Here is a 111,949-nt window from a genome sequence, read left to right on the forward strand (position 1 = left end):
ATCCTCGGTCGCGCGCACCGGCACCGAGCTCGGCGAAAACTACAGACAGAACTCGTTGACGGCGAAATGATCCGGCGCGGCGGCACGCGGTGAAACGTGTCGGCGGCGCAACGGGAGCAGAAGAAATGTTTGGCGCGCTGCGTATTCCATTCGTGGATCGGCAAGAGATCCTCGCCGCCTACACCGTGAGCGCGTGCTCGTGCACCTTGGTCGTCCGCGTTCTTCTGCCAGCACAGTGAGCAGTCGCAAGTCGTCATCTCGGCGATTTCTGACGCGAGGCTGAACGTCGCCGAACCGCAATGGATTCTCGATAGGTCAGCATGCAGGTCTCTCAGGAGAACGCGGATCAAGCTCGTCAACGCAGGCCGGCCGCACAACAGATGGATTGCATGCCGAACAATGTTTGGTGATCCCCGAGGGCTCCACAGGGTTGTGATCATTCAGCCATGATCGGCCGCTAGCAGGAGTGAGCGGAGTTCATACGGAGTTCATTTCAAGTTCCCTAGCGTTCGATCGCCAAGGGTTCGCTCCACGACAAACCTGCCCCTTCACGAGGAGACTTCCATGCCAGCATTGCTTCGTCCCGCCCTCACCGCGTTCGGCGTCGCGTGCCTTCTGTCCGCGGCATCGCTCGCCTCGTCCGGCTCTGCATTCGCGCAAGCCAAACAGCAGGCCGCGCCGGCTCAACAGACAGCACCGGCCCCGCAGGCTGCGCCCGCTCAGGCTCCGGCGCTCAAGCAGATCGCGTTGACCGATAAGCAGCTCGATGGCGTGCTCGCTGCGCAAAAGGACATGGACGCGATCACGGAGAAACTCCCTGAAAACACCGCGCCCGACCAGAAGGTGATCGCGCAGCTCGACGGCGTCGCCAAGAAGCACGGCTTTGCCGGCTATGACGACTACAACAACGTCGTCGACAACATCAGCCTGGTGATCGGCGGCTTCGATCCCGCGACCAAGAAGTATGTCGGCCCCGAAGCCGTGATCAAGGCGCAGATCGCGCAGCTCCAGGCCGACAAGAAGATGCCGGCCAAGGACAAGAAGGAAGCGCTCGACGAGCTCAACGAGGCGCTGAAGACGCCGGCACCTGCGGTTGAGAACAAGGCCAACATCGATCTCGTCGCCAAGTACTACGACAAGCTGGTCGCAGCGCTCGGCGATGACGAGAATTGAGCAAGGTCTGCGGCGCGATTGCTCGCGCCACGCAATCACTGCCGTAGGGTGGGCAAAGCGGAAGCGTGCCCACCATCCCTGTCCACATGCGTGAGATCGTGGGCACGGCGCTGTCGCGCCTCTGCCCACCCTACGATGGCTTCATCGACGCAACAGAAAAGCCCCGGAGACATCTCCGGGGCTTTTGTCGTTTCGCGCCTCGCAGCGCAGTGCGATTACGTCCGCGTCCGCATCCGCATCATGAAGCTGTCGAAGCTGAGCTCGGCGACCTGCATCCAGGCCAGCGAGTCGGCCCGGTAGGCGGTCAGGCTCGCATACATCTTGCCGAAATGCGGATTGCTCTTGGCGAGATCGGCGTAGATCTCGCCCGCCGCGCCATAGCAGGCCTCGAGCACCTCCTGGGGGAATGGCTTGAGGATCGCGCCGGCGGCGAGCAGCCGCTTGAGCGCGGGCGGATTGACCGAGTCGTACTTGCCGGTCACCCAGGTGAAGGTATCGAGCGAGGCCGCCGAAATCGCCGCCTGATAATGTTTCGGCAGCGCATTCCACTTCTCGAGATTCATGATGTTGTGGCCCTGGCCGGTGCCTTCCCACCAACCCGGATAGTAGTAGTACTTCGCGACCTTCACGAAGCCGAGCTTCTCGTCGTCATACGGGCCCACCCACTCGGCCGCGTCGATCGTGCCCTTCTCCAGCGCCGGATAGATGTCGCCGGCCGCGATCTGCTGCGGCACGCCGCCGAGCTTCGAGATGATGGTGCCGGCGAACCCGCCGACGCGGAATTTCAGGCCCTTGAGATCGTCGACGGTCTTGATCTCCTTGCGGAACCAGCCGCCCATCTGGGCACCGGTCGAGCCTGTCGGAACGCCGATCGCATTATGCTCCTTCAGCAGATCGTTGAGCATCTCCTGACCGCCATTCCACAACAGCCAGGAGATGTGCTGGCGGGTGTTGAGACCGAACGGCAGCGACGTGCCGAAGGTGAATGCCGGGTTCTTGCCCCAATAGTAATAGAGCGCAGTGTTGCCGATCTCGACGGTGCCGTTCGAGACGGCGTCGAGCACTTGCAGGCCGGGCACGATCTCGCCGGCGGCAAAGGGCTGGATCTGGAAGCGGTTGTCGGTGATCTCGGCGACACGTTTGCAGAAATATTCGCAGCCGCCATAGAGCGTATCGAGTGATTTTGGCCAGCTCGCCGCCAGCCGCCATTTCACCTCGGGCATCGATTGTGCAACGGCCGGCGCGGCAACTGCACTCGCGGCCAGGCCCAGCCCGCCTGCCGTCAGAAACTTACGACGTTCCATGCGTCTCCCCTCTTCCTGTGATGTCGTGTCCTCGACGAGGGATCGCGATCTTGCGTCGCTTTATCTTCGCCGCTGGCCGACGTTTCTTGGCGTCCGAGATTTGGATGTCCCGGATCGCGGTCAGGATGACCAAAGGGGGAGCGCAAATCAAGCGCACTTTGGTTGCGCTATCGTCGCTGCCGTTCAATGCTGCGCTGCGAACGCGGCTTCCATGGCCTTTCGAACCTTCACCGTCTCATTGCCCGCGTCGAACTCGACGTCACTCCAGTGCACCACCGCGCCGTGTGCGACGTCGTGTTTCAGCTTCAGGCGATGCGCAAGTCCGATCGGCAAGGCGCCGGCCTTCAGGCTTGCTGCCGCCGGTACCAGCTTGCCCCACACCGTGTAGCCGCCTTCGCCGTCCAGCATCTCGCCCGCGCGCAAATTGCGCTTGGCGACCGCTGCGACGTCGCCCCGGAAGCCGCTGGCCTGGCCGGTTGGCTCGCCGCGCAGCGCGGCCGACAGCACCGAGATATTCAGCTCGAGCCCGATCAGATGATAGGGCTTGTACATTGCAGCATAGCGTCCGCTGGCGTCGGTCTTGAGGCCGTATTGCCTGAAGCAGTCGGCGGCGTAGTCGTTCGGCGCCTCCAGCACGACATAGACGCCCCAGCGCAGGTCGCGAAACACCGGCCGTCCGTCGCGCTCGAGCGAGGACACGACCTCCACCAGGCCCGCCCGATCCAGCACGCCGCCGCGCGAGCGCGGCCGCATGATGTGCGGGAGGTCGTCGACGCCGCAGGGCGGAAACAGCAGGCCGTCCGCGGGTACGTCGAGGGCGCAGGCATTGGCGATCGCAGCCATCTCGATCGCCGATTTGGTGCCGTCGAGGAAGGAGTTGAACATCTGCGGATTCATGCCGGCCGATTGTGCCTCGCCCGCGGTGAGGCCGTAATGCTGCCAGACGCCGTCAGGCGTCACGTCGTGATAGGCCGGCAGGTATTTTGTCCCCTTGCCGGCGGCGACCACGCGGAAACCTGTGGCGCGGGCCCAGTCGACCATCTCCGCGGTCAATGCGGGCTGGTCGCCATAGGCGAGCGAATAGACCACGCCCGCCTTGCGCGCTTCCTCGGCGAGCAGCGGACCTGCCAGCACGTCGGCCTCGACGTTGACCATCACGATATGCTTGCCCGCCGCGATCGCGGCGCGCGCATGCCTGATCCCGACGGCGGGATTTCCGGTCGCCTCCACCACCACGTCCATCGCGCCGCCGGCAATGGCGCGCGCGCCGTCATCGGTGAAGACCGTTGCGGCGATCCGCTCAGAGCTCCAGCCGACCGTGCGGCAGGCCTCGCGTGCGCGGTCGCGGTCGATGTCGACGATGATGGGCACTTCCAGCCCCGGCGTGTGGGGCACCTGCGCGAGAAACATCGAGCCGAACTTGCCCGCGCCGATCAGCGCGACACGAACGGGCTTGCCGGCGGAAGCGCGAGCCTGGAGGAGGCGGAAGAGGTTCATGGGAAATGTCCAGGATTGCAGTTGTGATCGGGGGACCACGCGAACTATCAACGTCGTCATTCCGGGGCGCGACGAAGTCGCGAGCCCGGAATCCATACTCCCGATGGTGGTTATGGATTCCGGGCTCGACGCTACGCGTCGCCCCGGAATGACAGTGAGAGACTACTCCGCCGCTTGCCTTGGTGCACGGGCAAGCCGCAGCAGCGCGTCGTCGTCCACCGTCTTGATCGGGGCGAAGTCGCGATGCGCGATGTAGTCCGGCCGCGTGGGATTGCGGATGTAGTTCGAGACGGCGTTCAGCGTCAGGTACACGATCTTGCGTGGGAAGGGCGTGATGTTGCCGGCCGAGCCGTGCACGAGATTGCCGTGGAACATCAGCATGCCCCCCGGCTTGCCGGTCGGCGCCACGATGCCGCCCTCCTTCACCAGCCGCGTCACCGTCGCCTCGTCCAGCGTCCACAGCGGATAGGAGGTGGTGGCGAGATCATGCGAGGCCTGGAGATCGCCGGCATTCTGGCTGCGCGGCACCAGCATCAGGGGGCCGTTGATCGGCATCACCTCGTCGAGGAAGATCGCAATGTTCATGGCGCGCGGCTCCGGCATGCCGTCGTCGCGCTTCCAGGTGCCGTAATCCTGGTGCCATTGCCAGACATCGCCGGTGAAGGCCGATTTCGCGTTGATCTTGAACTGGTGCATGTAGACGGGCTCGCCGAACAGCTGCTCGACCGGATCGATCATGCGCGGATGCGCGCCGAGGAGGCCGAACGCCTCATTGTAGAGATGCGCGGCAAAAGCCGTGCGCGGCGCGCCGCTCTTCTCGCGCCAGACTTCGGGACGGTTTGCGTCGTAGATGCCGACCGCCTCGCGCGCCAGCAGATCGACCTCTTCCTGGCTGAACAGCTCGGGCAGGAACAGCCAGCCCTCGCGGTGGAAGAACTCCAATTGCTCCTGAGACAGTTTCATGGGCCGTTTCCTCCTGTTTTGTTTGTTTTTGTCATTCCGGGGCGCGACGAAGTCGCGAGCCCGGAATCCATTTCTCCGCAGTTTCTGAGGCCCGATGGATTCCGGGGCGCGCTGTCGCGCGCCCGGAATGACGGCGTTTGTCGCTACGCCGCCGCCTCTTCGCTCGCCCTCAATCTCTCCTCAGTCATCCGTCCCGCCGTCTGCGCATGCGCCAGCGCGGCGGCTTCGGCCGCCTTCACGTCGCCCGCGAGAATGTGTCCGGCGATATCGGCATGTTCGGCCCAGGCGCTGCCGCGGTAGTCGAGCTCCGACAGCACCGTCGCCATCGAGCGGCGCATGTGCGGCCATTGCGGCGCAATGGTCTCCTCGATCACGGGGTTGCCGGCGAGCTGATAGATCGCGCGGTGAAAATCCACGTCGAGCACGATCAGTTCAGTGAGTGTCGTGTTGCGGTCGATGCCGCGCCCCGCGGCGAACGCAGCCTCCAGCCGTGCGCGTCCTGCCGCGTCGCTGGCGGCGCGCTTCGCCGCAAGCCGCGCGGCCAGCGCGTCGATCGCGCCGCGCACCTCGTAGAGTTGGCGGATGCGCGCGGGATCGAGCTGGGTGACCTCAAAGCCGCGCCGTCCGCTCTCGGCGACCAGACCCTGGCGGTGCAGCAGGTGCAGCGCATGCGAGACAGGCTGGCGCGACACGCCGAGCCTGTCGGCGAGCTCGTTCTGCCGGATGCGCTGGCCGGGCTGAAGCGTGCGGTCGGAGATCGCCTCCAGGATCCGGGCATAGACCTGGTCGATCAGGTTCGGGAGCGGGTCGAGAGGGATCACGCCGGCGGCTCCTACGAGGGAATACGGAATTCCGTATTCGACGGTATCGCGGGAGGGGAAGGGCGTCAAGACGGGCTCCGCGCCCACGCCATGGCGCCCCGTGCTGCTCCACTAAGTCATTGATATTACTGTGCCCGTCTACTGTGCATAGGGTTGTTTTCGCAAAAAGGCGCCCGCCTCAGCCCTCCAGCACCTCCACCTCCAGCGCGGCGATCCCTTCCGCATCGGCCAGCGCCTCGATCCCGGCGATACGTTCGCCGTTGAACGTCACACGCAGCGCGATGCGCAGCTGTCCGCCGAGAATGACGGCAACGCCGATCTCGCCGTCGACCAGCGCCGTCCGCGCGGCCTGGGCGCGGCCCTTGTAGAGCTGCGCGACCGCGTCCGCCCCGCGGATCTCAGGCAGCGAGCCGAGCCGCACCGCGGCCATATCGGCGCGGAATACGACGTCGGGATCGAGCACGGCGAGCAGCCCCTCGAAATTGCCCTCGCGCGATGCCTTGAGGAAAGCATCGACGATTCCGCGCTGGCGCGACAGGTCGGTCTCGGGCACCGGTGCCCCCTGCACGCGCCGCCGCGCCCGGCTTGCAAGCTGTCGCGACGCGTCGACCGAGCGGCCGACGATCGGCGCGATCTCCTCGAAGGGCACTGCGAACATGTCGTGCAGCACGAAGGCGAGCCGCTCCGCCGGCTGCAAAGTCTCGAGCACGACGAGCAGCGCCGCGCCGACGGAATCGGCCATCTCCGCTTCGCGCTCCCGCGTTTCGTCGACCGGCTCCGGCACATGCGGGCCCATCGGCTCTTCCTTGCGCGACTTCCGCGCGCGCAGCATGTCGAGGCAGATGCGCGCGACCACGGTCGTCAGCCAGCCGCGCAAATTCGCGACATCGGACATGTCGTAGCGGCTGACCCGCAGCCAGGCCTCCTGCACGGCATCGTCGACCTCTGCGCCGGAGCCCAGCATCCGGTAGGCGACCGCGCGCAGATGGTCCCTGCTGGCCTCGAACTGGTGGCTGAGAAAATTGTCTTCGAAGTTTTTTTCGGTCATCGGTCACATTCCCTCGTCGCGATCCGTCATGCCCATGACGAAGCCAATCCGGTGTGACCGGAACCTTCGCAATTCGAGCGATGGAGACGAAAAAGATGCACGCCCGCATGAATCACCCTGTCATGGTCCTCCCCGAGGCCATGAATGTCCTGCAGTCCCTCGGTAATCTGACCAAGCAGGGTCTGCCGGAAAAGCTCCTGGAACTGGTGCACCTGCGCGCCAGCCAGATCAACGGTTGCAGCGTCTGTGTCGACATGCATCCCAAGATCGCCCGCAAGCTGGGCGAGACCGACGAGCGCCTGTTCGCCGTGTCCGCTTGGCGCGACGCGCCCTATTTCTCGGACGCCGAGCGCGCCGCGCTGGCGTTGACCGAGGCCGTCACGCGCCTCGCCGATCGCGAGGACCCGGTACCGGATGCGATCTGGAATGAGGCCGCCAAGCATTTCGACGAGCGCGAGCTCGCAACGCTGGTCCTCTCGATTGCGACCATCAATGTCTGGAACCGGCTGAATGCGGCGATCAAGATGCCGGTGGGTGTTTGGAAGGTGTGAGGTCTTCACCTCTCCCCGCTTGCGGGGAGAGGGAGCACCTACTCCGCCAGGAATCTGCTCACCACCTCGCCGAACTCAAGCGGGGCCTGCTCGAACATCCAGTGGCCGGCGTTCGGAATCACCGCCGTCCGGGCACCTGCGATATGCTCGGCAAGCACGCGCCACATCACCGAGAGGCTTCCCGTTGTCGCCCCCCCACCGATCAGCAGCGTCGGCGTCCGGATCGCCTGCGCATCGCTGAGCGTGTAGGGCCTGCGCTGCTCGTTGATCTGGCCGAGGAACGTCAGCGCGTTGTCGCGCAGCTGCTGCTTGGCCGCTGCCGGCACTCGCCGCCACGAGCCGTCACCCTCGATGCCCTCGTAGAAATTCTGCAGCGCGGCCTCGATATCGCCGGCGCGGATCATCTCGACCGATCGCGCGGTGCGCGCGGCCAGCGGCGGATGCGCGGGCGTGCCTTCCGGCACCGGCAGCGATGCGTCGAGATCGCCGCCCGGCTCGGCCAGCACCAGCTTTCGCACCAGATCAGGCCGCGCCTGCGCCACGCGAAACGCGATGTGTCCGCCGCGCGAATGACCCATCAGGTCGACGGGGCCGGGCCTCACTTGCTCGATGAAGGCGATCATATCGGCGACATGCTGCGCCATCTTGTAATCGTCGCCGACGGCGTCCCAATGCTCGGGGAAGAAATGCCGCAGGCTGACCGAGATCACCCGATGCGTCTTCGACAGCGGGCCGAGCACCGAATACCAGGTGCGGAAGTCGCCGAGCGTGCCGTGCACGCAGACCAGTGGATGGCCCTCTCCGACTTCGAGATAGGCCATGTCGTAACCGTTGACGCGAAATGTGTGCATGATCAGCTCGCCAGGAAGTCGAGAACCACTTCGGAGTATTTTTGCGGCGCCTGCTCGAACATCGGATGCGTCGCGTTCGGGATGATCGCCGTCTTGGAATAGGGCACATGCGCGGCGAGCGCATGCAGCACCTTCGGCAGCAGGCCCTTGGTCCGCGCCCCCAGGATGAACAGCGTTGGCATCTTGATCTGCTCCGCATCCGCCTTCGAGAACGGCGGGCGGTTGTCACGGACCTGCCCGATCAGCGTATAGGCATTATCGCGCAAATTCTGCTTCACCATCGCCGGCAGCCGCGGCCAGGTGCCGGCGCCTTCCAGCGTGTCCACGAACACGGCGAGGCCGCCGTCGACATCGCCGGCGGCGATCTTCTCGGCCGAGGCCACGAAGCGCGCCAGGAGCGGCGAGGGCCCGCCGGCATAATCGGGGTCGAGGCTCGCATCGAGTTCGCCGCCGGGCTCGGCCAGGATCAGCCGCCGCAACAGATCTGGCCGCCGCTGCGCCACGCGGAAACAGATGTGCCCGCCGCGGGAATGGCCCATCAGGTCGACTGGGCCGAGATCGAGCTTCTCGATGAAGGCGATGACGTCGTCGACATGCTGGGCGATCGAGTAGGTGTCGCCGATGCCGTCCCATCGCGCCGGGAAGAAGTGCCGCAGGCTGACAGCGATCACCCGGTGCCGTTGGGTCAGTGGGCCGAGCACGCAGCCCCAGGCCCGGAAGTCGTTGAGCGAGCCGTGCACGCAGACCAGCGGCGGCCGGCCGCTGTCCTCGCCCACATCGAGATAGGGCATGTCGTATCCGTTGACGTGGAGGCCCTGCATTCTTAGCTCGCGAAGGGGTTGGAACTCCTGTGCAAGATTCCCGGAAACCGGGTGGATCGCAACTATTTCCAAGCCTAGATTTGGCCCGAGATCACATTGGGGGCATGCGAGGCAACGCAAGCCAGGAACCAAGCCATGACCGACCAGCATTTCGCCCTGTTCGACACCAGGATCGGCCTCTGCGCCATCGCCTGGGGCCCGCGCGGCATCAACGGCACGCAATTGCCGATGGGCGGCGAGCAGAAGATCCGCACCCGCATCAGCCAGCGCCACGGTGATGCCGTTGAGGCCGAGCCGACCCCTGAGGTGCAAGAGGCGATCGACCGCATGACAAAACTGCTCGCGGGCGAGCCGGATGACCTCACCGATATCGAGCTCGATCTCGACGGCGTGCCCGAGTTCAACCGCGGCGTCTACGAGATCGCCCGCGCCATCCCGCCCGGCAAGACCCTCACCTATGGCGACATCGCCAAGCAGCTCGGCGGCGTCCAGCTGTCGCGCGACGTCGGCCAGGCGCTCGGCCACAATCCGTGCCCGATCGTGGTGCCCTGCCATCGCGTGCTGGCTGCCGGCAACAAGCCCGGCGGCTTCTCGGCGAATGGCGGCGTGGTGACGAAGCTGAAGATGCTCGAGATCGAAGGCGCGCTGGTGAACCACACGCCGAGTTTGTTTGATTGAGACTACGGCAGCGTAGGGTGGGTTAGCCGAAGGCGTAACCCACCACCTTTGTCTCCGCAGAAGCAGAAGAGGTGGGTTACGCTTCGCTAACCCACCCTACGAACCGCGTGCTAAATCTTCGTCGCGGTCTTCGGCCAATATTTGTCGCGCAAATGCCGCTTCACCAGCTTGCCCGTCGGCGTGCGCGGCAGCTCCGCTTCGAAATCGATCGAACGCGGGCACTTGATGGCGGAGAGGCGGCCCTTGCAATAGGCGATCAAATCGGCCTCGAGCGCCTTGCCGGCGCGGCTCATGTCGTGCGGCTGCACCACCGCCTTCACCTCTTCACCCATCTCCTCGTTCGGCACGCCGAACACCGCAACGTCGGCGACGTCGGGGTGGGTGATCAGCACGTCCTCGGTCTCCTGCGGGTAGATGTTCACGCCGCCCGAGATGATCATGTAGGACTTGCGGTCGGTGAGATAGAGGAAGCCCTCCTTGTCGAGATAGCCGACATCGCCGAGCGTCGACCATCCTTTCGCGTTGTAGGCCTTCTTCGTCTTCTCGGGGTCGTTGTGATAGGTGAACGCGGGCGCGTCGGCGAAATAGACCGTGCCGATCTCGCCGAGCGGTTGCTCCTCATCGTTCTCGTCCAGAATCTTGATCTTGCCGACCACGGCGCGGCCGACGCTGCCGCGATGCTCCAGCCATTGTTGCGAATTGCAGACGGTGACGCCGTTGCCTTCCGAGCCCGCGTAATACTCGATCAGGATCGGCCCCCACCATTCGATCATCTTCGCCTTGACGTCGATCGGGCAGGGAGCGGCGGCGTGGATCGCGCCCTTGAGCGTGGAGACGTTGTATCGGTTGCGAACCTCGTCCGGCAGCTTCAGCATGCGCACGAACATGGTCGGCACCAGCTGTGATTGGGTGACCTTGTATTTCTCGACGAGCTTGAGGAATTCCTCGGCGTCGAAATGCTCCATGATGATGGAGGTGCCGCCGAGCACGACCGCCATCATGTTGAAGCGCAAGGGAGCCGCGTGATAGAGCGGCGCAGGCGAGAGATAGGTGCTCTCTGCGTTCATGCCGCACATGTCGGCGCAGAGCACGCGCAGGAAGGCGTTCGGCACGTCGATCCTGTTGCCTTCGAACGCCTTCTTGATGCCTTTGGGCCGGCCGGTGGTGCCGGACGAATACAGCATGTCGTAGCCGGCGACCTCATCCGTAACAGGCGTGGTCGGCTGCGCCGCGGCCTCCTTGTCGTAGGAGCGAAAGCCGGGCTGTGGCTCGTCCATCATGTAGAAGACCGGCTCGCCGGGGGTGCCCTTGATCAGGCCTTTGATCTGGTCGGCGCATTTCGGCGTGGTGATCACGACCTTGGCGCCGCAATCAGCGATGATGTAGTCGATCTCGTCCTGCTTCAGATAGCGGCTGATCGCGGTGTAATAGAGCCCGCTCCGCTGCGCGGCCCAGCACAGCTCCATGAAGGCGAGGCGGTTCTCCATCAGCAGCGCGATGTGGTCGCCGGCCGTGAGGCCGAGCGAGCGGAACAGATGCGCGCCCTGGTTCGAAAGCTCGTCGAGCTCGCGATAGGTGATCGCCTTGCCGGTGCCGGCCATCTGGTAGGCGATCTTGTTCGGCGTGGTGCGGGCGTGGATGGAGGGGTGAGTCATGAGCGCAGGTCCCAAAGGCACACGAGATGTCGTCCCGGCGAAAGCCGGGACCCATAACCACAGGGCGTCGTTTGGCAGAGGATCGTCGTTCGGTACTGCGACCAACCACTATCGATAGATTTCGCGGTATGGGTCCCGGCTTTCGCCGGGACGACACCGTTAGTGTGGCGGCAGTAGCTTACAATCGCTCCACGATCGTCACGTTCGCCATGCCGCCGCCTTCGCACATGGTCTGCAGGCCGTAGCGCTTGCCGCGCTGGTGCAGGGCGTGGACCAGCGTTGTCATCAGCTTGGTGCCGGAGCCGCCGAGCGGATGGCCGAGCGCGATGGCGCCGCCGTTGACGTTGAGCCTGTCAGGATCGGCGCCGGTCGTCTTGAGCCAGCCCGTGGGCACCGAGGCGAAGGCCTCGTTGACCTCGAACAGGTCGATGTCGCCGATCTTCATGCCGGCCTTTTCCAGCGCCTTCTTGGTGGCGTGCAGGGGCGCATCGAGCATGATCACGGGATCGCCGCCGGTCATGGTCATGTGATGGATGCGCGCCAGGGGTGTGACGCCGAGCTGCTTCAGGCCACGCTCGTTCACCACCATGACGCCGGAGGCGCCGTCGCAGATCTGGCTGGCGCTGGCCGCGGTCAGCTTGCCGTTCTCGGCGATCAGCTTGACGCCCTTGATGCCTTCGAGCGTGGCATCGAAGCGGATGCCTTCGTCGATGTGGTGGGTGTCCTTGGAGCCGTCGGCGCGGATGATCTCGATCGGCACAATCTCCTTCTTGAAGTGGCCGGCTTGCGTTGCCGCGATCGCGCGCTGATGGCTGTTATAGGAGTATTCGTCCAGATCATCCTTCGACAGGCCGTACTTCTCCGCCATCATCTCCGCGCCGGTGAACTGGCTGAACACGATGTTCGGATAGCGCTGCTCGATGCCCGGGCTCTTGTAATTGCCAAAGCCATTCTTGGCGGGAAGCTGCGAGGACAGGCCCATCGGCACGCGCGTCATCGATTCCACGCCGGCGGCGATCACGACGTCCATGGTGCCGGACATCACCGCTTGCGCGGCGAAGTGCAGCGCCTGCTGCGAGGAGCCGCACTGACGGTCGATCGAGGTGCCGGGCACGCTCTCCGGCAGCTTCGAGGCCATGATCGCGTTGCGCGCGACATTGTTGGACTGTTCGCCGACCTGCATGACGCAGCCCATGATCACGTCCTCGACCAGCGCAGGATCGACCTTGGTGCGGTCGACCAACTCGTTCAGCACTTTTGCCGCGAGATCGGCCGGATGCCAGCCAGCGAGACGGCCCCCCTTGCGCCCGCCCGCGGTACGCGCAGCGGCGACGATGTAAGCCTCGGCCATGTCGGTTTCTCCCTGAATTCTTGATTGGGTCGGTTGTCGGGGCGGATTTAAGGGACGCAAGATGATTTAGTCAATCGATCAATTAATTCTTGTGATGAGGCGCTGCTTGGGCTTATCTGCGTGCCTCTCGAGGTGCATTCAGGGATCTCCGTGGCTACCAGCGTACCGAACAGGCTCCCCAGCGGAAAAAATTCCACGGCAGAGAAATTGCTCGTGGCCGCGAGCGAGCTGATGATCGAACGCTCCTCGATCGAGATCTCGCTCAGCGACATCGCCCAGAAGTCGGGCGCCAACGCCGCGCTGGTCAAATATCACTTCGGCAACAAGGACGGCCTGCTGCTGGCACTGCTCGCGCGGGATGCCGCGACCGAGATGTCCAATCTCGAATATCTGCTGGCGCAGCCGATTACGGCGACGGCGAAGCTCAAGCTGCATATCGGCGGCATCATCCGCGCCTATCACCGGTTCCCCTATATGAACCGGCTGATCCACTATCTCCTGCACGAGAGCGTCGCCGGCTCCGCGGACGAAGTTTCAAAGTTCTTCGTGGCGCCGCTGCTCGACTTTCACCGCCGCCTGCTCGCCGAGGGCGTCAGCCAGGGCGAATTTCGCGCCACCGATCCGGTGCTGTTCTACACCAGCCTGATCGGCGCCTGCGATCATCTGTTCTTTGGCCGGCACGCGATGTCCCGCGCGACCGGCGTCGGCCCGGTCACCGACGACGTCTGCCGGCAATATATCAAGCACATGGAAACGCTGATCTGCGGCGGCATCCTCACGCAAGCCGGGGAAGCTGCCGCGGCCGGATGATCCGGCCGCAACTCTCAAGTCTAGAGAAGAAACGTCCAAGGAAAGGTAGCCTGTCATGGAATTGAAAGACGTAGCCGTTCTCATCACCGGCGGTGGTTCGGGCCTTGGCGAGGCGACCGCCCGCGCCATGGCGGCCAAGGGCGCCAGGATCGGCGTGATCGACCAGAACAAGGAGAATGCCGAGAAGGTCGCGGCCGAGGTGAAGGGCGTGGCGCTCCATGCCGACGTCACCAGCGAAGAGCAGATCAAGGCCGCGATCGCCAAGGCGGAAGCCGCGCATGGCGTTGCGCGGGTGCTGATGAACTGCGCCGGCATCGGCGGCTCGCAGCGCATCGTCGGCCGCGACGGCGTCTATCCCCTGGAGAAGTTCGCGCGCATCATCAACGTCAATCTGATCGGCACCTTCAACTGCCTGCGGCTGTTCGCCGAGCGCCTCGTCACGATCGAGCCAGTCGGTGAAGAGCGCGGCGTCATCATCAATACGGCCTCGGTTGCCGCTTACGAAGGACAGATCGGCCAGATCGCCTATTCGGCCTCGAAGGGCGGCGTCGTCGGTTTGACTTTGCCGGCCGCGCGCGATCTCGCCAGCCAGAAGATCCGAGTCAACACCATCGCGCCCGGCCTGTTCTTCACGCCGCTGCTGATGGGGCTGAACGAGGAGGCCCGCAAGAGCCTGGGCGCGCAGGTGCCGCATCCCTCGCGCCTTGGCGACGCCAAGGAATACGGCTCGCTCGCGGTGCATATCGTCGAGAACCCGATGCTGAACGGCGAGACCATCCGTCTCGACGGTGCCATCCGCATGGCGCCGAGGTAGCTGCAAACTCCGCTGTCGTCCCGGCGAAAGCCGGGACCCATACTCCGCGGCGTCTGTGGCGGGCGCGCTGGCAGACGCGGTGCGCAAACAACAAACGCCTGTGGTTATGGGTCCCGGCTCGCGCTTCGCTTGGCCGGGACGACAGTGAGGAGGAGCGCCCCATGTCCCAACCGCTGCTGATTGAGCATGATGACGGCGTCGACCGGGTGACGCTCAATCGTCCTGACAGCCTCAACGCGCTCGATCCCGCGCTGATCGATGCGCTCAACGTTTATTTCCAGGGCCTCCAGCGTAACCGCGACACGCGTGTCGTGGTGCTGAAGGGTGCCGGCAAGAATTTCTGCGCGGGCCTCGATCTCAAGGCGGCCATGGCCCGCCGGGCCGGGCAACAGGAGCCGCCTGACGTCACCGAGTCGCTCGACTCGCAGCGCCGCATCGCCGACATCGTGATGCTGATGCGGCGGTGTCCGCAGCCAATCATCTCTCTCGTGCAGGGCGCGGCGGCTGGCGGCGGTTTTGCGCTGGCGCTTGCCTCCGACATCCGCATCGCGACGAAATCGGCGCGGATGAACTGCGCCTTCATCAAGCTCGGCCTCGGCGGCTGCGACATCGGCACCAGCTATTTCCTGCCGCGGCTGGTCGGCGTGTCCGTGGCGTCGGAGCTGATCCTCACCGGCCGGTTCATCGGCGCCGAGCGCGCGCTGGCGGTCGGGCTGGTCTCGGAGGTCGTCGAGGAAGACAAGCTCGATGCGGCGGCCGAACCCTATGTCGAGGCGATGATGACGGCGTCGCCCGTGGGCCTGCGTCTCTCCAAGGAATGCCTCAACATGAGCGTCGATGCGGGATCGCTGGAAGCAGTTATCGCTATGGAAGATCGCAACCAGGTCCTGTGCAGCCGTTCCGAGGAATTCTCGGAAGGCATCAGGGCCTTCCTTGAGAAGCGAAAGCCTGTCTATATCAAGCGCTGAACGAGAACGATCCGCAAAGGACGATAATTCCGGGAGACGCAAAATGAGTGGAAGCGCGGCGGCTGTGATGACGAAGCCCGCCTTTCGCAAGATCGAATGGCTCGCGCGCGACATCGACGTCGAGCGCCGCAGCGACGGCACAGTGGTGCTGAAGTCGCGCATTCCGCTGCAAGCTTACGAGAAGCACATTCCGGCATCGCTGGCGAAATGGGCGAAGGAAGCGCCCGAGCGCATCTGGCTGGCGCAGCGCGGCGGTCCGAACCGCGAATGGCGCAAGGTGTCCTATGGCGAAGCCAAGCGCACCGTGGATGCGCTGACGCAAGGTCTGCTCAACCTGGGACTCGATGGTCGCCCCGTTGCGATCCTCTCCGGCAATTCGATCGAGCATGCGCTGATGACGCAGGCCGCGATGCAGGCGCGTTCGCCAGCGGCGCCGGTGTCGCCGGCCTATTCCTTGATGAGCCACGATCACGTCAAGCTGAAGTATCTGTTCGATCTGATCAAGCCGGCCGTGGTGATGGTGCAGGACGGCCCGACCTTCGAGAAGGCACTGAAGGCGATCGAACTCACCGGCGTCACCGTGGTTCACGTCGCGCGGCCATGTGAGGGCATCAAGAGCGTCAGCTTTGCTGAGCTCGCGGCAACTCCGGTGACCAAGGACGTCGAGGAGTCGATCGCCAAGATCACGCCCGACACCGTCGGCAAACTGCTGTTCACGTCAGGCTCGACCGGCATGCCCAAGGCCGTCATCAACACGCAGAAGATGATGTGCGCCAATGCGGCGATGATGATGCAGGTGCGGCCGCGCTCGCCTGATGGTCCTGTTGCGACCATGCTGGACTGGATGCCCTGGAATCACACCATGGGCGGCAACGCGGCGTTCCACCCGATCCTGGTCGATGGCGGCACGCTCTATATCGACGATGGCCGGCCGATGCCGGGCCAGTTCGAGGAGACGCTGCGAAACCTGCGCGAGATCTCGCCGACCTACTACGCCAATGTACCGGCCGGTTACGCGGCGCTCGCGGCCGCCATGGAAAAGGATGATGCGCTCTGCCGCTCGTTCTTCAAGAACCTGTCGATCATGGCCTATGGCGGCGCGCGGCTGCCTGATGATCTCTACGATCGCATGCAGGCTCTCGCCGTGAAGACCACCGGCGAACGCATCGTGTTCTACACCGGCTGGGGCTCGACCGAGACCGCGCCGACCTCGACCGGCACCTATTGGGACACCGAGCGCGTCGGCCTGATCGGCCTGCCATTCCCCGGCGTCGAGTTGAAGATGGTGCCGTGCGGCTCGAAATACGAATTGCGGCTGCGCGGCGTCAACGTTACGCCGGGCTATTTCGGCCAGTCTGAGCTGACAAAGAAGATGTTCGACGAGGAAGGCTTTTACTGCATCGGCGATGCCGGCATCTTCGTCGACGATGCCGATCCGGTGAAGGGCATCATCTTTGCAGGCCGCGTGGTCGAAGACTTCAAGCTCACCACCGGCACCTTCGTGCATGTCGGCTCGCTGCGGACCGATGCGATCGCGGCGGCCACGCCTGTCGTGCACGACGCGCTGGTCGCGGGGCAGGACCGCCCGTTCATCGGCCTGCTCGCCTGGCCCAACTTGCACGCCTGCCGGCAACTCGTCGGCAATCCCGAGCTGAGCTTCGAGGACGCAGTGAAGCACCCCGAGATCGTCGCCTGCTTCAAGCGCGGGCTAGAGGCGCACAACAGGGAGTGCGAAGGTGCCAGCAGCCGCATCATCGCGCGCGCCATGCTGATGGTCGAGCCGCCCTCGATCGACGGCAACGAACTCACCGACAAGGGCTACATCAACCAGCGCGCCGGCCTCGAACGCCGCGCGACACTGGTCGAGCGGCTCTATGCCGACAAGCCGGATGAAGATGTGATCGTGCTGCGATGAGAACCCACCCCTCTCACCTCCTCATTCCGGGGCGCGCGCAGCGCGAGCCCGGAATCCATCAGGCCTCATACGCCTAGCGAAATGGATTCTCAGATGCGCAATTGCGCATCATAGCTCGCCGCTAGGCGGCGCCCCGGAATGACAGCATCAATACAAGCGACAGACAATAAGAGGTAGCCCGCCATGAACTTCGATTTCTCCGACGACCAGAAGCAGCTCCGCGATCAGGCGCGCAAATTCCTCACCGAAAAATGCTCGCCGAAGGCGGTGCGTGTGGTGCTCGACGGCAAGGCGCCTTACGACAAGGAACTCTGGAAGGGCCTCGCCGAGATGGGTTTCCTCGGCGTCGCGATCCCCGAGGAGTTCGGTGGCGCGGGCGCCGGCCATCTCGAGCTCTGCGTGATCGCCGAGGAGATGGGCCGCGCGAACGCGCCGGTGCCGTTCTCGTCGACCGTGTATCTCGCCGCCGAAGCGCTGCTGATCGCAGGCAGCGAGGCGCAAAAGAAGAAATGGCTGCCGGCGATTGCCTCGGGCGAGGGGATCGGCACGCTGGCGCTGTTCGAGGGCAAGGGCAATCCGTCGCCGAAGAACGTCAAGCTGACGGCTGCGAACGGCGTGCTCAACGGCGTCAAGAAGCCGGTCCCCGATGGTGCGATTGCCGACTTCGCGGTCGTTGCCGCGCGGACCGGGTCGAGCGGCCGCGACAGCGACATCTCGCTCTTCCTGGTGGACCTGAAAGCCGGCGGTGTCGAGGTGAAGAGCCTCACCAACCTCGATCCGACCCGCGGGCAGGCCGAGATCTCGTTCAAAGACTGCAAGGCCGAGCCGCTCGGCGCTACCGGCGAAGGATGGAGCATTTTGACCCAGGTGCTCGACCGCGCCGCGGTGCTCTGTGCGTTCGAGCAGGTCGGCGGCTCCGACCGTGCGCTGGAAATGGGCCGCGACTACGCACTCGATCGCATCGCCTTCGGCCGCCAGATCGGCTCGTTCCAGGCGGTCAAGCACATGCTTGCCGACATGTATGTCTCGGCCACGCTGGCGCGCTCCAACAGCTATTACGGTGCCTGGGCACTTTCGACCAACGCGGCTGAATTGCCGGAAGCCGCCGCTGCCGCGCGCATCAGCGCGACGCAGGCGTTCCAGCACTGCGCCAAGAACAACATCCAGGTCCACGGCGGCATGGGCTTCACCTGGGAGTTCGACTGCCACATGTACTACCGCCGCGCCAACGCCATGGCGCTCGGGCTCGGCAGCCTCAGCTATTGGGAAGACCAGTTGATCGACCGCATGCGCAAGAAGAACGCGGCGTAATCCGCCGCCCGTATCCCGGACGCGATGCGGCATGTAATGCCGCTTCGCAGAGCCGGGACCCAGAGGCCGCAATGGACCCCGGCTCTGCAGCGCATCACTTCGTGCTCCGCAGCGTCCGGGGAACGAACCGAGAGATGAGACCATGAATTTCGACGACACCCCGCAGGAAGCCGAGTTCCGCGCCACCGCGCGCGCCTGGATCGGTGCGAATGCGCCCAAGCAATACGAGGACGAGCTGCGCAAATCCTCGCTTGGCCGCACGCAGTTGAAAAACGCCAACATTCTCGAGGTCGCAAAAGCCTGGCAGAAAAAGAAGGCCGACGCCGGCTGGGCCTGTCTGCACTGGCCGAAAGAGTATGGCGGCCGCGGCTCATCGCCGATCGAGCGCGTGATCTGGCAGCAGGAGGAAGGGCCGTTCGGACTGCTGTCCCGCATGTTCATCATCGGCCACGGCATGTGCGGGCCGACCATGATGGCGTTCGCGCGCGAGGAGCATAAGCGCGCCTATCTGCCGCCGCTGGCCTCCGGTGAAAAGATCTGGTGCCAGCTGTTCTCCGAACCGGCCGGCGGTTCTGACGTCGCCGGCCTGCGCACGCGCGCGGAAAAGGACGGCGACGACTGGATCATCAACGGCCAGAAGATCTGGACCTCGGGCGCGCATTATTCCGACTACGGCATCTTGCTCACGCGCACCGATCCGACCGTGCCCAAGCACAAGGGCCTCACCATGTTCTTCCTGGACATGAAGAGCCCGGGTGTCGAAGTGCGGCCGATCAAGCAGGCGAGCGGCGCTTCCGACTTCAACGAGGTCTATTTCACCAACGTCAGGATTCCTGATCATCAGCGCCTCGGCGAGGTCGGCGACGGCTGGAACGTCTCGCTGACCACGCTGATGAATGAGCGCAGCGCGATCGGCGCGGCCGTCGCGACCGGATTTCCGGAGCTGTTCGAGTACTGCTCGAGCCTGATGCTCGACGACGGCCCCGCGATCGAAGATCGCGCGGTACGCTCGAAGCTGGCGAACTGGGCGGTGAAGGCGAGCGGGCTGAAATACACCAGCATGCGCGCGATCTCGGCGCTGTCGAAAGGCGAACGGCCGGGGCCGGAAAATTCCATCGGCAAGCTGGTGGCGGGCTCGATGATCCAGGACGTTGCGACCTACGCGTTGGACCTGCAGGGTGCGGGCGGCGTCGTCAGCGGCGAGGATGGCGAGCTCGCCGGCCGTTTCCAGGCGATGCTGCTGCGCGCGCCCGGCACCCGCGTCGAAGGCGGCACCGACGAGATCATGCGCAACATCATCGCCGAGCGGGTGCTGGGCCTGCCCGGCGATATCAGGGTCGACAAGGACGTGCCGTTCAACAAGATCCCGACGAAGGGAAGATGAATGCGTGTCCCGGACGCGGCGCAACGCGCCGGCGAGCCGGGATCCAGAAACTACGATGGGCCCCGGCTCTGCAGCGCACCGCTCCGCGCTGCGCCGCGTCCGGGGCACGAGAGAGGAGAGCTCGAAGATGAATTTCGACGACACCCCGCAGGAAGCCGCGTTCCGCGCCTCCGCGCGCCAATGGATCGACGCCAATGCGCCGAAGGAGTTGCATGCCGAGCTGTCAAAATCCTCGCTCGGCCGCATTCGCCTTGCCAAGCAAGACATCGTCGATGTCGGCAAGGCCTGGCAGAAGAGGAAGTTCGAAGGCAATTGGGCCTGCCTGCACTGGCCGAAGGAATATGGCGGCCGTGGCGCGACGCCGATCGAGAAGGTGATCTGGCAGCAGGAAGAGGGTGTCTACGGCAAGCTGACGCAGCCGTTCCAGATCGGCGAGGGCATGTGCGGCCCGACCGTGATGGCCTTCGGCAGCGAGGACGCCAAGCGCCGCTATCTGCCGAAGCTGGCTTCGGGCGAGGAGATCTGGTGCCAGCTGTTCTCGGAGCCGTCCGCAGGTTCGGACGTTGCGGGCCTGCGCACCCGCGCGGAGAAGAAGGGCGATAACTGGATCGTCAACGGCCAGAAGATCTGGACCTCTGGCGCGCATTACTCCGACTACGGCCTTCTGATCGCGCGCACCGATCCGAACGTGCCCAAGCACAAGGGCCTCACCATGTTCTTCCTGGACATGAAGAGCCCCGGCGTCGAGGTGCGTCCGATCAGGCAGGCCAATGGCATGCAGGAGTTCAACGAGGTCTATTTCACCGACGTCGTGATCCCAGACAGCCAGCGGTTAGGGGCTGTCGGCGAGGGCTGGAGCGTCTCGCTGACCACGCTGATGAACGAGCGCATGTCGATCGGCTCGCGCCTTGCGACCGGCGTCCCGGAAATGTTCGAGTTCTGCTCCAATCTGATGCTGGAAGATGGCCTCGCGATCGACGATCCTGCGGTGCGTTCCAGGCTCGCGAGCTGGGCGGCCAAGTCGAGCGGGCTGAAATACACGAGCTACCGTACGATCTCGGCGCTGTCGAAGGGCGAGCGGCCAGGCCCGGAGAATTCGATCGGCAAGCTGGTGTCGGGCATGATGCTGCAGGACATCGCGACCTACGCTATGGACCTGCAAGGCGCGGCCGGTGTTCTCACGGGCAGCGACGAGGAAACCGTGCAGGGCCAGTTCCAGCAGATGCTGCTGTCCTCGCCCTCGATGCGCATCGCCGGCGGCACCGACGAGATCCTGCGCAACATCATCGCCGAGCGCGTGCTGGGACTGCCCGGCGACATCCGCGTCGACAAGGACGTGCCGTACAACAAGATCCCGACCAAGGGGCGGTGATATCACCTCTCGCTGCATCTCGTAGGGTGGGCAAAGCGAAGCGTGCCCACCATATGCAGATGCTCCGGAGCAAGTCTGTCGGTGGGCACGGCGCGATGCGCCTTTGCCCACCCTACGAGAAGAGCGCGAGCTGAACCATGGACGCTACCGTCAAACAAACCGATCGCATCGGCGTACTCGAAGAGCTGCTCAACGAGCGCTACTCCGTCCGGGCCTTCCTTCCCAAAGAGGTTGACCGCGCGACCATCGAGCATGTGCTGACCACCGCGCAGCGCACTGCGTCCTGGTGCAACAGCCAGCCCTGGCAGGTGATCATCGCCAGCGGCGAGGCCAAGGAGCGCTTCCGCAAGGCGATCTACGCGGAAGCCTCGGGCGGTCTCGGCGACGACTACGATTTCACGCCGCCGCGCGAGTATGTCGGTGTTTATCTGGAACGCCGACGCGAAAGCGGCTTTCAGCTCTACAACACGCTCGGCATCATCAGGGGCGACAGAAGCGCCTACGCCAGGCAGGCGCTGGAGAACTACAATTTCTTCGGCGCGCCGCATGTCGCCATCATTCACACCAACGAGCCGCTCGGCATTTACGGTGCGATCGATTGCGGCGCCTATGTCAGCAATTTCATGCTGGCCGCGCAGGCGCTCGGGCTGGGCACGATTCCGCAGGCGGCGCTCGCGCGGCATTCCGGATTGATCCGCCGCCACTTCAATCTGCCCGACGATCGCCGCGTCGTCTGCGGCATTTCGTTCGGCTATGCCGACGACGCCCACAAGGTCAACAGCTACCGCACCTCGCGCGCCAGCGTGGCCGAGACCGTGACCTTCGCGGACGAGTGATCAAGCGGCGTAGCTCTGCGCTATCGCTGCCGGACGCACGCGAAGACGGCCGTGAGAACGGCCGTCTTCATCTCATCTGAGCTCGGGTTGACGCCGGCCGTCAGCCGCCGCTGCCGCCGATCACGGCCCGCACGGTCTCGTCCGGGCCAAAGTCCTCGGCGCCATCGACATAAAGCAGCGCGGCGAGCTTCGACCGCGCGCGGTTGACGCGGCTCTTGATCGTGCCGACCGCGCAGCCGCAGATCGAGGCCGCGTCTTCGTAGGAGAAGCCGGAGGCGCCGACCAGGATCAGCGCTTCACGCTGGTCCTGTGGAAGCTTGTCGAGCGCCGTGCGAAACTCCTCGAACTCGAGATGCGCGTTCTGCGACGGCTGTGTCTTCAGCGTCTTGGCGTAGTTGCCTTCGGCGTCCTCGACCTCGCGCCGCCGCTTGCGATAGTCGGAGCGGAAAAGGTTGCGCAGGATCGTGAACAGCCATGCCGGCAGATTGGAGCCGGGCTGGAACGAGTCGATGTTGGCGAGCGCGCGGAGCAGCGTCTCCTGGACCAAATCATCGGCGCGGTCCGCATTGCCGCTGAGCGAAATGGCGAACGCGCGCAGACTGGGCACGGCCGCCAGGATGTCATTACGCAGGGAGTCCGTGAGAGGCATTAATCCCTCCCATTGTTGTCGTTGGATCCGCCCTCATTTCCCACGTGGGGTGTCGCTCCCGGCGCATCAAGCTTCTTGATCAGCTCTGCGAACCGATCTGGAACCCCTTGTCGCACGACATCATCATACATGGCGCGCAACTGGTGCCCGATCCGGGATTGAATCTCCGGAGTGAGGCCTCCCTTGCCGGGGGTCGTGCTTCTGCTGGCTTGAGACTTGAGATCTTTCATGACCTGTTCCACGTTTCCCCGAGTTAAGTGACTGTAAAATCGAGAGGTTTTCTCAACCGGGAGCCGTTCCCTGGATAGGCTCAATTCGAGGTTCGAGAAAAAGTTCCCGCTCAGACGGAACTTTTCTTGGCCTGAGGCGTAATCAGCCCAGCAGGGGAACCCGGGCCCCCCTCGGATTGCCTGGACCTTAAGGTTGGCCCGAAGATGAATGGAGTGGGGATGTCCCGTTCACAGCTTGTTGCTGAACACTTGCCGTTGTTGCGCCGGTACGCACGCGCCCTGACGGGCAGCCAGGCCTCCGGTGACGCCTATGTCGCAGCCATGTTGGAAGCCATGCTGGGGGATCCCTCGGTGCTGGACGAGAGCCATGGGCCGCGCGCGGGCCTGTTCCGGCTGTTCACCCAGATCTGGAATTCGGTCTCCGTCAACGATGATTCCGAGGTGACGACCTTGCCGATGCCGCCGGAGCGGCGGCTGTCGAACATCACGCCGTTGCCGCGCCAGGCCTTCCTGCTGCTCTCGCTGGAGGGATTTTCGGAAGAGGAAGTCGGCTACATCCTCGGCACCGACGTCGCCGAGACGCGGCGGCTTGCGGATGCCGCCGGACGCGAGATGGCCGCCGAGATCGCCACCGACGTGCTGATCATCGAGGACGAGACCTTCATCGCCATGGACCTCGAGAGCCTGGTGAAGAATCTCGGCCACAATGTCGTCGGCGTCGCGCGCACGCATGCCGATGCGGTGGCGCTGGCCAAGAACAAGCGGCCCGGCCTGATCCTCGCCGACATCCAGCTCGCCGACGGCTCGTCGGGCCTCGACGCTGTCAACGAGCTGCTGCGCACGTTCGAGGTGCCCGTGGTGTTCATCACCGCGTATCCCGAGCGCTTCCTCACCGGCGAGCGCCCGGAGCCGGCCTTCCTGATCTCAAAACCGTTCCAGCCCGCGATGGTCTCGGCGGTGGCGAGCCAGGCTCTGTTCTTCCAGCGCAACTCGCGCAACCGCACACCGAAGGCGCCGGCGGCTTAATAGAGCTGGCCATTTGGCCAAACGATCCGATCCGGCGTGCTGCAAGGCACGCCGGATTTTTCGTTTCGCCTGCCGTGCTTGACGTGCGTCGGCTTCGCCGCTCATACCTCCTGCATTGATCCCAGCCGGAGATGTGCCCATGGACCAGCAACTCCTCGATCGCCTCGCCATCCGCGACCTCGTCGAGAACTGGGCGGTGTGGCGCGATGCCGGCGACTGGGAGCGCTTTGCCACGGTCTGGCACGAAGAGGGCTGGATGTCCGCCACCTGGTTTCAGGGGCCGGCGCGGGATTTCATGCGCGTCAGCCAGGAGGGATTTGCCAGGGGCGTTCGCATCCTGCATTTCCTCGGCGGCACCAGCATCGACCTCGCAGGCGAACGGGCCATCGCGCAGACCAAGATGACGATTTCGCAGCGTGCCCCGGTGCACGACGTCGTTTGCGACGTCGTCTGCACCGGGCGCTTCTACGATTTCCTGGAAAAGCGGCAGGGAAAATGGGGCATCGTCCGCCGCCAGCCGATTTATGAAAAGGATCGGATCGACCCGGTCGATCCCGCCGCGACGCTCCGTCTCGATCAGACAGCGCTCGCCGGGCTGCCCGAAGGCTATCGCCACCTCGCCTACATGCAGGAGCTGATCGGCTACAAGGTCAAGCGCGACATGCCGGGGCTGATCGGACCCGAGGTCGAGAAGCTCTATGGCGAAGGGCGGGAGTGGCTGGCGGGGAAGTGAACCCCAGAAAAAAGTAAGGCGCGACTGGCATCACCACAGTCGCGCCCTACGTCGCCGGCTTATGGGGCAGGGGGGAATAGCCGGCTGTTGAGACGACTCCTGTCTGCGAAAGTCGTTCCACCCCTCGCGGAATATTTTGTGCACGTTGTCGCATTTGTCGCACACGGTTAAGTGATCGTAACCGCTGAGAACCCCTGATCCTTCCCCGGCGTTGTTCCCGTGATCGCCATGGGGCGAGGGACCGACAGCCATGTCACAGATTCATAAGGTATTTTTGAGTGCCGTCGCCGTGGCTGCGACGCTCGGTGCCGTGCAGCTGGCCTCGGGCCATGATCTGGCGGACCGCTGGCAGGCGGTCGCCGACAAGGCCGACAAGCCCGGCCACAACGTCAATCGTACCGGCAAGGCCGACCGGCTCGCCGAGATCAAGCAGGCAGCAGTTCCAACCCGCACCGTCTCGATGCGGCTGAACGACCTCGCCGACACCTCGGTGCTGCTGCGGGTCCCCGCCGTGATCGAAACCGGCAATGCCAAGCCGCCGGCGCTGCTCCAGAACCAGAAGAAGGTGCGCAACCGGCCGACGATCGCCTGCGAGCCGATGGTCAGCTCCCTGACCGAGGTCGCAAAGCTGCTCCAGCCCGGCCGCTGCGTGACCTGATCCGCCTAGGCACTGGACAGATCGTCCTCCCGCCCGGAGGGCGATTCTTCACGTCCACTTGATCCCCTCTACGCTCGCGTTATATCCCGGGTTTCTTCCCCTTCGTATTGACCGGGTAAACGCATGACGACGTCAGACACGGCTGTGCATACGCAGCCCTTCCAGGCCGAGGTTTCCGAGCTTCTGCACCTGATGGTGCACTCCGTCTATTCCGAGACCGATATCTTTCTGCGCGAGCTCGTCTCCAATGCCTCGGACGCCTGCGACAAGCTGCGCTATGAGGCGATCGCAAGTCCTTCGCTGCTCGGCGAGGGCGACGCGCTCAAGATCCGCATCATCCCGAACAAGGCGGCCGGGACGCTCACGATCGCCGACAACGGCATCGGCATGGAGCGGCAGGAGCTGATCGACCATCTCGGCACCATCGCCCGCTCCGGCACCAAGGCGTTCGTGTCGAAGCTGAAGGAGGCCAAGGACGGCCTCGGCCTGATTGGCCAGTTCGGCGTCGGCTTCTATTCCGCCTTCATGGTCGCCGACAAGATCGTCGTGGTCAGCCGCCGCGCCGGCGAAAGCGACGTCTGGACCTGGATGTCCTCCGGCGGCTCCGGTTTCGAGATCGCCCGTGCCGGCGACGAGGAGGCCGCCCGCGTGACGCGCGGCACCGAGATCGTCCTGCACCTGAAGGACGACGCCAAGAAATATCTCGAGAGCTTTGAGATCGAGCGCATCGTCGGTGCCTATTCCGACAACATCCTGTTCCCGATCGAGCTGGTGCCGGAAGAGGGCGAGCCGCGCCAGATCAATTCGGCCAGCGCGTTGTGGCAACGCTCGAAATCCGAGCTGACCGCCGACGACTACAAGAAGGCCTATCAGCAGATCGCCTCGGCTTTCGACGATCCCGCGATGACGCTGCATTACCGCGCCGAGGGCCGCTACTCCTACGCCGTACTGCTGTTCGCGCCCTCGACCAAGCCGTTCGATTTGTTCGAGCCGAACCGCAAGGGCCGGGTGAAGCTTTACGTCCGCCGTGTCTTCATCACCGACGATGCTGATCTGTTGCCGGGCTATCTGCGCTTCATCCGAGGTGTCGTCGACAGCGAGGATCTCCCGCTCAACATCTCCCGCGAGATGCTGCAGAACAATCCACAGCTGGCGCAGATCCGGAAAGCGGTGGCGACCCGGGTCGTGTCGGAGCTCGAAAGCCTCGCCGAGAAGGATCCGGAGAACTTTGCCAGGATCTGGGACGCCTTCGGTGCGGTGCTCAAGGAAGGCATTTACGAGGATTTCGAGCGGCGCGAAAAGCTGCTGGCACTGTCGCGCTTCACCACGACGTCGGGCGAGAAGCGGTCGCTGAAGCAGGTCATCGCCGATTTCAAGCCGAACCAGACCGAGATCTATTATCTCGTCGGCGACAGCATCGAGCGACTGAAATCCAATCCGCGGCTGGAGGCTGCGACCGCGCGCGGCATCGAGGTGCTGCTGCTGTCCGATCCCGTCGATGCGTTCTGGACCTCGATGCCGTCGGAGTTCGACGGCAAGCCGCTGAAGTCACTGAGCCAGGGCGATCTCAATCTCGACCTGATTCCGCGCGTCGATGACAAGGACGAGGCAAAGAAGGACGAGCCCGAGGCGGATGAAGCGGCCACCATCGCCGTGATCAAGGCCGCGCTCGGCGAGCGTGTCAGCGACGTCAAGGCCTCGACGCGCCTCACCAGCTCGGCCTCCTGCCTCGTCGCCGACAGCCAGGGCCCGAGCCGCGAGCTCGAGCGCATCCTGTCGCAGCAAAACCGCGGCATGAAGACCAAGCCGATCCTGGAGATCAATCTGCGCCATCCGATGGTGGGCGCGATCGCCAAGGCGCAAGCCGGCTCGAAGGCGGTCGACGATCTCAGCCTGCTCCTGCTCGAGCAGGCGCAGATCCTGGACGGTGAACTGCCGGAGGATCCCGCCGCGTTTGCGGCGAGGCTGAACCGGCTGGTGCTGCAGGGGCTCGACGCCTAGCGCCGCAGCCCGCGGCGCTCACCTTGCCGTCATCTGTCCCTAGGAACAGTCGTCTCCGGCCTGGTGTTATGCCATACGAGGCCGTCGGCATCAGATCCGACGACGCCGTCGATTCGAGGACTAAGTCCATGCGCCTGTCGATTTTGACCCTCACCGCGATTGCCACGCTGTTCGTCGCGGCGGATGCCAGCGCCCAGACCTATGATCCGCGCTACCCGGTGTGCATGCACGTTTACACGCCCGGCGGCGGCTTCGGCGGTGGCGGCGGCGATTATTTCGACTGCTCTTTCACCTCGCTGCCGCAGTGCCGCGCGACCGCGTCGGGCCGCTCGGCCAGCTGCGACGTCAATCCCTACTACGCCTTCGACCAGCCGCCGCCGCGCCGGCGTCACAAGAAACAGCAATAGCGATCTGCGATGCAACGCACCGGAACACTGTTTATGCGCTTCTCGTTCGGAATGGTCGTGATGGTGGGCGCGGTGCTCGCAGCCGCGCCGTCGCATGCGCAGACTTTTGATCCGCGCTATCCCGTCTGCATGCACGTTTATTCAGGTGCGAACGGGGGAGGCGGGGAGTGGTACGACTGCTCCTTCACCTCGTTGCCCCAGTGCCGCGCCACTGCTTATGGCCGATCCGCGATCTGCGATCTCAATCCGTATTATCCGGTTCACGCGCCGCCGCCGCACTTGCGCTACAGGCGTAGCGGCTAGCGTCGGCAGCGCGCATCTCCTTCCTGCCCCCACAGCTCGACCACCTTGGGCCAGTGCGATCGGTCTCGGCCGTCACCATGCCGCCGAACTCACCGGCGTTGCCGTGCGGCGGTAAAGGATCACTAGAGTTAACCGCGCCCTAACAGAGTTTTACCTTGTCTCTTAACACCTGGGCAGGGCGCGGGGGCTAGATTGCCTGATGTCAGCAGGCGGCCCGAAAGAATCAACGGCATGACCACCGGTGTCATCGAACGACAAAAAGTCGCGCGCGCGCCTTCGGCTTCAAAGATATGGCTGAAGGCCATCGAGCTCACGGCGCGGATCGAGACGCTGCCGGGACGTCTGTTCGCGGACGTCATCGACGATTGGGCGCAACGCCAGCCCGACCGCGTCGCGCTGGTCACGGACGACGCAAGTCTCGACTATGAAGGCCTGTCGAAGCGCATCAACCGCTACGCGCGCTGGGCGCGCTCGGCCGGCGTGGTCAAGGGTGATGCGGTCGCCTTGATCATGCCGAACGGCATCGATTATGTCGCGGCCTGGCTCGGCATCAGCCGGATCGGCGGTGTGGCGGCGCTGCTCAATACCAAGCTGGTGGGGCAGTCGCTCGCGCATTGCCTCGATGTGGCAAAGCCCTCGCATATCATCGTTGCGCATGAGCTGACGGAGATGCTGGAGAGCGCAACGCCGCATCTGAAGACGCAGGCCAAGGTCTGGACGCATGGCGATGCCCGCAGCGAGCGCGCCATCGACGTCGCCCTTGCGGCGCTGGACGATGCTCCTTTGTCGCCGGAGGAGCACGGCGAGGTCACCATCGATGATCGCGCGCTATTGATCTACACCTCAGGCACCACTGGCCTGCCGAAGGCTGCCAGCATCAGCCACCGCCGCATTCTCAATTGGGGCCTTTGGTTCGCCGGCCTCACCGGCGCGAGCCCGCAAGACCGGCTCTACGATTGCCTGCCGCTGTTTCACTCGGTCGGCGGCATCGTCGCGCCCTGCAGCATGCTCGCTGCCGGCGGCTCGGTGGTGATCGCGGAGAAATTCTCGGCCTCGCATTTCTGGTCCGACATCGTGCGCCATGACTGCACGTTGTTTCAATATATCGGCGAGCTCTGCCGTTATCTGCTCAAGGCGGCGCCGTCGGAATATGAGAACCGGCATCGTCTCCGCCTCGTCTGCGGCAACGGCCTGCGCGGTGACATCTGGGAAGACTTTCAGGCGCGCTTCGCCATTCCGCGCATCCTCGAATTCTATGCGGCGACGGAAGGCAATTTCTCGCTGTTCAACGTCGAGGGGCAGCCGGGCGCGATCGGTCGCATCCCGCCGCTGCTGGCGCATCGCTTCCCTGCCAATCTCGTCAAGCTCGATCCCGACAGCGGCGCGCCGCTGCGCAACGAAGAGGGGTTTTGCCTCGCCTGCGCCCGCGGCGAGGCCGGCGAAGCCATCGGCCGCATCGGCACCGCCAATGAAGGCGGCGGCCGGTTCGAGGGCTACACCGACCCCGGCGAGACCGAGAAGAAGGTTCTTCGCGATGTCTTTGCCAGGGGCGATGCCTGGTTCCGCACCGGCGATCTGATGCGGATCGATGACAAGGGCTTCTTCCATTTCGTCGATCGGATCGGGGACACGTTCCGCTGGAAGGGTGAGAACGTCGCGACCTCGGAGGTGAACGACGCGATGCGCGATTTCACCGGCGTGGTCGATGCCACCACCTACGGCGTCAGCGTCCCCGGCGCCGACGGCCGCGCCGGCATGAGCGTGATCGTCGTCAACGAGGGCTTTGACATCGCGGCATTGCCCGCACATCTCGCGCAGCGGCTGCCGGCCTACGCACGGCCCGTCTTCATTCGCGTCTCCAGCGAGATCGATGCGACCGAGACGTTCAAGCAGAAGAAGGGCGAGCTCGCACGGGAGGGCTTCGATCCCGCCGCGATCTCCGATCCGCTGTTCATGGCAGACCCGAAGTCCGGGGCCTATGTGGCGCTCGATACGGAGGCCTATGCGCGAATCGTGGACGGCTCGATCAGGCTGTAAATCGCGCCAAAATCCGCAGATAGGTCCAATTTTATCTGAATTGTCCAAGAAGCCATTTACTTCTGTCGGGTAAACAAGCGGCCATGGGGAGGCGGCCAGCAAGAGCCGCCGCAACGCCAACGATAACAAAGCGAGCCAGCCATGTCGGTAAGGTCTAAGGTCATTGACGCGATCCAGCAGATCGCCAAAGAGCAGCACGTCACGCTTCCCGCGCTCTCGGACGATCTGTCGCTGCACGAGACGGGTTTCGACTCGCTCGCCTTCGCCATCCTGGTCGCGCGCCTCGAGGACGAGACCGGCGTCGACCCCTTCACCATCTCCGAGGACGCAGTGTTTCCCGCCACGATCGGCGATTTCGTGCGGGCCTACGAAAATGTCCCCGCGTGAGATCTTTGCGCTTCGCGACCATCTCGGCGCGGAGCTGACCGGCCGTACGCTGTCGGACGCGCACACCTGCGTGTCGCTGACCGATATCCTGTCGCAGACGGTCCTGGGCGGCCGCCTGCGCGAATTGTCCGGCCGCTCCGTGCTGCTCAAATTGTCCGACCAGCTGCGGTCGGGCCTTGCCATGATCGAGCTCGACGGCATCGCGCGTCGCATGCTGCTGTGCCCGCCCGATCTCAATCCGGCGTATCTCGAGGCGCTGATCTCCGATGCCGGGATCGATGCCGTCGTGACCGACGAATCCGACCGCCGGGCCGGGACTGGCATCCCGCTCATCGTCACTGCGCAATTGCCGCCTGAAGCCACCGCGCCGGTCAAGACCGAACGCGGAACGGAATGGCTGATGCTCACCTCGGGTACCTCGGGCGTGCCGAAGATCGTCGGCCACACGCTGGAGGCGCTGACCGGCGCGATCGTTGCCGAAGGCCCCGCGCGGGGCGCGGCGCCGGTCTGGGCGACCTTCTATGACATTCGCCGCTATGGCGGCCTGCAAATCTTCCTGCGCGCCGCGCTTTCCGGCGGCTCGATGGTGCTGTCCGATCCCCATGAGGCGCTCGGCGATCACGTCGCGCGGCTGAAGGCGCGCGGCGTCTCGCACATCTCCGGCACGCCCTCGCACTGGCGCAAGCTCCTGATGAGCGGTTCGGCCGCGCAGTTCGCTCCGGCTTACGTCCGCCTCTCCGGTGAAATCGCCGACCAGGCGGTGCTCGACGGGCTGAAGGCGGCATTCCCCAACTCCTCCGTCGGTCATGCCTATGCCTCGACCGAAGCCGGCGTCGGCTTCGCCGTCAACGACGGCCTGGAAGGCTTTCCGGCCGACTATCTCGGCAATCGCAATGGCGTCGAGATGAAGGTGGTGGACGGCTCGCTCCGTATCCGTTCGACGCGCACCGCGCATGCCTATGTCGGCCGCAATGCCGCCGCGCTCACCGATGACGACGGATTTGTCGACAGCGGGGACATCGTCGAGCTGCGTGGCGAGCGTTATTATTTCGTCGGCCGCCGCGGCGGCATCATCAATATCGGCGGGCTGAAGGTTCACCCCGAGGAGATCGAGGCGGTCATCAACCGCCATCCCGACGTGCGGATGTCGCGGGCCAAATCGCGCAAGAGCCCGATCACCGGCGGCATCGTGGTCTCCGACGTGATCCTCACCGAGGGCACCGATCCCGCGCGCGCGAAAGAGATCCGCGACCAGATCCTGGAGCGGTGCCGCGCGCAGCTCGCGTCCCACAAGGTGCCGGCGGTGATCCGCTTCGTCGAGGCGCTCGACGTCACCCCGGCCGGAAAACTGGCGCGCACCGATGCATAATGTCCTCGTCACCGGCGGCAGCCGCGGCATCGGCCTCGCGATCGGCAAGCGCCTCGCCGGCGCCGGCTACAACGTGGTCGCGGCCGCCCGACGCGAGAGCGAGGAGCTCAAGGTAGCGATTGCGGAGTCCGAAGGGCGCCTCCATTTCCGCGCCTGCGACCTTGCCGTGATCGACGCCATTCCGGCTTTTGCAAAACTCGTGCGCGACGAGTTCGGCCCGACCTACGGCCTCGTCAACAATGCCGGCCTCGGCACCGAAGGCCTGCTCGCCACCATGCATAATTCCGAGATCGAGGCATTGGTGCAGCTCAACGTGCTGTCGCCGATCATCCTCACCAAATATGTGGCACGGCAGATGATGGCCGACGGCGCCGGCCGCATCGTCAACATCTCCTCGATCATCGCGACCACCGGCTACAACGGCCTGTCCGTCTATGGCGCAACCAAGGCGGCCGCCACCGGCTTCACCCGCTCGCTCGCGCGCGAGGTCGGCAAGCTTGGCATCACCGTGAACGCGATCGCGCCGGGTTTCATCGACACCGAGCTCACGCACAATCTGTCCGACGAGGCGCGCAAGCGCATCGCCGGCCGCAGCGCGCTACGCCGCCTGCCGGAGACGGACGACGTCGCGCGCATGGTGGAATATCTCTTGGGGGAGGGGGGCCGCAACGTCACCGGGACCGTGTTTACCGTGGACGCGGGGAATACAGCCTAAGCGGAACTCCGCCGACACGATTGCGTTGATCCGGCACAATGACATCCAGCCGGATTTGGTCGTAAGATGCCCCGCAATCGATTGGGTTACGTCAATCGATCTGCCCTAATCGACAGGGAGCAGTCCATGACCATGCCCAACATGACCGCTTCAAATCAGGGCCGGGCCGAGCAATCCCGCGCGAAGCCGGACGATGCCCGTTGCCCGCCGATGACGCACCAGAATTCCGGCGGTCATGGCCACGAAATGTACCCGCAGCAATTCGTGCGCCTGGTCGGCTGCCACGATGCGTCTCCCGATAGTTTGCGCAAGCGTCAGGACGAGAAGCTGCATTAGCAGCTCAGGTCCGGTCTTTCGGCAGGTCAATTCGTTCGTGTGAAAATTCCGGCGGCCCTTCGGTGAGGCGGCGGATGCGGCGGTCGCGTTCGTCCACGGGCAATGCCGGATCGAGCAGCGTCTCGATCTCGTGGACCGCGATCTCTTCGATCCTGGCGGCGTCCGATGCGATCGGGTGCACCGGGGAGAGGACCGGGGGCGCGACCTTCAGGCCCAGCTCGATCAGCTTGCAGATTGCATCCGAGCGGGTCAGTTGATGGGCTTCAGCCCAGGCATCGACGGCTGCCGTCAGTCTTTCGGGCATCTTCACCGCGCTGATCGGGTCGATGCCCGTGCGCCGGCGGACCGGAGAGGTGGAATCCTTGCTGCCGAAGTCGGACACCTCGATCATCCCATGCAACCCTTGGAGCTGAAGACGATAGCCGTTCTTCCCGACCGGCCGCTTGATGCCGATCAAAGACACGCTGCGGCATTGCAACGCGGCCTCGTGTTGTTGCTGCCGTATCTTGTTGTCGCCTTATCTTGTTGTCCTGGCCCGTTTCGGCCAATGATTGAAAGGGGCCGCCGGCCGGCGAACCCGGATCGATCCTGCCACGTATTTGTTTCGCATTCCAACCATCCGGCATTCCCGATGATCTCAGGCGAATCCTTCTATGGCGGCATTCCCGTCTTCCGCGGCTTCACCAGCCTGATGGACCCTGTGCTCTATGCGCCGCTGCCGGACGATTGGAGCATCGGCGTTGCCGATATCGTCGATTCCACCAAGGCGATCGCGGCGCAGCGCTACAAGGCGGTGAACATGGCCGGCGCCGCCGTGATCGCGGCGGTGACGAACGCATTGGGAGGACGCGAATTCCCCTTCGTGTTCGGCGGCGACGGCGCCAGCTTTGCGGTTGCGCCAGGCGATCTCGAATCTGCCCGAGAGGCGCTGGCGGCAACCGCGACCTGGGTGCGGGAAGATCTCGATCTGACGATGCGGGTCGCGCTGGTGCCGGTCAGCGCCATCCGCGCGCAGGGCCTCGACGTGCGCGTCGCGCGGTTCGGTCCGTCGGCCAACCTGTCCTACGCGATGTTCTCGGGCGGCGGGCTCGCCTTCGCCGATGCCGCAATGAAGCGCGGGGAGTTTGCCGTCCCGGCCGCGCCGGCGGGCACGCAGCCCGATCTCTCGGGCCTGTCCTGCCGCTTCGAGGTGATACCGGCCTCACGTGGGCTGATCCTCTCGGTTCTGGTGATGCCGGCGCGCGGCGCCGATCCGCACGCCTTCCGCAAGGTGATCGAGGACATCATCCACCTCGTCGAGCGCAGCCCGGACGGCGCCCGTCCGGTGCCGCCGCAGGGGCCGCCGCTGAAATGGCCGCCACAGGGGCTGGAATACGAAGCCCGTACCAGGCGCGGTGGTCCGCTGCTCGCGCGCCGCGCCACCGTGCTGGCCTATACGCTGTTCGTCTATCTGATCATGCGTTTCGACCTCAACGTCGGCGGCTTCGTGCCAAACGTCTACAGGCGTCAGGTGGTCGAGAACTCGGACTTCAGGAAATTTGACGACGGCCTGCGCATGATCCTCGATTGCACGCCGCAGCTCGAACGCGCGCTGAGCGACCGACTGGCGATTGCGGCCCGTGACGGCATCGTACGCTACGGCCTCTACCAGCAGGATGCCGCCATGATGACCTGCTTCACGCCGTCGGCGCTACGCAGCGATCATGTGCACTTCATTGATGGCGCGCGAGGCGGCTACGCCTCGGCGGCGACGGCGCTGAAGGCGATGATGGCGTAGGACGATCTCGTGCCCCGGACGCAGCGCAGCACGCAGTGATGCGCTGCTGAGCCGGGGCCCATGTCTCGATCGTACCGTGCTGCTTTCTGGGTCCCGGCTCTGCGAAGCAGCGTTGCACGCTGCATCGCGTCCGGGACACGAGAGCGGGGTTACCGTCCCGCCCGCGTCCAGGTCTCTCCGCCGCAGAGCGCGCCGACGCAGCCTTCGACCCGCAGCGAATCCGCTCCCGTCACGGAGATGCTGCTGGCATAAGTGCTGCCGTCGTCGGCGCTGTAGATCTGGCCGGACCATTTGTTCGGACCGGACGGCTGCATGCCGCTGAACAATGGCAAGCCGATCATCGGGCGCCTGGCGAGCTCGCGATTGGGGTTCTTGCTGTCGGTGGCGGGTTGGCCGGTCGCGGTGTCGTAGGGCTCGCGCAGCCAGGCGACGACGCCGCAGATGCCGCCGCTGCACTTGCTGATCTTGACGCGCGCATCGCCCGCCTGGGTGAGCCATGTCCCATCGGCGCTCTGCGCATGTGCGGCCGTCGCGCCGAGCAGCGCAGCGAGGAGGACGATGAGAGCAGCGAATCTGGAAGTCATGGAAGAGGCCCCGAAAATGGAGCGCCTCCATAGCAGCCCGGCGGGATAGTGCAACGCAGGCTGGAATCACATTCCTGCGTTCATTGCCTTCGTTCGATGTCCTGCGATCATTTGTCCCAGCGCGCGAAGGCGACCGCGGCCGCAGTCGACAGGCCGAACACCGCCATGGCACCGCCGACCAGCGCGAACAAGGTCCACGCCGGCGCCTGCGTCATCATGAGGCCGACGCCGCCGATCGCGACGATCAAGAGCCGCGCGGTGGAAGCGAGCACAGGGCCGCCGACGCGCGCCGCGCCTTGCGAGGAGAAGTAGAGCGACACGCCGATGCCGAAGAACACGAAGGTCGGGCCGGCCCAGTGGAAATAGCTGTGCGCGGCGGCGGTGACGCCGGAATCGCGCGTGAAGAGTGCGACCCACAGCGATGGAGCGAGCGCGACAGCGAGGCCGATCAGGCCGACCGTCAATCCGGAAGCTGCAGCGGCGGTCCAGGCCACACGCCGGGCGCGCTTCACCTGTCCGGCGCCCATCGCCATGCCGACCATCGGCACCGAGGCGATGCCGAAGGCAAACGTGATCGGGATCAACAAGAATTCCAGCCGCGAGCCGATGCCGTAGCCGGCCAGCATCTCGGTGCCGAACGTGGCCAGGATCTTCGTGAAGATCAAAATGGTGAGCACGGTCTGGAGCGGCGACAGGCAGGCCACCGCACCAACCTTGAGGATGTCCAGGAACATCGCGCGCTCGAAATGAAACGCGCGAATATTCAGCGGCAGCCGGCTGCGGCCGGACGCGAGATACCAGAGGAAGAAGATCGCGGCGCAGGTGAACGCGATCAATTGGCCGCTGGCGACGCCCGGCATGCCGAAGGGCTTCACGCCGAACAGGCCGAGCCCCAGCGTGCCGCCGAGCGCGATCTGCAACACGCTGGCCCCGATCAGCGTCATCGACGGCAGGCGCATGTCGCCGGTGCCGCGGATCACCGAGGCTAGCGTGTTGACGAGCCAGATCGCGACCGCCCCGGAGAACAGCACCTGCGAATAGCCGCTGGCTTCCTCGAGCACGCGATCGCGCCCGCCGAGCAGCGTGAAGAAGGAACGGCCGAAGACGAGCATCATCACCGTGAAGAACAGCCCGCCGCAGAGGCCGATGATGGCGGCATGCAGCGCCAGCGTCGCGGCGCGGTCACGATCCCCGGCGCCGAGCGCGCGGCTGATCGCGGACGAAACGCCGCCGCCCATCGCGCCCGCGCTCATCATCTGCGTCAGCATCGCGAACGGAAACACCAGCGCGATCGCGGCGAGCGGAATGGTGCCGAGCCGGCCGATATAGGAGGTCTCGGCGATCGCAACCAAAGTGCTGCCGACCATCGCGATCATGTTGGGGATCGCGAGCCGCAGCAGCGTCGGCAGGATCGGGGCCGTCAGCAGGCTGGCGATGGGAGAGGCGACCGGCGCAAGCGGCGGGACGGCGTCTAAGGGGGCGTCGATCGTCATGTTCACCGGGCGGAATTTAGATGATGATCGACATATTATAGGATGGCCGAGCCCCTGCGGCAGCCCTCACGCCACGCAGGGGTCACCACGGCAGGCCGCATAGGTCGATGGTGCCCAGCGTCGGCGCGCGGACGATGTTGAAGACGTAGGGCGCCATCTCGGTGAAGCGGATCCGCCCCTCCGGCTGTTCGCAATAGACCTCGCCCTTGAAGGGCAGCCAGCTCCGGGTCTCGTAGAACGAAAAATTGTGTGGCTCGCAAAACAGCAGCGCGAACCGGACCGCTTCGTTGGCCCTGATGGTGTGCACGGCCGCGTCGATCGCCACGGTCGCGTAGCCGCGACCGCGCCGGTCCTCGCGGGTGCAGACCCCGCCGATTCCGCCGATATGGACCTTCTGTCCGTTCCAGATGACGGTGCGGAAGTATATCCCGACATGGCAGACGAGGCCATCCTCGGGCGTCTCGATCAGCACGCGCAGGTCCGCATTGGCCCATTTGATGTGAGCCCAGGGCTTGTGCGCGACCAAGTGCGGTCCCCAGACCGCCTGATGCAGCGGCTCCGCGATCGGCCAGGAGGCGTCGCCGTTCAAAATGTCGATCTCGATGCTCATGGCTTTGTCTCTCGCAACACGCTGCGCGGTCCATTCGTTCTGTCATAACCGGTTCAAAGGCAATGATATTTTGCGGCGGGCGGCCGCCCCGGATGGATGTCCCTCGGTGCGGCGAAGTTGTGCAATCCGGCCAAGCCGTGGCATCGCGCCTTTTCGCAAATTGGCGGTATTTAACGGCGGTGGAACCTTCTATAAGAGTCCCCGTTAAGCCAGTTCCCCATCAGTCGCGGACAACATCCCATGACCTTTACGCTGCCCCCACTCCCTTACGCCTATGACGCCCTCGGCCAGTTCATGTCGAAGGAGACGCTGGAATTCCACCACGACAAGCATCATCAGGCCTACGTCACCAACGGCAACAACGCGCTCAAGGGGACCGAATGGGAAGGCAAGTCCCTTGAAGAGATCGTCAAGGGCTCGTTCGGCAAGAACCCCGCGGTGTTCAACAATGCCGGCCAGCACTACAACCACATCCACTTCTGGAGCTGGATGAAGCCCAATGGCGGCGGCACCAAGCTGCCGGGCAAGATCGAGAAGAAGATCAACGAAGACCTCGGCGGCTTCGAGAAGTTCAAGACCGACTTCCAGGCGGCCGGCGTCGGCCAGTTCGGCTCCGGCTGGTGCTGGCTCCAGGTCAAGAACGGCAAGCTCGAGATCTCCAAGACCCCGAACGGCGAGAATCCGCTGGTGCATGGCGCCACCCCGATCCTCGGCTGCGACGTCTGGGAGCACTCCTACTACATCGACTACCGCAATCGCCGCCCCGATTATCTCAAGGCGTTCGTCGAGAACCTCGTCAACTGGGAATACGTCGAGTCCCTGTTCGAGAAGGCCTGAGTTTACTCCGTCATCCCGGGGCGATGCGCAGCATCGAACCCGGGATCTCGAGATTCCGGGTTCGGCTTCGCCGCTCCGGAATGACAACAAGGGGCGGTCGCTCGCGCGGCCGCCTTTTTTGCTGTGCGGAATTGCCCTGCGTGGCGCGCGCACGGGTCTGTCATCCTACTGTTTGCATCGTGTGGAGGCCGCCCTTAATCAGGACGGGCATCACCCTCGAGCCAACCGAGCCCGTTGTCAGAACCTTCCCCGAAAGACCCGGCGCCTGCCGAGGACGTCGAGTCCGAGCCGCGGCCGGGGCGAGTGCGCAAGCCGATCGGCTGGTCGACGATCATCATCGCCGCGCTGGTCGCGGTGAGCGCGGCGCTGGTCTGGCGGCGTGATGGCACCGACGGCGTTCTCGATATTCTCACCCACGATCTCTCGCTGTTCTCAGGCATCCTGCCGCGCGTGCTCGCCGGCTGCCTGCTCGGGGCCTTCATCTCGGAGATCCTGCCGCATGAAAAGGTCTCGCGCTCGCTCGGGCCGAAATCCGGCCTGACGGGCCTTCTGATCGGCACAGCCTTCGGCGCGATCCTGCCCGGCGGTCCCTTCACCGCCTATCCCGTGGCGAGTGCGCTGCTCGCGGTCGGCGCCGATTTCGGCGCAACCATCGCCATGGTCGTGAGCTGGACCCTGATCGGCTATGGCCGGGCAGTGGCCTGGGAAATCCCGATCATGGGCACCGACTTCACGCTGTGGCGGATTCTGATCTCGCTGCCGCTGCCGGTGCTCGCAGGGGCCCTCGGCCGCTTCGTCTATGTCCGGCTCTATCCGAAGCGCGAAAGCGACGAGGACCCGGCATGAGCGCCGCGCTTTTCATCGACATCCTGTTGTGGGGCTCGGTGTTCGGCGTCGGCCTGATCGCGTTTCGCCGCGGCCCTCCGGTGTTCAAGGCCTCGCTGCGCGAAGGCTCGATGGACTTCATCAACATCGTGCCGCGGATCGCGCTCGGGGTGATCGGCTCCGGCTACATCGCCGCCATCATCCCGCAGGAGGTGATCACCGGCTGGCTCGGCCCGGACAGCGGCTGGCTCGGAGTTGCGACCGCCGTGGTCGCCGGCGCCGCCACCCCCGGCGGCCCCGTGATCGGCTTCTCCATCGGCACGGTGGCGCTGAAGTCGGGCGGCGGGGTGCCGCAGGTGGTGGCCTATGTCGTCGCCTGGGCCCTGTTTGCCTTCCAGCGTGTGATCTTGTGGGAAATTCCCTTCATGCCCGCCCGCTTCGTCTGGTTCCGCTGTGCCGTGTCGGTGCCATTTCCATTCGTGGCAGCGGCCATTGCGATGGTGATCGGCAAGCCCTGACACCCGGGTCGTGGACAGGGGTAATGTTATAATATAACGTCTCTGCATGGTTCCCGCCGCGTCCCACGCCCATCATCACGATCATGCTCACGGTCATTCCCATGACCATTCGCCTGCTCATGGCCATTCGCACGGGCACGACCACACCCACGCCCATGTCCACGACGCGGCCTCGCCGCATCCGGCCCAGGCCGCGCCCTGGTCGATCCTGCGCATGACCATGGCCGCGCGCCTCGGGGCCGCGCTCGCCGTCTGTGCCGTGCTCTGGGGCGTGGTCTTCCTGGCGATGAGGTGATGATGGCGGCGCTGCACTTTCACAACGTGACGCTCGGCTATGACCGGCATCCCGCGGTGCACCATCTCAACGGCGAGGTCGCGCGGGGCGCGCTGGTCGCCGTGATCGGCCCGAATGGCGCGGGCAAGTCGACCCTGCTGCGTGGCATCGTCGGCATCCTCCGGCCGCTCGACGGCAGCATCCATCTCGGCGGGCTCGACTCTCGCGATATCGCCTATCTGCCGCAGAGCGCGGAGATCGACCGCAGCTTCCCGATCTCGGTGTTCGACTTTGTCGGCACCGGGCTGTGGCGCAACGCCGGCCTGTTCGGTGGCATCGGCAAGGCCGCGCGCGGAAAGATCTTGCGCGCGATCGCCTCCGTCGGCCTCAACGGTTTCGAGAACCGTCCGATCGGCACGCTCTCGGGCGGCCAGATGCAGCGAGTGCTGTTTGCGCGCGTGCTGCTGCAGGACGCTTCGCTCATCGTGCTCGACGAGCCCTTCAACGCCATCGACAGCAAGACCACCGCCGATCTGCTCGCGCTGGTCAAGCACTGGCACGGCGAGGGCCGCACCGTGCTCGCCGCGCTGCACGACATGGAGATGGTGCGCAACCATTTCAGCGAGACGCTGGTGCTGGCGCGCGGCCCCGTGGCGTGGGGACCGACGGCGGAGGTGCTGACGCCGGAAAACCTGCTGGTGGCGATGCGGATGTGTGAGGCCTTTGACGACACCGCCGCGGCCTGCGCGGCCGATGACATCAACTCGCGGGCGGCGTGATCACCGATGCTCTATGACGCGCTGATCGGTCCCTTCACCGAATTCGAGTTCATGCGGCGGGCGCTGGCCGCCGTGATCGCATTGTCGCTGGCCGGCGCGCCGATCGGCGTCTTCCTGATGCTGCGGCGGATGAGCCTCGTCGGCGATGCCATGGCGCATGCGATTCTTCCCGGCGCTGCGGTCGGCTTCCTCCTCTCCGGCCTCAATTTGTTCGCGATGACGGCGGGCGGACTCATCGCCGGCTTCGCCGTCGCCATCCTCGCCGGCGTCGTCGCGCGCTCGACCGGGCTGAAAGAGGACGCCTCGCTCGCGACCTTCTACCTGGCCTCGCTGGCGCTCGGCGTCACCATCGTCTCGATCAAGGGCACCAATATCGACCTGCTCCATGTCTTATTCGGCAACATCCTCGCGATGGACGACCAGACCCTGCTGGTGGTCGCCTTCAACGCCACGGTGACGCTGCTCGTGCTCGCGGTGATCTACCGGCCGCTGGTGATCGAGAGCGTCGATCCCTTGTTCTTGCGGACAGTCAGTCGCGCCGGCGGTCCCGCGCATCTCGCCTTCCTTGCGCTGGTCGTGATCAACCTCGTCAACGGCTTTCAGGCGCTCGGCACGTTGCTGGCGGTCGGCCTGATGATCCTGCCGGCTGGTATCGCGCGGTTCTGGTCACGCGATCTCACCGTCATGATCTGCATCGCCGTGGTCGCCGCTGCGGCTTCCGGCTATGCCGGCCTCGTGCTGTCGTTCCAGACCCGCGTGCCGTCGGGCCCTGCGGTCATTCTCGTGGCGACGGTGCTCTATATCGTCTCCGTGCTGTTCGGCCGCGTCGGCGGCATCGTCCGGCAACTGTTTCCCGGCCGGCATCTGGAAGCGTGACGGCGATGCGACTCATCCTGCTTTGTCTGCTGTTGCTGACTGCCTCGCCGCTGCACGCCGCGGAACGGCTCAACGTCGTTGCGAGCTTCTCGATCCTCGGCGATTTCGTCCGTAACGTCGGGGGAGATCGGGTCAACGTGACGACGCTGGTCGGCCCCGATAGCGACGTCCACGTCTATACGCCCGCGCCAAGCGATGCCAAGCGGGTCGCGGAGGCAAAGCTCGTCATCGTCAATGGGCTTGGGCTGGAGGGCTGGCTGCCGCGGCTCGTGCAGTCTGCAGGTAGCAAGGCAGTGGTCGTCACCGCGAGCGCCGGCATCACGCCGCTGAAGCTCGGCTCGGCCGCAGACCCCCATGCCTGGCAGTCCGTCCCCAACGCCAAAGCCTACGCAACCGACATCGCCAATGCGCTGGCCGCGGCCGCCCCGGATGATGCGGACTTCTTCCGGGCCCAGGCAAAAGCCTATCTTGAAAAGCTCGAAACGCTCGACCGCGAGGTCCGCGAGGCCGTGGCGAAAATCCCGCCGGAGCGGCGCAAGGTGATCTCCACCCATGACGCCTTCGGCTATTTTTCCGCCGAATACGGTATCCAGTTCATCGCCCCCCTGGGGGTCTCCACCGAAACCGAGCCGAGCGCCCGGGACATCGCGGCCATCATCGGCCAGATCAAGGCCCAAAAAATACCGGCCGTGTTCCTGGAAAATATCAGCGATGACCGGTTGATCCGGCGGATCGCGGCGGAGACCGGCTCAAAAGTCGGCGGGACCCTGATTTCGGACGGTTTGACCGGCGAAAAGGGGCCTGCACCCACTTACATTGATATGGTCAGGCACAATATAAAGGCCCTGACCAGTGCGCTTGACCACTAGGGCAGGGGCCACCCCGCCTCGCGTCGCGCGAAAAAGCCCTATGTCCGGAGTTGTTATGTCTGAAGCGACCTCCCAGAAAATCCCCGTGACCGTCCTGACCGGCTATCTCGGTGCCGGCAAGACCACGCTCTTGAACCGCATCCTGTCCGAGAACCACGGCAAGAAATACGCCGTCATCGTCAACGAATTCGGCGAGATCGGCATCGACAACGACCTCATCATCGGCGCCGATGAGGAAGTGTTCGAGATGAACAATGGCTGCATCTGCTGCACCGTGCGCGGCGACCTCGTGCGCATCATGGACGGCCTGATGAAGCGCAAGGGCAAGTTCGACGCCATCATCGTCGAGACCACCGGCCTTGCCGATCCGGCGCCGGTCGCGCAGACTTTCTTCGTCGACGAGGACGTGCAGAAGAACGCCCGCCTCGATGCCGTCGTCACGGTGGCCGACGCCAAGTGGCTGTCCGACCGGCTCAAGGACGCGCCCGAGGCCAAGAACCAGATCGCCTTTGCCGACGTCATCGTGCTGAACAAGACCGATCTCGTCAGCAAGGGCGAGCTTGCCGAGGTCGAAGCCCGCATCCGCGGCATCAATCCCTATGCGAAACTCCACCGCACCGAGCGCTGCTCGGTGGCCCTGGCCGACGTGCTCGACCGCGGCGCCTTCGATCTCGACCGCATCCTCGATATCGAGCCGGATTTCCTGGAGGCCGACGATCATGACCACGACCATGATCACCACCATCACGGCCACGATCATCACCACCATGATCACGGCCACGGCCTGAAGCACTATCACGACGAGGACATGCAGTCGCTGTCGCTCAAGACCGACAAGCCGCTCGATCCGAACGTGTTCATGCCCTGGCTCCAGAATTTGGTGCAGGTCGAGGGCGGCAAGATCCTGCGCTCCAAGGGCATCCTCGCCTTCCACGACGACGACGACCGCTACGTCTTCCAGGGCGTCCACATGATGCTGGAGGGCGACCATCAGCGGAAGTGGAAGGAGGGCGAGCCGCGCGAGAGCCGCCTCGTCTTCATCGGCCGCGAATTACCGGAAGAGGCCATCCGCAAGGGTTTTGAGAGCTGCATCGTCTCGTGATGAAAGAGTTTACGCCGGCCCCCGATACCGCCTCGATCGTCTCCGTCACCGATCGCGTCAAGCCTGTTACGCTCGGCATGGGCGTGACCTCGGTGCATTTCCTTGGCCCCCGCGCCGCCTTCGTCGGCGGCGAAGAGAACGTCGCGTTCGTGGACGCCCAAGGCGAAATCACGACGGTCGCCGTGCATGGCGGCGGCATTCTCTCGACGGCCTCCGACGGCAAGCGCCTCGTCATGGGCGGCGACGACGGCAAGGTCGTCTCGCTCGACGCCAAGGGCGAGGTGACGCTGCTCGCCACCGATCCCAAGCGACGCTGGATCGATGCGGTGGCGCTGCATGCGGACGGCTCCTACGCCTGGTCGGCCGGCAAGACGGCGTTCGTCAAGAGCGGCAAGACTGAGGAGAAGTCGCTCGAGGTGCCCTCGACCGTCGGCGGGCTTGCGTTCGCGCCGAAGGGCCTGCGGCTCGCGATTGCCCATTACAACGGCGCGACGCTGTGGTTTCCGAACATGGCGGGATCAGCCGAATTCCTGCCCTGGGCCGGCTCGCATCTCGGCGTCACCTTCAGCCCGGACAACAAGTTCCTGGTCACCACGATGCACGAGGCGGCGCTGCATGGCTGGCGGCTTGCCGACAACAGGCATATGCGCATGACCGGCTATCCCGGCCGCGTCCGCTCGATGTCCTGGAGCGCGGGCGGCAAGGCGCTGGCGACCTCGGGTGCCGACACCATCATCCTGTGGCCGTTCGCCAGCAAGGACGGCCCGATGGGCAAGGAGCCCGCGATGCTGGCGCCGCTGCAGGCGCGGGTCTCCGTGGTCGCCTGTCACCCCAAGAACGACATCCTCGCCGCCGGCTACAGCGACGGCACCGTGCTGATGGTGCGGCTGGAGGACGGCGCCGAGATCCTGGTTCGCCGCAACGGCACCCCGCCGGTGGCTGCGATCGCCTGGAACGCCAAGGGCACGCTGCTCGCCTTCGCCGATGAAAATGGGGACGGCGGTCTGCTGGAGCTTTAATCCGTCATGGTTCCGGCCGTAGGGTGGGCAAAGGCGCCCTTGCGCCGTGCCCACGATCTCTCCGCGAAACAATAGTGGTGGGCACGTCGCGCGAAGAGCGCGCCTTTGCCCACCCTACCGCATCCTCAATGGCGGCGCGAATAGATGCGATTTCTAACGACCTTCCAGATTGCTGATTTTGCCGACACGCTGGTCAGCCTGTTCACGGCCTTCGTACTGGGCACGCTGATCGGCGCCGAGCGGCAATATCGCCAGCGCACCGCGGGCCTGCGCACCAACGTGCTGGTCGCGGTCGGCGCCGCCGCGTTCGTCGATCTCGCCATGCATCTGACCGGCGCCGACGGCGCGGTGCGCGTGATCTCCTACGTCGTCTCCGGCATCGGCTTCTTGGGCGCCGGCGTCATCATGAAGCAGGGCATGGACGTCCGCGGGCTGAATACCGCGGCGACGCTGTGGGCCTCGGCCGCGGTCGGCTCCTGCGCCGGCGCCGACATGATCGCGCAGGCGGCCGCGCTGACTGTGTTCGTCATCGCCGGCAACACCATGCTGCGCCCGCTGGTCAATGCCATCAACCGCATCCCGCTGAACGAGAAGGCCTCCGAGGCGACCTACTATTTCAAGCTCGCGGTTGCGGCCGACGCCCTGCCCGAGATGCGCGACCGGCTCGTCGACAAGCTCGAAGCCGCGAAATATCCGGTGGCGGGTATCGAGGTCGTCGAGATCGGCGAGGACATGCTCGAGATTGTGGCGAAGCTGGTCGCGAGCGCGGTCGATCCGAACGAGTTGAACACCGTTGCGACCGATCTCCAGCACCTGCCGGGCGTGCGCCACGCGACCTGGGAAGTCAGCACGACGGAGTAAGCGCGGCGTTTTGGCGCGCAGGCGCGCAGTTCCACCTTGCCGGGAACGGAACCCTGGTCGGGCAATTTCGTTGATCCCGCGGACAAAGGCGGTGATCGACATGACGGTCAATGACAAGCGCAGACTGAAACTCGACTTGGTGATCGCCTGTTCGCTGTTCGCAGCAGGTGTCGTGATATCAGGCATATCGATCGCGCAGATCCGCGCCGAGAGCCGGATGCAGCTGGCGCAGGCGACACCGCCGCTTCAGGGCACGCCTTCCGACGAGCAGAGCAAGGTGCCCGCGGAAGCCAAGCCCGGCGGCGACCGGCCGACTACGCCGGCCCCCGAGCCTGCACGCCCCGAGCCGCAGACACAAGGCGCGGCGACCAAGCCGGCCCTGCCGCCGGCACCGGCGGAGAAGATCGCGCCGCCGATCGAGAAGAAGTAGGTCTCTTCGTCATTCCGGGGCGCGCATAGCGCGAACCCGGAATCCATTGATCCCTGCCGCCCGATGGATTCCGGGCACGACGCTACGCGCCGCCCCGGAATGACGGGCGGAGAGAGGCGCCGTTTCACCGCACCAGAATATTCCGGAACTGCCAGGGATCGCTGGTGTCGATGTCTTCCGGGAACAGTCCCGGGCGATCCGTCAGCGGCGTCCAGTCGGTGTAGAAACCCTTGACCGGGCCGAGATAGGGGAGCTGGATTTCCAGCAGGCGATCGAAATCCATCTCGTCGGCTTCGACGATGCCTTCGTTCGGGTTTTCCAGCGCCCACACCATGCCGCCGAGCACTGCGGAGGTCACCTGCAGGCCAGTGGCGTTCTGGTAGGGCGCGAGCTTGCGGGTCTCCTCGATCGAGAGCTGCGAGCCGTACCAATAGGCATTGTTGTCGTGGCCGAACAGCAGCACGCCGAGCTCGTCGATGCCGTCCACGATCTCGTTCTCGTCGAGGATGTGGTGCTTCTCCTGCATCTTCGCGGCGCGGCCGAACATTTCATGCAGCGACAGCACGGCATCGTCGGCCGGATGATAGGCATAGTGGCAGGTCGGCCGATAGACCGCCGTGCCCGAGGCGTCACGCACCGTGAAGTAATCGGCGATCGAGATCGACTCGTTGTGGGTGACGAGGAAGCCATATTGCGCGCCGCGGGTCGGGCACCAGGTGCGAACGCGCGTGTTGGCGCCGGGCTGCATCAGATAGATCGCTGCGCCGCAGCCGGCTTCGTGGGTCCGCGCGTTCTCGGGCATCCATTTTTCATGGGTGCCCCAGCCGAGCTCGGACGGCTGCACGCCCTCCGACAGGAAACCTTCCACCGACCAGGTGTTGACGAAGACGTCGGCCTCTTTCGGCTTCTTGGAGCGCTGGGTGTCGCGCTCGGCGATGTGGATGCCCTTGATGCCGGCCTGCCGCATCAAATCTGCCCATTCGGCCTTGGTCTTGGGCTTGGGGGCATTGAGCTTGAGATCGGCGGCGACGTTGAGCAGCGCCTGCTTGACGAAAAAGGAGACCATGCCGGGATTGGCGCCGCAGCAGGAGACAGCCGTCGTCGATCCCGCCGGGCGCGCGCGCTTGGCGGCCAGCGTGGCTTCGCGCAGGGCGTAGTTGGAGCGCGCTTCCGGGCCCTTCGAGGAATCGAAATAGAAGCCGAGCCAGGGCTCGTTGACGGTGTCGATGTAGAGCGCGCCGAGCTCGTTGCAGAGCTCCATGATGTCGGTGGAGCCGGTATCGACCGAGAGATTGACGCAAAAGCCCTGGCCGCCGCCTTCGGTGAGCAGCGGGGTCAGCAATTCGCGATAATTGTCTTTTGTCACGGCCTTCTGGATGAAGCGCACATTCTGCTTCTCGCAATGCGCCCTGCGGCCCTCCTCCTTGGGATCGATCACGGTGACGCGCGACTTGTCGTAATCGAGATGCCGCTCGATCAGCGGCAGCGTGCCTTTGCCGATGGAGCCGAAGCCGACCATGACGATGGGACCGGTGATCTTCGCGTAGATCTGCGAGGCGGGGCTCATGGGATGGTTTCTCCGGAACGTGCTGGCAAACAAATGGTGAGGGGTGGATCAGGCGCTGCGGCGCTTGTCAGATGCTGCGGCGCTTGGCGGTGACTTCGATCTCGACCTTCATCTCGGGCTTGGCGAGGGCGCTGACGACCAGCAACGTCGCCGCCGGCCTGATGTCACCGAGAACCTCGCCGCAGACGGCGAAGTGGGCATCGATGGTGCTGGCGTCGGTGACGTAATAGGTCGCACGGACGATATCGGCCATCGCGAATCCGCCCTCTTTCAGGGCAGCTTCGATGGTCTTGAAGCAGTTGCGTGACTGGCTCGTGACATCGGCCGGCATCGTCATCGTGGTGTAGTCATAGCCCGTGGTTCCCGCGACGAAGGCGAACTCACCGTCGATCACGGCGCGGCTGTAGCCGACGGTCTTCTCGAGCGGAGAGCCGGTGGAGATGAGGCGACGGGACATGTTTCGGACCTCGACTGAAAGGCGTGTTTCGCGGGGTTAAAGGGCGTTTCTCGGGCCTGCGCAACCCCGAAAGAACAGGCGTCAGGACGGCGCAGCCGAGCGTTGCCGCTTTACGCGGCTTCGGTCGTCACCATCATGGCAATCCCTCAGGCCGCGTGCGCATGGAGGGCGCGAAGGACCCTCCGTTTGGACAGGGGCGCGCCGGTCGGAACGATCATCCCCTCGGCGCCATCGAGCGCACCCGCCTGGAATTCGATCGCGAGCAGCCGGTCGCGTTCGAACGGGCCGGGCAGCGCCAGCGCGCCTGTCTTCTCGCCCGAGAAGCCGAAGCGGGCGTAATAGGGGGCGTCGCCGAGCAGGATGATGGCTTGATGCCCGCGCGCCCGGGCGGCGGCCAGCGCTTGATGCATCAGCGCGGCGCCGATCCCGAGCTCGCGGCAGGCAGGGTCTACCGCCAGCGGTCCAAGGACCAAAGCGGGCCTGCCTCCGGCGCTGACGTGCCACAGCCGCACGGTTCCCACGAGCTGTCCCTCGCGCACCGCCGACAGGGCAAGGCCTGCGGCAGGCGCGCGTCCGTCGCGCAGGCGCTGGCAGGTGCGGCCGTGGCGGTTTTCGCCAAAGCAGGCATCGAGCAGCGATTCACGCACCGCGACGTCGGCAGCACGCTCCGCGCGGATCACGAACGGAGCGGCTTTCGAGGTGAGGGCGATCTGTGGCTTCCGAAAAGCGGTCATGGCGCGTCAGTCCCCGCTTGAACCGGCGTGCGCGCAGCACGCCTGTCCAAGACGTCGTCAGATCGAAATGTCAGGGAGGAGCCGGCAAGCCGGCTCCCGGGTTCGTCAGGCCTCAGAGAAAGAGGCGGATCAGATGTGGTACGTCCTCAGCGGCGGGATGCCGTTGAACGCCACCGACGAGTAGGTCGACGTATAGGCCCCGGTGCCTTCGATCAGCACCTTGTCGCCGATCTCCAGCGTGACGGGAAGCGGATACGGGTTCTTCTCGTACAGCACGTCGGCGCTGTCGCAGGTGGGACCCGCGAGCACGCACGGCGTCATGTCCGCGCCGTCATGGGCAGTACGGATGGCGTAGCGGATCGACTCGTCCATCGTCTCGGCGAGACCGCCGAACTTGCCGATGTCCAGGTACACCCAGCGCACCTCGTCCTCGTCGCTCTTCTTCGAGATGAGCACGACCTCGGATTCGATGATGCCGGCGTTGCCCACCATGCCGCGGCCCGGCTCGATGATGGTCTCCGGAATCTGGTTGCCGAAGTGCTTGCGCAGCGCGCGGAAGATCGAGCGGCCGTAGGTCACGACCGGCGGCACGTCCTTCAGATACTTGGTCGGAAAGCCGCCGCCCATGTTGACCATGGACAGGTTGATGCCGCGCTCGGCGCAGTCGCGGAACACCTGCGAGGCCATCGCCAGCGCACGGTCCCACGCCTTCACCTTGCGCTGCTGCGAGCCGACATGGAACGAGATGCCGCACGGCTCCAGGCCCAGGCGCTTGGCAACGTCGAGCACCTCGACGGCCATTTCCGGGTCGCAGCCGAACTTGCGCGACAGCGGCCATTCGGCGCCGGCGCAGTCATAAAGGATGCGGCAGAACACCTTCGCGCCGGGAGCGGCACGGGCGACCTTCTCGACTTCGGCGGCGCAATCCACGGCGAAAAGCCGGATGCCGAGCGCGAAGGCGCGCGCGATGTCGCGCTCCTTCTTGATCGTGTTGCCGAAGGAGATGCGGTCCGGGGTTGCACCCGCGGCCAGCGCCATCTCGATCTCGGCGACCGTGGCGGTGTCGAAGCAGGAGCCCATGGACGCCAGCAGCGCGAGCACTTCCGGCGCCGGGTTCGCCTTGACGGCGTAGAACACGCGGCTGTCGGGCAGCGCCTTGGCAAACGTCTGGTAATTGTCGCGCACGACCTCGAGGTCGACGACGAGGCACGGCTCGGTGTCGAGGCCATCCTTGCGGCGGTTGCGCAGGAATTCCTGAATACGTTCGGTCATAGCACTCTCCCAAACGGCCCAGCGACGGGGATCCGTTCAAAAAATGTCGTCGGATAAGCGCCCCGGCCAGATCACGCGATGGAGGCGTGACGAGCCAAAGACTCAAATCAGACTGTGCTGCCGTGGATTGGTTGGGAATTTCCCGCCCGCACACCTGGCAATGAAGGACAAGCCTTTTCAGTAGCCCGCGCCGGCGTTGGACTGCCGGTAGAGACCAAAAAAGCCCGATCCGTCGTTGCTTTAAGTCGCGTCCCCCGTTGAGAGCGGGGTGCGCCGGTTCGCCTCCGGCTGCCAGTCACGGTTGCAAAGAGCGAAGTCACCTTCGACAAGGCATCTCTTTGAGAGAGATGCTGGACGCTCCGGGTTTGCTTCCTCGTCCGACCTTCAGGCCTTGCGACCTTCAGTCTTCTGACTTCCGCACTTCCGAAGAGCCCCTCGGCTTCTTCACCCCTTGGCGGCTGTCCGGCCTCTTGTCCGGATACCTACCGACTGACACACGACCACAGGCACGTGCGAAATTGGGCAAGAGCGCACATAAGCGTTTTGACTCTGCTTCGCAAGAATTTTTTTAGGCTGAGAACAGAATTGCCTAACATCTGCTTGCGCGGTGTTGCGCGAGCGCCGCGGAAGATGAACGGGCGTTAAGTCTTGAAGCCTCGTGCGCGCGTCTCTCGCGCACGCGAAGCGTCAGCGGCGCTTCGTGAAGGGCTCGACACGCTGGGCCGCGCGGATGAACGCGGTCATCACGAGCACACCGAGCGCGAACAGCACGGCCTGCAGGATGTGCGTGCCCTGGTCGCCGAGCCCGAACAGGATCGCGAGTGCCCAGCCACCGGCGAAGGCCGCGCCGAACACCTCCGCGCCGATCAGGATGGCGGCGCTGATGACGGTGATGACGCTTGGCCAAGCGATCTGACGGGAAGACGAGGAAGGCGCGTTCATGAGCTCAGGGATCCGTGGTCTGTCGAGGGCCGCAATCTCCCCGAAAAGGCGGCCGGGAGCAAGGGCAAATGGCCCAAAAAAGCCCCATCGCGTGCTATAGCTGGCCGCAACAATTGAGCCACGAAATCGGGACTTGTGATGTCAGAACCCCGCCAAATTACGGACTCCGAGACCAACCCGCTGCTGAAGGCCTGGGTGACGCCGTTTGCGACCCCGCCCTTCGACGAGATCAAGCCGGAGCATTTCCTGCCGGCCTTCGAACAGGCCTTCGCCGACCACTCGGCCGAGATCGCGGCGATCACCAACGATCCGGCCGCGCCCGACTTCGCCAACACCATCACCGCGCTGGAGCGCTCGGGCAAGCTGCTGAGCAAGGTGGCGGCCGTATTCTACGACCTCGTTTCGGCGCATTCCAACCCGGCCATCCTGGAGATCGACAAGGAGGTCTCTCTGCGGATGGCTCGGCACTGGAATCCGATCATGATGAACGCCGTGCTGTTCGGCCGCATCGCCCAGCTCCACGAGAACCGCGCCAATCTGGATCTGGCTCCGGAGCAGCTTCGCCTCTTGGAGCGGACCTACACCCGCTTCCACCGCGCCGGCGCCGGCCTCTCCGAGGAGGCCAAGACGCGGATGGCCGAGATCAATGAGAGGCTCGCCCAACTCGGCACCAGCTTCAGCCATCATCTGCTCGGCGACGAGCAGGACTGGGTCATGGAGCTCGGGGAGGCCGACCGCCAGGGCCTGCCGGAGAGCTTCGTCGCCAGCGCCAAGGCTGCGGCAGAAGAGCGCGGCATGGAAGGCAAGGCCATCGTCACGCTGTCGCGATCCTCGGTCGAACAGTTCCTGAAAAGCTCCGCCCGGCGTGATCTGCGCGAGAAGGTCTACAAGGCTTTCACCGCACGGGGCGACAACGGCAATGCCAACGACAACAACGGAACCATCGTCGAGGTCCTCAAGCTGCGCGAAGAGAGCGCCAAGCTGCTGGGCTATCCGACCTTCGCCGCTTACCGGCTGGAGGACTCCATGGCCAAGACGCCGGACGCGGTGCGGAGCCTTCTGGAGCGGGTCTGGAAGCCGGCGCGGGCACGGGCGCTTGCCGACCGCGACGACATGCAGGCGCTGATCACGGAAGAGGGCGGCAATTTCAAGCTCGCTCCCTGGGATTGGCGCTTCTACGCCGAGAAGCTGCGCCTTCAGCGCGCCAATTTCGACGACGCCGCGATCAAGCCGTATCTTTCGCTCGACCACATGGTCGCCGCCGCCTTCGACTGCGCCACGCGCCTGTTCGGCATCACCTTCGAGGAGCGCAAGGACGTTCCGGTCTGGCACCCCGACGTCCGGGTCTGGGAGGTCAAGGGCCCCGACGGCAAGCACAAGGCGCTGTTCTATGGCGACTACTTCGCCCGGCCGTCGAAGCGCTCCGGCGCCTGGATGACCTCGCTGCGCGACCAGCAGAAGCTCGACGGCGATGTTGCGCCGCTGGTTCTCAATATCTGCAATTTTGCCAAGGGCGCCGGCGGCGAGCCTTCGCTGCTGTCGCCCGACGATGCCCGCACCCTGTTCCACGAGTTCGGCCACGGCCTGCACGGCATGCTCTCCAACGTGACCTATCCGTCGCTGTCGGGCACTTCCGTGTTCACCGATTTCGTAGAGCTGCCGTCGCAGCTCTACGAGCACTGGCAGGAGCGGCCAGAGGTGCTGCAGAAGTTCGCCCGTCACTACCAGACCGGCGAGCCGCTGCCCGACGAGCTGCTGCAACGGTTCCTTGCCGCGCGAAAATTCAACCAGGGCTTTGCCACGGTCGAGTTCGTCTCCTCGGCGCTGGTCGACCTCGAATTCCACACCCAGCCGGCCGAAGCGGCCAGCGACGTGCGCGCCTTCGAGAGACGCGAGCTGGAGAAGATCGGCATGCCCGAGGAGATCGCGCTGCGCCACCGTCCGACCCAGTTCGGTCACATCTTCACCGGCGATCATTATGCCGCCGGCTATTACAGCTATATGTGGTCGGAGGTGATGGACGCCGACGCCTTCGGCGCGTTCGAGGAGGCCGGCGATATCTTCGATCCCGCCGTCGCCAAGCGCCTGCACGACGACATCTACGCCTCGGGCGGATCGGTGGATCCGGAAGCCGCCTACGAGGCCTTCCGCGGCCGTCCTCCGGAACCCGACGCGCTGCTGCGCCGGCGCGGCCTGCTCGACGCCGCGAAGGCCGCCTGATGGGCATGCGCGCCTTGTTCGGATTGCTGCTCGCCGCCGGCCTGTCGCTCTCGGCGGGCACGGCGCGTGCGCATCCGCATGTCTGGATCACTGCGACCAGCGAATTGCTCTACGCCGCCGACGGCTCGATCACCGGCGTTCGCCACGCCTGGACCTTCGACGACATGTTCTCGGCCTATGCGGTGCAGGGGCTCGAGAGCAAGACCAAGGGCGCCTATACGCGCGAGGAGCTCGGGCCGCTGGCGCAGACCAACGTCGAGTCGCTGAAGGAATACGCTTACTTCACCTTTGCGCGAGCCGACGGCAAGAAGGAGCGATTCCAGGAGCCGGTCGACTATTTCCTCGACTACAAGGATACGGTGCTGACCCTGCACTTCACGCTGCCGCTGAAGAACCCGGTCAAGTCCAAGCAGCTGGTGCTCGAAGTGTTCGACCGCTCCTTCTTCATCGACTTCCAGATGGCCAAGGAAAGCCCGGTGAAACTGGTCGGCGCGCCCGCCGGCTGCCAGATGAAGCTGGAGCGCCCGAGCGACGGCACCGCGAGCGCGCAGAAGCTCAACGAGCAGACCTTCATGAACGGCGAGAACTCGAATTTCGGCATGATGTTCGCCAACAAGATCACGGTGGATTGTCCTTGATCGGTCGTCTTCAGTCGCCGATTGCCCGCGGGCTTCTTGTCTGCGCCGCCGTTGTCCTCGTCGTGGGTGTGGCCGATGCCGCGCTTCACGATGTCTTCGCGCAAAACCCCTTTGGCGCGCCGCGGCCGGCGCAGGCGGCCCAGCCCGAGACCGGCGGCCTCATCGGCTGGCTATTGGCCAAACAGTCGGAATTCTATCGGCAGATGTCGGCGACCATCCGCGCCGCCAAGTCCGACGGCTCGGCGGTGTGGACACTGCTCTTCATCTCGTTTGCCTACGGCATCTTCCACGCCGCCGGCCCCGGCCATGGCAAGGCAGTGATCGCCTCCTATCTCGTCGCCAACCACGAGACCGCGCGGCGCGGCATCGCGCTGTCGTTCGCCTCGGCGCTGATGCAGTCGCTGGTCGCGATCCTCATCGTCGGCATCTCGGCCTGGGTGCTGAACGCGACCGCCAAGACCATGTGCAAGGCGGAAGGGGCGATCGAGATCGCGAGTTACGCCCTGATCGCGTTGTTCGGGCTGCGTCTCGTCTGGGTCAAGGGCCGCATTTTCATCCGGGCGCTGCAGGCGGCCCAGCCGCTGCCGGCGATCGCCGGCGTGCCGCACGATCATGATCACGGTCATCACCATCATCATGATGCCCACGATCATCACGATCACGGACATGATCACCATCACCACGATCATGGTCATGCGCACGCCCATGCCCACCACGGGCATGACCACGTTCATGACGAACATTGCGGCCATTCCCACGGCCCCACGCCGAGCGAGCTCGCCGGCCCCGGTGGCTGGCGGCGCGGCTTTGCGGCGATCCTGACCGTCGGCATCCGCCCCTGCTCGGGCGCGATCCTGGTGCTGGTGTTCGCGCTCGCCCAGGGCCTGTTCTGGGCCGGCATCGCAGCGACCTTCCTGATGGGATTGGGCACCGCGATCACGGTTGCGGCCATCGCGGTCGTCGCCGTCTCCGCCAAGGACATCGCCGCCCGCCTCAGTGCCGGGCGCGACGGCGGCGGCGCGCTGTTCATGCGCGGCATCGAATTCGCCGCCGCCGGCGTCGTGCTGCTGTTTGGCGCTGGCCTCTTGTTCGGCTACATCGCGGCCGAGCGGACGACGTGTTTCTAGGCCGAGTTTCTCGTGCCCCGGACGCAGCGCAGCGTCCCTTTGACGGTGCGCTGCAGAGCCGGGACCCATCTCTCCGCGCATTAGGACGTAGCTTTCTGGATCCCGGATCTGCGGAGCAGCGCAAGAGCGCTGCACCGCGTCCGGGACACGGCGCCTCACACCGGCAGAAACCGCTTCAGCGCCGGCATGAAGAAGATCCCGAGATTGATCGCAAAGCCGATGCTCCAGAGAATCGAGCGCAGCGTCGGGCGGTTGCCGAGATAGGTCAGCACATAAGCGAGGCGGACGATGAGGAAGAGGGCCGCGAGCTCGTCGATCAGCCGCTGCGGCGAATCCCTGAATTCGGCGAGGAGCACCGCGAAGGCGAAAAGCGGGAAGGTCTCGATGCCGTTCTGGTGCGCGCCGAGCGCGCGCTGCGAGAGCGCGTCCTCGTAGAAGGCGGGGTCGCGCGGCCGGGAATTGTCGAAGCGGCGAAACCTGATCCATTTGATCGAGCCGATCGTCAACAGAGAGAGCAGCAGCGCTCCAAAGACGCACCATTCCGCGAGTGTCATCTTTGCCTCCCCCGCCTGGGTGCGACCCTAGCGAAACCGGCCTCATCTTGACAAGTTCGGACCAACGCGCGACCCACAGGGCCATGACCAGTGTCGTCCCCATCGAGGCCGCGAGACCGGCCGCCCAATCCGCCCTGCCGCGCGCTGGCGTGCTCCTGATCAATCTCGGAACGCCCGACACGGCCGATGCGCCGGGCGTGCGGGTGTATCTGAAGGAGTTCCTCTCGGACGCCCGCGTCATCGAGGATCAGGGCCTGGTCTGGAAGTTCGTGTTGAACGGGATCATTCTGCGCAGCCGCCCCCGTACCAAGGCGCTCGACTACCAAAAGATCTGGAACACCGAGCAGAACGAGTCGCCGCTGAAGACCATCACGCGGTCGCAGAGCGACAAGCTGGCCGCTGCCCTGTCGGACCGGACCCACGTCGTGGTGGACTGGGCGATGCGCTACGGCAATCCCTCGATCAAGTCGGGCATCGACGCACTGATCGCGAAAGGCTGCGAGCGCATCCTGGCGGTCCCGCTCTATCCGCAATATTCCGCCTCGACCTCGGCGACCGTCTGCGACGAAGTGTTCCGCGTGCTCGCCCGTTTGCGCAACCAGCCGACGCTGCGGGTAACGCCGCCTTATTACGAGGACGCGGCCTATATCGAGGCGCTTGCCGTCTCGATCGAGACGCACCTGGCAACGCTGTCCTTCAAGCCGGAGCTGATCGTGGCGTCGTTCCATGGCATGCCGAAATCCTATGTCGACAAGGGCGATCCCTATCAGCAGCACTGCATCGCCACCACCGAGGCGCTGCGTCGCCGGCTCGGCATGGACGAGACGAAGCTGCTGCTGACCTTCCAGTCGCGCTTCGGCAATGCCGAGTGGCTCCAGCCCTACACCGACAAGACCATGGAGCGGCTCGCGAAGGAAGGCGTGCGCCGCCTCGCGGTGGTGACGCCGGGCTTTTCCGCGGACTGCCTGGAGACGCTGGAGGAGATCGCGCAGGAGAACGCCGAGATTTTCAAGCACAATGGCGGCGAGCAGTTTTCCGCGATCCCCTGCCTCAACGACAGTGACCCGGGCATGGACGTGATCCGCACCCTGGTGCTGCGCGAGCTTCAGGGCTGGATCTGATGGGCGTCCCATGAACCGCCGTGAGTGTCTGGCGTTTCTTGGGATGATCGCGGCGCTGCCGGTCCCGGTCCTGGCGCAACAGCCGAACGCGGCACGTCGGCTTGGCGTGCTCTCGGTCACGGCTGCCGATGATGCGATCGGCCAGACCCGCAGCATGGTCCTGGTCAAGGCGCTCGCCGGACATGGCCTGAAAGAGCGCGACAACCTCAAGATCGACTGGCGCAGCGGTGGCGGCGACCGCGCCCGCATCGCGCAGCTTGCCGACGAGCTGATCGCGCTCAGGCCCGACGTCCTGCTCGCGGTCGGCACGCCCTCGGTCGAGGAGCTGCGCCAGCGCACCACGACGATCCCGATCGTGTTCGCCGTCGTCACCGATCCCGTCAGCCAGGGCTTTGTCGAAAACCTCGCGCATCCCGGCGGCAACGTCACCGGCTTCACCGATTACGACGGCCCGCTGGCCGGCAAATGGCTGGAGATGCTGACGCAGGTCACGCCAAAGGTGTCCCGCGTTGTCGTCGTCTACAATCCCGCCACCGCGCCGTTCGCGCCGCTGATGCTGCGGACGATCGAGGACGCGGCACGGACCCTTCAGGTGGCGGTCGAGCCCGCGCCGGTGCATGACGCGGCCTCGATCGCGGCGCTGGGCTTGCGGAAAGACGGTGGGTTGCTGGTGTTGCCGGACTTCTTCACCATGGCCAACCGCGGCGGTCTTCTGGCGGCGATCGCGCAGGCGCGCGTGCCCGCGGTGTTCTGGAGCCGCACCTTCGTCGAGGAGGGCGGGCTGATGTCCTACAGCACCGACAGCGCCGAGCAGCTCCGCCGCGCCGCGGACTATATCGACCGCATTCTGAAGGGCGCGCGGCCAGCCGACCTGCCAGTGCAGAACCCCACCAAATTCGAGCTCGCGGTCAACCTCAAGGCCGCCAGGGAGTGTGGCGTCACACTTCACCCGGGCCTCATTGCCCTAGCGAATGACGTGATCGAATGAAGTCGTCCAATGCGCGCCTTCGGATTCGTTAATTTTTGCCGCTGGGTTTCCGCTGCACGCTTTCAAGGGCCCGCTACAAATACATATCTTGATCCTTCCCCGTTTGGATGTCTTGTGCAGAATTGGATCGATACCGACGTGAATTGCGACCGCTGAACCGGTAGGGTTGCGCTCCCGACCAATGACAGCGCGGGAAAGGGCTTTTCTGCCTTGGAGGAAATATGAGCGGTTTCGACATTTTCGCGATTGTTCTGGTTTTGCTCGTCATCGTCACGCTGGTCGCCGGCGTCAAGACGGTGCCGCAGGGCTATGACTGGACCATCGAGCGGTTCGGCAAATACACCCAGACGCTGAGCCCCGGGCTCAATCTGATCGTGCCCTATTTCGATCGCGTCGGGCGCAAGATCAACATGATGGAGCAGGTGATCGACATCCCCGAGCAGGAGGTCATCACCAAGGACAACGCCACCGTGACGGTCGACGGCGTTGCCTTCTACCAGGTATTCGACGCCGCCAAGGCGAGCTACGAGGTCTCCAACCTGACCCAGGCGATCACGGTCCTGACCATGACCAACATCCGCTCGGTGATGGGTGCGATGGATCTCGACCAGGTGCTGTCGCATCGCGACGAGATCAACGAGCGCCTGCTCCGCGTCGTCGATGCCGCGGTCTCGCCGTGGGGCCTGAAGGTCAACCGCATCGAGATCAAGGACATCGTGCCGCCCGCCGACCTGGTCGAGGCCATGGGCCGGCAGATGAAGGCCGAGCGCGTCAAGCGCGCCGACATTCTCGCCGCCGAAGGCCAGCGCCAGTCGGAAATCCTGCGCGCCGAGGGCGCCAAGCAGGGGCAGATCCTCCAGGCCGAAGGCCGCAAGGAAGCTGCGTTCCGCGATGCCGAAGCGCGCGAGCGGTCCGCCGAGGCCGAGGCCAAGGCGACGCAGATGGTCAGCGATGCGATTTCCAAGGGGGACGTCGCCGCGTTGAACTACTTCATCGCCGACAAATATATCAAGGCGTTCGGCCAGTTCGCGGACGCGCCGAACCAGAAGATCATCATGCTGCCGATGGAAGCAACCTCCATGCTGGGCTCGCTCGCCGGCATCGGCGAGATCGCGAAAGCAACGTTCGGCGAAAGCGCGGCGTCCGCCGCTGCCGCCGCCCGCCGTGGTGGGTCGGTGCCGACGACCGGCAGCACGCCGCCGGCGGTGCCGCCGCGGCAGGGATAGTCCCCGGCGCATGTCCCTTCAGGCGGGGGCATGCACCATGATGGAAGGTCGTGTCATGACCGACATGTTCGTATCGCTCGGCACCTGGAACTGGCTGATCTTCGGCTTCATCCTGATGGCGCTGGAGGTGCTGGCGCCGGGCATATTCCTGTTCTGGCTCGGCTTAGCTGCGCTGCTCGTCGGCCTGATCTCGTTCACCGTCGTCCTATCGTGGCAGATCCAGCTCGTGATGTTCGCGGTGTTCGCCGCCGCCGCCGTGCCGATATGGCGCCGCCTTGCGCGGCCGAAGCCGGATGCAAGCGCCAGTCCGTTCCTCAACAAGCGTACCGAGGCACTGCTCGGCCGCGAGTTCACTCTGGAGAAGCCGATCGTCGATGGCAACGGCACCGTGCGCATCGGTGACACGGTGTGGCGCGTCGCAGGTCCGGATACGCCGGCGGGGACGCGGGTGAAGGTGGTGCAGGTGGACGGTGCGAACCTGACAGTGGCCGCGGCGTGAGGATTCTTCGCCTCTCCCCGCTTGCGGGGAGAGGCGGGATTGCATCGCAGATTCAATCCGGGTGAGCGGACTCTCCGCGAGTCCGTCTCTCACCGTTTGCGCGGAGGCTCCCCCTCACCCCGACCCTCTCCCCGCAAGCGGGGAGAAGGGGAAGAGTCCTTCCACCTCTCCGCAAACCGGTGCAGCGGCATGAACGTCTCGCACAATTCCCGCCCGAGCGGCGTCAGCCCATAACCTCCGCCTTCGCCAAGCTCCACGAACCCCGCCTCGCGCAACTCCGTCAGGCGCGCTTGCAGCACTGTCGGCGAAGCCTCGTCGCAGGCGGTGCGCAGGGCGCGGGAGGTGAGGGGCTCGCCGCGCAACTCCCACAATATTCGCAGGCTCCAGCGCCGTCCGAGCAGGTCCAGCAGCGCCATGACCGGCCGGCCGGTGCGCGAGCCGCGGACGCTTCGTGATGCCGCCTGTTTTGCCATCGCCACCCTCTTGCGACATGCTACAGATAGTGTAGCATGTTGCTATGATAATTGTAGCAAACGAGGCAGCCGATGTCCCATTCCACGCCGCGCATTGCCCCGCTCACCCCGCCTTATCCCCCGGAGATCCAGGCGCAGTTTGATCGTATCATGCGCGGCGCGGCGCCGCTGATCCTGTTCCGGGTGATGGCGGGCCACCGCCGCGCCTGGGACAAGTTTCGCGCCGGCGGTCTGCTCGATCCCGGCCCGCTCTCGCTGCGCCAGCGCGAGATCGTCATCGACCGCACCTGTGCGCTGAACAGATGCGAGTATGAATGGGGCGTGCATGTCGCGGTTTTCGCCGGGCCGGCGAAGCTCGCCGAAGACGAGGTGCGTGCCACAGTGCAGGGCGATGCGACGTCACCGTGCTGGTCGCCGGCCGAACAGGCGCTGGTCGCAGCGGTCGACGCGCTGCATCACCGCGCGACGTTCAGCGATCAAGAGTTTGCCGCGCTGTCGGCGCATTACGACGAGGCGCAGATTCTGGAAATCATGCTGCTGTGCGGCTTCTACCGCACGGTATCGTATCTGGCGAACGGGCTGCGGCTGCCGCTGGAGGAGAACGCGGCGCGGTTTCCGGTGTAGCTGTCATTCCGGGGCACGCGAAGCGTGAACCCGGAATCCATTGGGCAGCGAGCTCGGAGATGAATGGATTCCGGGCTCGCGCCGAATGGCGCGCCCCGGAATGACGGTGCGGAGAGAAAGCGCGTGCCCTAGGCCACGCCCGCCCGCAGCAGATCGTGCAGGTGCACGATGCCCACCACCTTGCCGGCCTCGGTCACCACCAGCGTGGTGATCTTGCGCGTGTTCAGCACCTCGATCATCTCGGTCGCGAGCATCGAGGGCGGCACCGTTTTCGGCTGCTTCGTCATGATCTCGTCGACCGACGCCGTCAGCAGGTCGGGGCGCATGTGGCGGCGCAGATCGCCGTCGGTGATGATGCCCGCGACCTCGTTTGCTTCGTTGACGATGCAGACGCAGCCGAGGCCCTTGGCCGACATCTCGACCACGGCCTCCGACATCTTGGTGCCCAGGGGCTTGACCGGGATCTCGGCGCCCGTGCGCATGTAGTCGCGGACGAATTTCAGCATCGCGCCCAGCTTGCCGCCGGGGTGGAAATGCGCGAATTCCAGCGCGGTGAAGCCGCGGCCTTCGAGCAGCGCGATCGCGAGGGCATCGCCGATCGCGGCCTGCATCAGGGTCGAGGTTGTCGGCGCCAGATTGTGCGGGCAGGCCTCGCGCGCCTTCGGCAGCTCGATCACGAGGTCGGCGGCCTGGCCCAGCGAGGAGGCCGCGTTCGACGTCACCGCGATCATGGGAATGGCGAAGCGCGCCGAGTAGTTCACGAGGTTCTTCATCTCCGGCTGTTCGCCGGACCAGGACAGCGCCATGATGACGTCGTCGGTGGTGATCATGCCGAGGTCGCCGTGGCCGGCCTCGGCGGCATGCACGAAGAAGGCCGGCGTGCCGGTCGAGGCCAGCGTCGCGGCGATCTTGCGCCCCATATGGCCTGACTTGCCGAGCCCGGTGACGATGACGCGGCCCTTGGCGTTGCGGATCAGGTCGACTGCTTTCGCGAATGTCGCGCCGAGCGGGCCGCGCAGGGCGGCTGCGAGCGCGTTGATGCCGCCGCTCTCCGTCTCCAGCGTGCGGAGCGCGGATTCGACGCTGTCGGGGATGGGGCCGGATGATGTGGTCATCAGCGGTTTCGAACTCGGCATGTACTGGTCCAGGGAGAAGGGGGCATTCGCACGGTCGGCGCCTCATTAGCACGCCGCGGCGGGGGAGGCGACGAGCGCGCCTAAGCCCTCAACCGGTCATTAACCATAATTGTTTTAACTCCATTAACGATGGTTCCCGCCAGCCGGCGGAGACCACCGTGAAAGTGTTTGATTTCGTTGGAGTTGTTACATCGTGGGGTCGTCTCCAGGCACCGGCCGGAGCAAACGCGCGCAGTTCCTGCGCGCGGCTTTGCCGTGCCTTGTGCCGGGTCTTGCGCTGACGACCCTCACAAGCGTGCCCGCGGCCGCCCAGAGCCTCACGCCCGATCTGTTCAATCCCAACCGCGGCGGCTTCGCCGCGCCCGAGACGCTGCCGACGCGGCGCACGGCGGGCGTGCCGCAGGCGCCGTCGGATGCATTGCCGGCGTTGCCCGATCCCAGTGCTGATCCGCGCAAACGCCAGCAGGCGCCCGCGACCTCGCGCGTCGGTCAGGTCCCGACTTATGGCCTATCTGCCGCCACCGGCGCGAGCAGCTCCGGCTATGATTCGCTCAACCGCAAGAGACAGCAACCCAAGCTCTATCCGGGCCAGCCGAAGCCGAAGCGCGCGGCCGGTCCCGGCTCGCCGGCGCCGACCACGGTGCCGCCGCCATCGACGCTCGGCCTGCCCAGAATCGCGCCGCCGCCATCCGCCTCCGCCAACAAGGCGCCGGTGCCGGCGGCGATGGCGGGCACCGTGCCCGGCCAGCCGCTGCGCCGTCGCCTCAAGGCGGATGACGATGCGTTTGGGGCCGTCGGCGACTACGCCGGCAGTTTTCTGATCAAGGGCGGGCTCGAGCTCTCCACCGGCTACGACACCAATCCTGCGCGTCTCAACAAGCCGGTGGGATCGCCGGTCTACGTCGTCGCACCCGATCTGCTGGTGATGTCCGACTGGGAGCGCCACGCGCTGGTCGCCGATCTGCGCGGCTCGTTCTCCGGCTACACCAACAACATGCCGGCGACGATCGACGGCTTTGCCTCGCCTTCGCCGGTCGAGATCAATCGTCCCGACTTCACTGGCCATGTCGACGGCCGCCTCGACGTCGACCGCGACCTCAAGCTGACCTCGCAGCTGCGCCTGCGGCTCGCCACCGACAATCCCGGCAGCCCGAACGTGCAGGCGGGCCTGCAGAAATATCCTGTCTACGCCGCCTACGGCACCACGGTCGGCTTCGACCAGACCTTCAATCGTTTCCAGGTTGCCGCGGGCGCCACCGTCGATCGCACCGCCTACACGGACTCCAAGCTCACCGACGGCTCGACATTCACCAACAACGATCGCGACTTCAACCAGTATGGCGGCATCGGGCGCTTCTCCTACGACCTCAAGCCCGGCCTGAAGCCGTTCGTCGAGATCCAGGGCGATTCCCGCGTCCACGATCAGGCCGCCGACCGCAACGGCTACTTCCGCGATTCCAACGGCGGTTATGCCAAGGTCGGCTCGTCCTTCGAATTCTCGCGCATCCTCACCGGCGAGATCTCGGTCGGCTATTCCGCGCGCAACTATACCGACCCGCGCCTCAGCCAGCTTGCTGGCTTCCTGACCTCGGGCTCGCTGATCTGGAATGCGAGCGGCCTCACCACGGTGAAATTCTTCACGGACACGCAGATCGCGGAGACCACCATCCCCGGCTCCTCGGGCGTCCTGGTGCGCACCTATTCGGCCGAAGTCGATCACGACTTCCGCCGCTGGCTGACGGCCGTCGGAAAATTCACCTACGGCACGCTCGACTACCAGGGCCAGAACCGCAACGACAAGACCTACTCGCTCGAAGGCAACCTGATCTACAAGCTCAACCGCAACATCTGGGTCAAGGGCACGCTGCGCCATGACATCCTGGATTCGAACCAGGCGGGCTCGAGCTCGCAGGGGACGGTGGTGATGGTCGGGGTGAGGCTGCAGAATTAGTGCGCCTGTCGGCACACGTCGGAGTGAGATGCCGCGCGGGGGCGAGGCTCTCTCCGCTCGTCATTCCGGGGCGCGCGAAGCGCGAGCCCGGAATCCATTTATCCACTAAGCTTGCGGCCTGATGGATTCCGGGCTCGCGCCAAGTGGCGCGCCCCGGAATGACAGCTCAGCGTGGCAGATCCGTCTTCCCCATCAGGAACGTATCAATCGACCTTGCACACAGCCGGCCCTCGCGGATCGCCCACACCACCAGCGACTGGCCGCGGCGCATGTCGCCGGCGGTGAACACGTTCGGGCGGGAGGTCTGGTAGTCCAGCGTGTTGGCCTTGACGTTGCCGCGGGGGTCGAGCTCGACCGAGAGCAGCTTCAAGAGACCCTCGTGCACGGGGTGGACGAAGCCCATGGCGAGCAGGACGAGCTCGGCGTCGAGTTCGAACTCGGTGCCGGCAATCGGCTTGAACTTGTCATCGACGTGGACGCAGTGCAGCTTCTTGACCTGGCCGTTCTCGCCGGAGAACTTCTGGGTCAGCACGGCGTATTCGCGCACCGCGCCTTCGGCCTGGCTGGAGGACGTGCGCATCTTGAGCGGCCAGTTCGGCCAGGTGAGGCCCTTGTTCTCGCGCTCGGGCGGGGCGGGCATGATCTCGAGCTGGGTCACCGACAGCGCGCCCTGGCGCAGCGAGGTGCCGATGCAGTCCGATCCGGTGTCGCCGCCGCCGATGACGACGACGTGCTTGCCGCCGGCCAGGATCTCCTGGACGCCGTTCAGCGGCTCCTCAGAGACGCGGCGGTTCTGCTGCGGCAGGAAGTCCATGGCGTAGTGGATGCCTGACAGCTCGCGGCCGGGAATCGGCAGGTCGCGCGGCGCTTCCGCGCCGCCGGTCAGCGCCACCGCGTCATACTCGTTGAGCATCTCGCGCGGATCGACATTGCCGTCAGCGCCGACATGGCTGTTGTAGTGGAAGGTGACGCCTTCGCCTTCCATCTGCTTGACGCGGCGGTCGATGACGCCCTTCTCCATCTTGAAGTCAGGGATGCCGTAGCGCAGCAGGCCGCCGGCCTTGGCGTACTTCTCGAACAGATGCACGTCGTGACCGGCGCGCGCGAGCTGCTGCGCGCAGGCCATACCGGCCGGGCCCGAGCCGATCACCGCGACCTTCTTGCCGGTCTTGACGGACGCGACCTCAGGCTTGAGCCAGCCATTGTCCCAGGCGCGGTCGACGATCGCGCATTCGATGGTCTTGATGGTGACGGGGTTGTCGTCGATGTTGAGCGTGCAGGAGGCCTCGCACGGCGCCGGGCAGATGCGGCCGGTGAACTCCGGGAAATTGTTTGTCGAGTGCAGATTGCGCGAGGCTTCTTCCCAATTGCCCTGGTAGACGAGGTCGTTCCAGTCGGGGATCTGGTTGTTGACCGGGCAGCCGGGCGTGCCGGGCGCGACCGAGCCGGTGCCGTGGCAATAGGGAATGCCGCAGTTCATGCAGCGCGCGGCCTGGTCGCGCGTTTCCTTCTCGGTCAAGGGAAGGACGAACTCGTTGTAATGCTTCACGCGCTCGGCGACCGGGGTGTACTTGCGGTCATGCCGTTCGATTTCGAGAAAACCCGTGATCTTGCCCATTAAACCCGAAGTCCCTGCCGCTTAGTCGTTTGTTCTCTCACTCCTCATCCTGAGGAGCGGCGCGCTCTTCGCGCCGCGTCTCGAAGGATAGAGGCCCGGATGATGGTCTCATGGTTCGAGGCGGCGCTTTCCGCGCCTCCTCACCATGAGGGCTTTCTCTTACGCCCCGATCGCGATTTTCGGCTCGGCGTCCGCGTTGGCGGCCATTTCGCGCAGTGCGCGCCGGTACTCGACCGGCATCACCTTGCGGAATTTCGGCAGCCATTCCTTCCAATTGGCAAGGATGTCGGCGGCGCGCTTGGAGCCGGTCGCTTTCGCGTGGCGCGTGATCAGGACGTGCAGGCGCTCGACGTCGGAGTCGAGCAAATTCTTGAACACGTCGACCCGGCCATGCGCCTCGAGGTCACCGGAGTGATTGTAGGTGCCGGCGTTGATCAGCTCTTCCGACAGCACCGGCTCGAGCTCGACCATCGCCAGGTTGCAGAGCTTGTCGAAGTCGCCGGTCTCGTCGAGGACATAGGCGATGCCGCCCGACATGCCGGCCGCGAAGTTTCGCCCGGTCTTGCCGAGCACGACCACGATGCCGCCGGTCATGTATTCGCAGCAATGATCGCCCGCGCCCTCGACCACCGCAACGGCGCCCGAATTGCGCACGGCGAAGCGCTCGCCGGCGATGCCGCGGAAGTAGCACTCGCCCTGGATCGCGCCGTACATCACGGTGTTGCCGACGATGATGCTCTCTTCCGGCACGATGCCGCTGTTGGCCGGCGGCTTGACGATGATCTTGCCGCCCGAGAGGCCCTTGCCGACATAGTCGTTGGCTTCACCCTCGAGCTCGAAGGTGACGCCCTGCGCCAGCCACGCGCCGAAGGCCTGACCCGCGGTGCCCTTGAGGCCGACATGGATCGTGTCGTGCGGCAGGCCGGCATGGCCGTAGATCTTGGCGACCGCACCCGACAGCATCGCACCGGCGGAACGGTTGGTGCTGTTGATCGTGGCCTCGATCTTCACCGGCGCGCCGCGGTCGAGCGCAGGCTTTGCCTTCTCGATCAGCGTGCGGTCGAGCACCGCTTCCAGATGATGGTTCTGGCGCTCGGAGTGATAGATCTTCTGGCCCTTCTCTTCCTTCTGCTTGACGAACAGCTTGGAGAAGTCGAGGCCCTTGGCCTTCCAGTGCGCGACCAGCTTGGTCTGGTCGAGCAGCTGAACCTGGCCGACCATCTCGTTGAAGGTGCGGAAGCCGAGCGAAGCCATGATCTCGCGGACTTCCTCGGCGACGAAGAAGAAGTAGTTGATCACGTGCTCGGGCTGGCCGGTGAAGCGCTTGCGCAGGACGGGGTCCTGGGTCGCGACGCCGACCGGGCAGGTGTTGAGATGACACTTGCGCATCATGATGCAGCCGGCCGCAATCAGCGGCGCGGTGGCGAAGCCGAACTCGTCGGCGCCCAGCAGTGCGCCGATCACGACGTCACGGCCCGTGCGGAAGCCGCCGTCGACCTGGACCACGATGCGGCTGCGCAGCCGCTCGCGCACCAGCGTCTGGTGGGTTTCGGCAAGGCCGATCTCCCACGGCGAGCCGGCATGCTTGATCGAGGTCAGCGGCGAAGCGCCGGTGCCGCCTTCGAAGCCCGCGATGGTGACATGGTCGGCGCGCGCCTTGGCGACGCCCGCGGCGACCGTGCCGACGCCGATCTCGGAGACGAGCTTGACCGAGACGTCCCCCGTCGGGTTGACGTTCTTGAGGTCGTAGATGAGCTGCGCCAGATCCTCGATCGAGTAGATGTCGTGGTGCGGCGGCGGCGAGATCAGGCCGACGCCCGGCGTCGAGTGCCGGACCTTGGCGATGGTCGCGTCGACCTTGTGGCCGGGCAGCTGACCGCCTTCGCCGGGCTTGGCGCCCTGCGCCATCTTGATCTGCATCATGTCGGAGTTGACGAGATACTCCGTGGTGACGCCGAAGCGGCCCGAGGCGACCTGCTTGATCGCCGAGCGCATGGAATCGCCGTTCGGCATCGGCTTGAAGCGGTCGGCTTCCTCGCCGCCTTCGCCGGTGTTCGACTTGCCGCCGATCCGGTTCATGGCGATCGCGAGCGTGGTGTGGGCCTCGCGCGAGATCGAGCCGAAGCTCATCGCGCCGGTGGCGAAGCGCCTGACGATGTCCTTGGCGGGCTCGACCTGGTCGAGCGGGATCGGCTTGCGCTTCTCTTCGTCCGCGTTCTTGATCCGGAACAGGCCGCGCAGCGTCAGCAGGCGCTCCGACTGCTCGTTGAGGATCTTTGCGAAGGCGCGATAGCGCTCCTGCGAATTGCCGCGCGCGGCGTGCTGCAGCAGCGACACCGATTCGGCGGTCCAGGCATGGTCCTCGCCGCGGCTGCGATAGGCGTATTCGCCACCGACATCGAGCGCGCCCTTGTAGACCAGCGCCTCGCCGAACGCGTCGGCATGACGGCGCACCGCCTCTTCGGCGATCTCGCCAAGGCCGACGCCCTCGACGCGGGTATGCGTGCCCGCGAAGAACTTTGCGACGAAGTCGGCCTTGAGGCCGACGGCGTCGAAGATCTGCGCGCCGCAATAGGACTGGTAGGTCGAGATGCCCATCTTGGACATCACCTTCAAAAGGCCCTTGCCGATCGACTTGATGTAGCGCTTGACGATCTCGTAATCGTCGAGCGAGCCGGGCAGGCGGTCCTTCATCGCGATGATGGTTTCGAACGCCAGGTAAGGATTGATCGCTTCGGCGCCGTAGCCGGCAAGGCAGGCGAAGTGATGCACTTCGCGCGGCTCGCCGGACTCGACGACGAGACCGACCGAGGTGCGCAGGCCGGTGCGGATAAGATGATGATGCACGGCGGCGCAGGCCAGCAGCGACGGGATCGGAACCCGGTCGGTGCCGACCATGCGGTCGGACAGGATGATGATGTTGACGCCTTCGCGCACAGCGCTTTCGGCGCGCGCGCAGAGCTCGTCGAGCACCTGGTCCATGCCTGCCGCGCCGAGACCGGCGTGGAAGGTGGTGTCCAGCGTGCGCGACTTGAAGTGCGACTCGGCAACATCCGAGATCGAGCGAATCTTTTCGAGATCCGCGTCGGTCAGGATCGGCTGGCGCGCTTCAAGGCGCTTGGTGGTGGCAAGCCCCTGCAGATCGAACAGGTTCGGCCGCGGTCCGATGATGGAGACCAGGCTCATCACCAGCTCCTCGCGGATCGGGTCGATCGGCGGGTTGGTGACCTGCGCAAAGTTCTGCTTGAAGTAGGTGAACAGCGGCTTGGCCTTGTCCGACAGCGCCGAGATCGGCGTGTCGTTGCCCATCGAGCCCGCGGCTTCCTCGCCCGTGGCCGCCATCGGCGTCATCAGGATGGCGATGTCTTCCTGGCTGTAGCCGAACGCCTGCTGGCGATCGAGCAGCGACAAATTGGAGCGCACGCCGGTGGTCGGCACCTTCGGCAGCTCTTCCAGCACGATCTGGGTCCGTTCCAGCCACTCCTTGTAGGGATGGCTCTTGGCGAGCTCGGCCTTGATCTCGTCGTCGGGAATGAGACGGCCCTGCTCGAGGTCGACCAGCAGCATCTTCCCGGGCTGCAGCCGCCACTTGGTGATGATCTGATCTTCGGGGATCGTCAGCACGCCCATCTCGGACGCCATCACGATGCGGTCGTCCTTGGTCACGAGATAGCGCGCGGGCCGCAGGCCGTTGCGGTCGAGCGTGGCGCCGATCTGGCGGCCGTCGGTGAAGGCGATCGCGGCGGGACCGTCCCACGGCTCCATCAGCGCTGCGTGATATTCGTAGAAGGCACGGCGCTTCTCATCCATCAGCGGATTGCCGGCCCACGCCTCCGGAATCATCATCATGACGGCGTGCGGCAGCGAGTAGCCGCCCTGCACCAGGAATTCGAGCGCGTTGTCGAAGCAGGCGGTGTCCGACTGGCCTTCGTAGGAGATCGGCCAGAGCCGGTTGATGTCCTTGCCGTAGAGCTCGGAGCTCACCGAGGCCTGGCGTGCCGCCATCCAGTTGGTGTTGCCGCGCAGCGTGTTGATCTCGCCGTTATGCGCGATCATGCGATAGGGATGCGCCAGCGACCAGGCCGGGAAGGTGTTGGTCGAGAAGCGCTGATGCACCAGGGCGAGCGCGCTCTCGAAATCCTTCTCGTGCAGGTCGGGATAGTACTTGCCGAGCTGGTCGGCGAGGAACATGCCCTTGTAGATCACGGTGCGGCAGGACATCGAGCAGGGGTAATAGCCTGCAAGTCCGCGGTCGCGGCGCTGGTAGATCGCCTGTGAGATCGACTTGCGCAGGATGTAGAGTCGGCGCTCGAACTCGTCCTCGGTCTTGGCGGTGCCATTGCGGCCGATGAACACCTGCATGCAGGCCGGCTCGGTCGGCTTCACGGTGACGCCGAGCGAGGAATTGTCGGTCGGCACGTCGCGCCAACCGAGCAGTGTCAGGCCCTCTTCCTTGATCTGGTCGGCGATGATGCTCTTGATGACGTTGCGCCATGCGGTGTCGCGCGGCATGAACAGCGCGCCGATGGCGTATTCGCCGGGCTCCGGCAGCGCGAAGCCGAGCTCCCCGGCCTTGCGGCTGAAGAAGGCGTGCGGGATTTGCACCAGAATGCCGGCGCCGTCACCGGCGCGCGGGTCGGCGCCGACGGCACCGCGATGCTCGAGATTGCACAGGATGCTCAGCGCGTCCGCGACGATCTCGTGCGACTTCTTGCCCTTGATATTGGCGATAAAGCCGACGCCGCAGGAATCCTTTTCCAGGCTCGGATCGTAGAGGCCAACGGCTGGCGGGCGCGAATTGTGTTCCTGAATCGGATCGGTCGTTTTCGAGGCGACCGTCGCCGACAGTTCTTCTGCCACGATGTTTGCGCTCTCGAATTGCGACCCGTTCATTGTTCCAATCCTCTCCATGCGGCAAGCTGCCTCACCGCCATCTTCGGCGCACCTTGGGCGTTCCGCGGCACCCGCCTCTGGGTCACCGCTCGTCCGCTGCGAGCCGCATTTTCTTAAATTCAGGCCTAGGCGTTCTTCGTCCCCGAGAACGGCTTTGCCTGTTGCCTTATTGTGCTCGAAAGCACCGACTTTCGTTGCAATCCCTATGCCGGAACCGCAAGCAAAATTGAGACAGTCTTCCTGTCCTAACCGTCACCTTGCCAAATTTTTGTCTATCACACAAGCGCGTGGAAGTCCCGATTCCCGATATGTCAATCAATCGCTTTCCGAAAGTTGCGCGGCCCCGGTTTTGAAGCAAACGCGCCCCGATCCGGCCCTGTGGGCGCCGAAATCCCAAATGAAGCTTCGGATCAGACCTTCGAAAGGCGCGCCACGCCGCAAGAGGCGAAAGAGCGCGAGGCATTCGGGGGCCTGACAGGAGCGTGTCGACGATGAAGTTTTTCACAGGATGTGTGGCTGCTGCCACGCTGGCGCTCGCCATGAGCGCCGGGCATGGGCAGGTTCTGGCGCAAGTTCCCGCGAAAGGTATCGCAGGAGGGGCGGCTATCGCCGTGTCGGATTTCGACGGACCCTATGCGTCCCCCGAAGCCGCCCCGCCACTGCCGCCGCGTTACGGCCAAGGCTACGGTCCCGGCCATGGCTACGAAGAGCGCGGTCCGGCGTTGCTGCCGTCGACCGAGGTCTACGCGGTCTTGCGCGAAAACGGCTTCTCGCCGCTCGGCATCCCGCGCCTGCGCGGCAGCGTCTACACCATCGCGGTGATCGACCGTCGCGGCGACGACGGCCGGCTCGTGATCGATGCCCGCGACGGGCGGATCATCCGTTTCATGCCGGCCGCGGACGCCTACGGCATGGCGCCCGCCTATGACGAGCGCGCGGCCTCGCCTTACGGTCCGCAAAGCGCGCTGCCGCCGCCGACCGTGATCCGCAGCGGCCCGCCGCGGCCGCCGGCCTCGATCCCGCACGTGGCGAGCCGCACCGTGCCGCTGCCCAGGGCGGCCCCGCCGCGCAGCGAGACGCCGGTCGCCGCCGCCAAGCCGGCCGAGCCTGTGACGCAGCAGGCTCAAGCGCCGCAGGCACAGGCACCGCAGCAGACCGCTGCCGCCCAGGCGAAGCCGGCCGAGGCCACACCGCAAACCGTCGCGCCGACCGTCGGTCAGGCCAAGCCGTCGGCGACGATTTTGCCGACGCAGGAGATGCCGGCGGCACAGGGACTGGATTAGCACTGCGAGTTTGATGCGATAGCGCCAGCCACCCACGCTGTCGTCCCTGCCAACGCAGGGACCCATACCGCGTGATCTATCGGTGGGGATGAGGTGCGAGTCCCGAACGACCAATCTTCGCCAAACTGCTCCCTGTGGTTATGGGTCCCTGCGTTCGCAGGGACGACGGCTGAGCAAAACAAAAAAAAGGCGCCTGAGCAATTCAGGCGCCTTCCGCATTTCAGCGATCGCTTCAGCTCCGCGGATATCCCGCGGCTTCCAGGATCAAATTCGCGACCTCCTTCGGATGCGACACCAGCGAGAGGTGGCCGGCATCGAGCTCGACCGTGGTGGCGTTCATGCGCTTGGCGAGGAAGCGTTCGAGATCCGGATTGATGGTGTAGTCGTTCTTCGACACCGCGTACCAGCTCGGCTTCGAATGCCACGCAGCTTCCGTGGTGCGGCCGGCGAAGATCGACGCGGCGGTCGGCCATTGCACGGCATAAAGCTCCCTGGCCTGCTCCGGCTTCACGCCATTGGCGAAATATTTCAGGAAGGCGTCTTCCGAAAGTTTTGTGTCGCCGTCGCGCTCGACGATGCCGGCGCGCACCGGGCCGGTCGGGAATTGCTTCGACAGCGCGACGAAATCCTCGTTCGCATCGGGCGCACGTGCGGCGACATAAACGAGGCCGGTGACCTTCGGATCGGTGCCGACCTGGCTGATCACCGTGCCGCCCCAGGAATGCGCGACCAGCACGGTCGGTCCGTCCTGCTCGGCCAGCGCGCGCTTGGTGGCCTCGACCGAGTCCGCAAGCGACGACAACGGATTCTGCACGGCCGTGACATGCAGGCCCGCGGCCTGGAGGATCGGGATCACCTCCGACCAGCTCGAGCCGTCGGCCCAGGCGCCGTGCACCAGCACGACGTTCTTTGCTTTCACCGTCTGCGGTGTCTGCGCGTGAGCGAGGCTGAGGGGGGCCGCCAACAGGCTCGCGGCGACGAAAAAGCTGCGCCAAAGTGACATGATCGTGCTCCGTCTCGTTTTGTGTTCGATGTCCAAAGGACGGAGCGTGGGGCAGCGGCGTTACGCTCAGTCACCTACCTGTGAGCAGCGTCTTGGTCGGGCGTGTACGGGACGCGTGGCCGAGCTTGCAGTGGGGGTAACGTAGGACGACAGGCCCAACCTGTATTTCCATTTCAACCGAAAACTGCCGCTGGATTCTGCGGCACTGACAAACAGGCCGGTACGAAATATATCGACGCAGGAGTCGCTGCGGGGCTACTCGCGGCGTTTCGCGACACAAATGGGCAAGTAAAAAAACGCCCCGGGGCACCGGGGCGTTTTCTCAAACCTGGAAGTGGCGTGCCGTGGTTAGGCGGCGACCGAGTTCTCGATCACCTGCGCCTTCGGTGCGCTGGTATTGATCGCGATCTGGCGCGGTTTCTTCGCCTCGGGAATCTCACGGACGAGGTCGACGTGAAGCAGCCCGTTTTCCAGCGAGGCGTCCTTCACCTGCACGAAGTCGGCGAGCTGGAAGGCGCGCTCGAAGGCACGCGCGGCGATGCCGCGGTAGATCACTTCGTTCTTGCTGTTCTCGCCTGCGACCTTCTCGCCCTTGATCGTCAGCGTGTTTTCCTTCGCGACGATGGAGAGCTCATCCCTGGCGAAGCCCGAGACCGCAACGGTGATGCGGTAGGCATTCTCGCCGGTACGCTCGATGTTGTAGGGGGGATAACCGGGGCTGCCGTCCGAGCTGGCCTGGTCGAGCAGGCTGAAGAGGCGGTCGAAGCCGACGGTGGAACGGTAGAAGGGGGTGAGATCGTAGCTACGCATGGTCTAGTCCTCCATTGAGCGACTGTTGGGTAACCCGCCCGCCAATCGGGCCGGGCTTTAGTCTGTGTGCAGCCTGATGTTCCGGGTCCGAAACACTGGTAGCGGCCTGCACGAAGATGATATGGGTGGAACGAGACGGCGTTCAAGAGGGCGGCAATCAGCGCCTTTTCGGCGCTCCCGCCCCTTGATTTGCAGCACTTCGCGCCCAAGCACTTCCAATCATGACGCTGGTCTCGATCCCGTCCAATCCCGTCCCCGAAGACGTCGTCAGCGGTACCATCAAGACGCCCGATGGCGCCGAGCTGCGCTTTGCGCGCTGGGCGCCGCCGGCGAACCGCAAGGGCACCGTCTGCGTCTTCACCGGACGCAGCGAGCAGATCGAGAAATATTTCGAGACCGTGCGCGATTTGCGCGACCGCGGCTTTGCAGTGGCAATGATCGATTGGCGCGGGCAGGGCCATTCCTCGCGCCGCCTGCGCGACCCGCGCAAGGGCTATGTGCGCGACTTCTCCGATTTCGAGGTCGACGTGGAGGCGTTCGTGCAGCAGGTCGTGCTGCCGGATTGCCCGCCGCCGTTCTTCGCGCTGGCCCATTCCATGGGCGGCACGGTGATGCTGCGGGTGGCGCATGCGGGCAAGCGCTGGTTCGACCGCATGGTGTTGTCGGCGCCGATGATCGACCTGCCCGGCCGCACCACCTCGCTTCCGGTGCGTGCGCTGCTCAAGACCATGCGCCTGCTCGGGCAGGGGGGCCGTTATGTCCCCGGCGGCAGCGACCGTCTCACCGGGCTCGATCCCTTCATCAACAATCCCGTGACCAGCGATCCGGTACGCTATGCGCGCAATGCCGCGATCCTGGAGGAGGACCCGACGCTCGGGCTGGCATCACCGACCGTGGCCTGGGCCGATACCGCCTTCCGCGCCATGAACACCTTCAAGGGCAAGAACTACCCCTCGCAGATCCGCCAGCCGATCCTGATGCTGGCGGCCTCCAACGACGCGGTGGTCTCGACCGCGGCGATCGAGGAGTTCGCCTATCACTTGCGCGCCGGCTCCCACCTCGTGATCGCCGGCGCCAAGCACGAGATCCTCCAGGAGCAGGACCGCTACCGCTCCCAGTTCTGGGCCGCCTTCGACGCCTTCGTGCCGGGCACGCCGTTGTTCAAGTGAGGAAAGAGCGCGTCATCGCGCTACAAACTCGTCATGCCCGGGCTTGTCCCGGGCATCCACGGACTTCGGTTCGGCGAGACAAGAACGTGGATGGCCGGGACAAGCCCGGCCATGACGAGACGAAGAACTCTGGTCGCGTTAAAGCGTCTTCAAATATTCGATCAGATCGTAGCGCTCGGCATCGTCCTTGAACATGCGGCCGATGACGCCATCGCGCTTCGGTTCGCCTTCCTTGCGCTCGAAGGAATGGCCGAGCACGCTGTTGCCCTGGATCGGGTCCTTCTCCGATCCCGCCGAGAACTGCGTTTCGCCCGTCTTGCATTTCTCATCCGCGGTCACCGCAAAGCCGACGGTCACGGGATCATAGTCGCGGCGGCCCATGCAGAATTTGGTCGGGCGCTCGTTCGCCGGCTTCAGCAACCAGTACAGCGAAGGCACCGAACCGTTGTGCAGGTAAGGTGCGGTAGCCCAGATGCCGTTCAATGGCCGCGCCCGATAGCGCGGGTCAGGCGCCGGATTGAGACAATTCTTGCGCGCGAGATTCCACATTTTCGCCCGTTCGGCCTCCGGGACCTTCTCGTCGTCCATCCATTTGCGGGCGACGAGATCGACCACCGTCATGAGGCCGAGCGCGTAGACCATCTCGTTGGGCGATTTGCTTGCGGTCGGGATATCGCATTGCCACCATGTCTGGAGGTCGGCCGTATTCACCTTCAGGAAGCCGGGCACATCGACGATCCTGTTGCTGAGAACAAGGGACTGTTCGGGATCCGTCTTGATCTCCTTGAGGGGAATCGTGACCGCGTTCAGCACCTTGCTGTCGCCGCTCGGCTCCCAATGCTTCGATGACCAGAAGGCGGGCGTGTCGATGGCCGGAAGGTGGCACCCGGAGCACATCTCGGCATAGATGGCGCGGCCGCGCTCGACGCGATCGGGCTTCAGCCGCCATGCATCGCCGAGGATTTGCGAGGGCCATTGCGGCGCCAGCAGGCCGCCGAATTTCGGATCGGCGGAGGGATCGGCCGGCTTGAACGGATCGGGGCCTCTCAGCATGTCCTCGATCCAGCCGAGTGTCCTGATGTTCACCGAGGACCGCCACAGCCGGTCCTCCGGATAGGCGTCGGACAGGTTGAGCAGTGCGGTCACGCCGAGCGCTTCGCCGGCATTGCGAATTAACGGCTGCTCGATCGATGCGTCGTACTGGGCGAATTTGAACCAGGGCACGGTCCAGATCGCGGGGTAGCTGACCGGGGCATCCTGGGCATGCAGGTTCTTCTCGAAGCCCTTGACCCCGCTCAGCGCGAGATCCTGCGAGAAGACCTGGTTGCCGATGCGATTGAGAGCGTCGAGGCGGCCGAACCCTTCCTCCGTGTCCTGCTGCTGCCTGCCGTTCCAGGTCTTCTTGCTTTCAACCGTCTTTTGCTGGGTTTTCGCCCAGTCGATCAGGAACGTGCCGATCGCGCTGAGCTTCTGCTTGAGCGCGGCGCGGTCCGTCTTGCTGGCATCGGGGCCGAGCACGCGATCGGCAAAGCGCTGGAAGCGGAACGGGACATACAGGGTGTAGGCGATCGACAGGCCGGTCGAGAGCTCCAGCTTCTTCAGGTCGGTCATGGCCGGGCCGCCGTCGAAGCGCACGTCCACGCCCTGGTAATGGATCTGCCCGGTATGGCAGGCCGCGCAGGTCAACCCGATCTTGTCTTCCTCGCGACGGCCGGTCGCGGGATCGACGACCCCGGTCATCCGCGCGAATCCGACCGGCAGGCCGTCGACGTTCTCCACTGGCGTCCATCTGGTCGACCAGTCCGGCACCTGCGTCGTCTCATAGACATTGGCGTAACCGAAGCGGCGCAACGTCGTCGTGTCGGTCTGGATCGACTGCGGGCTCGGGATGAAGCCGAAGCCTTCGAGATAGGCGCTCTCCTTCATCATGCCGGGTTTCGAGAATAGATGAAGGCGTGGCTGCTCCAGCGCCATGAACCATTCATAGGGCACGGGGAAGGTCGCGGTGCCCTGGCTGGCATGATGGAACCAGTGCCGGTCCTTCAGCGACCAGTTCTGCTCGAGCCAGAAGGCCGCCTTCGTCTCCGGGACCGCAGGCAAGGGCGGCGGCAAGAGATTTACGAGAATTCCCTTCTGCGGCAGCATGGCGCGAACCTGATTGGGGAATTCGGCGACCGCGACGAGGGCAACGAGGCCGACGGCGATCAGCAAGGCCGCAAGCTTGAGGGCGCCCCGCACCACGCGCTGGCAGGTCGACAGCACCGGCGGGACCAGCCGCTCGTTGATGCGCGCCGGGAATTGGCGCTCGTTGAACAGCGTGCGCACGTCGGCAACGCCGAGATAGCGATCCTCGCCCCTGCCCTTGCCGATGATCTTCAGGAGGATCGGCCATTCGAACTTCATCAGCAGCGGGTAGTACCAGCGCGCGGCGCTGCCGGCGCGCTTGAGGTTGTCGCGCATGAAGATGTCGATTTCCGAGGCGTTGAGGCCCAGCTCGGAGTCGCCGTTCGGATCGGTGTAAGTCCGGCCGAAACTCGCGAGCCGCGCGATCTCGTCCTCGTTGACCTTGCCGTCGACTCCGAGGATGCGCGAGCCGGCACCGCGCTTGTCCAGCGGGCCGCCGCGCAGCGCATCGAGCTGCGCGCCCGAAAAGATGCTCTTGAGGATGTGACCGAGACCGTTGGCGATGAGCGCCACGCCGCGGACCTGAAGCCGGGCAGACGCCTTCTTCAGCCCGGTTTCGCCGGTCGCGTTCGCGATCGTCTCCGACAGCTTGCCGAGCGGGACAGTGCCGCCCTCGACAAAGCCCTCGCCGACGAGGCCGCGCAGGAATGGGCAGGGATTGTTCGGCGAGACCTGGATCGAGGGGTCGAACGGCGGTTTCGAAGCGGGGTCATGCATGGCCCAAAATCCTGAAAACAGCGAATCGTGAAATGAGGCGCCGATCAAGCGCGGAAAGTCCTAACAAACCGACAGCAGACTATACTACTTCAGCGTGTGGCGAAGTGTGGCCGAATTCACTGTCCTGTCAACAAGTGCAGGCGGGGTCTCGCCAAAGACCTAAGGGAACGGCTGCGGGGGGACCGTGGCCTGCCGGTCAGGACTCGGCGACGCGTTTGACGTCGCTCTGAACCAGGGTCAGCTTGCCGAGCGGCACGCCGGCCTTCAGCAGTCCCTCGCGATAGTGGGCGAGGTCCTCGGGCCGCTTCCAGTGGAAGTTGCGCAAGTGACGATCGACATTGAGCGTCGGGTAATTGCCGATCAGCACGGAGGTCGCTTCGCTCGCCTCGGCACTCCGCCCCAATTGTGCCAGGGCCGCGGCGCGGATCGCCAGCGCCTGCATGTGGTTGGGGTTGATGTAGAGCTGCTCGCGCGCCCATGACAGGGTCGCGTCATATTGGCGCAACAGATAATGACTGAAGGCGTTCAGCGCCGCCCATTGGTAGCGCGGGTCGCTGTTGTCGCGCTGCGCGGCCATCGAAAACATCTCGATCGCCTCCCGGTGCTCGCCGATGACGAAATGGCAGATGCCGAGCACGCCGCGCGCGCCCATGTCGTAGGGATTGAGCGCGACCGCGCGCTTGGCCGCGTCCATCGCCGCCTCGTAATGCCCTTCCATGGCGTGCGCCCAGGACAGGATCGAGAACGCAAAGGACGAGCGCGGGTCGAGCCGGACGCTGGTTTCGGCGAGGTTCATCGCCTCGGCCCACATCTCGCGCGTGCCCTTGACCCAGCCGAACTGGATGCTCTGGATCTGGATCGTGGCGAGATAGGCGTGCGCGATCGACAGCTTGGGATCGACCCTGATGGCTTCCCGGAACAGATCGACGGCGGCAGTCAGGTCCTCCTTGGTCTGCCGGTAGTAATGCGACAGCCCCTTGAGGAAGCGATCCCAGGCGGTGACGTCCGTCGAGAGCCGCGCGGGCGCCGAGGCTTCGGCGCGGACGATCTCGGTGGCGATGGCGGCGGACAGGTTGGTGGTGATCTCGTCCTGCATCGCGAAGAAGTCGCCGATGTCGCGGTCGTAACGGCCGGTCCAGAGCTGCTCGCCGGTCTCCGGGGCGATCAGCTCGGCGGTGACGCGGATCTTGGCGCCGGCACGCCGCACCGAACCCTGGATCAAATAGGTGGCGTCGATCTCGCGCGCGATCAGGCGGGTGCTGGTGTTCCTGCCCTTGAAGGCGAAGGTCGAGTTGCGGCTCAGCACGCGATAGAAGGATTGCAGCGAAAGTGCGTGGATCAGATCCTCGGTGAGGCCGTCAGAGAAATACTCGTCCTGGGCATCGCTGAGATTGGCGAACGGCAGCACGCCGACGATCGCGGTGCGGTACTGTTGCGAGAGGGCGGACGCCTCGCGGAGCTCGGGGGCGAGCGCCGGTGCACCCTCGGGCGTCCAGGTCCAGACCCCGATTGCATCCTTGATGTTCTTGAAGCGATGATTGCCGGCATCGACCAGCGGCACGCTGAGATGCTTGCTCGCCTCCTTGTAGGCCTTGGCCGAGATCGCAAAGCCGCCGGGGCTCGCGACCGACTCCAGGCGGACGGCGATGTTGACATCGTCACCGAATACCTCGTCCTCATCGGCGATGACGTCGCCCATGTGGATGCCGAGGCGGAACTGCATGGCGCGGTCGGCCGGCAGATGGTGGTTGCGCTCCGCCATCAGCGTCTGCATCGCGATCGCGGCCTCGGTGGCGCCGACGATCGAAGGGAACTCCAGCAGGAAGCCGTCGCCGGTGTTCTTCACGACGCGGCCGCCGTGATTGAGGATGATCGGGTGGATCGCGCTGCGATGGGCCTTGAAGGCGGCATGGGTGCCGGCCTCGTCGCTGCCCATCATGCGCGAATAGCCGGCGACATCGGCGCAGACGATGGCAGCCAGACGTCTTTCCATATCCCGGAAGCTCCAAGGGATCGATAAGTGATCGTGAAGGGACCTGGGACTGGCCACGGCGTGGCAAGTCGGCTCGAATCCCGCATTTCAAGAACCTCGCCTTTATAAAGCAGATGTGGCCGAGCGGAAGCATGATCCGCATTGCAAATTCGAGGTAAATCCTCCGCAATCCCGGCGGTGGACGGCGGCCGCCGGACCGACTAAGCGGAATTGCGACCGCCGGAACGGGCGGCAGGGGGCACCTTTGCATGCTGGGCATTCACGAAATCGGGCTCTTCATCCTGTCGGGCGTGCTGCTCAACATAACGCCGGGGCCTGACTCCGTCTACGTCATCGGCCGCAGCATGCAGATGGGCTGGCGGGGCGGCGCCGCGGCCGCATTCGGCATCAGTTGCGGCTGTTTCGTCCATGTCGCGGCCGCCGCGATCGGGCTTTCGGCCCTGCTGATGGCCTCGTCGACCGCCTTCTCGATCCTGAAGCTGGTCGGGGCGGCCTATCTCGTGTTCACCGGGCTTCAGATGCTGTGGTCGCGCCCGGTGCTGGCGGCGGCGATCGACGAGCCGGTGCGGAACTCGCTGCGGCGGGTCTTCCTCCAGGGCGTCTTCACCAACGCGCTCAATCCCAAGGTCGCGCTGTTCTTCCTGGCTTTCCTGCCGCAATTCGTCGCGGCCGATTCACCGCACAAGCCGCTCGCCTTCCTGACGCTCGGCCTGATCTTCATCTCTACGGGCACGCTGTGGTGCCTGGTGCTGGCCGCGTTCGCGGCCAAAGCCGCCCACCGGCTGCGCGAATCCGAAGGCGTGATCGCCTGGGTCAACCGCGCCCTCGGCGGCCTCTTCATCTATCTCGGCATCCGCGTCGCCATGCTGGAGACGCGGTAGGCTCATTCGAACGAATGATGCGGGCAGCGTAGGGCGATCTTCCCTCAAACGAACTCCTTCGCCAGCGCACTGCCGGCGAGATAAAGGCCGAGCAGGATCATCGCGATCAGGAACCAGCGGCGGAACGCTTCGGCCGGCATCCGTGCTCGCACCGACTGTCCCACGAACATGCCGGCAAAAGCCATGGCCATGCCCACCGCGCCCGGCACGGCATTGGCTGGCGTCAACAGCCCAACGGCCGTCAGGTTGAAGGCGAGCGCCAGTGTCGCCGTCGTGAAGAACACGCCGAGCGCCTGCACCAGCTCGTCCTTCTCCATGCCGATTGCCTGCATGAACGGCATCGAGGGGATCACCTGCACGCCGGTCGAGGCCGAGATCACGCCGGTGACGACACCGACCACGCCGCCGACCCATTTCTCGTTTTGCGGCGCGACGCGGAATTGGAACTTGTTCAGACCGATCACGGCATAGATGACGAGCAGGACGCCGAGCACGATCGTGCCGTAGCGCGCATGCGGCCCGGTCAGCGCGCCGGCATTGAGCCAGCATCCGATCACGGTGCCGATCATCAGCGGCCACAGCCGCTTCAGGATGTCACGCAGATACGGGCCGACGAAGGTCTGCCAGATGTTGGTGACGATGGCTGGCACTATGACGATGGCGATCGCGCGGCTGGGCGTCATGCTCACCGCGAGCAGGCCCATGGACACCGTCGGCAGGCCGAGCCCGACCACGCCCTTGACGAATCCGGCGATCAGGAACACGGCGGCGATGACAATGAGAAGCGGGTCGATCATGCCAGCACATTGACCTAAGCCGCGCGGGCGCACAATCTGGAGGTTACGGAGTAAGCCTTCGGTCTGAACGAAGGCTAGGAGACCTGCCATGCGCTTTGACCTCGTCGATCTCCAACTCTTCATCGCGGTCGCCGACCAGCGCAGCATCACCCGCGGCGCCGAGCGGTCGCACCTGGCCCTGGCCTCGGCCAGCGCGCGCATCAAGGGGCTCGAGGACGCGCTCGGCGTCGCGCTGCTCAAGCGCGGGCGGCGCGGCGTCGAGCTGACCGCGGCCGGCGAGAGCCTGCTCGATCATGCCAGGCTCGTGATCCACCAGATCGATGCCATGCGCGGCGATCTCGCCGGCTTTGCCTCTGGCGTGCGCGCCAGCGTGCATTTCCTCGTCAACACCTCGGGCCTGTCGGAACATCTGCCGAAGGCGCTGGCCGGCTTCCTGCGCGAGCACCGCGACGTCGCCATCGACATCGAGGAGCGCGAGAGCACCGACATCGCGGCGGCGATCACCGCAGGCGCCGCCGATCTCGGTTTCGCCGCCGAGCACGCGCTGCCCGACCATATCGAGCGCTTCGTGTTCAGCGAGGACCACCTGACATTGGTGACGTCGCGGCGCGGCCCGTTCGCGGGTCGCCGCCAGATCGATTTCCAGGAAGCCGGCAGTTGCGACTTCGTCGGGCTCACCAGCGCCACCGCGCTCCAGATGCACATTTCGAAGCACGCCGCCCGGCTCGGCATGCGCCCGCATTACCGCGCGCGCCTGCGCGACTTCGATGCGATCTGCCAGATGGTCGCCGCCGACGTCGGGATCGCGCTGGTGCCGATATCCGCCGCCCGCCGCTGCGCAAAACTGATGCCGCTCGCCATGGTCCGGCTGCGCGATGCCTGGGCCAACCGCAAGCTCGTGATCTGCGCGCGCAGCTTCAAGACGCTGCCAAGGCCTGCGAAGATGCTGGTGGAGCATCTGCGGGCAGAGGCGGTGTGAGCAGTTGTTGCTGCGCTAGTGTGAGGCACGCTCCCGCAGCGAGCAAACTGCGCTCCCTCCCCCCTTGTGGGGGAGGGCGGGGGAGAGGGGTAGCCCAGGAACAGGTGCCTCTGTCGTGAAGAAGAGAGATCGATGGAGTCCCCGTGTGGCCCCCTCTCCCTAACCCTCCCCCGCAAGGGGGGAGGGAACGCACCTGTCGCGTTGTGAAGGTGGTGCTTACCCAGCGAAAACGCGAACTACTTCGCCGTCTCCACGCCGGCGTCCTTGATCACCTTCGCCCACTTCTTGGTCTCATCCGCGATGAAGCTGCGAAAATGCTCCGGCTCGTCGCCAATCAGCGTCGCGCCTTGCGCGGCGAGCTTCTCCTTCACCGCGGGATCGGCCATCGCCTTCGTCGCCAGGGCGTGCAGCGCCGTGACAATCTCCTTCGGCGTGCCCTTGGGCGCCACCATGCCGTACCAGTTCTCGACGCGCAGATCGGGAAAACCCGCTTCCGAAAGAGTCGGCACGTCAGGTGCGGTCGGGGCGCGCTCTGCCGAGCCCATCGCGATCGGCCGCAGCGCGCCGGCCTTGACCTGCGGCAGCAGCACGGGGAGATCGAGAAACGTCATCTGCACCTGCTGGCCCAAGAGATCGTTCACCGCGGGGGCTGCGCCGCGATAGGGCACGTGGACGATGTCGATCTTCCCCGTCAGCTTGAACAGCTCGCCGGCGAGATGTGGCAGGCTGCCGGGGCCGGAAGAGGCGAAGTTGAGCTTTCCCGGCTGCGCCTTGGCCAGAGCGATCAATTCGCCGATGTCCTTGGCGGGCACGTTGGTGGCGACCACGAGCATCTCCGGCACCGTCGCAACCAGCGTCACCGGTGTGAGGTCGCTCAAGGTGTCGTAGGCGACTTTCTCCATGCTCGGGCTGATCGCGAGCGCGCCGGCTGAGGAGATCGCTATGGTGTAGCCGTCGGGGGCGGCCTTGGAGACCGCATCGGTGCCGAGCACGCCGCCTTGGCCGCCGCGATTGTCGATCAGCACCGGCTGCCCTGACAGCTCCGACATGCGCTGGCCGATGACCCGCGCGATGATGTCGTTGGGCCCGCCGGCCGGAAACGGCACGATCAGCTTGATCGGCTTGGCCGGGAAATTCTGAGCGGACGCCACTGATGGCAGCAGCAGCAATAATCCAAGAAGAAGCCTGCGTGAGATGGTCATGCAAGCCTCCGCTCGCGTGTTATTGGTTGAGCAGCTTCAGTGCTTCTTCGTGAACCCTGGCATCCCCGGCCGCGACGATGCGGCCGCCGCCCTGGGCCGGCTTGCCTTCCCAGGTGGTGACGACGCCGCCGGCGCCGGTCACGATCGGGATCAGCGCGGCGATGTCGTAAGGCTTCAGCTCGGTCTCGACCACGAGATCGACGTGGCCGGCCGCCAGCATGCAATAGGAGTAGCAGTCGCCGCCATAACGCGACAGACGCGCGCCCTTCTCGATGCGGCTGAAAATGGCGCGGTCGCGCTCGTTCATCAGGAGCGGGCTGGTGGTGTAGGTCGTGGCTTCCGAAAGCGAGGCGCAGCGGCGAACCTGGAGCCGGCGCTCGCCCGACGGGCCCTTGTAGTTGGCCGAACCGTTGTCGCCGGAGAAGCGCTCGCCGATGAAGGGCTGGTGCATCATGCCGTAGACCGGCGCGCCCTTGTGCAGCAGTGCGATCAGCGTCCCCCAGATCGGAAAGCCGCCGATGAAGGATTTGGTGCCGTCGATGGGGTCGAGCACCCAGACATAGTCGGCCTCCTCGCGCTCATTGCCGAATTCCTCGCCGACGATGCCGTGCTGAGGGAAGTTGGCCTTGATCAGCCGCCGCATCACCGCCTCCGCGGCGCGGTCGGCCTCCGTGACGGGGTCGAAATCCTTGGTCTTGCTCTTGTCGTCGATCGACAGCGAGGTGCGGAAGAACGGCAGGATGGTTTCGCCGGAGGCGGTGGCGAGCCGTCCGATGAAGGCGGAAAAGTCGATCACCGTCACAGGCCGAATCCTCAAAGCGAAGGTTGGAGGGAGCTCCCTCTTGCCTAGCTCAATTCGCCTCCCGCGTGCAGCGCTGTCTTGATCTTGCACCCTGGTATTTTGGATGCCGAAGGCCGCTGCCCCATCCAAGTCATCTGCTGGCCAAATATCGATCACAGAGTTGAAAACTTAGTTCCGAATATGCCTTGTTCGTATGCAAATGGCTATCAACCCATTGAAATTCCTTATCAAAGAAACTGAATCTGGGTTTCCATAGAAGCAATTGAGCCATGTGCGTATTGCATGGGAAATGGCTCAAAAGCCCTTGCACTTTGTGCGGCGCGGTCGCATATTGTTGCGGTGCGGTAGCGCTTGGCGTTACCGCTGCCCTCCTTGGGCGTTTCCTCCCTAGACTTGGGCCGCTTGCGTCATTCGCGAGCGGCCCTTTTTTCTTTGGGCCTGTCGTTTTCGTTTCAAGGTGCGCAGCGAAAGCGAAGCGAAGACGCGTTCGCCCGATCACAGACAATAAGGTTTGACGAAGAAAAGCCGGCGCCTATTCTGCCGCGGCCTGGAACGGGCCGAGATCGCCGAACGGAATCGTGGTCGCCAGCACGTCGGCGAGAACGCCGAAGTCGGACGCCACTTGCGCAAAGCGTGCACTCCGCTCGCGCCGCCGCTCGTCCATGTAGATCGCACGGTTGAGCTCGAGCTGCACCGCGTGCAGGCCGCTCGCGGGATTGCCGTAATGCTCGGTGATGAAGCCGCCGGCATAGGGCTTGTTGCGGCCGATCGAATAGCCGAGCCCGGTCATGGTCTCCTCGACCCGGTCGGGCAGAAGCGGGGTGCAGCTTGTGCCGTAGCGGTCGCCGATCACGACGTCGGGCCGGCGCGGCTCGTCCCTGCTGACGCCGACCGAGGGCATCGAATGGCAGTCGACCAGCACCACGGTGCCGAACATCTGGTGCACCTTGTTGATCAGCCGGCGCAGCGCGCGGTGGTAGGGCTTGTATAGCGTCTCGATCCGCCCCAGCGCATCGTCGACCAGGATGCGGTCGCGGTAGATCTCTTGGCCGTCGCCGACCACGCGCGGAATGGTGCCGAGGCCGCCGGCGACCCGCATCGAGCGGGTATTGGCAAAGCTCGGCAGCCGTCCGCTGAACATGCGGGGATCAAGCTCATAGGGCTCGCGGTTGACGTCGACATAGGAGCGGGGAAAGTTGACCCGCACGGTCGGAAAGCCGCGCTCGCTCAAGTGGCCGATCAGCTCGTCCATGAAGGAGTCTTCGGACCGCCGCAGCGTCGGCAGGTCGATCCTGGACGCCGCGAGGAATTCGTCCGGATAGGTCGAGCCGGAATGGGGCGAGTTGAAGATGACAGGCGCGCGCCATTGCGCGGGCTCAACGATCTCGAAGGCTGGCGACACCTCGCCGTCAAACCGGGTCATCTTCTCAGGCTTCGTCCCTTAGCGGCAGGATCCGGGCCTCGGATCGAATTGATTCGGCCGATCGATGCGGCTCTTATGTGTCGTCATTGTCCGGAATCGCAACCATTCTGCCAAGCGAAAAGATGTGATCGGCGCTGGAACATGTCTTAACCGTGTGGGCAGGGAAGCGGGGATGCGCCGGCGGCTCGATTGATTCGAGCGGCATTCCGGTTCACAAGGAGCCGGCAGTGCAGCCGGCTTGGGGTTAAGATTTTCACCCCAAATTTACCCTCTGTCCGGCTTAGTAAGCTCTGCTGATATCCTCTGGGGATTCGACGTTTCCTGCCATGCCAAAAATCCTGCTCGCTGAAGACGACAACGACATGCGCCGTTTCCTGGTCAAGGCGCTGGAAAACGCCGGTTTTCAGGTCTCGTCCCATGACAACGGCATGGCCGCCTATCAGCGGTTGCGGGAAGAGCCGTTCGAAATGCTGCTCACCGACATCGTGATGCCGGAGATGGACGGCATCGAGCTCGCCCGCCGGGCCTCGGAACTCGACCCCGACATCAAGATCATGTTCATCACCGGCTTCGCTGCGGTCGCCCTGAACTCGGATTCGGACGCCCCCAAGAACGCCAAGGTGCTGTCCAAGCCCGTGCATCTGCGCGAATTGGTCAGCGAAGTGAACAAGATGCTGGCGGCCTAAATCGGCCCCGTTCCGTCCTTGCACAGGGTCCCCTCGTCCGTTATAGGGACCCCACCCGACGTAAGTGGACTTTTAGGGCACGTAGCTCAGCGGGAGAGCACTACCTTGACATGGTAGGGGTCACAGGTTCGATCCCTGTCGTGCCCACCATCCTTCGCTCGCGATAGCGAGAGAAGGATGCCGCGCCGAAGCCCAAAGGGCGCAGGCGGGCTGCCGCCGCGAGCTTCGGCTCGGCAAGCCACGATCTCCATGCGAAGCGTGTCCGGCGTAGCTCGAAGAGCGGAGACGGACTGGCGCGTCTTGCTCGGTTTCCCTGGACAGCCCGTAGCCGGGATGGAGCGAAGCGCAATCAGGGATGCCCCTCCAGAGGCCCATCCCGGCCATCACTTCAGTTCCGTGTTCGCCACCGGCAGGATGGAGGCGACGTGCCAGCCGGTCGCATCCTGAACGTAGGTCTGGCTGATCAGAAACGTATTTTGTTGCGACGGCTTGCCCGGAAGGCCGCGTGTGAAAACGATGGGAACGAGGATCTGCATCACCTCGTTTGAGATCACCGCAACGTGGAATTCCGACATGTTGGGCTCGAGGTGCCAGGTGCCCTCGTAATACGCCTTGAATTGGGTGGCGACCGCATCGCGGCCTCTCGTCTCGATGCCCCTCGCAAACAACAGTGTGCCGGGCGAATTCCAGAGCATCATCTTCACATCGTCCGCATCATGCGCATTCTGCGCGGCGATGAATTTTTCGAAGATGTTTCTTGCCTCCGCGTCATTTGCGGCAGCTTGCGCGCCTCCTGCTGGCCAGAACGCTGCGGCGAGGAGCAGCGCTGCGGTCGCTGCCGCAGCACGACGACGACATCGCGCAAAGGGCCGCGGCCTGATGGAGCCTCGAGACATCTCGGAAGGGGGCATGGTCACCTCTCGTTTGAATGTTGGTCGTAATATCATCAATCGCCTCGCCGGCCTTTCAGGATCGCGCGATCCGCGGTCGCCGCTGCATCACGTCTTCGTTGCCCACGCCTTGGTGGATTGCCGCAGGGATTCGCGCGGTCGGGGGCTGCCCCCTGGAACAGGCCGGTGCTGCCGCGCATTGATCGGCCATGTCCAAGACCCCCGGAAAAAGGTTTGCCGTCGGCGACCACGTCAGCTGGAATTCCGAGGCCGGCCGGGTGCGCGGCCATATCCTGCGCGTGCACACCGCCGACGTCGATTACAAGGGCTACGTCCATCACGCTACGCCCGACGATCCGCAGTACGAGATCAGGAGCGACAAGACCGATCACGTCGCCCTGCACAAGGGCCGCGCATTGCGGTCGTTGAAAAGCTGACGGCCCGCGAGCCGGGCGGTCGAGGTGTCACCATGGCTCATCCGTTCTTCACCATCGGCCACGCCACACGATCGATCGAGGAATTCGTCGAATTGTTGCAGGGCAGCGCGGTCACCTTCGTGGCTGACGTTCGGACCGTGCCCCGCTCCCGTACCAACCCGCAGTACAATCGCGAGACCCTGCCGCAATCGCTCGCGGCTGCTTCGATCGGCTACGAGCACATTGCCTCGCTCGGCGGCCTGCGCAGCCGCAAGCGCGAGGTGCCGCGCGAGACCAACGCCTTCTGGCAGAACGTCAGCTTTCACAATTACGCCGACCACGCGATGGGCGCGGCCTTTCACGAAGGGCTCGCACATTTGCGCGCCGTCGGGCAGGTGCAGCGCTGCGCCATCATGTGCGCGGAAACATTGTGGTGGCGATGTCACCGTCGGATCATCACCGATTACTTGCTCGCGGCGGGCGAGACGGTGTTCCACATTCTGGGGCCGGGGCAGGTCAAAGAGGCCGAGATGAATCCGGCTGCGCGGGGCGTTCCCGAAGAGCGTCTGGTCTACCCGGCGGAAAATCAGCCAATCGCGTAAATCCCCGGCGTGGAGCTAGCCAACGCCGTCAATCGGGCTGGCTCGCCGGTTGGAGCAGCACATCCTTCAACCCGGCCGGATAAAGGCTCGGTCCGCCGTCCACGTCGAGGTCGGCAAGGTCGAACCAGCGCGCGACGATCTGCTCTCCATTGTCCTCGAGGAAGTCGAGGCGATCCCGGTCGGCGAAGGCGCCGTCGGGAAACTCCACCTCGCAGATGAACATCACCTCGTGCCCGGTTGCGTCCTCGTGCATGAAAATGTTCTCCAGCACCAACGGCTCGCTTGTGATGGTGACGTCGATGCCGAGCTCCTCGTTGAACTCGCGCATCAGCGCAGTGCGCCAGCTTTCGCCGAATTCGATCTCGCCGCCGAGCGGCCGAACACCCTTGATCCGCCCGGCATCGTCGCGAATTTCGGCCGCCAGCAGGCGCCCGTCCCGCCAGTGCAGGCCGATCGCGACGACGCGGATGTGGGGATGCGGGCGCCAAATGGTCATAGCGGATCGTTATCGCGCGCGCCGCCGTGGTGCAATGCGTGGGGCGAGCTCCGTCGGGCCGGATGAGGCTTCGCAGCCTTGATCCATGACTCGCCGCCTGCCATTGTCCGGTTATCCACCACGGCAACGAGCCGGTGCGATCGAGTTATGGCGTGCGGCGAAATGCGTCGCTTCGCCGGATGTGAAGCAAAGGCAGGCTATTGAGATGAGCAGCGTGAACAAGCCCGGCGGCAACTATTTGCCGGTGATCATCCATGGTGGACTTGCCTATGTCAGTGGCCAGCTGCCGCGTCGCGGCGAAGACCTGCTGTATGTGGGCAAGGTGGGAGCAGGCGTCGATATCGCGGCCGCACAAGAAGCTGCCGCCCTTTGCGCTGATCTCTGCATTTCCGCCATCAATCACGCCACAGGCGGAGAGGACCGGATCGTCCAGGTCCTGCAGCTCGTTGGATACGTCGCTTCGGCACCTGGATTTACCCAGCAGTCGCAAGTCATGAACGGTGCCTCCGATCGGCTGATCGAACGCCTCGGCGAGCGCGGTCGTCATACGCGGACGTCCGTCGGTGTCGCCGAGTTGCCGCGAGGGGCGCCGGTCGAGCTGAACATGATTGCCGCTGTTCGGTCATAGCAAGCAGCCTATCCAACGAGATATTTGGCAACTGCCGCCTCGTCCCACGCAATCCCGTTGCCGGGCTCCTCGCTCGGCAGCGCAAAGCCGTCCTTGATCTTCAGTCGCGTCGAAAGCACCGCGTCGGCCCAATCGACATATTCCAGCCAGTGCGCGGTCGGCGTCACGCAGAGCAGATGCGCGCTGACTTCCGAGAACAGATGCGTCGACATCTCGATGCCGGCGGCATGGGCGAGCGAGGCGGCGCGCAGCCAGCCGGTGACGCCGCCGATGCGCTGCACGTCGGGCATCACGTAGTCGCAGGCCTCCGCCGAGAACGCTGTTTGCATCGAAAAGGCGCTGTCAAAATTCTCGCCGATCTGGACGGGCGTATGCAGTGCGTCGGCAATGCGGGCGCAGCCGGCATAATCGTCGTGGCGGATCGGCTCCTCGATCCAGCTCAAGCCCTCGTCGTCGAGCATCTCGCCGCGGCGGATGGCTTCGGTCACCGTCAGTGCCTGGTTGTAGTCGCACATCAGCGTCACCTCGTCGCCGACGGCCTTTCTCACCGCGCGGACGACGGCGAGATCCTCCCGCGCATCGGGCCGGCCGACGCGGATCTTGGCGGCCTGAAACCCCTCGGCCAGCAGCTTGTGCGCCTCCTCGACGGCGGCGCCCGCCGGCATGATGCCGAGCCCCTTCGAATTGTAGGCCTTGACCGGCTTCGGCGCGCCGCCGAGAAGCCGTGCCAGCGGCAGGCCCTTGCTGCGGGCGAGCGCGTCCCAGGCCGCCATGTCGATGCCGGATTGCGCCAGCCGCTGCAGGCCGGCGAGGCCAAGCAGGGTGAAGCGCTGGGTCAGCTTGCGCTCGATCTCGACCGGCAGCAGCTCGTCGCCGGCAAGCAAGTCTGACATTTCCGTGACCATCGCCGTCAGCGGCTTCAAGGCCGATGGCGTGATCGAGAACAGATAGGCGTGCCCGCGAGCGCCCTGGTCGGTCTCGCAGTCGATCAGCACCAGCGGGGCCCTGGCGACAGCGCCGGTCGAGGTCTGCAGCGGCAGGCTCATCGGCACGATCACGGGCCGCGCATGGAAGCGTTTGATGCGGATGGTCTCGGTCATGAATCTCTCCGGGCGGGATGGAACGATCGGGCTACTTTTGCTGCAAGGCCATGCGAACGCCAAGACCCAGGTAGATCGCCCCGATGACGCGGCCCTGCCAGCGGCCGATGCTGCGATGACGGGTGAGCCAGCCAGCGACTTGTCCGGCAACAAGTGCGATCAACGCGGTGTAGATCGCGCTCATGATGACGAAGATGAGGCCAAGAATTGCAAGCTGGGCAACGACGGAGCCCTTCTCGGAATGTACGAACTGTGGGAGAAAGGCCAGGAAGAAGAGCGCCGTCTTCGGGTTGAGCAGTTCGGCCGGCACGGCCTGCCGGAAGGCGAGCGACGCGTCGACCAAACGCGACTGCGCCAACTTGATATCCTCGCCTCTTTCCATAAACGCGCGGATGCCAAGATATATGAGGTAGGCAGCGCCGGCGTACTTCACCAGGCTGAAGGCGAGAGCCGAGGTCATCAGCACCGCCGACAATCCGAGCGTAGCCATCGCGGTGTGAAGCAGGTCTCCAGTAGCGATGCCAAGACCGGTGGCAATTCCGACGCGATGCCCGCCCACAGACGCGCGCCCGAGCACCAAGAGGACGGCGGGACCCGGAATGAGAAAGAGGCCGAGAACCACCGCGATATAAGTCAGCAACGTGTCGAACTGGATCATGGTGAGTTCCGGTCTGATTGTCAGGAGCTCAAACCAGCCAGACCCGGTCTCTCAATGCAAGTCCTCGATGCGGCATAGGCTCCTGGTTCTCAGAGCTGTCTCCATCAGCCGCGAGGTGATTCCCTATTCGGTCGACGACGCTGAACGACGCGGCTTCCCGAGCCGGATTATCCGGCCGAAGCCGCGGTGCGCCAGGTTCGCTCCAACGGCGAGATCAAATGGCGAGGCGAGCTCATTCACATTTGCAGCGCTCTCGTTGGTGGAGCCGTTGCCGTCGAGGAGACCGAAGACGGATCCTGGCAAGTGCGCTTCTCGACGTACCGATCGGCATCATCGACCAGAAAACGCGCAAGCTGCGGCGCAGCGCCAGCGCCGCGCCGCAGCCGACCAGATCATGAACGACTGTTACCCATCCATCCGGTCTGTTTTGTTACCTATCCATCCGCTGGACAGCGTTCAGGTGGGCCTCACCTCGCCGCCCCCTCCGTGAACGCCGTCTCGATCACATCCCCAAAGGGCTGCCACGACCGCCCGTCGAACTGCACCAGCCGCATCTGCCTGATCGGCAGATAGTTGTTCGGCGAGGTATTCATCCTGATGTTGGGCAGCGCGACGGAGGGGTTGTAACCCCTCAGCGAAGCCGCCTGACGCATGATGTTCTCGCGTGACAGGTCGTCGCCGCATTGCTTCAGCACCTGCGTCAACGCCTCGGCCGCGGCGTAGCCGTAGACCGCTGCGCTGTTGTTGGTGCTTTCGACCTGATGGTACTTGTCCATGAAGGCGAACCATTCCCTCATGGCAGGATCGTCTTTCCAGGCGGGGTCGCTGGGGTCCTTCAGGAAGGCGGCCGAGATCACGCCGGCCGAATTCTCCAGGCCCGCGGGCGCCATCGCATTGGCGATCGAGGCGGAGGTATCGTTGACGATGAAGACCGGGCGCCAGTTGAGCGAAGCCGCGAGCCTGATCACCTTGGATGCCGTCGACGGCACGCCGAGAAAGACGAAGATATCGGCACCCGCGCGTTTGAGGATCGAGACGTGCCCGTCGAGGTGCTCGTCGCCGATGTCGAAGGCGATGTCGACGAGGACATGGCGGTTCAGATCGCCAAGTCCGTCCTGGATTCCCTTGTAGAGCATGCGTCCGAACTGGTCGTTCTGCCAGAGCACGACGATCTTCTTCCTGGGATAATAGGCCTGAATGTAGTTGGCGTAGATGCGCCCCTCCGACCGGATCGACGGCTGCCAGCCCATGGTCCAGGGGAAAGCCCTGGCCTGGCTCAGCTCCTCGTCGCCGGAGGCGACGAAAAGCTGCGGCACCTTCTTCTCGTTCAGATACCAGCGGGTGGCGAGATTGCCGGGCGTGCCGAACGATCCGAACATCAGGTGCACGTCGTCCTTCTCGACCAGATTGCGCGTCAGCTCCAGTGCGGTCGACGGATCGGAATTGTCGTCGCGCGTGATGAAGCGGATCTTGCGGCCATTGATGCCGCCGCGCGCGTTGACCATGTCGAAATAGGCGGCCTCCGCCTGACCGATCGCGCCGAATTCAGAGAGCGCTCCCGAATACGGCATGACATTGCCGATGCGGATTTCCTTGTCGCTTGTGGGTTGGTCTGGGCGTTGCTCGGACATCGCGCCAAGCGATCCGAGTGCGGCGATCAAAACGAACAGCAGTCTGCCGGTGACGCGCATGCTCGACACCTTGTCGTTGGCCCCCAACGAGGTCGGCTCAGTCCGCACCAAGGCGAGTTGATCTAGATCAGGCGTTTGGCAATCGTGTGGCCTGGCAGCCCGCTTCAATACAGCGCAGGCCCGTACGAAGTGGCAGGCGTGCTGACACGCCGCTACGGCAGCCCCCGCGCTTCCAGCTGATGCACCAGCAGCAGGGTCGGTTCGGCGAGGCTGTCGCCGGAGCCATCCAGGCCAAAGGCGCTCGCGATGCCGTCGCGACTGCGCAGCAGCGCGCTGCGCGGACAGTGGCCGGCGCCGCAGAGCGTCTTCTTCAAGGTCTCGCCCTGCGTCACGAGGCCAGGGGAATCGTCCGCGGCCCAGGCCAGCACGATCGGCACATCGACATTGAGGATGCCGGGGAATACCGAGCGCGCGTTGTACTGGCTGGCGTCACCGCCGAGATAGGCCTTCTCGCTGTCGCTGGCGTCCTTGCCGGCCCGGTAGATGCCGGACACCAGCACGACGGCCGCGACATCGGCGCGGTCGGCCTGGAACTCGGGATGCGCCAGCAGGGTTGCGACATGGAATGCGCCGGCGCCGTAGCCGACCGCGACGATCTCGCGTGCGTCGCCGTTGAACAGGTCGATATTGCCGTGGACCCAGGACAGCGCCGCCGCCACATCGGTCGCTCCCATCGGCCAGGTTGCTGCGGGTGCCAAGCGATAATTGACGCGCACCCCGATCATGTCGTTGCGGGCGGCAAAGCACATGACCTGGTCCTGGATCTGGCGCGACAGCTCGGGCGCGGCGCGGTCGCCGGTGAAACTGTCGCCGGCCACGAACAGCAGTACCGGCCGCGGCGTATCCGCCTTGGTCGTGCTGGCGGCAACGTCGAGCACATTGGCCTCGTTTTCGCCGTAGCGCAGGCCCCGCGAGAAGGTGACCTGCTCGCACAGCCGCGCGGTGCCGCCGGCGGTGGTGTCGGAATCGGTCAGGCCTGTCAGGATGAGGTCGGAGGGCGGCGTCAGCCGCGCCGGCAACGGGCCATGCGCGGATGCTGTCGTGATGGTCAGAAACAGGAAAAAAGCGAGATAATTCTTCATTTGGTGCCGGCCTTTGCGCCCCCCATATTGGTTCGCCGGTTTGGCCTGTCTTTTCAATTCGCCTTATTCGTCCGCCTTGAGGCGATTTCACGGCACCTTTGTTCGGCGACAGCAAGGCGACCATCCCGAAAGCCCCACCGTCGTCGTGTGCGAGATTTTCGGCTGGCGCCCGGCCGCCAGCGGCCCCCGGTCGCACTGGCGACGACGTGGCCCATGTGAGGACAGGTTGCGGCCCCCCGCATCCCTGGCTTCCGAGGTCTCAGGCGGCGCTCTTGCGCCTGGCTGCCTTCTTCGTCGTCTTCCTGGCCGATTTCTTCTTTGCCGTCTTCCGGGCGGCGAGATAGGCCTCGACCTTCCTGGAAGAATGGCCGGCCGCGGCGACGGCAGCCTTCAGCTTGGCCGGGGTGATCTTGAATCTCTTCGACCAGTAACGGACCTCATAGGCCTCGCTCAGCGCGATCCGGCTCTTGTCGGAGGCGCGGTGCTTCTGGAGCTTGATATACGCCTCGACCTTCTTGGCGGAACGGCCGACCTTCTTGACGGCGTATTTCAGCTTGGCCGGGGTCACCTTGAACTTCTTCGACCAGTAGGCGACTTCATATTTTTCCGTGAGCGCAATCAGCGCCCGATCGGCCCCGCCGCGCTTTGCCTTGTTGTCGGCCATGCTTCCCTCCTGCCGCGGAATGCGTGCCGCCAATCTAGCATGCAACCGGATTCGGAAGGCAAGACGCAAGCCGTGCGGTGATTGCGCAAGGCGGCGGTTTTGCACCGATGTGTCAAACCCTTGTGCGGCGCCGCCGCGCCTCGGGCGGAACGGGCGTTTTACTTTGCATGGGGTTGTTTCGCATTTTTTGTCTGGCCGGCCGCGTTACGCCCGCTTCATCGTCCGGAACGTGATGGAGTAACGGCGCGCCTCGACCGGCGGGATACTGTGCTCCCATTGCGAGCGCGCCTCGCCTTCCATCATGTACAGCGAGCGCGGCTGGGCCTCGCGCGTGTGGCGCTGCCATTTGTCGCCGCTGCGGCGGCGGAAGCGGAAGTTGCAGGCCGAGCCGAGCGACAGGCCGAGGATCTTGTCGAAGTGCGGCTTGTCGCGGTGCCAGCCGATGCCGACGCCGGCCTCATACTCGGTGCAGAGCACCTGCCGGACGCTGGCCTCCGGCAGCTTCGCCCAGGCCTCGGCCTGACGCGCGACGGGCAACAGCCAGTCCGGAATCGGCTCCGCCTCGGCCAGCCGCTGCAGCGTGTAGTCATAGCGATAGCCGAACGACGCCACCCGGCGGTTGCCCTCGAACGCCCCGAACTGGAAACGCTCGAGCGGCAATGCTGCGATGCGGCCGATCAAGGCCTGCTCGACGGCGGCTTCGATAAAATTGTCCATGTGGCGAAGGCCGGTCGGGCCTTCGTCAGGGACGGCGAACAAGCCAAGCTGCGTCATTCCTCGCATTTCCGTGATGGAACCTAATGGCGGCTGATGCGACTTACATATGACGCGGGAAGAAACGTGCGAGGCTGTCATGGCACACAAACATACCGCCGATCCGGCAGAGATCATGCGGGCGACCGGTCATCCTGAGCTGGAATATGCCGCCGGTTGGACCATCGCTGGTCTCGTCACCATCGGCACCATCGTCGCCGCCTGGGTGTTCGCGATCTAGACCGCAGGGAATTGCAGCTCGAAGGCCGCGCCCTCGTCGGTCGGCTTGAGCCTGATCGAGCCGCCATGGCTCGCCATCACCGCGCGCGCGATCGCAAGCCCCATCCCGGTGCCCCCCTGGTCGCGGCGGGTGGTGAAGAACGCATCAAAGATCCTGTCGCGGTTCGGTGCCGAGATCGGCTCGCCGTCATTGCTCACCGTCAGACGCAAGGTCGTGCGTTCGTCCACAGCCTCCAGCCTGATTGTCCCAGCCTTGTGCCGCATCGCGTTGTCGGCGAGATGCGACAGCACGATCAGTGCCTTTTCACCGGACATGCCGATGGGGCGGTCGAGGCTGCCGCTGGCCTCGATGGAGCTGGCCGGAAACCTGTTCCTGAGGTCGGCGATCACGGGCGCCAGCTCCGTGCGCTCGTTCTGCGGCAGGCTCTCGGCGCGCGCCAGATCGCGCAGCCGCTGCGCGATCGCTTCCAGCCGCTGAGTGTCGGACAGGATGTTGGCGATGAATGTCTTCTGCTCGGCCGGCGTCAGTCCGTCTGACCTGCCTTGATAGGAATCCTGCAGCAGCTCGGCCGCGCCCTTGATCGAGGTCAGCGGCGATTTCAGCTCGTGGGTGAGATGGGCCGAGAACGTCGCGATATAGTCGGAACGTCGCGCCAGCTGCTCGGCCATGCCGAGGAAGCTGTGCGAGAGCTGGGCGAACTCACGCGTGCCGTAATGCCGAAGCGGCTGGAACGCCTCGCGGTCGCCGCGGCCGATCCGCGCGGCGCGGTCGATCAGCTCGCGCATCGGCAGGGTGATGGTGCGCGAGAACACGAGGCCGATCGCGATCGTGCCGAGGATCACGGCGAGCCCCGCCAGCACGAACTTTGCCCGCTCCTGGTAGAGATGGTCGAAGATGTTGCTCGGCGTCCGCGTGGTGTAGATCACGCCCGCGACGCGGTTGTTGACGATCACCGGCATTGCCGAGAACACGTGCACGCCGAGGCCGCGGCTGAAGGAATAGATCGGGGGCGGCGGCTTGTCCGGCACGCGGTTGCGCAAGGTGGCCCGATACTGCCCGTGCAGCGCGTCGGCGACCTCCTCGATATGGGCGAGCGATTGGCCGACCTCCTGCCGCCCGGCGATGACGACGCCTTGCGGATCGAGGATACGAAAGCCCGCCAGCGTCACCTTCTGGGTCTCGCGGATGATCGGCGACAGTCTTGCGCCGATCTCGATATAGGCCGCCTGCGCCGGATGAGGCGCGGCCTGCGCATCCGGTCGCCGCCGCAGCAGATCGTTGGCGGTGAGATCGAGCGCGGGGCGGATCGGGGTGACCTGGTCGCCGGGGTCGGGCAGCACGTTCGGCGGCACCTCGGCGCCGAGCGTCAGGCCGCTGTCGAGCCTGGCCGTGACCTCCTGCGCATAGATCGTCGCCAGCACGCGGCTTTGCGCGATCAGCTCGGCCTGGGTCTGGCGGATCAGCTGGTTGTCGTAAAGGCGGAAGAAGAACAGGCCGACCAGCGGCAGCACGCCAACGGTGGTCAGCACCGTGAAGATCACGAGGGCGAGCGAGGGCCGCCATTTGTCGGGCGCCGCGCTCATGCCGCTTTCTCGCAGCGGCCGAGCTTGAAGCCGACGCCGTGGATGGTCTCGATCACGTTGTCGCAGGCCAGCACTGCGAGCTTGGCGCGGATGTTGCGGATGTGGCTGTCGATGGTGCGGTCGGAGACCCGGATGTTGAGCTGATAGGCCGCCCGCATCAGCTGCTCCCGGTTGAACACCGAAGTTGGCCGGGTCAGGAACGCGCGGAGGATGCCGAACTCGATCGCGGTCAGCTTCAGCGGTGTGCCGGCGAAGGTCGCGACATGCTGCTCGGGATCGATCAGCAGGCCGCCTTGCGACAGCGCGGCCGGGCCCGCCTTGGCCTCGCCATTGCGCGGGCTGAGCCGGCGCAGGATGACGTTGACCCGCGCCACCAACTCGCGTGGGCTGAACGGCTTCGTCACGTAGTCGTCGCCGCCGATCTCGAGACCGAGGATGCGATCGATCTCCTCGTCGCGCGCCGACAGGAACAGGATCGGCACGTCGGACGCCTTGCGGATCTCGCGGCAGACATCGAGGCCGTCGAACTCGGGCATGCCGATGTCGAGCACGATCAGATCGGGCCTGTCGGCGGCAAAGCGGCTGAGCGCCTCCTTGCCGTCGCGGGCCTCGATCACGTCCATGCCGGCCTTCTTCAGCGCAACGCGGATGACCTCGCGGATATGGCCTTCGTCGTCGACGATGAGAATGCGATGCGCCAAGAAAGTCTCCGCTCACCCTGCCGGCCGGCTGCCGGACTGATCTTTCGCCTGCGCGTCCAGCCTGCGCTGCAGCCGCCAGCTGCGAAAGCCCCAACTTCGCCAGGCCAGATCCTGGCGCTGCAGTTCTACAAGGCGGTTGCGTCGGGACACAAGACAGTAGCCTCGTGCCGAAAGATCGCTGCCCTTCGCGTTCGCCAGGAGTTCAATGGCCTTGTCGATCGCAGGCAGCGCCTGCGGCCCGAGCGAGAGGAGATAATTGGTGTCGAGCTGCACGCCTTTACCTGAAGCTTCCTTGCTGTGCGCCACATTATAGTCGGCAATGAAGGCGTCGAAGTTCACCAGCGCGCAGCCATACAGCACGATCGCGAGCGCGGTCAGATTGACGCCCACGAGCCAGCCGTTGGACCGGCCGAGCGCGATGCGGGCGACGATCAGGAGCAATCCGAGCGCCACCAGCCCCATCCAGATGAAGGCCGCGATCCGCCAGTAAGTCAGCATGTAGATATCGACATACAGGTCGAGGCGAAGGATGGAGGAGGCGACGAGAAGGACGTTCTGGCCGACCCAGAGATAGACCAGCGGCCGGATCACCGACGATTTCTCGGCCGGCCCGCCCGGGCGCATCGCCACCAGCACGAACGCCGCGGCGAGCAGGGCGGTTACGATCAGCGGATAGGCGCCGCGATGCGCATAGCCCGCATAGGTCAGATTGTCCGGCAGCGCCATATGGCCCCAGAGATAGATGCCGTCGAGAATGGACTGCGCCGCGAACAGCAGGTTGAACAGGATCAGCGAGCGCAGGATGGTGGAGGGACCAAGAAACTCCGCCGAGACCAGAGGCGGGAGCGGCGGCGGCACAGGTCCGTCCGCGACGGCGGTGGTGACGATCGTCTTGCGCCGCCAGCGCACATGGATGAACGGCCAGACCAGCGCCAGCATCAAGGCCCAGAAAAGTACGCGCGGGATGCTGATATATTGGAGGATGAGTTTCGGATTGAGCATAAACACCCATTGCTCGATCACCGGATTGGCCGCGGCGAACAGCGCGACGAAGACCGTGCTGAGTGCTGCAGGGAGCAGCCAGCGCGCGATGCCGCGGGTCAGCGCCGACGCGTTGAACACCTGGGGCGCATCGAGGAAGAACCTGAAGGGCCCGAGCAGGACGAAGTTGCGCAGCGCGCGGACGCGGTCGGCGAGCCCGGTCGTCTCCGGATTGGTCGCAAGCAGCAGGGCGATAAGCAGCGCCGCGCCGAGGATCAGCAACGAGAGCGCGTTGAGCTCCTCGACGGCCGGTGCGAGGCCGGCGATGAGAATGGCTGTGCCGATCAGGGCGCGCCGCAGGTTCAGGGCCGCGTGATTGAAGAGCACCGACACGCAAGCCGTCGCGACGGCAAAGAGGGCCAGCGATAGGCCGATCCGGTGGCCATAGAACAGCCAGTCCGCCAGTGCGGCCAGTACCAGCGCGAGGCCGAGCTTGGCCGGAATGGAGGAATGCCTGAGCGGCTGGAGGTCCGCTGCTATCGTCGAAGCCAGGCTCGTCATATCCGGAAGACCTTTCGTGATGGGTGGCATCACGAAGTCTGAACGGTGCTTGTGCAGAAGCCGGGATCATCGTCTGCACGGTTTCAGGAGTCTTTTGCAGATTTCGTGCAGGCACGCGTTTGCCTCTCGCGGAGCGCAAATCGCTTTGATAGGTGCGAAGCATCGCCACTCCCAGCGCGTGATGCATCATGCAATTCCTCCGCCGTATCGGTCTCATTCTGCTCTGGCTTGCCGCACCCCTGGTCGCATTCGTGGCCGCGAACAAGAACGATCCCTATCTGGTCGCGCTCCGGGGCGCCGGAAACGTCGCGCTTGTCGTCGCAAGCCTTGTGATCGTCATCCTCCTGCTGCGCGGAGAACGGTGGCGCACTATCGCGGGCAAGCTGCTCGTCACGCTCTGGTGCCTGCCGCCGCTCCTGATGTCCGCCGCGCATCTGAAGTTCGAGCTGCGCAAGCACGACGTTCTCGGCGCAAGCGCCGCCGAGGCGCGACAGCTCGGGCCTCATTTCATGGTCGGCTATTCCTCGTATTCCGAGGTCGCGCGGCTGGCCGAGCAGGGATTGATCGGCGGCGTCTATGTGACCCGGCACAACATCCGGGGCCGGACGATTGCGGCGCTACGTGCCGAAATCTCGGCGCTTCAGGATATCAGGCGCGCGGCGGGCCTGCCGCCGCTGGTCGTGGCCGCCGACCAGGAAGGCGGCATCGTCGGGCACCTTGCCCCGCCGCTCACCAAGGTGCCGGCGCTGGCGACGCTCACCGGGCTGGCTCCCGACGACCAGCAGGCCAAAGCGGAAGAATTCGGCCGCATCCACGGACACGAGCTCGGCGCGCTTGGCGTCAACCTCAATCTCGCGCCGGTGCTCGACCTCAAGCCGCCGGCGAGGCGCAACCGTCTCGATTTCCACACGCTGATCGGCCAGCGCGCAATTGCAACCGCTCCTGCTGTCGTCGGCACGATCGCAAGCGCTTATGTCCGCGGGCTGGAAGAATCCGGCGTCGGTGCCACGCTCAAGCATTTTCCGGGCATCGGCCGCGTCCGCACCGACATGCATCATTTCAGCGCCAATCTCGATACGCCAGTCGGGGAATTGGAAGCCTCCGACTGGCTTCCGTTCCGCGAGGTGCTGTCGCATTCGCGCAGCGCGCTGATGGTCGGGCATGTCACGCTGACCGCGGTCGATCCCGACCGCGCCGCCTCGCATTCCAAGCGCGTCGTCGATGGCATTCTCCGGGACAAATGGGGCTACCAGGGCATGGTGATGACCGACGACCTCGTGATGGGTGCGATCTACCAGAACGACGTCTGCAAGGCCGTGGTCGAGGCGATCAATGCCGGCGTCGACCTGCTGCTGGTCGCCTATGACGGCGCGCAGTTCTATCGCGTCTTCGCCTGCGCTCTGGACGGGTTGCGGCACGGCAGGCTCGATGCGGCGATGCTGCGCGCAAGCGCGACGCGTCTGGAAAGAGGATTTCCGATCGAGCAGGCCCGAGGGGGTTCTGGCGCGATCAGCCTCGCCCGTCAGGACTAAAGCATGATCCGGAAAAGTGCGCAGCGGTTTTCCGAAAAGATCATGCTTAAACAAAAAGCCAAAGCGCGATGACGATTCGTCCTGATCGTATCGCGGTTTAGCCTTTCGCATACTGACGGTAGTCCGGCTCCCGGTGAAACCAGAATTCGTAGCCGGTGACGGCCTTCTGCATGGCGACGTCGTGGATCGGCTGGTTGAGCGGAACGACCGGGACGTCGCGGATGCAGAGCGCAATGAAATCCTTCACGGCCTGGTCGTACTCGGCCGTATCAGCGGTGAAGCGGGCCTTGTCGATGAGCACGTCCATCTCCTTGTTCTGGTAGGAGGAGATGTTGAAGATCGAGTTGTTGCCGTGGAAATTCCAGTAGAAGTAATATTCGGGATAATCCAGCCAGCCGCTGAAGCGGTTGAGCGCGAGCGGCAGCTCCTTCTTGTTCAGCGTCGTCCGCCAGTTCGCGCCGGGGATCTTTTCGATTGCCGCCTTGATGCCGATCTTGGCGAGGCTCTCCTGGATAAGGATCGCCGTCGGTTCGCCGACGGTCGCGGTGCCTGTGTCGAGTGACAAGGTCGTCTCCACGCCGGAGGCGAAGCCGGCTTCCTTCATCAACGCCTTGGCCTTTTCGAGATCGGTGACATAGGGAAACGGCTGCGGCCAGACCGGCTTTGAAATGTCGGCGGCGCCGCCGTACATGGGAACGGCACGGCCGAAGAACGCGCTGCTCTGGATCTGCTCATATGGCATCGCCCAGGCGATGGCCTGGCGCAGCTTGACGTTGTCGAACGGCGGCTTTGCGGTGTTCAGAGCAACGTACCAGAGCGCATTGGGGATCGGCACGCCCGACACCTTGACCTTGCCTTCCCTGATGAGCTGGTCGAAATCCCGCGGCGCAAAGCCGCTCGACAAGTCCGCATCGCCTCGCTCCAGCATGGCGCGGCGGGTCCCGCCGGAGGGGACGTCGCGTGCGATCACGCGCCTGATCTTCGGCAACGGTCCGCTCTTCCAGTCGTCGAAGCGTGCCAGCACGGTCTCGCTGCCGGGCTTCCAGCTCTCGATCCTGTAGGCGCCGCCGCCGGCCTCGTTGTTCTTCAGCCACGCCAGCGCCCACGGGTCTTCGGCCGTCGCATTTTTCTTCGCCAGCTCGGAATTGATGATGAACGGCACCACGACGGCGACGTTGAACAGCAGCATCTTGTCCTTGCGGACATAGTCGATGCGGAAGGTGTGATCGTCGACGACCACGAACTGCTCGGGCTTTTCCAGCGATCCCGCGGACATCTGGAAGGTCGGAAAGCCGCCGACCTTCACCGCGCGGTCGAACGACCATTTGACGTCCTTGGCCGTGACCGGCGACCCGTCGTGGAACTTCGCATCTTTTCGGAGGCGGAAGGTGCAGGACATGCCGTCGGCCGCGACCTCCCAGCTCTCGGCGAGTTCGGGCGCGAGCCTCTCGCGATCATACGACAGCGTTCCGTCCGGCAGCGTCTTGGAGGCGTAGGAGAGCAGGCGGTCGTAGCAATTCCACGATAGCCCGTTCACGGTCTGGTTGGAGCCGACGCCCTGCATGTCCAGCGAGTTCGGACCCAGCTCCTGCACCACCAGCAGCGTTTCGCTCCGGCCCTGCGCCCAGGCGAAGGGAGGGGCGACGGCACTGATGCCGGCGGCACCCACGCCGCCGAGCAGCACGCTGCGGCGGCTCATATGGAAGGGTGAACTGCTCATGGGTGCCTCCTGTCCGGCAATTGTCCGGCATCGAGAGGCAAGGTGTGTGCCACCGGCACGAATGATCGTACCGTGTCCGGGGCCGGCCGCCCCGCGCGACGGCGCGAGGCGGTTTCATTCGGTGCGTCTGCGCGCGCCAGGCGCTTCCTATTCGGCCTGCTCCAGTGCGGCAGGCATCTTCGCAACCGACATCAGCGATCGCGCGACCTGATTGAGCAGGAGATCGGCGTTTTCTTCTTCGGCGAGGGATTTGGAGAGCAGGGCGACCACTGCGCTATGCCGGAGCTGCTGCGCCAGGTTGCGCGCGGTGGTGTAGCCGGACATCTCGTAATGTTCGACGCGTTGAGCCGCAGAAATCAGTGCGAGGTCGGCGGCCGCGTCCTCCTTTTCTTCGCCTTCCTTCATGACCTCCTGGCCTTCCTCGATGAGGCCCATCATGCCCTTGCAGGGCTTGGCGCGTGCGTTCTCGCCGAGCAGCTCGAAGCACTCGTTGATGCGCTCGATCTGATTCTCGGTCTCGGTCAGATGCTGCTCGAATAATTCCCGCAGCTGGTCGAAGCGGGCGGCCTGCGCCATCTTGGGAAGCGCCTTGGTCAACTGCTTCTCGGCATGGAGAATGTCGCGCAGTTCATGGAGCAGGAGATCGGTCAGGCCGGCTTCGTCGACGGGCGGTGAGCTTTCCGTGACGATCGGCGTGCCGGCGCCGGGATCGGCGGACTGCAGCGCAGGCGATTCCGTGAACACCCAATCCTCGCCCTCGTTCCAGGGACCGCGGGTGTCGATTTCGCCGTGGTCACCGCTGCCGGTGGAGTCGTTGAAGTACTGGTTCACGAGGCCGGGCGTCGGCGCGAGCCTGCCGACGCTGAAGGCCGGCTTCGACAGGCTTTCGAGCGCTCGCGCGAACGCCTTCATATGAGTGATCTCCCGCGTCATCAGGAACTGGAGCGCGTCCTTGCTGCCGGCGTCGTCGCAGAAATTGATCAGCCGTTCATAGACGATCTTGGCGCGCGCCTCGGCGGCGATGTTGCTGCGGAGATCGACGTCGAGCTCGCCGGTGATCTTGAGATAGTCGGCGGTCCAGGGATTGCCTTGCGAATTGAACAGGTTGACACCGCCGCCGCCGGCGATCGCAATCAGCGGATCGGCTTCCGCCGCCTGGCGGTCATTCTTCGAAGGCGCAAGATGCATTCGCGCGAGACAGCCGACGACTTCGAGATGGCTGAGCTCCTCGGTGCCGATATCCATCAGGAGATCCTTGCGGTCGGGGTCCTCGCAATTCAAACCTTGAATCGAATATTGCATCGCGGCCGCGAGTTCCCCGTTGGCGCCGCCGAACTGCTCCAGCAGCATATTGCCGAAGCGGGGATCGGGTTCGTCGACACGCACGGTGAACATCAGTTTCTTGACGTGGTGATACATGGGAAGGCTCGCGCTCTGAGGGAAACTATGCGCGTCAACCGACCCTCGGAATGTTCGTTCCTAGCTCTCGCCGAGATTCAGATCCGGTGCTGCGCGAAGGAGTGAAGCGGAGCGCATATGCACGTTCGTTGGTGCCGGCGAGATCTCTACGGTCCCGCTGCTGCGCGGCCCTATGCTGCCCGCGCGATCAGTCCGTCAATCATCGCGCGCACGAGGCCAGCGATTTCCTTGCGCAGCGCCGGCAGCGGCACGGCGACCAGCTTCTGCTCCAACCCCAGCGCCACCATGCCATGGACCGCCGAGAACAGGCTGCGTGCGGTGATGCCGAGCTCCTCCGGGCCGCGCTTTGGAAACAGCGCGGCCAGCGGCTTGTAGATGTGGCGGAACAGCCGCATCTGGTCGTCGACGGACCAGTCGGGGACGACCTTGTCGGCCTCCATGCGGTGCTCGAACAGCGCGCGCCAGAGCTGGAGATTTTCCGCCGCGAAATCGCAATAGGCGATGGCGATGCGGACCAGGGTCTCCTGCGGCGAGGGGGCGCCCGCGCCTTCCGCCACGCTCAGCGCCTCGTCGAGCCGGAGCAACGTGCGCGACCCCACACGCAGGATCAGCTCATCCATATCGGCCACGAGATTATAGACCGCACCATTGGCGCAGCCGATCTCGCGGGCGAGATCGCGAGTTTTCAGCCCTGACAATCCACGGTCCGCGATCATCCGTTCCGCCGCCTGAATGAGCGCGGATCGAAGTTTCTCTCGACGTTCCAAGGCCTTAGACATGCATCGGTCAAATTCTTGAGCGTTGCTCAAAATTCTCTTGAACAATGTTCAAGGTTGTTGCTACAAAGTATCTGTGAGCAACGCTCATAACAGGGAGCAACAGATGTTCAAGACCGTCGTGACACTTTTCCGCGGCAGCGTGGCCGCCGCGGGCGAAGAGCTGGAGGACCGCACGGCCCTCCTCATTCTCGACCAGCAGATGCGCGATGCGGCCGCGGCCGTCGAGCGCAGCAAGCGGACGCTGGCGCTGGCGATCGCGCAGGATCAGCAGGAAGGCCGCAAGCTCGAGGCGACGATCGCCCGCATTGCCGATCTCGAGGCGCGCGTGGTTGCGGCGCTCGACGGCGGCCGCGAGGATCTCGCCAGGGACGCTGCCGAAGCCATCGTAGGCTTGGAGGCCGACCGCGATGCGGCAATGACGGCCCGCGCCTTGTTCGCGACCGAGATCGCCCGGTTGAAGCGGCACGTCGCGACCGCGCAGGCCCGCATCACCGAGCTCGATCGCGGTCGCCGCGTCGCCCGAGCCTCGGAGGCGGTACGCTCGCTTCGGCGCAGCGGCATCGAGGCGGCACGCCCTTACGAATCCACGCTGCCGGAGGCGGAGAGCACCCTGCGGCGCCTGCGCGAACGGCAGATGGAAACCCAGGCCGCCGATGATGCGCTGGTCGAGCTCGACGCGGCCACCGGTCCGCTCGCCACCGCCGAGAGATTAGCCGAGCAGGGTTTTGGCCCACGGTTGAAGACGACTGCGGACGACGTGCTGGTCCGGTTGAAGTCCAAGCGCGCGCCGACTGCCTGATCCCCAACCCCATCATCATTCGAACCAACAGGAGACCGTCATGAACCAGAACGGCCAACCCCATAGCAGCGCCTGGGTGACCTTCACCTACGCGTCCTTCGCAGCCTCCGCATTTCTCGTCGCCATTGGCATCTTCTTCCTGCCGATCGACCTCTGGATGAAGGGCTATCTCACCATGGGCATCGTCATGCTGATCCAGACCTGCATCACCCTGACCAAGACCGTGCGCGACAATCACGAGAGCAGCCGGCTGGTGAACCGCATCGAGGATGCCAAGGCCGAGCGTTTGCTGATGGAGGTTTCCAAGGCGGCTTGAAAAATGTGCCTTGCGCCAATCGGACGACGAGCAAGAGAGCCGCGGAGCGACGCGTCGCGGCTCTGGCGTCCGGGGCCACCCGGAATGAGGTCTTGATCGTGCCTCGCGGTCCGCATCTCGCATTGTACTTCGAACGCAGGTGCGATATGGCTCTCGCGCTTTCCAGAGGCGGAGACGAGCTTTGTCGAAACAATCGCTGCGTGAGGAGGCCGAGCGCCTGATCCGCGAATCGATGGAAAAGAAGACCATCGTCGTCAAGCAGGGCGCGACCCGCATCGAGGCCGTCTGCGGCAAGTGCGGCGCGCCGAACCGGGTCCAGGCGGAGAAAGGCCAGACCCGGGTCAAGTTCGCTTGCAAGAATTGCGGGCACCAGCAAGAGACGCTGTAGGGCAGTTGCACGAACTTGCCGCGCCGCGAACACTCCAACCCCTCATCCAGAGGAGCCCGCTGAAGCGGCGTCTCGAAGGATCGAGGCCGGGCTGCTGCAGCCGGGCCTGCATGGTTCTCGCGGCGATGCGCAGCATCGTCCGCCTCGCGCGCAAGGGCGCGCTCCTCACCATGAGGGTCTGACAGTTACTTCCCCTCCACGAACCTCGTGAACGCATCCGCGTAATCCGGGTGCCAGCGCGACAGCGGCGGCCGGTTCTCGACGATGTCGCCGGCGGCCCATTGCATGCGCTTCTCGTCGAGCGCGCGCGGCACGTCGTTGTCCGGGCACAGGATGTAGAAATCGCCCACCTCCAGCCGCGCCAGCATGAAATCGACCGTCTGCTCCGGCGTCCAGGCGCCGGCCGGCTTCTCGGTGCGTCCTTTCGCGGTGAGGCCCGTGAAGACGAAGCCGGGGATCAGCAAATGTGCCGTGACGCGACAGTCTCTCGTGTTGCGCAGTTCGTGCTGGAGCGCTTCGGTAAATGCCTTCACGCCGGCCTTGGAGACATTGTAGGCGGGATCGCCCGGCGGCGTGGTGATGCCCTGCTTCGAGCCCGTGTTGATGATGAGGCCGCACCTGCCGCGTGCGATCATGTTGGGTGCGAAGATGCGCGAGCCGTTGATGATGCCCCACATGTTGACGGCGATGACGCGCTGCCAATTGTCGGGTTCGCCGAACAGCGTGCTGCCCGGCTGGATGCCGGCATTGTTCATGAGCAGGTCCGTTCCGCCGAACTGCGCGGCCACGGCGCGTTCCAGTTCCCTCACGCTCTCCGCGCTGCTGACATCGACGGCGAAGGTCATCACGTTTGTGGCAGACGTGACGGATGAGAGTCTTGTTGCGGCGTCCGCCAGACGTTCGCGGTCCGCGTCCGCGATACACACCTTCATGCCCGCGCGCGCGAAGGCCGCGGCGGCGGCAAATCCGATTCCGGATGCGCCACCTGTAATCACGGCGACATTGTCTTTGACGATGGCGGGATGGGGCATGGATCATCTCCGGGGAGCCTCTTCATCGAGCTATAACATGGCAGCAGTCCGACCCTGCACAAGTTGGCATGGGAGGTCTTCGTTCAGCGCTGCCTTTACGCCTATCCGGCACGGCTGTATCCTCCACTCCAACGATCCCGCCCAGATCGAACCAATCAATTACCTGACAGGGAGTGCAGCCATGGCTGTGTCGCAGGCTATTCCGATCACGCGCCATCCGTTCGCGAATGGGTCCTACAAGCAGATGCTGATCGACGGGAAGTGGGTTGATGCAGCCTCAGGCAAGCGCTTCGAGACTCATAATCCTGCCACCGGCGAATTGCTCGCAACCGTCGCCGAGGGCGACAAGGAAGACATCGATCGTGCGGTTGCCGCCGCCCGCCGCGCCTTCGAGGGGCCCTGGAGCAAGGTGAAACCGTTCGAGCGGCAGAATCTGCTGCTCAAGCTTGCCGACCTCGTCGAGAAGAATTTCGACGAATTGTCGCAGCTCGACACCCTCGACATGGGTGCGCCTCTCAGTCGCACCCGCGCCTATCGCCTGCGCGCCGTCGGCATGCTGCGTTATTACGCCGGTCAGACCACGGCGATCCACGGCGAGACCATCGAGAACTCGCTGCCCGGCGAGATTTTCTCCTACACGCTGAAGGAGCCGATCGGCGTCGTCGGCGCCATCATTCCCTGGAACGGCCCGCTCACCGCGACGATCTGGAAGATCGGCCCGGCGATCGCGACCGGCTGCACCGTGGTGCTCAAGCCCGCCGAAGAGGCGCCGCTGACCTCGCTGCGCATCGCCGAGCTGGCGATGGAGGCGGGCATTCCCCCCGGCGTCATCAACGTCGTGCCCGGCTACGGCGAGACCGCGGGCGCCGCGCTCGCCTCGCATCATGACGTCGACAAGGTCGCCTTCACCGGCTCGCACGTCACGGGTCAGTCGATCATCCGCGCCTCCGCCGGCAACCTCAAGCGTGTCTCGCTCGAGCTCGGCGGCAAGTCGCCGGACATCGTGTTCGCGGACGCCGATCTCGACGCCGCAGTGCCCGGCGCGGCGATGGCGGTGTTCGCAAATTCGGGCCAGATCTGCAGCGCCGGCACGCGCCTGTTCGTCGAGCAGTCGATCTACGAGGAGTTCGTCGGCCGCGTCGCCGAGTTCGGCAAGAAGCTGCAGGTCGGCAACGGTCTCGATCCCAATGTGCAGATCGGCCCGCTGGTGTCAGAGCAGCAGCTCGAGCGCGTCACCGGCTATCTCGACATTGGCCAGAAGGAAGGCGCGAGGGCGCTCGCCGGCGGCGGCCGCGTCACCGAGGGCGCGCTGTCGAAGGGCTTCTTCGTCTCGCCGACCGTGTTCGCGGGCGTTCAGGACAACATGCGCATCGCGCAGGAGGAGATTTTTGGCCCCGTCATCTCCGCGATCGCATTCAAGGACATGGACGAGCTGGTCAAGCGCGCCAACAACACCACCTTCGGCCTCGGCTCGGGCCTGTGGACGCGCGACGTCAGCAAGGCGCATGCGGTTGCAAAGTCGCTGCGCGCCGGCTCGGTCTGGGTGAACTGCTACCAGGCGATGGACCCGGCCGTGCCCTTCGGCGGCTACAAGATGAGCGGCTATGGCCGCGAGTCCGGCAAGCAGCATGTCGAGGAATATCTCAACGTGAAGTCCGTCTGGATCAAGACGGCCTAGCACTTGTTCTCTCCCGCCTTCCGCGGAAGGGAATATCTGCTTTTATGGGGGCGGCGCCTTTTCCGGGTGCCGCCCCTCGCTATATGATCCGCATCCTTCTAAAGAAACTCGGGGTCAGCATGAAATTCGAGGCGTTGTTTAGACCGTTGCAGGTTGGTCCGTACAAGCTTGCGCATCGCGTCGCGATGGCACCGCTGACACGCATGCGGGCCGAGCGCGAGAGCTTTTCACCGCGCCCGCTCAACGCCGAATATTACGGCCAGCGTGCGACGCCGGGCGGCCTGCTCATCGCCGAGGCCTCGCCGGTGCTCTCGCACGGCCGCGGCAATCCGGCGACGCCCGGCATCTATTCGGAGGCGCAGATCGCCGGCTGGCGCAAGGTGGTCGATGCCGTGCACGCCAAGGGCGGCATCATCTTCCTCCAGCTCTGGCATGTCGGCCGCGTCTCGCATTCCTCCTTCCACGGCGGCGAGCTGCCGGTTTCGGCCTCGGCGATCCCGATCAAGGCGGAAGGCATGAAGGCGATGACGGCCGACGGCAAGATCTCGGACTATGAGACGCCGCGCGCGCTGGAGACCGGGGAAGTCAAGGGTATCGTCGAGGCCTTCAGGCAAGGCGCGAAGAATGCGCTCGCGGCCGGTTTCGACGGTGTCGAGATCCACGGTGCCAACGGCTATCTGCTCGAGCAATTCCTGCAATCACGCAGCAACCAGCGCACCGATCAATATGGTGGATCGATCGAGAACCGCGCCCGGCTGCTGCTCGAGGTGACGCAGGCCGCGATCGACGTTTGGGGTGCGAACCGCGTCGCCGTGCGGCTGTCGCCGCATGGCATCGCCAACGATTCCGGCGAGCCCGATCCGATGCCGCTATACACCCACGTGGTGAAGGCGCTCGACAAGCTCGGCCTCGCCTATCTGCACTTCATCGAGCCGCGATCGAGCGGCTCGGGTCGCGCCGAGGTCAACTGGCAGAATGTGCCGTCGGCGATGCTGCTGTTCCGCCCGCTCTACAGCGGCGTGCTGATGACCGCCGGCGGCTTCACCGGCGAGACTGCGAATGCGGCGATCGCCGACGGCCATGCCGACATCATCGCCTTCGGTCGCATCTTCATCTCCAATCCCGATCTGCCGCGCCGCCTGCAGCACGACTACCCGATCACGCCGTACAACCGCGCGACGTTCTATGGCGGCGAGGAGAAGGGGTACACGGATTATCCTGTTTATGACGAGCTGACGCCGGCGTAGTTCGGCTGTCATTCCGGGGCGATGCGTAGCATCGAACCCGGAATCCATCTCTCCGTCTGAACAAGCCGCCTGATGGATTCCGGGCTCGCGACTTTGTCGCGCCCCGGAATGACGATCGTATTGTCTGCAATGACAACGGAAAGACGTTCATGGCCAAAGCCGCAGCCGCCGCAGGGATCGCCACCGGCCAATGCCTCTGCGGCAAGGTCACCTTCGAGATCGATGTCCCCGCGCGCTGGGCCTGGCACGATCACTCCGCCGCCAGCCGCCGCGCCCATGGCGCGGCCTATGCGACCTATGTCGGAAGCTGGAAGAAGCGGTTTCGCATCACATCCGGCAAGACCGCTCTCACCCGCTACGAGGACAAGTCCACCAAAACCACGCGCAGCTTCTGCTCGCAGTGCGGCACGCCGATTGCCTATGAACGACCGCGCGGTCCGCACATGGTCAACATCCCGCGTGCGCTCTTCAGGGAGCGCACCGGCCGCCAGCCGCTCTATCACATCGCGATCGAGGAGCTGCAGGAATGGGCCTATACCGGCGAGCCGCTGGTGCCGCTGAAGGGCTTTCCGGGCGTGGTCTGGCAGCGCTCGAAAAAGAAGAAGCGCGCGGGCGGCGAGGACCCGTTCGAGCTGGGCCGGGAGGAAATTTAGCTCCACTCTCATGCCCCGGACGCGGTGCGGCACGAAGTGCCGCGCCGCCGAGCCGGGGCCCATGCAGCGGAGAATGCGGTGAGCAACTGGGTCCCGGCTCTGCGCCGCACCGCTGCGCGCTGCGTCGCGTCCGGGACACGAGAGCGGGGCTTCCATGCAACGCAGCCATGAGCACGCTTCCTTGCGCGCCTCCCGCGACTTCGGCCATCATGCCGCCGTCCTTGCGGCAACGTCCGCTCCCTGGAGGAAACATGAAGAACAAGATCACCGGCCGCTCCGCCTTTCTCGCGCTGCTCAAGGACGAGGGCGTCACGCATCTGTTCGGCAATCCCGGCACCACCGAGCTGCCGATCATGCATGCGCTGAAGGACCATCCCGACCTCACCTATGTGATGGCGATGCAGGAGAGCCTGGTGGTGGCGATCGCCGATGGCTATAGCCGCGCCTCCGGAAAACTCGTCGCCTGCAATGTTCATGTCGCGCCCGGCCTCGGCAACGCGATGGGCTCGCTCTACAACGCCCAGTTCACGGGCACGCCGATGATCCTCACGGCCGGCCAGCAGGAGCAGGGGCACGGCCTGATGGAGCCGGTGCTGTATGGGCCGCTGGTGCGGATGGCCGAACCGCTGGTGAAATGGGCGGTGGAGGTGACGCGGCTGGAGGATTTGCCGCGCATCGTGCGCCGTGCCGCCAAGATTGCGACGACGCCGCCGACCGGTCCGGTGTTCATCTCGCTGCCCGGCGACATCCTGAACAGCGAAGCGGGGATCGATCTCGGTCGCTCCACCCGCATCGACGCGCGGACAAGGCCGTCGGACGAAGCGCTCACGGCCTTTGCCGCGCGGCTGCTGAGGGCGGAGCGCCCCGTCATCGTCACCATGGACGAGGTGGTCAAGAGCGATGCGCTGAAGGAGGCTGCCCAACTTGCCGAGCTGCTCGGCGCGGCGGCTTACCAGTCCTCGACGCCCTATGGCTCGCACTTCCTGTCGGAGAGCCCGAGCTTTGTCGGCACGCTGGCACGCGTGCAGAAGGTCGCGCGCGATACGCTCGCGCCGTACGATCTCCTGATTGCGCTCGGCGGCGATCCCTTGCGGATGTCTGTCTATAGCGAGGTCGATGCGCTGCCTGACGGACTCGGCATCGTCCAGATCGGCCTCGTCGATTGGGAGATCGCCAAGAATTACGGCGCCGAGATCGCGCTCAAGGCGGATCTGAAGGAAACGCTGCGCGCGTTGATCCCGGTGCTGAAGGAGATGGGTGGCGCGACACTTGCGAGCCGCGCCAAGCAGCGCCTCGCCGAGATCGCGCCGAAGAACTGGACCGCGCGGCGTGCCGCGCTGGTCGAGCAGATCGGCAAGAGCGCCGGCCGCGCGCCCATCGATCCGGATTTTCTGGTGCTGCAGATGGTCGAGGCCATGCCGGATAACGCCATTCTCGTTGACGAGGGCCTCACCTCCAGCCGTCAAGTGACGGCGCTGCGACCGCATCGCGATCGCTACGGCTATCACGGCCTTGCCTCAGGCGGCATCGGCTGGGGCCTGCC

General features: G+C 64.8%; 108 protein-coding genes and 1 tRNA gene (1 of these 109 only partly in view). 61 read left to right on the plus strand and 48 right to left on the minus strand.

What is annotated here, in order from left to right:
* Positions 1–564 precede the first annotated feature (564 nt).
* Positions 565–1,173, plus strand: a complete 609-nt coding sequence (locus XH81_RS22835) for a hypothetical protein (RefSeq protein ID WP_028139954.1) — start codon at positions 565–567, stop codon at positions 1,171–1,173.
* A gap of 215 nt (positions 1,174–1,388) precedes the next feature.
* Here XH81_RS22835 and XH81_RS22840 read toward each other — a convergent pair whose 3' ends face one another.
* The 5 genes from XH81_RS22840 to XH81_RS22860 form a co-directional block, all read right to left on the minus strand.
* Positions 1,389–2,477 (minus strand): TRAP transporter substrate-binding protein, encoded by a 1,089-nt coding sequence (locus tag XH81_RS22840; RefSeq protein WP_028139955.1) that lies wholly within the window; start codon positions 2,475–2,477, stop codon positions 1,389–1,391.
* Between the two features lie 183 nt (positions 2,478–2,660).
* Complete coding sequence (locus XH81_RS22845) at positions 2,661–3,974, minus strand: NAD(P)H-dependent oxidoreductase (protein ID WP_038974672.1); 1,314 nt, start codon at positions 3,972–3,974, stop codon at positions 2,661–2,663.
* A 162-nt stretch (positions 3,975–4,136) separates the two neighbouring features.
* Complete coding sequence (locus tag XH81_RS22850; RefSeq protein WP_038950644.1) at positions 4,137–4,937, minus strand: phytanoyl-CoA dioxygenase family protein; 801 nt, start codon at positions 4,935–4,937, stop codon at positions 4,137–4,139.
* 143 nt (positions 4,938–5,080) lie between these two features.
* Positions 5,081–5,758, minus strand: a complete 678-nt coding sequence (locus XH81_RS22855) for a GntR family transcriptional regulator (RefSeq protein ID WP_038974671.1) — start codon at positions 5,756–5,758, stop codon at positions 5,081–5,083.
* 178 nt (positions 5,759–5,936) lie between these two features.
* Positions 5,937–6,806 carry a sigma-70 family RNA polymerase sigma factor gene (locus XH81_RS22860; protein WP_095425163.1) on the minus strand — a complete coding sequence of 290 codons (870 nt, stop codon included), beginning with the start codon at positions 6,804–6,806 and terminating at the stop codon, positions 5,937–5,939.
* 95 nt (positions 6,807–6,901) lie between these two features.
* On the opposite strand from XH81_RS22860, the gene XH81_RS22865 reads away from it, so the two are divergent.
* Positions 6,902–7,357 carry a carboxymuconolactone decarboxylase family protein gene (locus XH81_RS22865; protein WP_038974669.1) on the plus strand — a complete coding sequence of 152 codons (456 nt, stop codon included), beginning with the start codon at positions 6,902–6,904 and terminating at the stop codon, positions 7,355–7,357.
* Between the two features lie 38 nt (positions 7,358–7,395).
* On the opposite strand, the gene XH81_RS22870 is transcribed toward XH81_RS22865, so the two are convergent.
* Complete coding sequence (locus XH81_RS22870) at positions 7,396–8,208, minus strand: alpha/beta fold hydrolase (RefSeq protein WP_038974668.1); 813 nt, start codon at positions 8,206–8,208, stop codon at positions 7,396–7,398.
* Positions 8,209–8,210: 2 nt separating this feature from the next.
* Entirely contained in the window at positions 8,211–9,029 is an 819-nt protein-coding gene (locus tag XH81_RS22875) for an alpha/beta fold hydrolase (protein ID WP_038974667.1), read from the minus strand.
* 135 nt (positions 9,030–9,164) lie between these two features.
* Between XH81_RS22875 and XH81_RS22880 the strand changes: the two genes are divergently transcribed.
* A complete protein-coding gene (locus XH81_RS22880; RefSeq protein WP_038974666.1) occupies positions 9,165–9,707 on the plus strand; it encodes a methylated-DNA--[protein]-cysteine S-methyltransferase in 543 nt (180 codons plus the stop codon).
* 110 nt (positions 9,708–9,817) lie between these two features.
* Here the strand turns inward: XH81_RS22880 and XH81_RS22885 are convergent, their stop codons facing one another.
* Complete coding sequence (locus XH81_RS22885; RefSeq protein ID WP_038974665.1) at positions 9,818–11,362, minus strand: acyl-CoA synthetase; 1,545 nt, start codon at positions 11,360–11,362, stop codon at positions 9,818–9,820.
* A gap of 178 nt (positions 11,363–11,540) precedes the next feature.
* Positions 11,541–12,713 (minus strand): acetyl-CoA C-acetyltransferase, encoded by a 1,173-nt coding sequence (locus tag XH81_RS22890; RefSeq protein ID WP_028139956.1) that lies wholly within the window; start codon positions 12,711–12,713, stop codon positions 11,541–11,543.
* A gap of 150 nt (positions 12,714–12,863) precedes the next feature.
* Between XH81_RS22890 and XH81_RS22895 the strand changes: the two genes are divergently transcribed.
* The 8 genes from XH81_RS22895 (at position 12,864) to XH81_RS22930 (ending at position 22,123) form a co-directional block, all read left to right on the plus strand.
* On the plus strand, positions 12,864–13,523 hold the full coding sequence (locus tag XH81_RS22895) for a TetR family transcriptional regulator (protein ID WP_173019825.1): 660 nt from the start codon (positions 12,864–12,866) through the stop codon (positions 13,521–13,523).
* Between the two features lie 55 nt (positions 13,524–13,578).
* Entirely contained in the window at positions 13,579–14,337 is a 759-nt protein-coding gene (locus tag XH81_RS22900; RefSeq protein ID WP_028139958.1) for an SDR family NAD(P)-dependent oxidoreductase, read from the plus strand.
* Positions 14,338–14,498: 161 nt separating this feature from the next.
* Positions 14,499–15,305 (plus strand): enoyl-CoA hydratase/isomerase family protein, encoded by an 807-nt coding sequence (locus XH81_RS22905; protein ID WP_271596369.1) that lies wholly within the window; start codon positions 14,499–14,501, stop codon positions 15,303–15,305.
* 43 nt (positions 15,306–15,348) lie between these two features.
* Complete coding sequence (locus XH81_RS22910) at positions 15,349–17,220, plus strand: AMP-binding protein (protein WP_028139960.1); 1,872 nt, start codon at positions 15,349–15,351, stop codon at positions 17,218–17,220.
* 183 nt (positions 17,221–17,403) lie between these two features.
* Positions 17,404–18,531 (plus strand): acyl-CoA dehydrogenase family protein, encoded by a 1,128-nt coding sequence (locus tag XH81_RS22915; RefSeq protein WP_028139961.1) that lies wholly within the window; start codon positions 17,404–17,406, stop codon positions 18,529–18,531.
* A gap of 142 nt (positions 18,532–18,673) precedes the next feature.
* On the plus strand, positions 18,674–19,915 hold the full coding sequence (locus XH81_RS22920; protein ID WP_028139962.1) for an acyl-CoA dehydrogenase: 1,242 nt from the start codon (positions 18,674–18,676) through the stop codon (positions 19,913–19,915).
* 127 nt (positions 19,916–20,042) lie between these two features.
* Positions 20,043–21,287 (plus strand): acyl-CoA dehydrogenase, encoded by a 1,245-nt coding sequence (locus XH81_RS22925; RefSeq protein WP_028139963.1) that lies wholly within the window; start codon positions 20,043–20,045, stop codon positions 21,285–21,287.
* Between the two features lie 137 nt (positions 21,288–21,424).
* Entirely contained in the window at positions 21,425–22,123 is a 699-nt protein-coding gene (locus XH81_RS22930; RefSeq protein WP_028139964.1) for a nitroreductase, read from the plus strand.
* 100 nt (positions 22,124–22,223) lie between these two features.
* Here XH81_RS22930 and XH81_RS22935 read toward each other — a convergent pair whose 3' ends face one another.
* The gene (locus tag XH81_RS22935; protein ID WP_018316216.1) at positions 22,224–22,772 is read right to left on the minus strand and encodes a sigma-70 family RNA polymerase sigma factor; all 549 of its coding nucleotides are present in this window, start codon (positions 22,770–22,772) and stop codon (positions 22,224–22,226) included.
* Positions 22,772–23,002 carry a NepR family anti-sigma factor gene (locus XH81_RS22940; RefSeq protein WP_028139965.1) on the minus strand — a complete coding sequence of 77 codons (231 nt, stop codon included), beginning with the start codon at positions 23,000–23,002 and terminating at the stop codon, positions 22,772–22,774. The genes XH81_RS22935 and XH81_RS22940 overlap by 1 nt, the downstream gene beginning before the upstream one ends.
* Before the next feature lie 219 nt (positions 23,003–23,221).
* Between XH81_RS22940 and XH81_RS22945 the strand changes: the two genes are divergently transcribed.
* The 11 genes from XH81_RS22945 to XH81_RS22995 all read left to right on the plus strand — a co-directional run bounded on the left by XH81_RS22945 (position 23,222) and on the right by XH81_RS22995 (position 32,974).
* Complete coding sequence (locus XH81_RS22945) at positions 23,222–24,028, plus strand: response regulator (RefSeq protein ID WP_026201627.1); 807 nt, start codon at positions 23,222–23,224, stop codon at positions 24,026–24,028.
* Positions 24,029–24,167: 139 nt separating this feature from the next.
* Entirely contained in the window at positions 24,168–24,761 is a 594-nt protein-coding gene (locus tag XH81_RS22950) for a nuclear transport factor 2 family protein (protein WP_028139966.1), read from the plus strand.
* A 250-nt stretch (positions 24,762–25,011) separates the two neighbouring features.
* Positions 25,012–25,419 (plus strand): hypothetical protein, encoded by a 408-nt coding sequence (locus XH81_RS22955; RefSeq protein ID WP_028139967.1) that lies wholly within the window; start codon positions 25,012–25,014, stop codon positions 25,417–25,419.
* A 123-nt stretch (positions 25,420–25,542) separates the two neighbouring features.
* Positions 25,543–27,420 carry a molecular chaperone HtpG gene (gene htpG / locus XH81_RS22960; protein ID WP_028139968.1) on the plus strand — a complete coding sequence of 626 codons (1,878 nt, stop codon included), beginning with the start codon at positions 25,543–25,545 and terminating at the stop codon, positions 27,418–27,420.
* 128 nt (positions 27,421–27,548) lie between these two features.
* Complete coding sequence (locus tag XH81_RS22965) at positions 27,549–27,827, plus strand: DUF3551 domain-containing protein (RefSeq protein ID WP_028139969.1); 279 nt, start codon at positions 27,549–27,551, stop codon at positions 27,825–27,827.
* A 33-nt stretch (positions 27,828–27,860) separates the two neighbouring features.
* Entirely contained in the window at positions 27,861–28,130 is a 270-nt protein-coding gene (locus XH81_RS22970) for a DUF3551 domain-containing protein (protein WP_028139970.1), read from the plus strand.
* A gap of 222 nt (positions 28,131–28,352) precedes the next feature.
* Entirely contained in the window at positions 28,353–30,167 is a 1,815-nt protein-coding gene (locus tag XH81_RS22975; protein ID WP_028139971.1) for a long-chain-acyl-CoA synthetase, read from the plus strand.
* 141 nt (positions 30,168–30,308) lie between these two features.
* On the plus strand, positions 30,309–30,554 hold the full coding sequence (locus tag XH81_RS22980; protein WP_271596370.1) for an acyl carrier protein: 246 nt from the start codon (positions 30,309–30,311) through the stop codon (positions 30,552–30,554).
* Entirely contained in the window at positions 30,541–31,923 is a 1,383-nt protein-coding gene (locus tag XH81_RS22985) for a class I adenylate-forming enzyme family protein (protein WP_028139973.1), read from the plus strand. Before XH81_RS22980 ends, XH81_RS22985 begins: the two co-directional genes overlap by 14 nt.
* The gene (locus tag XH81_RS22990) at positions 31,916–32,638 is read left to right on the plus strand and encodes an SDR family NAD(P)-dependent oxidoreductase (protein WP_028139974.1); all 723 of its coding nucleotides are present in this window, start codon (positions 31,916–31,918) and stop codon (positions 32,636–32,638) included. Before XH81_RS22985 ends, XH81_RS22990 begins: the two co-directional genes overlap by 8 nt.
* Positions 32,639–32,764: 126 nt before the next feature.
* Positions 32,765–32,974 (plus strand): hypothetical protein, encoded by a 210-nt coding sequence (locus XH81_RS22995; protein WP_028139975.1) that lies wholly within the window; start codon positions 32,765–32,767, stop codon positions 32,972–32,974.
* A gap of 4 nt (positions 32,975–32,978) precedes the next feature.
* On the opposite strand, the gene XH81_RS23000 is transcribed toward XH81_RS22995, so the two are convergent.
* Positions 32,979–33,365, minus strand: coding sequence for a hypothetical protein (locus XH81_RS23000; RefSeq protein WP_028139976.1), 387 nt, complete (start codon positions 33,363–33,365; stop codon positions 32,979–32,981).
* A 240-nt stretch (positions 33,366–33,605) separates the two neighbouring features.
* Between XH81_RS23000 and XH81_RS23005 the strand changes: the two genes are divergently transcribed.
* Complete coding sequence (locus tag XH81_RS23005; RefSeq protein ID WP_028139977.1) at positions 33,606–34,751, plus strand: DUF3095 domain-containing protein; 1,146 nt, start codon at positions 33,606–33,608, stop codon at positions 34,749–34,751.
* 149 nt (positions 34,752–34,900) lie between these two features.
* Here the strand turns inward: XH81_RS23005 and XH81_RS23010 are convergent, their stop codons facing one another.
* From XH81_RS23010 to XH81_RS23020, 3 genes are all read right to left on the minus strand, one after another.
* On the minus strand, positions 34,901–35,335 hold the full coding sequence (locus XH81_RS23010) for a DUF2147 domain-containing protein (RefSeq protein WP_271596371.1): 435 nt from the start codon (positions 35,333–35,335) through the stop codon (positions 34,901–34,903).
* 107 nt (positions 35,336–35,442) lie between these two features.
* Positions 35,443–36,828: an MATE family efflux transporter gene (locus XH81_RS23015; RefSeq protein ID WP_028139979.1), complete on the minus strand. Its 1,386-nt coding sequence runs from the start codon at positions 36,826–36,828 to the stop codon at positions 35,443–35,445.
* 82 nt (positions 36,829–36,910) lie between these two features.
* On the minus strand, positions 36,911–37,438 hold the full coding sequence (locus XH81_RS23020; protein ID WP_028139980.1) for a GNAT family N-acetyltransferase: 528 nt from the start codon (positions 37,436–37,438) through the stop codon (positions 36,911–36,913).
* A gap of 240 nt (positions 37,439–37,678) precedes the next feature.
* Here XH81_RS23020 and XH81_RS23025 point away from each other — a divergent pair, with 240 nt between their 5' ends.
* From XH81_RS23025 to XH81_RS23075, 11 genes are all read left to right on the plus strand, one after another.
* The gene (locus XH81_RS23025; RefSeq protein WP_028139981.1) at positions 37,679–38,275 is read left to right on the plus strand and encodes a superoxide dismutase; all 597 of its coding nucleotides are present in this window, start codon (positions 37,679–37,681) and stop codon (positions 38,273–38,275) included.
* Between the two features lie 234 nt (positions 38,276–38,509).
* The gene (locus XH81_RS23030; protein ID WP_028139982.1) at positions 38,510–39,121 is read left to right on the plus strand and encodes a permease; all 612 of its coding nucleotides are present in this window, start codon (positions 38,510–38,512) and stop codon (positions 39,119–39,121) included.
* Entirely contained in the window at positions 39,118–39,618 is a 501-nt protein-coding gene (locus tag XH81_RS23035) for a hypothetical protein (RefSeq protein ID WP_018316197.1), read from the plus strand. Before XH81_RS23030 ends, XH81_RS23035 begins: the two co-directional genes overlap by 4 nt.
* A gap of 46 nt (positions 39,619–39,664) precedes the next feature.
* Positions 39,665–39,913, plus strand: coding sequence for a hypothetical protein (locus tag XH81_RS23040; RefSeq protein ID WP_028139983.1), 249 nt, complete (start codon positions 39,665–39,667; stop codon positions 39,911–39,913).
* Between the two features lie 2 nt (positions 39,914–39,915).
* A complete protein-coding gene (locus XH81_RS23045; protein ID WP_028139984.1) occupies positions 39,916–40,671 on the plus strand; it encodes a metal ABC transporter ATP-binding protein in 756 nt (251 codons plus the stop codon).
* Between the two features lie 6 nt (positions 40,672–40,677).
* Positions 40,678–41,547: a metal ABC transporter permease gene (locus XH81_RS23050; RefSeq protein WP_028139985.1), complete on the plus strand. Its 870-nt coding sequence runs from the start codon at positions 40,678–40,680 to the stop codon at positions 41,545–41,547.
* A gap of 5 nt (positions 41,548–41,552) precedes the next feature.
* On the plus strand, positions 41,553–42,416 hold the full coding sequence (locus XH81_RS23055; protein ID WP_212474963.1) for a metal ABC transporter solute-binding protein, Zn/Mn family: 864 nt from the start codon (positions 41,553–41,555) through the stop codon (positions 42,414–42,416).
* 55 nt (positions 42,417–42,471) lie between these two features.
* Entirely contained in the window at positions 42,472–43,518 is a 1,047-nt protein-coding gene (locus XH81_RS23060; protein ID WP_018316192.1) for a CobW family GTP-binding protein, read from the plus strand.
* Positions 43,518–44,537: a WD40 repeat domain-containing protein gene (locus tag XH81_RS23065; protein WP_161966340.1), complete on the plus strand. Its 1,020-nt coding sequence runs from the start codon at positions 43,518–43,520 to the stop codon at positions 44,535–44,537. Before XH81_RS23060 ends, XH81_RS23065 begins: the two co-directional genes overlap by 1 nt.
* A 144-nt stretch (positions 44,538–44,681) precedes the next feature.
* Positions 44,682–45,398, plus strand: a complete 717-nt coding sequence (locus tag XH81_RS23070; protein WP_028139988.1) for an MgtC/SapB family protein — start codon at positions 44,682–44,684, stop codon at positions 45,396–45,398.
* A gap of 100 nt (positions 45,399–45,498) precedes the next feature.
* Positions 45,499–45,828, plus strand: coding sequence for a hypothetical protein (locus XH81_RS23075; protein ID WP_028139989.1), 330 nt, complete (start codon positions 45,499–45,501; stop codon positions 45,826–45,828).
* A 124-nt stretch (positions 45,829–45,952) separates the two neighbouring features.
* On the opposite strand, the gene XH81_RS23080 is transcribed toward XH81_RS23075, so the two are convergent.
* The 5 genes from XH81_RS23080 to XH81_RS23100 form a co-directional block, all read right to left on the minus strand.
* Positions 45,953–47,395 (minus strand): homospermidine synthase, encoded by a 1,443-nt coding sequence (locus XH81_RS23080; protein ID WP_028139990.1) that lies wholly within the window; start codon positions 47,393–47,395, stop codon positions 45,953–45,955.
* A 67-nt stretch (positions 47,396–47,462) separates the two neighbouring features.
* Complete coding sequence (locus XH81_RS23085) at positions 47,463–47,852, minus strand: RidA family protein (RefSeq protein WP_038950604.1); 390 nt, start codon at positions 47,850–47,852, stop codon at positions 47,463–47,465.
* A gap of 146 nt (positions 47,853–47,998) precedes the next feature.
* Positions 47,999–48,586 carry a GNAT family N-acetyltransferase gene (locus XH81_RS23090; protein WP_271596372.1) on the minus strand — a complete coding sequence of 196 codons (588 nt, stop codon included), beginning with the start codon at positions 48,584–48,586 and terminating at the stop codon, positions 47,999–48,001.
* A 129-nt stretch (positions 48,587–48,715) separates the two neighbouring features.
* The gene (locus tag XH81_RS23095; RefSeq protein ID WP_028139993.1) at positions 48,716–49,858 is read right to left on the minus strand and encodes a type III PLP-dependent enzyme; all 1,143 of its coding nucleotides are present in this window, start codon (positions 49,856–49,858) and stop codon (positions 48,716–48,718) included.
* A gap of 687 nt (positions 49,859–50,545) precedes the next feature.
* Positions 50,546–50,800, minus strand: coding sequence for a hypothetical protein (locus XH81_RS23100; RefSeq protein ID WP_018316184.1), 255 nt, complete (start codon positions 50,798–50,800; stop codon positions 50,546–50,548).
* A gap of 138 nt (positions 50,801–50,938) precedes the next feature.
* Here XH81_RS23100 and XH81_RS23105 point away from each other — a divergent pair, with 138 nt between their 5' ends.
* Genes XH81_RS23105 through XH81_RS23115 form a run of 3 tightly spaced genes read left to right on the plus strand, consistent with a single transcriptional unit; the run spans position 50,939 to position 54,785 of the window.
* Positions 50,939–53,020 carry a M3 family metallopeptidase gene (locus tag XH81_RS23105; protein WP_038973460.1) on the plus strand — a complete coding sequence of 694 codons (2,082 nt, stop codon included), beginning with the start codon at positions 50,939–50,941 and terminating at the stop codon, positions 53,018–53,020.
* The gene (locus XH81_RS23110; protein ID WP_028139995.1) at positions 53,020–53,658 is read left to right on the plus strand and encodes a DUF1007 family protein; all 639 of its coding nucleotides are present in this window, start codon (positions 53,020–53,022) and stop codon (positions 53,656–53,658) included. The genes XH81_RS23105 and XH81_RS23110 overlap by 1 nt, the downstream gene beginning before the upstream one ends.
* Complete coding sequence (locus XH81_RS23115) at positions 53,649–54,785, plus strand: nickel/cobalt transporter (RefSeq protein ID WP_085968583.1); 1,137 nt, start codon at positions 53,649–53,651, stop codon at positions 54,783–54,785. Before XH81_RS23110 ends, XH81_RS23115 begins: the two co-directional genes overlap by 10 nt.
* A 155-nt stretch (positions 54,786–54,940) precedes the next feature.
* Here XH81_RS23115 and XH81_RS23120 read toward each other — a convergent pair whose 3' ends face one another.
* On the minus strand, positions 54,941–55,339 hold the full coding sequence (locus XH81_RS23120) for an MAPEG family protein (protein WP_038973461.1): 399 nt from the start codon (positions 55,337–55,339) through the stop codon (positions 54,941–54,943).
* A gap of 83 nt (positions 55,340–55,422) precedes the next feature.
* On the opposite strand from XH81_RS23120, the gene hemH reads away from it, so the two are divergent.
* From hemH to XH81_RS23140, 4 genes are all read left to right on the plus strand, one after another.
* The gene (gene hemH / locus XH81_RS23125) at positions 55,423–56,460 is read left to right on the plus strand and encodes a ferrochelatase (RefSeq protein ID WP_038973462.1); all 1,038 of its coding nucleotides are present in this window, start codon (positions 55,423–55,425) and stop codon (positions 56,458–56,460) included.
* Between the two features lie 10 nt (positions 56,461–56,470).
* The gene (locus XH81_RS23130) at positions 56,471–57,448 is read left to right on the plus strand and encodes an ABC transporter substrate-binding protein (protein ID WP_028139998.1); all 978 of its coding nucleotides are present in this window, start codon (positions 56,471–56,473) and stop codon (positions 57,446–57,448) included.
* Positions 57,449–57,669: 221 nt separating this feature from the next.
* Positions 57,670–58,674, plus strand: coding sequence for an SPFH domain-containing protein (locus XH81_RS23135; RefSeq protein ID WP_028139999.1), 1,005 nt, complete (start codon positions 57,670–57,672; stop codon positions 58,672–58,674).
* Between the two features lie 55 nt (positions 58,675–58,729).
* Positions 58,730–59,173 (plus strand): NfeD family protein, encoded by a 444-nt coding sequence (locus XH81_RS23140; protein ID WP_038973463.1) that lies wholly within the window; start codon positions 58,730–58,732, stop codon positions 59,171–59,173.
* 89 nt (positions 59,174–59,262) lie between these two features.
* On the opposite strand, the gene XH81_RS23145 is transcribed toward XH81_RS23140, so the two are convergent.
* Complete coding sequence (locus tag XH81_RS23145) at positions 59,263–59,646, minus strand: winged helix-turn-helix transcriptional regulator (protein ID WP_049806707.1); 384 nt, start codon at positions 59,644–59,646, stop codon at positions 59,263–59,265.
* Between the two features lie 72 nt (positions 59,647–59,718).
* Here XH81_RS23145 and XH81_RS23150 point away from each other — a divergent pair, with 72 nt between their 5' ends.
* Positions 59,719–60,270, plus strand: coding sequence for a carboxymuconolactone decarboxylase family protein (locus XH81_RS23150; RefSeq protein WP_271596373.1), 552 nt, complete (start codon positions 59,719–59,721; stop codon positions 60,268–60,270).
* A gap of 128 nt (positions 60,271–60,398) precedes the next feature.
* Here the strand turns inward: XH81_RS23150 and XH81_RS23155 are convergent, their stop codons facing one another.
* Entirely contained in the window at positions 60,399–61,406 is a 1,008-nt protein-coding gene (locus tag XH81_RS23155; protein WP_095425181.1) for a KpsF/GutQ family sugar-phosphate isomerase, read from the minus strand.
* 193 nt (positions 61,407–61,599) lie between these two features.
* On the opposite strand from XH81_RS23155, the gene XH81_RS23160 reads away from it, so the two are divergent.
* The gene (locus XH81_RS23160) at positions 61,600–63,357 is read left to right on the plus strand and encodes an outer membrane beta-barrel protein (protein ID WP_271596374.1); all 1,758 of its coding nucleotides are present in this window, start codon (positions 61,600–61,602) and stop codon (positions 63,355–63,357) included.
* 166 nt (positions 63,358–63,523) lie between these two features.
* Here XH81_RS23160 and XH81_RS23165 read toward each other — a convergent pair whose 3' ends face one another.
* Together XH81_RS23165 and gltB are read right to left on the minus strand one after the other, a co-directional pair.
* Positions 63,524–64,975 (minus strand): glutamate synthase subunit beta, encoded by a 1,452-nt coding sequence (locus XH81_RS23165; RefSeq protein WP_028140004.1) that lies wholly within the window; start codon positions 64,973–64,975, stop codon positions 63,524–63,526.
* 159 nt (positions 64,976–65,134) lie between these two features.
* Positions 65,135–69,868: a glutamate synthase large subunit gene (gltB, locus tag XH81_RS23170; RefSeq protein ID WP_271596375.1), complete on the minus strand. Its 4,734-nt coding sequence runs from the start codon at positions 69,866–69,868 to the stop codon at positions 65,135–65,137.
* Positions 69,869–70,359: 491 nt separating this feature from the next.
* Here gltB and XH81_RS23175 point away from each other — a divergent pair, with 491 nt between their 5' ends.
* Positions 70,360–71,151, plus strand: a complete 792-nt coding sequence (locus XH81_RS23175; protein ID WP_028140006.1) for a hypothetical protein — start codon at positions 70,360–70,362, stop codon at positions 71,149–71,151.
* 232 nt (positions 71,152–71,383) lie between these two features.
* Here the strand turns inward: XH81_RS23175 and XH81_RS23180 are convergent, their stop codons facing one another.
* Together XH81_RS23180 and XH81_RS23185 are read right to left on the minus strand one after the other, a co-directional pair.
* On the minus strand, positions 71,384–72,154 hold the full coding sequence (locus XH81_RS23180) for an alpha/beta fold hydrolase (RefSeq protein WP_028140007.1): 771 nt from the start codon (positions 72,152–72,154) through the stop codon (positions 71,384–71,386).
* A 348-nt stretch (positions 72,155–72,502) separates the two neighbouring features.
* On the minus strand, positions 72,503–72,964 hold the full coding sequence (locus tag XH81_RS23185; protein ID WP_028140008.1) for an Hsp20 family protein: 462 nt from the start codon (positions 72,962–72,964) through the stop codon (positions 72,503–72,505).
* 221 nt (positions 72,965–73,185) lie between these two features.
* Between XH81_RS23185 and XH81_RS23190 the strand changes: the two genes are divergently transcribed.
* Positions 73,186–74,133, plus strand: coding sequence for an alpha/beta fold hydrolase (locus tag XH81_RS23190; protein ID WP_028140009.1), 948 nt, complete (start codon positions 73,186–73,188; stop codon positions 74,131–74,133).
* A gap of 138 nt (positions 74,134–74,271) precedes the next feature.
* On the opposite strand, the gene XH81_RS23195 is transcribed toward XH81_RS23190, so the two are convergent.
* A complete protein-coding gene (locus tag XH81_RS23195) occupies positions 74,272–77,034 on the minus strand; it encodes a di-heme-cytochrome C peroxidase (RefSeq protein WP_028140010.1) in 2,763 nt (920 codons plus the stop codon).
* A gap of 196 nt (positions 77,035–77,230) precedes the next feature.
* On the minus strand, positions 77,231–79,027 hold the full coding sequence (locus XH81_RS23200; protein ID WP_028140011.1) for an adenylate/guanylate cyclase domain-containing protein: 1,797 nt from the start codon (positions 79,025–79,027) through the stop codon (positions 77,231–77,233).
* Positions 79,028–79,275: 248 nt separating this feature from the next.
* Between XH81_RS23200 and XH81_RS23205 the strand changes: the two genes are divergently transcribed.
* Positions 79,276–79,908, plus strand: a complete 633-nt coding sequence (locus tag XH81_RS23205) for a LysE family translocator (RefSeq protein WP_271596376.1) — start codon at positions 79,276–79,278, stop codon at positions 79,906–79,908.
* A 44-nt stretch (positions 79,909–79,952) separates the two neighbouring features.
* On the opposite strand, the gene XH81_RS23210 is transcribed toward XH81_RS23205, so the two are convergent.
* On the minus strand, positions 79,953–80,705 hold the full coding sequence (locus XH81_RS23210; protein ID WP_028140013.1) for a sulfite exporter TauE/SafE family protein: 753 nt from the start codon (positions 80,703–80,705) through the stop codon (positions 79,953–79,955).
* An 88-nt stretch (positions 80,706–80,793) separates the two neighbouring features.
* Here XH81_RS23210 and XH81_RS23215 point away from each other — a divergent pair, with 88 nt between their 5' ends.
* Entirely contained in the window at positions 80,794–81,684 is an 891-nt protein-coding gene (locus XH81_RS23215; protein ID WP_028140014.1) for a LysR substrate-binding domain-containing protein, read from the plus strand.
* A gap of 236 nt (positions 81,685–81,920) precedes the next feature.
* On the opposite strand, the gene XH81_RS23220 is transcribed toward XH81_RS23215, so the two are convergent.
* The 3 genes from XH81_RS23220 to XH81_RS23230 all read right to left on the minus strand — a co-directional run bounded on the left by XH81_RS23220 (position 81,921) and on the right by XH81_RS23230 (position 85,111).
* Positions 81,921–82,886, minus strand: a complete 966-nt coding sequence (locus XH81_RS23220) for a Bug family tripartite tricarboxylate transporter substrate binding protein (protein ID WP_028140015.1) — start codon at positions 82,884–82,886, stop codon at positions 81,921–81,923.
* Positions 82,887–82,905: 19 nt separating this feature from the next.
* The gene (gene hisN, locus XH81_RS23225) at positions 82,906–83,688 is read right to left on the minus strand and encodes a histidinol-phosphatase (RefSeq protein ID WP_028140016.1); all 783 of its coding nucleotides are present in this window, start codon (positions 83,686–83,688) and stop codon (positions 82,906–82,908) included.
* A 532-nt stretch (positions 83,689–84,220) separates the two neighbouring features.
* A complete protein-coding gene (locus XH81_RS23230) occupies positions 84,221–85,111 on the minus strand; it encodes an N-formylglutamate amidohydrolase (protein ID WP_018316156.1) in 891 nt (296 codons plus the stop codon).
* 326 nt (positions 85,112–85,437) lie between these two features.
* On the opposite strand from XH81_RS23230, the gene cpdR reads away from it, so the two are divergent.
* Together cpdR and XH81_RS23240 are read left to right on the plus strand one after the other, a co-directional pair.
* Complete coding sequence (gene cpdR / locus XH81_RS23235; RefSeq protein ID WP_007597092.1) at positions 85,438–85,797, plus strand: cell cycle two-component system response regulator CpdR; 360 nt, start codon at positions 85,438–85,440, stop codon at positions 85,795–85,797.
* Positions 85,798–85,872: 75 nt separating this feature from the next.
* A tRNA-Val gene (locus XH81_RS23240) sits at positions 85,873–85,947 on the plus strand.
* Positions 85,948–86,180: 233 nt separating this feature from the next.
* Here XH81_RS23240 and XH81_RS23245 read toward each other — a convergent pair.
* Positions 86,181–86,495, minus strand: coding sequence for a hypothetical protein (locus XH81_RS23245; RefSeq protein WP_244439186.1), 315 nt, complete (start codon positions 86,493–86,495; stop codon positions 86,181–86,183).
* A 401-nt stretch (positions 86,496–86,896) separates the two neighbouring features.
* Between XH81_RS23245 and XH81_RS23250 the strand changes: the two genes are divergently transcribed.
* Both XH81_RS23250 and XH81_RS23255 read left to right on the plus strand, forming a co-directional pair.
* Positions 86,897–87,124 carry a DUF2945 domain-containing protein gene (locus XH81_RS23250; RefSeq protein WP_018316154.1) on the plus strand — a complete coding sequence of 76 codons (228 nt, stop codon included), beginning with the start codon at positions 86,897–86,899 and terminating at the stop codon, positions 87,122–87,124.
* Between the two features lie 32 nt (positions 87,125–87,156).
* Complete coding sequence (locus XH81_RS23255) at positions 87,157–87,705, plus strand: DUF488 domain-containing protein (protein WP_028140018.1); 549 nt, start codon at positions 87,157–87,159, stop codon at positions 87,703–87,705.
* A 28-nt stretch (positions 87,706–87,733) separates the two neighbouring features.
* On the opposite strand, the gene XH81_RS23260 is transcribed toward XH81_RS23255, so the two are convergent.
* On the minus strand, positions 87,734–88,201 hold the full coding sequence (locus XH81_RS23260; protein ID WP_028140019.1) for an NUDIX hydrolase: 468 nt from the start codon (positions 88,199–88,201) through the stop codon (positions 87,734–87,736).
* An 85-nt stretch (positions 88,202–88,286) separates the two neighbouring features.
* Between XH81_RS23260 and XH81_RS23265 the strand changes: the two genes are divergently transcribed.
* Positions 88,287–88,829 (plus strand): RidA family protein, encoded by a 543-nt coding sequence (locus tag XH81_RS23265; RefSeq protein WP_240536476.1) that lies wholly within the window; start codon positions 88,287–88,289, stop codon positions 88,827–88,829.
* 8 nt (positions 88,830–88,837) lie between these two features.
* On the opposite strand, the gene XH81_RS23270 is transcribed toward XH81_RS23265, so the two are convergent.
* The 6 genes from XH81_RS23270 to XH81_RS23295 form a co-directional block, all read right to left on the minus strand.
* A complete protein-coding gene (locus XH81_RS23270) occupies positions 88,838–89,929 on the minus strand; it encodes an enolase C-terminal domain-like protein (protein ID WP_028140020.1) in 1,092 nt (363 codons plus the stop codon).
* A 31-nt stretch (positions 89,930–89,960) separates the two neighbouring features.
* Positions 89,961–90,587: a LysE family translocator gene (locus XH81_RS23275; RefSeq protein WP_271596377.1), complete on the minus strand. Its 627-nt coding sequence runs from the start codon at positions 90,585–90,587 to the stop codon at positions 89,961–89,963.
* A 467-nt stretch (positions 90,588–91,054) separates the two neighbouring features.
* Complete coding sequence (locus tag XH81_RS23280; RefSeq protein ID WP_028140023.1) at positions 91,055–92,278, minus strand: ABC transporter substrate-binding protein; 1,224 nt, start codon at positions 92,276–92,278, stop codon at positions 91,055–91,057.
* Between the two features lie 152 nt (positions 92,279–92,430).
* Positions 92,431–93,360, minus strand: coding sequence for an alpha/beta hydrolase (locus XH81_RS23285; protein WP_028140024.1), 930 nt, complete (start codon positions 93,358–93,360; stop codon positions 92,431–92,433).
* Between the two features lie 259 nt (positions 93,361–93,619).
* Positions 93,620–94,024, minus strand: a complete 405-nt coding sequence (locus XH81_RS23290) for a DUF3606 domain-containing protein (RefSeq protein WP_271596378.1) — start codon at positions 94,022–94,024, stop codon at positions 93,620–93,622.
* Between the two features lie 204 nt (positions 94,025–94,228).
* A complete protein-coding gene (locus XH81_RS23295) occupies positions 94,229–94,798 on the minus strand; it encodes an alpha-ketoglutarate-dependent dioxygenase AlkB (RefSeq protein ID WP_028140026.1) in 570 nt (189 codons plus the stop codon).
* Between the two features lie 79 nt (positions 94,799–94,877).
* On the opposite strand from XH81_RS23295, the gene XH81_RS23300 reads away from it, so the two are divergent.
* Positions 94,878–95,018: a hypothetical protein gene (locus XH81_RS23300; protein ID WP_018321489.1), complete on the plus strand. Its 141-nt coding sequence runs from the start codon at positions 94,878–94,880 to the stop codon at positions 95,016–95,018.
* On the opposite strand, the gene XH81_RS23305 is transcribed toward XH81_RS23300, so the two are convergent.
* Genes XH81_RS23305 through XH81_RS23315 form a run of 3 tightly spaced genes read right to left on the minus strand, consistent with a single transcriptional unit; the run spans position 95,015 to position 98,844 of the window.
* Positions 95,015–96,601, minus strand: coding sequence for an ATP-binding protein (locus XH81_RS23305; RefSeq protein ID WP_028140027.1), 1,587 nt, complete (start codon positions 96,599–96,601; stop codon positions 95,015–95,017). The two genes, XH81_RS23300 and XH81_RS23305, sit on opposite strands and share 4 nt — an antisense overlap.
* A complete protein-coding gene (locus XH81_RS23310; RefSeq protein WP_028140028.1) occupies positions 96,598–97,302 on the minus strand; it encodes a response regulator transcription factor in 705 nt (234 codons plus the stop codon). Before XH81_RS23310 ends, XH81_RS23305 begins: the two co-directional genes overlap by 4 nt.
* 12 nt (positions 97,303–97,314) lie before the next feature.
* Complete coding sequence (locus XH81_RS23315) at positions 97,315–98,844, minus strand: DUF4153 domain-containing protein (protein ID WP_028140029.1); 1,530 nt, start codon at positions 98,842–98,844, stop codon at positions 97,315–97,317.
* Positions 98,845–99,032: 188 nt separating this feature from the next.
* Between XH81_RS23315 and XH81_RS23320 the strand changes: the two genes are divergently transcribed.
* Positions 99,033–100,376: a glycoside hydrolase family 3 N-terminal domain-containing protein gene (locus tag XH81_RS23320; RefSeq protein WP_028140030.1), complete on the plus strand. Its 1,344-nt coding sequence runs from the start codon at positions 99,033–99,035 to the stop codon at positions 100,374–100,376.
* A gap of 97 nt (positions 100,377–100,473) precedes the next feature.
* On the opposite strand, the gene XH81_RS23325 is transcribed toward XH81_RS23320, so the two are convergent.
* The 3 genes from XH81_RS23325 to XH81_RS23335 form a co-directional block, all read right to left on the minus strand.
* Positions 100,474–102,096, minus strand: coding sequence for an ABC transporter substrate-binding protein (locus tag XH81_RS23325; RefSeq protein WP_028140031.1), 1,623 nt, complete (start codon positions 102,094–102,096; stop codon positions 100,474–100,476).
* Between the two features lie 147 nt (positions 102,097–102,243).
* Positions 102,244–103,515 carry a DUF892 family protein gene (locus tag XH81_RS23330; protein ID WP_028140032.1) on the minus strand — a complete coding sequence of 424 codons (1,272 nt, stop codon included), beginning with the start codon at positions 103,513–103,515 and terminating at the stop codon, positions 102,244–102,246.
* Positions 103,516–103,685: 170 nt separating this feature from the next.
* Positions 103,686–104,294, minus strand: coding sequence for a TetR/AcrR family transcriptional regulator (locus XH81_RS23335; protein WP_028140033.1), 609 nt, complete (start codon positions 104,292–104,294; stop codon positions 103,686–103,688).
* 103 nt (positions 104,295–104,397) lie between these two features.
* Between XH81_RS23335 and XH81_RS23340 the strand changes: the two genes are divergently transcribed.
* From XH81_RS23340 to XH81_RS23350, 3 genes are all read left to right on the plus strand, one after another.
* A complete protein-coding gene (locus tag XH81_RS23340) occupies positions 104,398–105,093 on the plus strand; it encodes a PspA/IM30 family protein (RefSeq protein ID WP_028140034.1) in 696 nt (231 codons plus the stop codon).
* A 40-nt stretch (positions 105,094–105,133) separates the two neighbouring features.
* The gene (locus XH81_RS23345) at positions 105,134–105,409 is read left to right on the plus strand and encodes a YiaA/YiaB family inner membrane protein (protein ID WP_014491840.1); all 276 of its coding nucleotides are present in this window, start codon (positions 105,134–105,136) and stop codon (positions 105,407–105,409) included.
* A gap of 181 nt (positions 105,410–105,590) precedes the next feature.
* Positions 105,591–105,797 (plus strand): hypothetical protein, encoded by a 207-nt coding sequence (locus XH81_RS23350; protein ID WP_008145196.1) that lies wholly within the window; start codon positions 105,591–105,593, stop codon positions 105,795–105,797.
* Between the two features lie 185 nt (positions 105,798–105,982).
* Here the strand turns inward: XH81_RS23350 and XH81_RS23355 are convergent, their stop codons facing one another.
* Positions 105,983–106,828, minus strand: coding sequence for an SDR family NAD(P)-dependent oxidoreductase (locus XH81_RS23355; RefSeq protein ID WP_271596379.1), 846 nt, complete (start codon positions 106,826–106,828; stop codon positions 105,983–105,985).
* A gap of 181 nt (positions 106,829–107,009) precedes the next feature.
* Here XH81_RS23355 and XH81_RS23360 point away from each other — a divergent pair, with 181 nt between their 5' ends.
* The 4 genes from XH81_RS23360 to XH81_RS23375 all read left to right on the plus strand — a co-directional run.
* A complete protein-coding gene (locus XH81_RS23360) occupies positions 107,010–108,506 on the plus strand; it encodes an aldehyde dehydrogenase family protein (RefSeq protein ID WP_028140036.1) in 1,497 nt (498 codons plus the stop codon).
* Between the two features lie 119 nt (positions 108,507–108,625).
* Positions 108,626–109,753 (plus strand): alkene reductase, encoded by a 1,128-nt coding sequence (locus tag XH81_RS23365; RefSeq protein WP_028140037.1) that lies wholly within the window; start codon positions 108,626–108,628, stop codon positions 109,751–109,753.
* A 149-nt stretch (positions 109,754–109,902) separates the two neighbouring features.
* On the plus strand, positions 109,903–110,406 hold the full coding sequence (locus XH81_RS23370) for a GFA family protein (protein WP_028140038.1): 504 nt from the start codon (positions 109,903–109,905) through the stop codon (positions 110,404–110,406).
* A 251-nt stretch (positions 110,407–110,657) separates the two neighbouring features.
* A protein-coding gene (locus tag XH81_RS23375; RefSeq protein WP_028140039.1) for a thiamine pyrophosphate-binding protein crosses the window boundary here: on the plus strand, positions 110,658–111,949 show its 5' portion. The gene runs 370 nt beyond the window's last position; only the first 1,292 of its 1,662 coding nucleotides appear in the window; the start codon lies at positions 110,658–110,660; its stop codon lies off the right edge, out of view.

The organism is Bradyrhizobium sp. CCBAU 25360, assembly GCF_028128695.1.
Classification (GTDB): Bacteria; Pseudomonadota; Alphaproteobacteria; order Rhizobiales; family Xanthobacteraceae; genus Bradyrhizobium; species Bradyrhizobium ottawaense.

Bases quoted from the DNA above. Each gene is read 5' to 3' on its own strand.
- XH81_RS22835 (WP_028139954.1), top strand. From the start codon at position 565: ATGCCAGCATTGCTTCGTCCCGCCCTCACCGCGTTCGGCGTCGCGTGC.
- XH81_RS22840 (WP_028139955.1), bottom strand. From the start codon at position 2,477: ATGGAACGTCGTAAGTTTCTGACGGCAGGCGGGCTGGGCCTGGCCGCG.
- XH81_RS22845 (WP_038974672.1), bottom strand. From the start codon at position 3,974: ATGAACCTCTTCCGCCTCCTCCAGGCTCGCGCTTCCGCCGGCAAGCCC.
- XH81_RS22850 (WP_038950644.1), bottom strand. From the start codon at position 4,937: ATGAAACTGTCTCAGGAGCAATTGGAGTTCTTCCACCGCGAGGGCTGG.
- XH81_RS22860 (WP_095425163.1), bottom strand. From the start codon at position 6,806: ATGACCGAAAAAAACTTCGAAGACAATTTTCTCAGCCACCAGTTCGAG.
- XH81_RS22865 (WP_038974669.1), top strand. From the start codon at position 6,902: ATGCACGCCCGCATGAATCACCCTGTCATGGTCCTCCCCGAGGCCATG.
- XH81_RS22870 (WP_038974668.1), bottom strand. From the start codon at position 8,208: ATGCACACATTTCGCGTCAACGGTTACGACATGGCCTATCTCGAAGTC.
- XH81_RS22875 (WP_038974667.1), bottom strand. From the start codon at position 9,029: ATGCAGGGCCTCCACGTCAACGGATACGACATGCCCTATCTCGATGTG.
- XH81_RS22880 (WP_038974666.1), top strand. From the start codon at position 9,165: ATGACCGACCAGCATTTCGCCCTGTTCGACACCAGGATCGGCCTCTGC.
- XH81_RS22885 (WP_038974665.1), bottom strand. From the start codon at position 11,362: ATGACTCACCCCTCCATCCACGCCCGCACCACGCCGAACAAGATCGCC.
- XH81_RS22890 (WP_028139956.1), bottom strand. From the start codon at position 12,713: ATGGCCGAGGCTTACATCGTCGCCGCTGCGCGTACCGCGGGCGGGCGC.
- XH81_RS22900 (WP_028139958.1), top strand. From the start codon at position 13,579: ATGGAATTGAAAGACGTAGCCGTTCTCATCACCGGCGGTGGTTCGGGC.
- XH81_RS22905 (WP_271596369.1), top strand. From the start codon at position 14,499: ATGTCCCAACCGCTGCTGATTGAGCATGATGACGGCGTCGACCGGGTG.
- XH81_RS22910 (WP_028139960.1), top strand. From the start codon at position 15,349: ATGAGTGGAAGCGCGGCGGCTGTGATGACGAAGCCCGCCTTTCGCAAG.
- XH81_RS22915 (WP_028139961.1), top strand. From the start codon at position 17,404: ATGAACTTCGATTTCTCCGACGACCAGAAGCAGCTCCGCGATCAGGCG.
- XH81_RS22920 (WP_028139962.1), top strand. From the start codon at position 18,674: ATGAATTTCGACGACACCCCGCAGGAAGCCGAGTTCCGCGCCACCGCG.
- XH81_RS22925 (WP_028139963.1), top strand. From the start codon at position 20,043: ATGAATTTCGACGACACCCCGCAGGAAGCCGCGTTCCGCGCCTCCGCG.
- XH81_RS22930 (WP_028139964.1), top strand. From the start codon at position 21,425: ATGGACGCTACCGTCAAACAAACCGATCGCATCGGCGTACTCGAAGAG.
- XH81_RS22935 (WP_018316216.1), bottom strand. From the start codon at position 22,772: ATGCCTCTCACGGACTCCCTGCGTAATGACATCCTGGCGGCCGTGCCC.
- XH81_RS22940 (WP_028139965.1), bottom strand. From the start codon at position 23,002: ATGAAAGATCTCAAGTCTCAAGCCAGCAGAAGCACGACCCCCGGCAAG.
- XH81_RS22945 (WP_026201627.1), top strand. From the start codon at position 23,222: ATGTCCCGTTCACAGCTTGTTGCTGAACACTTGCCGTTGTTGCGCCGG.
- XH81_RS22950 (WP_028139966.1), top strand. From the start codon at position 24,168: ATGGACCAGCAACTCCTCGATCGCCTCGCCATCCGCGACCTCGTCGAG.
- XH81_RS22955 (WP_028139967.1), top strand. From the start codon at position 25,012: ATGTCACAGATTCATAAGGTATTTTTGAGTGCCGTCGCCGTGGCTGCG.
- htpG (WP_028139968.1), top strand. From the start codon at position 25,543: ATGACGACGTCAGACACGGCTGTGCATACGCAGCCCTTCCAGGCCGAG.
- XH81_RS22965 (WP_028139969.1), top strand. From the start codon at position 27,549: ATGCGCCTGTCGATTTTGACCCTCACCGCGATTGCCACGCTGTTCGTC.
- XH81_RS22970 (WP_028139970.1), top strand. From the start codon at position 27,861: ATGCGCTTCTCGTTCGGAATGGTCGTGATGGTGGGCGCGGTGCTCGCA.
- XH81_RS22980 (WP_271596370.1), top strand. From the start codon at position 30,309: ATGTCGGTAAGGTCTAAGGTCATTGACGCGATCCAGCAGATCGCCAAA.
- XH81_RS22985 (WP_028139973.1), top strand. From the start codon at position 30,541: ATGTCCCCGCGTGAGATCTTTGCGCTTCGCGACCATCTCGGCGCGGAG.
- XH81_RS22990 (WP_028139974.1), top strand. From the start codon at position 31,916: ATGCATAATGTCCTCGTCACCGGCGGCAGCCGCGGCATCGGCCTCGCG.
- XH81_RS22995 (WP_028139975.1), top strand. From the start codon at position 32,765: ATGACCATGCCCAACATGACCGCTTCAAATCAGGGCCGGGCCGAGCAA.
- XH81_RS23000 (WP_028139976.1), bottom strand. From the start codon at position 33,365: ATGATCGAGGTGTCCGACTTCGGCAGCAAGGATTCCACCTCTCCGGTC.
- XH81_RS23005 (WP_028139977.1), top strand. From the start codon at position 33,606: ATGATCTCAGGCGAATCCTTCTATGGCGGCATTCCCGTCTTCCGCGGC.
- XH81_RS23010 (WP_271596371.1), bottom strand. From the start codon at position 35,335: ATGACTTCCAGATTCGCTGCTCTCATCGTCCTCCTCGCTGCGCTGCTC.
- XH81_RS23015 (WP_028139979.1), bottom strand. From the start codon at position 36,828: ATGACGATCGACGCCCCCTTAGACGCCGTCCCGCCGCTTGCGCCGGTC.
- XH81_RS23020 (WP_028139980.1), bottom strand. From the start codon at position 37,438: ATGAGCATCGAGATCGACATTTTGAACGGCGACGCCTCCTGGCCGATC.
- XH81_RS23025 (WP_028139981.1), top strand. From the start codon at position 37,679: ATGACCTTTACGCTGCCCCCACTCCCTTACGCCTATGACGCCCTCGGC.
- XH81_RS23035 (WP_018316197.1), top strand. From the start codon at position 39,118: ATGAGCGCCGCGCTTTTCATCGACATCCTGTTGTGGGGCTCGGTGTTC.
- XH81_RS23040 (WP_028139983.1), top strand. From the start codon at position 39,665: ATGGTTCCCGCCGCGTCCCACGCCCATCATCACGATCATGCTCACGGT.
- XH81_RS23045 (WP_028139984.1), top strand. From the start codon at position 39,916: ATGGCGGCGCTGCACTTTCACAACGTGACGCTCGGCTATGACCGGCAT.
- XH81_RS23050 (WP_028139985.1), top strand. From the start codon at position 40,678: ATGCTCTATGACGCGCTGATCGGTCCCTTCACCGAATTCGAGTTCATG.
- XH81_RS23055 (WP_212474963.1), top strand. From the start codon at position 41,553: ATGCGACTCATCCTGCTTTGTCTGCTGTTGCTGACTGCCTCGCCGCTG.
- XH81_RS23060 (WP_018316192.1), top strand. From the start codon at position 42,472: ATGTCTGAAGCGACCTCCCAGAAAATCCCCGTGACCGTCCTGACCGGC.
- XH81_RS23065 (WP_161966340.1), top strand. From the start codon at position 43,518: ATGAAAGAGTTTACGCCGGCCCCCGATACCGCCTCGATCGTCTCCGTC.
- XH81_RS23070 (WP_028139988.1), top strand. From the start codon at position 44,682: ATGCGATTTCTAACGACCTTCCAGATTGCTGATTTTGCCGACACGCTG.
- XH81_RS23075 (WP_028139989.1), top strand. From the start codon at position 45,499: ATGACGGTCAATGACAAGCGCAGACTGAAACTCGACTTGGTGATCGCC.
- XH81_RS23080 (WP_028139990.1), bottom strand. From the start codon at position 47,395: ATGAGCCCCGCCTCGCAGATCTACGCGAAGATCACCGGTCCCATCGTC.
- XH81_RS23085 (WP_038950604.1), bottom strand. From the start codon at position 47,852: ATGTCCCGTCGCCTCATCTCCACCGGCTCTCCGCTCGAGAAGACCGTC.
- XH81_RS23090 (WP_271596372.1), bottom strand. From the start codon at position 48,586: ATGACCGCTTTTCGGAAGCCACAGATCGCCCTCACCTCGAAAGCCGCT.
- XH81_RS23095 (WP_028139993.1), bottom strand. From the start codon at position 49,858: ATGACCGAACGTATTCAGGAATTCCTGCGCAACCGCCGCAAGGATGGC.
- XH81_RS23100 (WP_018316184.1), bottom strand. From the start codon at position 50,800: ATGAACGCGCCTTCCTCGTCTTCCCGTCAGATCGCTTGGCCAAGCGTC.
- XH81_RS23105 (WP_038973460.1), top strand. From the start codon at position 50,939: ATGTCAGAACCCCGCCAAATTACGGACTCCGAGACCAACCCGCTGCTG.
- XH81_RS23110 (WP_028139995.1), top strand. From the start codon at position 53,020: ATGGGCATGCGCGCCTTGTTCGGATTGCTGCTCGCCGCCGGCCTGTCG.
- XH81_RS23120 (WP_038973461.1), bottom strand. From the start codon at position 55,339: ATGACACTCGCGGAATGGTGCGTCTTTGGAGCGCTGCTGCTCTCTCTG.
- hemH (WP_038973462.1), top strand. From the start codon at position 55,423: ATGACCAGTGTCGTCCCCATCGAGGCCGCGAGACCGGCCGCCCAATCC.
- XH81_RS23130 (WP_028139998.1), top strand. From the start codon at position 56,471: ATGAACCGCCGTGAGTGTCTGGCGTTTCTTGGGATGATCGCGGCGCTG.
- XH81_RS23135 (WP_028139999.1), top strand. From the start codon at position 57,670: ATGAGCGGTTTCGACATTTTCGCGATTGTTCTGGTTTTGCTCGTCATC.
- XH81_RS23140 (WP_038973463.1), top strand. From the start codon at position 58,730: ATGACCGACATGTTCGTATCGCTCGGCACCTGGAACTGGCTGATCTTC.
- XH81_RS23145 (WP_049806707.1), bottom strand. From the start codon at position 59,646: ATGGCAAAACAGGCGGCATCACGAAGCGTCCGCGGCTCGCGCACCGGC.
- XH81_RS23150 (WP_271596373.1), top strand. From the start codon at position 59,719: ATGTCCCATTCCACGCCGCGCATTGCCCCGCTCACCCCGCCTTATCCC.
- XH81_RS23155 (WP_095425181.1), bottom strand. From the start codon at position 61,406: ATGCCGAGTTCGAAACCGCTGATGACCACATCATCCGGCCCCATCCCC.
- XH81_RS23165 (WP_028140004.1), bottom strand. From the start codon at position 64,975: ATGGGCAAGATCACGGGTTTTCTCGAAATCGAACGGCATGACCGCAAG.
- gltB (WP_271596375.1), bottom strand. From the start codon at position 69,868: ATGAACGGGTCGCAATTCGAGAGCGCAAACATCGTGGCAGAAGAACTG.
- XH81_RS23175 (WP_028140006.1), top strand. From the start codon at position 70,360: ATGAAGTTTTTCACAGGATGTGTGGCTGCTGCCACGCTGGCGCTCGCC.
- XH81_RS23180 (WP_028140007.1), bottom strand. From the start codon at position 72,154: ATGTCACTTTGGCGCAGCTTTTTCGTCGCCGCGAGCCTGTTGGCGGCC.
- XH81_RS23185 (WP_028140008.1), bottom strand. From the start codon at position 72,964: ATGCGTAGCTACGATCTCACCCCCTTCTACCGTTCCACCGTCGGCTTC.
- XH81_RS23190 (WP_028140009.1), top strand. From the start codon at position 73,186: ATGACGCTGGTCTCGATCCCGTCCAATCCCGTCCCCGAAGACGTCGTC.
- XH81_RS23195 (WP_028140010.1), bottom strand. From the start codon at position 77,034: ATGCATGACCCCGCTTCGAAACCGCCGTTCGACCCCTCGATCCAGGTC.
- XH81_RS23200 (WP_028140011.1), bottom strand. From the start codon at position 79,027: ATGGAAAGACGTCTGGCTGCCATCGTCTGCGCCGATGTCGCCGGCTAT.
- XH81_RS23205 (WP_271596376.1), top strand. From the start codon at position 79,276: ATGCTGGGCATTCACGAAATCGGGCTCTTCATCCTGTCGGGCGTGCTG.
- XH81_RS23210 (WP_028140013.1), bottom strand. From the start codon at position 80,705: ATGATCGACCCGCTTCTCATTGTCATCGCCGCCGTGTTCCTGATCGCC.
- XH81_RS23215 (WP_028140014.1), top strand. From the start codon at position 80,794: ATGCGCTTTGACCTCGTCGATCTCCAACTCTTCATCGCGGTCGCCGAC.
- XH81_RS23220 (WP_028140015.1), bottom strand. From the start codon at position 82,886: ATGACCATCTCACGCAGGCTTCTTCTTGGATTATTGCTGCTGCTGCCA.
- XH81_RS23230 (WP_018316156.1), bottom strand. From the start codon at position 85,111: ATGACCCGGTTTGACGGCGAGGTGTCGCCAGCCTTCGAGATCGTTGAG.
- cpdR (WP_007597092.1), top strand. From the start codon at position 85,438: ATGCCAAAAATCCTGCTCGCTGAAGACGACAACGACATGCGCCGTTTC.
- XH81_RS23245 (WP_244439186.1), bottom strand. From the start codon at position 86,495: ATGATGCTCTGGAATTCGCCCGGCACACTGTTGTTTGCGAGGGGCATC.
- XH81_RS23250 (WP_018316154.1), top strand. From the start codon at position 86,897: ATGTCCAAGACCCCCGGAAAAAGGTTTGCCGTCGGCGACCACGTCAGC.
- XH81_RS23255 (WP_028140018.1), top strand. From the start codon at position 87,157: ATGGCTCATCCGTTCTTCACCATCGGCCACGCCACACGATCGATCGAG.
- XH81_RS23260 (WP_028140019.1), bottom strand. From the start codon at position 88,201: ATGACCATTTGGCGCCCGCATCCCCACATCCGCGTCGTCGCGATCGGC.
- XH81_RS23265 (WP_240536476.1), top strand. From the start codon at position 88,287: ATGACTCGCCGCCTGCCATTGTCCGGTTATCCACCACGGCAACGAGCC.
- XH81_RS23270 (WP_028140020.1), bottom strand. From the start codon at position 89,929: ATGACCGAGACCATCCGCATCAAACGCTTCCATGCGCGGCCCGTGATC.
- XH81_RS23275 (WP_271596377.1), bottom strand. From the start codon at position 90,587: ATGATCCAGTTCGACACGTTGCTGACTTATATCGCGGTGGTTCTCGGC.
- XH81_RS23280 (WP_028140023.1), bottom strand. From the start codon at position 92,278: ATGCGCGTCACCGGCAGACTGCTGTTCGTTTTGATCGCCGCACTCGGA.
- XH81_RS23285 (WP_028140024.1), bottom strand. From the start codon at position 93,360: ATGAAGAATTATCTCGCTTTTTTCCTGTTTCTGACCATCACGACAGCA.
- XH81_RS23290 (WP_271596378.1), bottom strand. From the start codon at position 94,024: ATGGCCGACAACAAGGCAAAGCGCGGCGGGGCCGATCGGGCGCTGATT.
- XH81_RS23295 (WP_028140026.1), bottom strand. From the start codon at position 94,798: ATGACGCAGCTTGGCTTGTTCGCCGTCCCTGACGAAGGCCCGACCGGC.
- XH81_RS23300 (WP_018321489.1), top strand. From the start codon at position 94,878: ATGGCACACAAACATACCGCCGATCCGGCAGAGATCATGCGGGCGACC.
- XH81_RS23305 (WP_028140027.1), bottom strand. From the start codon at position 96,601: ATGAGCGCGGCGCCCGACAAATGGCGGCCCTCGCTCGCCCTCGTGATC.
- XH81_RS23315 (WP_028140029.1), bottom strand. From the start codon at position 98,844: ATGACGAGCCTGGCTTCGACGATAGCAGCGGACCTCCAGCCGCTCAGG.
- XH81_RS23320 (WP_028140030.1), top strand. From the start codon at position 99,033: ATGCAATTCCTCCGCCGTATCGGTCTCATTCTGCTCTGGCTTGCCGCA.
- XH81_RS23325 (WP_028140031.1), bottom strand. From the start codon at position 102,096: ATGAGCAGTTCACCCTTCCATATGAGCCGCCGCAGCGTGCTGCTCGGC.
- XH81_RS23330 (WP_028140032.1), bottom strand. From the start codon at position 103,515: ATGTATCACCACGTCAAGAAACTGATGTTCACCGTGCGTGTCGACGAA.
- XH81_RS23335 (WP_028140033.1), bottom strand. From the start codon at position 104,294: ATGTCTAAGGCCTTGGAACGTCGAGAGAAACTTCGATCCGCGCTCATT.
- XH81_RS23340 (WP_028140034.1), top strand. From the start codon at position 104,398: ATGTTCAAGACCGTCGTGACACTTTTCCGCGGCAGCGTGGCCGCCGCG.
- XH81_RS23345 (WP_014491840.1), top strand. From the start codon at position 105,134: ATGAACCAGAACGGCCAACCCCATAGCAGCGCCTGGGTGACCTTCACC.
- XH81_RS23355 (WP_271596379.1), bottom strand. From the start codon at position 106,828: ATGCCCCATCCCGCCATCGTCAAAGACAATGTCGCCGTGATTACAGGT.
- XH81_RS23360 (WP_028140036.1), top strand. From the start codon at position 107,010: ATGGCTGTGTCGCAGGCTATTCCGATCACGCGCCATCCGTTCGCGAAT.
- XH81_RS23365 (WP_028140037.1), top strand. From the start codon at position 108,626: ATGAAATTCGAGGCGTTGTTTAGACCGTTGCAGGTTGGTCCGTACAAG.
- XH81_RS23370 (WP_028140038.1), top strand. From the start codon at position 109,903: ATGGCCAAAGCCGCAGCCGCCGCAGGGATCGCCACCGGCCAATGCCTC.